The following is a 115,343-nucleotide window of genomic DNA, read 5'->3' as shown; positions in this document are numbered from 1 at the left end:
GTGGTCGGCGGGGGCGGGCAGTTGAAGGAGCCCCGCGCGCGGGCTACGTATCCCGTGATCTCCGCGGACGACGCGCTCGCGCGGCTGAACACCGCCGCCCGTGGAGGCGGTGCGGCCGAGCCCGCCGACTGCCCCACGGGCGGGGGCCGGAGCGGCGGGGCGGGCGGAATGAACCCCTGCGATGTCCCCGTCTGTGCCACGCCGATGCCGCTGGGCGAGGGCGGCGGCAAGGAAACGGCTAAGGGACCTGCCCGGGCGTGCGCTCCCGGCTGTCCTCCGCCGGCGTCCCCCGGGGACACGACGCGGGACCGGCTCGGTTGCGGCGGCCTCCCGCCGGAGCCGGCCGAGCGGCTGACCGTCGACAAGGCCGTCTTCGGGCTGTCCGCGCTGCATGCGGACGGGAAGCCGTCCCTCGTACCGTCGTGGCTGTTCCGGATCGCGCCCGGTGGTGCGGCGCCGTCGTCCACGATCGCCCAGGTCGCGGTGGAGCCCGGGTATCTGGTGCAGAGCACTCCGCCGTCGCCGGACGCGCCCGGGACGCCGGAGGTGTCGCCGTTGCCGACCGCGCCGGGCACGGGCACCGGGCCGGCCCGTCCGGCGCCGGACCCGGACGGACCGTCCCGTGCCCTGCCGGGCCAGTCGGTGGAGTCGTACACCGTGCAGGGGCGGACGCTGACGGTCCGGTTCACCGGCGGGGTATGCGCCGCGTACGGCGCGAAGGCGAGCGAGACCGGCCGTCAGGTGCGGGTGACCATCACCGAGTCGCACCCCGACCCCGGGCGCGTGTGCATCGCCGTCGCCGTGCCGGTGACGGCGAAGGTGACGCTGGACGCGCCCCTGGGTGACCGCGAGGTCGTGGACGCGAGGACGGGGAAGGCGATCAAGCCCGGCACCGGCTGAGCGGCAAACGGCTCACGGAGAAACGGCTCACAGGGGTACGGCTCGCACAGACACGGCTCGCGGAGATACGGCGGAGGCGGCGGTCCCGGAAGGGAACCGCCGCCTCTGTCGCGTACGCCGGCCGGGCGTCGCCCCGGCCCGGTGTGCCGCTCAGTTGAAGGAGTCGCCGCAGGCGCAGGACCCGGTCGCGTTCGGGTTGTCGATGGTGAAGCCCTGCTTCTCGATGGTGTCGACGAAGTCGATGGAGGCACCGCCCAGGTACGGAGCGCTCATCCGGTCGGTCACGACCTTCACGCCGCCGAAGTCCTTGACGACATCGCCGTCGAGCGAACGCTCGTCGAAGAACAGCTGATAGCGCAGGCCGGAGCAGCCACCGGGCTGTACGGCGACACGCAGCGCCAGGTCGTCCCGGCCTTCCTGGTCCAGCAGGGCCTTCACCTTGGCCGCGGCGGCGTCGGACAGGAGGATGCCGTCGCTCACGGTGGTGGTCTCGTCCGATACGGACATCTGCTTCATCACTCCCGGGATGGTGTCCCCACCAGAGGCAGGGCGATGTACGGAGACTGCTTGCCGACGATTGCAACCGGCGAGGCCGCGGATTCATTCCGCGCCCGTGGCCCCTCTTTCCCTTCTTATGCTCGCACACCGCCTGGGCTGGGGACACGGCGTGGAGCCGGGGGGTGCGTCACATCGACGCTATGGCCATCGTCAAACTGACGTGAAGCGGTTATGATAGATAACGTCAAGTAGACGATAAAGGTCTGTGCAGAAATAGAAAGGGTGTGTGTCGTGACCACCGCCCAAGCCCGTACGGAGCCGCAGGACGCCCTGCTCGACGTACAGCCGACGCCCCTCGCCCTGCTGCTCCTCGGCCGTGAGGCCGACCCGAGGAGCGAGCGCGGCGTGGAGTGCCCCGGCGACCTGCCGTCCCCGTCCGACCCGGATCTGGTGGAACGCGCACGTGCCGCCAAGGAGAAGCTCGGCGACAAGGTCTTCATCCTCGGCCACCACTACCAACGCGACGAGGTCATCCAGTTCGCCGACGTCACCGGAGACTCCTTCAAGCTGGCGAAGGACGCGGCGGCGCGGCCGGAGGCCGAGTACATCGTCTTCTGCGGTGTGCACTTCATGGCGGAGTCCGCGGACATCCTCACCTCCGACGACCAGAAGGTCGTCCTGCCGGACCTCGCGGCGGGCTGTTCCATGGCCGACATGGCGACGGCCGAACAGGTCGCCGAGTGCTGGGACGCGCTGACCGACGCCGGTATCGCCGAGCAGGTCGTACCCGTCTCGTACATGAACTCCTCGGCGGACATCAAGGCGTTCACCGGGAAGCACGGCGGCACGATCTGCACCTCGTCCAATGCGCAGCGGGCCCTGGAGTGGGCCTTCGAGCAGGGCGAGAAGATCCTCTTCCTGCCGGACCAGCACCTCGGGCGCAACACCGCCGTACGGGACCTGGGTCTGTCGCTCGACGACTGCGTGGTCTACAACCCGCACAAGCCGAACGGCGGGCTGACCACGGAGCAGTTGCGCGCGGCGAAGATGATCCTGTGGCGCGGGCACTGCTCGGTGCACGGGCGCTTCTCGCTGGATTCGGTCCGTGAGGTACGGGAGCGGATCCCGGGGGTGAATGTGCTCGTGCACCCCGAGTGCAAGCACGAGGTCGTGGCGGAGGCGGACTACGTCGGCTCGACGGAGTACATCATCAAGACGCTGGAGGCGGCCCCGGCCGGTTCCCAGTGGGCGATCGGCACCGAGCTGAACCTGGTGCGCCGGGTGGCGGCGGCGCACCCCGACAAGGAGGTCGTCTTCCTCGACAGGACGGTCTGCTTCTGCTCGACCATGAACCGCATCGATCTGCCCCACCTGGTGTGGGCGCTGGAGTCGCTGGCGGAGGGATCGCTGGTGAACCGTGTCCAGGTCGACAAGGAGACGGAGAGCTTCGCGAAGCTGGCGCTGGAGCGGATGCTGGCGCTGCCGTAGCGGGTGGCGGAACAGGAAGGGGGCGCTCCGGTCGTCGCGACCGGAGCGCCCCCTTCGTCGCCCGGGCCCTCGCCGGGGCTCCGCCCGGACCCGCGCCTCACACGCCGGCGGGGCCGGGGCTGCCGTGGCGGGGACGGGACTGCCCTTAGGTTTCGCAGATCCAGTCCGTGAGTTCCGAGGGGCGGCTGAGCGCGACCAGATGGCCGCCGGGGAGGATCTCGACCGGGATGCCCAGGCGGGCGGCGACCGTGCGGCGCTGGAAGTCCGCGGGGAAGAAGCGGTCGTCGCGGGACTGGAGGAAGCGGGTGGGGATCCCCGGCCAGGACGGCAGGGGCCAGGGATCCGCGAACAGTGCCTCGGACGGGCCCCCGGGCGGGGAGGTCATCGCCTCGGCGGTGACCTCGGGCGGGACGTCGTGGAAGAAGTCGACGAGCGGGTCGAACGGGGCGTCGGGGTCGCGGCCGTCGCGGACCGCGAGGGCCCGGCGGGCCTGCGGCTGGCCCGTGTTGGCCCACCACTGGCCCGCCGTCTCACCGGGCGCGGGGACCATCGCGTTGACCAGGATCAGACGCTCGACCGAGATCCGCTCGCAGACCAGGGGCGCGATGAAACCCGACAGCGACTGGGCGACGACGACCAGCCTGCCGGGGGGCGCACCGAGCTGGTCGACCACCGCGTCGGTGTAGTCGGCCAGATCCGCGGTGTTGTCCTCGGGCAGATCGACGGCGATGGCCTCGTGCCCCCGGGCGCGCAGCTCGGGCACCACCCGGTGCCAGTACCAGGCGCGGCCGTCGGCGCCGGGGATGAGGAGGTACTCCGTCATACGACGCTCCTGCGGAAGGGGCCAGAGGACCCCATCGTGGCGCACGAAAGCCCGGTCCGGGCTCCCGAAGGGGCCCGGACCGGGCGTGTTCACCGGATCTGCGCTACAGGTCGGCCGAGGCCAGCGCGTCCGCGTCGGCGTCCGAGACCTCGGGCGGCAGGTCGTCGCCCGACTTCGCGCGCTTCGCGGCCTTCTTCTTCGCGCGCCGCTCCTTGCGCAGCTCCACCATCGCGTACAGCGTCGGCACGAGCAGCAGCGTGAGCAGCGTGGAGGTGATCAGACCGCCGATCACGACCACCGCCAGCGGCTTGGCGATGAAGCCGCCCTCGCCCGTGACGCCCAGGGCCATCGGGAGCAGGGCGCAGATCGTCGCCAGGGCGGTCATCAGAATCGGGCGCAGCCGGTGCCGCCCGCCCTCGATGACGGACTCGACGACGCCGAGTCCCTGTGCGCGGTACTGGTTGATGAGGTCGATCAGCACGATCGCGTTGGTGACGACGATGCCGATCAGCATCAGCATGCCGATCATCGCCGGGACACCCATCGGAGTGCCGGTGATGACCAGCAGACCGATCGCGCCGGTCGCCGCGAACGGGATGGAGACCAGCAGGATCAGCGGCTGCACCAGCGAGCGGAAGGTGGCGACCAGCAGCATGAAGACGATCGCGATCGCCGCGAGCATCGCCAGGCCCAGCGCGCCGAACGCCTCGTCCTGGTCCTCCGACACACCGCCGATGGAGGCCGTGGCGCCCTCCGGCAGGTCGAGGGACTTCAGCTTGGACTGGAGCGCGGAGCTGACCGCGCCCGTGTTGTCACCGGTCGGCTTCGCCGTGATCGTGGCGGCGCGGGCGCCGTCGATACGGGTCATGGAGACCGGGCCGGGCACCTGCTTCACCTCGGCGACCTGCCCGAGCGTCACCGCCCCGAGGGGCAGGTTCCGCAGTTCCGCGATGGTCCTCGCGGGCTTGGCGGAGGTGATGACGACATCGCGCTCGGTGTTGTCGAGGATCGCCTTGGCCGTGGGGGTGCCGCGCACGGCCTGGGTGACGGCCATGCCGAGGGTGGTGTCGTTGAAGCCGGCCGCCACCGCGTTGGCGTTGGCCTTGACCGAGATCCTCGGGACGCTCTGCGCCAGGTCGCTCTGGACGTCGGTGACGTCCTTGAGACCGGCGACCTCCTCGCGTACCGCCTCGGAGGCGGACTTCAGGGTGTCCGGGTCGGCGGCCTTGACGACGACGCTCAGGTCCTGGCTGCCGAATCCGTCGCCGGCCGCGATGGTGGTGTCGCCGATGCCGTCGAGCTTGGCCAGTTCGGCGTCGATGCGGTCGCGGGTCTTCTCGTAGTCGGCCGCGTCCTTCAGGGTCATCTGGTACGACGCCTGGTTGGCGCCGGTGCCGCCGCCGAAGGCGGCCATGAAGCCGGAGGAGCCGACGGTGACCTGGTAGTTCTCCAGCTCGTCGATGCCGTCGAGTACGCCCTCGACCTTCTTCGCCGCGGCGTCGGACGCCTCCAGGCTGGTGCCCGGGGGCAGCTCCTGCTTGATCGACATGACCTCCTGCTCGCCCTGGTCGAAGAAGTTCGTCTTCAGCAGACCGGCCATGCCGAAGGTGCCGAAGAGGATGACGACCGCGAGGGCGACGCTGGTGATCCGGCGGCGGGTGGCGAAGCGCAGGACCGGGATGTACGTGCGCTGGAGCCTGCTGCGCTCCTCCTTCTCCTCCGCGATCCGGCGGGCCTCGTCCGGGTCCATGCCGCGGACGGCCTTCGGCGCGCGCAGGAACCAGAACGACAGCACCGGCACCACGGTGAGCGAGACGAGGAGGGAGGCCAGCAGGGCGGCGGAGACGGTGAGCGAGAACGAGCCGAACAGCTCGCCGATCATGCCGCCGGTCAGACCGATCGGCAGGAACACGGCGACGGTGGTCAGCGTCGAGGCGGTGACCGCGCCGGCGACCTCCTTCACCGCGTTGATGATCGCGCTCTCGCGCTCCTCGCCGTAGCCGAGGTGGCGCTTGATGTTCTCCAGGACCACGATCGAGTCGTCGACGACCCGGCCGATGGCGATGGTGAGCGCGCCGAGGGTGAGCATGTTGAGCGACAGGTCGCGGGTCCACAGCACGATCAGCGCCAGCACCACGGACAGCGGGATGGAGACCGCGGTGACCAGGGTGGAGCGCAGCGAGGCCAGGAAGACCAGGATGACGATCACGGCGAAGAGAAGGCCGAGGGCGCCCTCGGTGGTCAGTCCGGAGATCGACTTGGAGACCGCCGGGCCCTGGTCGGAGACGACGGTCAGTTCGGCGCCGGAGCCCAGGTCCTTGCGCAGATCGGGCAGCTTGTCCCGGACCGCGTCGGAGATGGCGACGGCGCTGCCGTCGTTGTCCATGGTCGCGAGGACGGCGAGGCTCGGCCTGCCGTTCGTACGGGTGAGGGAGACCGCGGTGGACGGGGTCTGCTCGACCTTGGCGATGTCGCCGAGGCGGACAGGCTTGCCCCTGGGTGCCGCCGAGGGGATCCGTACGTCCGCGATCTGGCGGAGGCTGGAGAAGCCGTTGCCGACCTGGACGTTGAGGTTCTGGCCCCCCTCGCTGAAGGAACCGGCCGGCATGGTCGCGCCGCCCGCCTTCAGCGCCTCGCCGATCGCGCCGACCCCGAGACCGGCGGCGCGGAGCCTCGCCTCGTAGGGGGTGACCGAGACCTGGAGGTCCTGGACGCCGTCGATGGAGACCTGGCCGACGCCGTCGATGTCCTCCAGGGCGGGGACGACGGTGCGCTCCAGCTGATCGGCGAGCGCCTGCTGGTCCTTGTCGGAGGTGACGGCGAGGACGACGGTCGGGATGTCGTCCGTGGAGCCGGCGATCACCTGCGGGTCGACGTCGTCGGGCAGTTGGGCGCTCGCCCGGTTCACGGCCTGCTGGACGTCGGCGACGAGTTGCTTGGTGCCGTCCCCGTACTCGAAGCCGGCCATGATCACGGCGTTGCCCTCGCTCGCCGTGGAGGTGATGCTCTTGATGCCGTCGACGGCCTTGATCGAGCTCTCCAGCGGCTCGACGACCTGCTTCTCGACCACATCGGGGGACGCGCCCTGGTAGGGGGCGAGCACCGACACCATCGGGAGTTCGATGGACGGCAGCAGCTGCTGTTTGAGCTGGGGGATGGCGATCGCGCCGAAGACGATCGCCACGATCGACATCAGCCCGACCAGGGCTCGTTGCTTCAGGCTGAATCTCGACAGCCAGGACATGAGGTCTCTCTTCTGTGACTTACGCGGCAGGAAGGCGCCGGACGACAGGCGTACTGTGTGGCGTCGGGCACAGTCGGTGGCCCGCTTATACGATCAGCCATGAGGATGGCGGACCCGTCGCCCGCAGGTCTCGTTTCTTTATCTCGCGTATACCGCAGCTGGAGTACACCGCGGTGTCGGATCAGTCCGACCTCGGGCGGACCAGACCCGATTCATAGGCGATGACGACGAGCTGGGCGCGGTCGCGGGCGCCCAATTTGGCCATGGCGCGGTTCACATGGGTCTTCACGGTCAGCGGGCTCACCGCGAGGCGTTCGGCGATCTCGTCGTTGGTGTGGCCGCCGGCGACCAGGACGAGGACCTCGCGCTCGCGCACGGTGAGCGCTTCGAGGCGCTCGGAGTAGGTCGCGGAGTCCGGGTCGTCGTCCCGCCCGCCGCCCTGCGCGAGGAACTTGGCGATCAGCCCCTTGGTGGCGACGGGCGACAGCAGCGCCTCGCCGGCGGCGGCGATACGGATGGCGCTGAGGAGTTCGTCCGGCTCGGCGCCCTTGCCGAGGAAGCCCGACGCCCCGGCGCGCAGGGACTGGACGACGTACTCGTCCACTTCGAAGGTCGTCAGCATGACGATCCGGACATGGGCCAGTGCCGGGTCGGCGCTGATCATCCGGGTGGCGGCGAGGCCGTCCGTACCGGGCATCCGGATGTCCATGAGGACGACATCGGCCTGTTCGGAACGGGCGAGGGCGACGGCCTCGGCGCCGTCCGCGGCCTCCCCGACCACGGCCATGTCCGGTTCCGAGTCCACCAGGACCCGGAAGGCACTGCGCAGCAGTGCCTGGTCGTCGGCGAGCAGCACCCTGATCGTCATGCGTCCTCCCCCGTGCGCGCTTTCAGGGGCAGTATCGCCTGTACCCGGAAACCACCGCCGTACCGGGGGCCCGCGCTGAGCCGGCCGCCGAGGGCGGAGACACGTTCGCGCATGCCGAGGAGGCCGTGGCCGCCGCCGCGCTGGTGGGCGGGGGCACCGGGGGCGTAGGGCCGGACGGTGTGGGTGTCCGGGGTGGTGCCGTTGTCCAGCACCGTGACCTCCAGGGTCGCGCCCACGCGGATCACGCTCACCTCGGCCTTGGCGTCCGGGCCCGCGTGCTTGCGCACATTGGTCAGCGCCTCCTGGATGATCCGGTACGCGGCGAGGTCGACGGCAGCGGGACGCCGGACCCCCTCGTCGGCACGGGCCACCTCCACCGCCAGACCCGACTGCCGGAAGGTGGTGACCAGTTGGTCGAGAACGCCGAGGCCGGGGGCGGGTTCGGTGGGTGCCTCCGGGTCACCGGACTGCCGCAGCAGCCCCACGGTGGCGCGCAGTTCGTTGAGCGCGGAGCGGCTGGCCTCCCGCACATGCGCGAGCGCCTCCTTGGCCTGGTCGGGGCGCTTGTCCATGACATGCGCGGCAACGCCCGCCTGCACATTGACCAGGGCGATGTGATGGGCGACGACGTCGTGGAGGTCCCGGGCGATACGCAGGCGCTCCTCGGCGACCCGGCGGCGGGCCTCCTCCTCACGGGTCCGCTCGGCACGGTCGGCGCGCTCCCGGATCGCGTCGACGAACGCCCGTCTGCTGCGCACGGCGTCACCGGCGGCCGCCGCCATCCCGGTCCAGGCGAAGATGCCCAGGTTCTCCTGGGTGTACCAGGGGGTGGTGCCGAAGAACATCGCGGCGCCGGTGAGCACGGTCATCGTGAGGAGGCCGACCCGCCAGGTGGTGGGCCGGTCGGTGCGGGAGGCGACGGTGTAGAGCGCGATCACGGCGGCCATCGCGACCGGGGCCGGCCGATCGGCGAGGATCAGCTCGACCACGGCCAGGGCTCCGGCGAGGACCAGCACGCACACCGGCCGGCGGCGGCGGTAGACGAGCGCCGCGGACGCCAGGACAAGCAGCACCAGGGTGAGTGCGCCGGGGGTGCGGGCGCCGAACTCCGGCCCGTGCTTTCCGTACGGCTCCGCGAAGGAACCCAGGACCATGCCGGCCAGCACGATCACGGCGAGTGCGGCGTCGAGCGCCAGGGGGTGCTCGCGGAGCCAGCGCTGGGCGCGGGCGAACCGGGTGGCGAGGGAGGTCACATCAGGCAACGGTACGGCGTGTCGCGGCACCTGGGTGCCCGACGGCCGTTCAGGCGTACGGACGCGGGGATCCCGGGAGGTGTGGGCGGGGGCCGTGGCGAGTGCGCGGGAGGAAGGGCGTAACGGGCGCGGGAAGCAGTGGCAGGCGCGGGGGCCGGGCCGGGGCACGCACCCGGTCGCCTCGCCGCCTCCCGGCGCCGTCGCGCCCGCGGCCCGTGCGCGGTGTGAGGCGCTGTGCCCGCGGTCAGGCGGTGTACGCCCGTGAACGGCCCCGCCCCCGGGAAGGGGTGTGCCCCTGGACGCGTACGGGCCCGGCGGGGGTACGCCGCCCGACGCGCACGTGCCCCGCTCCGGGGGCTCCGGGGCGGGGCACGCTGTTGGAATGCGAGGGCCGCGTGGGCCGGGTGGGGTCTGGGGGCCGGGGGTCAGCCGGGGATGAGCCCGCCGTCGCCGAGCATCTCCCGGACGTCCTCCAGGGTGGCTCCCGGAGCGGGGAGGATCAGCTCCGACGGCTCCAGGAAGTCGTCCGGCACCGGCTCCCCCAGCTCCCGGACGCGCTCCAGGAGCGCGGCGAGCGTCCGGCGGAAACCGGGGCCGTCGCCCTGTTCCATCTCCGCCAGCAGCTCGTCGTCGAGCCTGTTCAGTTCGGCGAAGTGGCTGTCCGCCAGCTTCACCTGACCCTCCCCCATGATCCGTACGATCATGACGAGTCCCTACTGCTCGGTCCCGGGGGGTGTCACCGGCCGGCCGGCGACGGTCGCCGGCCGAAGGCCGCCGGTGCCCTCACGGGCGCGTCCTCAGTGCTTGTCGGGTGCTTGTCGGCGCTTGTCGGCACTTATCGACTTCTGCTGGTTTCTGCCGGCTTCCGCCGGTTTCGCTCAGTGCTTGTCGAAATTGGGCCTGGCGCTGTTCTGCTGTCCCTGGGCGTCCTGCGGAGTGGCGGTGCCGCCCTCGATCGCCTGCTGCGAGGAGCCGCTGCCGCCCGCCAGCTCGGCCTTCATCCGCTGGAGCTCCAGCTCCACATCCGTACCACCGGAGATACGGTCCAGCTCGGCGGCGATGTCGTCCTTCGCCATCCCGCTCGGGTCGTCGAGCGCGCCCGAGGCGAGCAGCTCGTCGATCGCGCCCGCCCGCGCCTGGAGCTGGGCGGTCTTGTCCTCGGCCCGCTGGATCGCGAGCCCGACGTCGCCCATCTCCTCCGAGATGCCGGAGAACGCCTCCCCGATCCGGGTCTGGGCCTGCGCGGCGGTGTAGGTGGCCTTGATCGTCTCCTTCTTGGTGCGGAAGGCGTCGACCTTGGCCTGGAGGCGCTGTGCCGCGAGGGTGAGCTTCTCCTCCTCGCCCTGCAGCGTGGTGTGCTGCGTCTCCAGGTCGGTGACCTGCTGCTGGAGCGCGGCGCGGCGGGAGAGCGCCTCGCGCGCCAGGTCCTCACGGCCGAGCGCCAGCGCCTTGCGGCCCTGGTCCTCCAGCTTGGAGGACTGTCCCTGCAACTGGTTGAGCTGGAGCTCCAGGCGCTTGCGGGAGGTCGCCACATCGGCGACTCCGCGGCGCACCTTCTGGAGCAGCTCCAGCTGCTTCTGGTACGAGTAATCGAGGGTCTCGCGCGGATCCTCGGCCCGGTCAAGGGCCTTGTTTGCCTTCGCGCGGAAGATCATCCCCATACGCTTCATGACACCGCTCATGGGCTTCGCGCGCCCCCTTCATGACGGACTACGGCTCCAGCACTCCAACAGAACCCACAGTACGGGCCCTGCATCCATTACCGCACTGTTCGAGCGCGGATGCGCTCCTCCCCAAGGACGACTGCGGACTGCTCCCGATCCGGCGCAAGGAGTAGATGACCGTCAGGGACATCACCGGGAACCGCCCGCGCAGGCCCGCCGGGGCCACCGCGGCCGGCGTCCGGACCCGAGCCCTCCGGCTCCCTGTCCCGCGCCGCCCTTCTCTCCCCTGCAGACGTACGGTGTTGCGGGATCGTTCCCCTCCGGCGTTGGGTCCATGCACGCCACCCCTTACCCTTGGGTTTTGTGTTCCGTAGCCGTGCCAAGACGGAGAAGTCCCCCACCGACCAGGTGACGGCGGACCTCTCCCAGCATCCCCGCGACCCCCAGGCCCCTAAGGGCCGCCCCACTCCCAAGCGGAGCGAGGCCCAGAGCCAGCGCCGTCGTGCCGCCACGACGCCACTCGACCGCAAGGCGGCGGCAAAGCGCCAGCGGGAGGCGAGGCGCGCGGACATGGCGCGCCAGCGCGAGGCCCTCGCCAGCGGTGACGAGCGGTATCTGCCGGCCCGTGACAAGGGCGAGGTGCGCCGCTTCGTCCGTGACTTCGTCGACTCGCGCTTCTGCGTCGCGGAGTTCTTCCTGCCGATGGCCGTGGTCATCCTCATCGCGAGCATGGTCCGTGTCGGCCAGCTCCAGAACATCGCGCTGCTGCTCTGGCTCGGTGTCATCGTGATGATCCTGGTGGACTCGGCAGGTCTGGCGATGCGGCTGAAGAAGCAGCTGAGGGAGCGGTTCCCCGACGACCCCAAGCGCGGCGCGGTCGCCTACGGTCTGATGCGTACGCTCCAGATGCGCCGGCTGCGTCTGCCGAAGCCGCAGGTCAAGCGCGGAGAGCGACCCTGAGCACTGAGGCCCCCGGTGTCGCGGACGCCCCGGGTGGTCCCGTCGTGCCCGGAGGGCTGCGCGACACCGTCCGCCAGGAGCTGCTCGCCCGGCAGCTCGACGAGCAGATAGTCGCCCGCTACCCGGTGGGGCAGCGGCTGCGGATCCTCGACGTGGGCATGGGCCGGGGCGCGCAGGCGCTGCGGCTGGCCCGGGCGGGGCACACGGTCACCGGCCTGGAGTCCGACCCCGGGCTGCTGCGGACGGCCCAGGAGTCGCTGTCCACCGAGCCCGCCGGCATCCGCGACCGGGTGCGGCTGCTGGAGGGCGACGGCCACGACACCGGGGTGCACTTCCTGCCGGGCAGCTTCGACGTGGTGCTCTGCCACGGAGTCCTGATGTCCTCCCCGGAGCCGGACGCGATGCTCGCGGGTCTGGCCAGGATGCTGGCACCGGGCGGGCTGCTGTCCCTTCTCGTACGGAACGCGGACGCGCTGGCCATGGGCCCGGGACTCGGCGGGGACTGGAGCGGAACACTGGCCGCCCTGGAGTCGGACCTGTACTCCGACGGCCGGGGCGTGGCCCTGCGGGCCGACCGGCTCGACGCGCTGACCTCGACGCTCGCGGGGATCGCGGCGCCGCTGCACGCCTGGTACGGGGTGCAGGTCTTCACCGACTGGGGCGTCGACACCGTCATCCCGGCCGCGGACGAACTGGAGCGGCTGCTGACCGCCGAGGACCGGGCGGGCCGCACGGAGCCGTACCGCCGGGTGGCCGCGCTGCTGCATCTGTGCGGCGTACGCGGCTGACACCGCGCCCCACCCGCCGGGACGGCCGCCGGCCCCGGGAAACCTCGTCCGGCACGACGGCGGTACGCGGCGACACGGAGAGTTGCCCCGGCCGCTCAGGCGGCGGAGCCCCCGATGCGTCCTCCTTCAAGTGAGCACCGCAGACACCACCCGAAATGACGACCCCGGGACCACCGGCGCCGGTCACCCCGTGAACGGCACGGCCGGCGGCGCGGCGGGCACGCCTGCCAAGGACCCGGCGCGGCTGTCCCCGGACCCCACGCGCAAGCTGCCCGCCCGCGAGACCTGGCGCGCCCTGTACACGCACTTCCGGCCGCACCGCTGGACCGTCCTGCTCGGCGCGGCGCTGGCCCTGGTCGGCACGGTCGCCGGGCTCGCCCAGCCGCTCGCCGCGAAGTCCCTGGTGGAACGGCTCGGCGAGGACGGCTCGATCACCGGGGTGCTGATCCTGCTCACGGGTCTGGTGGTGATCGGCACGGCGATCGAGGCGGTGGGCGCGTACATCCTGGAGCGCACCGCCGAGTCCGTGGTGCTGGCCGCGCGCCGGACCCTGATCGGGCGGCTGCTGCGGCTGCGGCTGCCGGAGGTGGAGCGGACCCAGCCGGGCGATCTGATGTCCCGGGTCACGTCCGACACCACCCTGCTGAAGGCGGTGACCACCCAGTCGCTGGTGTCCGCGGTCACCGGGGGGCTCGCCTTCGTGGCCACGATCGTGCTGATGGGGCTGATGGACGCGGTGCTCCTCGGTGTCACGCTCGGGGTGATCGTGCTGATCGGCGGCTGTGTCGCCCTGGTCATGCCGCAGATCTCGCGGTCCACCCAGCGGGCGCAGGCGGCCGTCGGCGAGATCTCCACGGTGCTGGAGCGGGCGTTCGGGGCGTTCCGTACGGTCAAGGCGTCCGGTGCGGAGGAGCGCGAGACGGCGATCGTGGCGGACGCGGCCCGGGAGGCGTGGCGGCACGGCGTCCGGTCGGCGAAGTGGCAGTCCGTGGCCTGGTCGTCGGTGGGGCTCGCGGTACAGGTGTCGTTCCTGGCGGTGCTGGGCATCGGCGGGGCGCGGGTGGCGTCCGGCGCGATCTCGGTGTCGACGCTGGTGGCGTTCCTGCTGTTCCTCTTCTATCTGATCGACCCGGTGTCGAAGCTGGTGGAGGCGGCCACGCAGTACCAGGTGGGATCGGCGGCGATCGCGCGGATCGTGGAGGCGGAGCGGCTGGAGACGGAGGAGCTGGACACGGGGCGGGCGACGGGCGGGGGCCCGGGCGCGGCGGTGCGGCCCGTGGACGGGCCCTCGTCGGTGGCCTTCGAGGAGGTGACCTTCCGCTACCGGGAGGACCTGCCCTCTGTGCATCACGGCGTCACCTTCTCCGTACCCGGCCCGGGCATGACGGCGTTCGTGGGCCCCTCGGGTGCGGGCAAGACGACGGTGTTCGGCCTGATCGAGCGGTTCTACGAGGCGGACGGCGGCCGGATCCTGGTCGACGGGCGGGATGTGCGCGACTGGCCCCTGGCGGAGCTGCGGGCCGCGATCGGCTATGTCGAGCAGGACGCGCCCGTACTGGCGGGGACCCTGCGCGACAATCTCGTCTTCGCCGCGCCGGAGGTGACGGGCGACGAGATCCGGGACGTTCTCGTACGGGCCCGGCTGGACGCGCTCGTGGACCGGCTGCCCGACGGGCTGGAGACGGTGGTCGGCCACCGCGGCTCCAAGCTGTCGGGCGGTGAGCGCCAGCGGGTGGCGATCGCGCGGGCGCTGCTGCGGCGGCCCCGGCTGCTTCTGCTGGACGAGGCGACCTCGCAGCTCGACGCGGTCAACGAGATGGCGCTGCGGGACGTGGTGGCCGAGGTGTCCCGCGAGGTGACGGTCCTGGTGGTGGCGCACCGGCTGTCCACGGTGACGCTGGCGGACCGGATCGTGGTCATGGACGCGGGGAAGGTACGGGCGGTGGGGACGCACGCCGAGCTGGTGGCCGGGGATCCGCTGTACGGGGAGCTGGCGGCGACGCAGTTCCTGGCGTCGGAGCCCGGGGCGGGAGCGGGAACGGCCGGGGCAGGGGCGGCGGAAGCCTCGGGGGCGTCCCGGGCCGCCGAGGCCGTGGGGGCGCCCCGGGCTCCGGGTGCCGCCGGCGGCCCGGACGCCACCGCTACCCCGGACACCTCGGCGCCGGAGGTCACGGCGGGCTGAGCGCCGGCCCTGTCGGACGGAGCGGCCGTCTCACGGACGGTACGACCCGTCGGCGGGTGCCGTGACCCGCCGGCGGGCGGTGCGCTTCCCGCCGGACACCACCTGATCGGAGGCGTACCACAGGCCGACCGGTGGAGACAAAAGGGACACTCCCCCTATGGATGGACTCCCCGAGCACCCCTCTCGCTCCTCCCGCCATGTCCGCCGGCTCCTGCTGTCGCTCACCGCCGCGATATCCGCCACCGTCCTGATCGGCGGCTGCTCCTCCGGCTCGGAGGCCACCGTGCCGGAGAGTTCGACGCGGGCGGTCGTGCCCAAGGCGACCAACGACCTCCAGAGCGACTACGAGACCGTGATCAGAAATGTGCTGCCGTCGGTCGTCCAGATCGAGGCGGGGGACAATCTGGGCTCGGGCATCGTGTACGACGGCAAGGGCCATGTGATCACCAATGCGCATGTGATCGACCAGACCAAGAGCTTCCTGGTCACGGTCGCGACGGGCGAGGAGCCGCTGCCCGCCAAGCTGGTCTCCTCCTATCCGCAGCAGGATCTGGCCGTGATCAGGCTGGACCGGGTTCCGGCGGGGCTGAAGCCCGCGCGGTTCGGCGATTCGGCGGCGGTGGAGGTGGGCCAGATCGTGCTGGCCATGGGGTCACCGCTCGGCCTGTCCAGCAGCGTGACCCAGGGCATCGTCTCGGGCCTCGGCCGCACGGTGACCGAGAGCGCCTCGGGCGGGGGCACGGGAGCGACGATCGGCAACATGGTGCAGACCTCGGCGGCGATCAACCCGGGCAACAGCGGGGGCGCGCTGGTCAATCTGGACAGCGAGGTCATCGGTATCCCGACCCTCGCGGCGACGGATCCGCAACTGGGCAACAGCGCGGCGCCCGGGATCGGTTTCGCGATCCCCGTCTCGATGGTGAAGACGGTCGCCGACCAGATCATCAAGACCGGCAAGGTCACGCACTCGGGCCGGGCGGCGCTCGGGATCACGGCCCGTACGGTCCTCGACGACAACTACCAGCCGTCGGGGGCCGCGGTCGTCGACGTGGAGCCGGGCGGCCCCGCGGACAAGGCGGGCCTGCGGCCGGGGGACATCATCACGCGGGTGGGCTCCGCGCGGATCACGACGATCACCTCGCTCGCGGAGGCGCTGGCGTCGGACAATCCCGGGGACACGGTGAGGGTGGCGTACACCCGCCAGGGCGAGCGCAGGACCACGAACGTCACGCTGGGCGAGATCTAGGGCGTGTATCGAAAGTCCCGCCTGGCCTGCGACGCCCAGCACGCACACTCGCTGCGTTGTCGGAATCACCCAAGTACGTCCAGTACGAGGGCGACCCTCCGCCTTGCGATTGCACGCACCGGACGCCGCAGGCCCCGCCCTCCGGGCGGACGGCGCTACTTTCGATACACGCCCTAGCGGAAGGCAGGGGCGAGGCGGGAAAGCGGAACCCGGGACAGGGAAGCGGAACCCGGGCGGAACCTCCGGGGGCCGGCCGGGGGCGGACGGCGGAGACGGGAACGGAACCGGGGGAACCCGGGACAGGGGCCGGGAACGGAACCGGGGTGACCGGGGGCGGGTGCCGGGGCCCGGACCGGCCGCCGCACGGGATGCGGGCGCGCACCGGCCGCGGCGGAACCCCGGGGGCCGGATGCTCGGAAGCCGCCCCCGCCCCCGGGCCGTGGCTCACTCCGCGTGGAGACTCATCGGGCCGTAGATCCTGGTGGAGTCCTCGGAGAGGGTCACCTGGTCCGCGCCGCCTTCACGGAGTTCCTTCCAGTACTCGCCGATCCACGACTCGGCGTCGCCCTGGGTCGTGAACTCGTCCGGCTCGACCGCCGGCTGGACCTCCGTTCCGTCGGACTTCTCGAATCGCCACGTCCATGCCATGTGCGCCTCCCAGGGACCTTCGGTGATCTCCGTCCTGCCCGCAGCGTATCCGGGCGGGCAGCGGGCGGGGGGACGCGGGAGGATCGAGGAGTGGAACTCACTCTGCTCGGTACCGGCGCACCCGCCGGGCTGCCCCGGTCCGACTGTCCGTGCGCCGTCTGCGCCCTCGCCCGGGGGCCTCGCGCGCGGGCCGCGACGGCGCTGCTCGTCGACGGTGCGCTGCTGCTCGATCTCACCCCCGGAGCCGCGCTGGCCGCCGCGAGGGCGGGGCACTCGCTCGTCGGCGTACGGCAGGTGCTGCTGACGCACCCTCACAACGGCCCGGCGGTGGAGCTGCCCGCCGGTCTTCCCCCGGCGGGGCGCGTCCCCGACGGGCGGGTGCTGACACTGATCAGCGGACACCGGGTGCGCGCGGTGCCGATGGACCATCCCGGTACGGGGTACGAGGTGACCTCACCCGACGGCGACCGGCTGCTGTATCTGCCGCCGGGCGCCGCTCCGGCCGGTCTGGCGGAGGGGCTCGCCGCGTACGAGATGGTCGTCGCGGACGTCGTGGGGCGGCCGGACGCGATCGCGCGGCTGCGGGCGGCCGGCGCGATCGGCGCGACCACCGATGTGATCGCGGTGCATCTCGACCACGACGTGCCGGGCGGTCCCGAACTGGACCGCAGGCTGGCGGCGGCGGGGGCGCGCGCGGTGCCCGACGGGACGACGCTGATCGTCGGGGAGTACCACGCGGTGCCGGACGTGCCGCGCCGGACCCTGGTCACCGGGGGCGCGCGCTCGGGCAAGTCCGTCGAGGCGGAACGCCGGCTGGAGTCCTTCCCCGAGGTGCTGTACATCGCGACCGGCGGGCTCCGGGAGGGCGACACCGAGTGGGCCGAGCGGGTCGCGCTGCACCGCGAGCGCCGCCCCGGGTCCTGGCGTACGGAGGAGACCTGCGACCTCGTCCCGCTGCTGGCGGAGGACGGCCCGGCGCTGCTGATCGACTGTCTGTCGCTGTGGCTGACCGACGCGATGGACCGGGTGGGGGCGTGGGACGACGCGACCTGGCGGGCGGACGGCGAGCGCGCGCTGCGGGAGCGGGTCGCCGAACTGGTCACGGCCGTGCGGGAGACCCCGCGCACGGTGGTGGCGGTGACCAATGAGGCCGGGTCGGGAGTGGTTCCGGCGACGGCCTCGGGGCGGCGGTTCCGCGACGAGCTGGGCCGGCTCAACGCGGCCTTCGCCGCGGAGTGCGAGCATGTGCTGCTGGTGGTCGCGGGCCAGGCCCTGGTCCTGCGGTCGTGACGTTCGGCCCAGCCGGTACTGTTCGGCGAATGAGCAGGCTGAATCTCGACGACTTCTCCGATCTGATCGAGCGTCCCGACGGTGGCGTCAGGCGTGACGCCGAGGAGCGCAGGGAGCGGCTGATCGTCCCGCCCGGCTCCCTCGGCCGCCTGGACGAGCTGGGCGAGTGGCTGTCGGCCGCGCAGGCGTCCGTGCCGGTGAAGGCCGTCGAGCGTCCGCGAGTGGTGCTCTTCGCCGCCGACCACGGGGTCGCCGGACTGGGGGTGTCCGGGCGGGAACCGGGCTCCGCCCACCTGCTGGTGCGCCGGGTGCTGGAGGGCGCGAGCCCCGTCGCCGTACTGGCCCGCCGGACGGGCGTGCCGGTGCGGATCGTCGACGCCGGACTCGACTGCGATCCCGCACTGCTGCCGCAGGACGTGGTACGCCACCGGGTGCGGCGCGGCAGCGGCCGGATCGACATCGAGGACGCGCTCACGGCCGCCGAGGCGGAGGCCGCCGTACGCCTGGGCATGGCCGTGGCGGACGAGGAGGCCGACGCGGGCACCGATCTGGTGGTGCTCGGGGACCTGAGCGTCGGCGGAACCACACCCGCGTCCACGCTGATCGCGGCGCTGTGCGGTACGGACGCCTCGGTGGTCACCGGGCGCGGTGGCGCGGGCATCGACGATCTGGCGTGGATGCGCAAGTGCGCGGCGGTCCGGGACGCGCTGCGGCGGGCGCGGCCGGTGCTCGGCGACCAGCTGGAACTCCTGGCGGCGGTGGGGGGCGCGGATCTCGCGGCGACGACCGGGTTCCTGCTCCAGAGCGCGGTGCGCCGGATGCCGGTGATCCTGGACGGGGTCGTCTCGGCGGCCTGCGCGCTGGTGGGGCAGCGGGCGGCGTTCCGGGCGCCGGACTGGTGGCTGGCCGGTCAGCTGAGCGGTGAGCCCGCCCAGGCAAAGGCGCTGGACCGGATGGCGCTCAACCCGCTGCTGGACCAGGGCGTCACTGTGGGAGAAGGAACCGGAGCATTGCTGGCCCTTCCCCTCGTCCAGGCGGCCGCCGCGCTCGCGGCGGAGCTGCCGGAACGCGAGGAACCGGAGAAGGAACCGGAACCGGCGGAGGCGGAGAGCGACACGGACTGACGCGCCGGGTGCGGCCGCCACTGACCACGGCGGCCGTTCCCTCGCCCACCATGATCCGCGATGCCCCATATGATCGCTTTTCATGGGAGAGGTCCGTTTGATCAGCATCGGCGAAGCGACGAGCCGCACGACGACCACTGGCACGAGTCAACGCACACCCCGCTCACGGCGCGGAGCCGCGTTCGCGGTCTGGTACCTGCGGGCGGTGACCTTCATCAACCTGCTGAGCGCCGTGTGGGTCTCGTTCGGGCAGGACATCCGCCGGCACAACATCGACAGCTACTTCACTCCGTACCTGCTGACCGCGGGCTTCGCCTCCGGCGCCTTCACGCTCTTCCTCGCGATCACCATGCGCCGCCGCAAACGGGCCGCGTGGATCCTCAACACCGTTCTGTGCGGGCTCTTCCTGGTGCTCTTCGGCCTCGCCCTCGCGCTGGACGCCGAGGTGCGGTCACATCCCCAGAACTGGGTGTCGTTCGGGCTGTCCGCCGCGTTCACGGCGGCGCTGCTGCTGGGCCGCCGGGAGTTCTACGCGAAGGGCGACCGCTCCAACCCCCGGCTGGCCGCGGCCGTCGCCGCCGGAGGGCTGCTGGTCACCTCGCTGGCGGCGACCGTCCTCGTCGCCGCCACCAACACGGCGGACTCCGGCTCCACCTTCCCCGAGCGCTGGCGCTATGCGGCGATGCGGCTGGTCACGCTGGCCGCCGACGACTCCCGCTACCCGGGCATCAACACCCCCGGCTGGGTCGACGTCGTCATCAACGTCCTGTCCACCCTGCTGCTGCTCGCCGTGCTGTACGCGGCCTTCCGCTCCCGCCGTGCCGTCGACCCGCTCACCGAGGACGACGAGGAACGGCTGCGGGTGCTGCTCCAGCGCCAGGGAGACCGTGACTCGCTCGGCTACTTCGCGCTGCGCCGGGAGAAGAGCGTCGTCTGGTCCCCCACCGGCAAGGCAGCCGTCGCCTACCGGGTCGTCGGCGGGGTCGCGCTGGCCTCCGGCGACCCCATCGGCGACCCCGAGGCATGGCCCGGCGCGATCGAGCCCTGGCTCGCCCAGGCCCGGGAACACGGCTGGATCCCCGCGGTCATGGGCGCGAGCGAGGAAGCCGGGACGATCTACGCCCGGCACGGCCTGGACGCCCTGGAGCTGGGCGACGAGGCGATCGTCGAGACCGCCGAGTTCACCCTGGAGGGGCGCGCCATGCGGACCGTGCGCCAGGCGTACAACCGGGTGAAGCGCGCCGGCTACGAGGTGCGGATCCGCCGCCACGAGGAGATCCCGCCCGACGAGATGGACCACCTGGTCCGGCGCGCCGACGACTGGCGCGACGGCGCCACCGAACGCGGCTTCTCCATGGCGCTCGGCCGGCTCGGCGACCCGGGCGACGGCCGGTGCGTGATGCTCGAATGCACCGACGGCGAGGGCGAACTGCGGGCGGTGCTGAGCTTTGTGCCCTGGGGCCCCAAGGGGCTCTCGCTCGATCTGATGCGCCGTGACCGCGACTCCGAGAACGGCCTGATGGAGTTCATGGTCATCGAACTCCTGGAGCGCGCGGCCGACATCGGCATCGGGCAGGTGTCGCTGAACTTCGCGATGTTCCGGTCCGTCTTCGAACGCGGCTCCCGGCTCGGCGCGGGCCCGGTGCTGCGGCTGTGGCGCTCCCTGCTGACCTTCTTCTCCCGCTGGTGGCAGATCGAGTCGCTGTACCGCGCCAACGCCAAGTACCGGCCCATCTGGGAGCCCCGCTTCCTGCTCTTCGAGAAGAGCGCCGATCTGCTGCGCATCGGCCTCGCGGCGGGCCGCGCCGAGGGCTTCCTGGAGGCGCCCGGACTGCCCAAGTGGCTGCACCGCAGGCACCTGGAGACCAGGCGTTGAACACCCCGAGCGCCTTCGCGCGGCGCGAGTGGGGGCCCCTGTACGCGGCCCTGCGGACGGCCCTCGCCGCCCGCGGGTGGCGGGCGGTCCCGATGACGCTCTCGGCGGCCTGTCTCACCGCCCTCTTCCAGATCACCCAGAACCAGAGCTGGGGCTACGGCTTCGTCCGCGATATCGGCTTCGTCCGGGCCGAGGACCCGCTGTGGCTCGCCCTGCTCCGTACCCCCCTGTCGCTGTTCGTGCCCGCGCTCGACCTTCCCGTGTGGGGGGCGCTGGCGCAGATCCTGCTGGTGTTCGGGATCGCCGAGATCTGTCTGGGGCCCCGGCGGACCCTGGTCGTCGCGTACGTCTCCACACTCGCCGGGACCCTGTACGCGCGGATCGGCATCGCGGTCGGCCCTGACGGCCCCTTCGGGCTGCCGGCCGGTGACGCGCGGATCGTGGACACGGGACCGTCGGCCGCGGTCGTGGGACTCGCCGTCGTCGTCTGCTGGTGCTTCCGGGCCTGGTTCACGGGCGCCCTGGTGGTCGTGGCGATGGTCGTCGAAGTGATCGTCAAACCCAATCTCGCGGGCAAGGAGCATCTCGCGGCGATCGCGGCCGCGCTGGTGCTGTGCGCGGTCGCCGAGGCCTGGCAGCGGCGGCCGTCTCAGCGCTTGCGCGAACGCAGCCGGTCGGGCGCGCCGCCGATCAGATCCTGAAACCTCCGCCGGGGCGCGGTCCAGCGGCGGTCGTGCCGGTAGGAGCGCAGCGCGGCCCGGGCGCGGGCCCTGTGCCGGTTGTGGTAGAACCTCCGGGCCCAGAGCGAGTTGGGCCGGGCGAGCCGTACGGCCCCGAAGAGGGCGACGAACGGGACGAGAATGCTGATGAGCGCCATCCTCGGTTTGCCCTTGACGAAGGTGATCAGCACGAGGACCAGATTCAGCAGCAGGGTGCCGATGACCGTGGCGCGGTTCTGCCGTTCGTCCGGGGTGAGCGAGTCGACGCCGAGAGGGGAGAAGCCGCCGAGGACCAGCAGCGCGAGGGCGGCGGCCAGGACCACGACCTCCACGCTTCTGCGGCCCTCCTCGGTCCAGTAGACGTCGTCGAGATGGACGATCAGCGCGAACTCGTCGAGTACCAGCCCCGCGCCGATCCCGAAGAGGATCGCGCAGACGGCCGCGGCGGGTCCGTGGCGTCCGCTGCCGACCGCGCCGAAGCCCCCGACGACGGTGAGGATCACCCCGGGGACCACATGGTGGATGTGCACCCCGCCGGGCGTGATGTTCCGGAAGGGCCCCCGGCCCGCGCGGATCAGCCGGGTGACGGCCCGGGTGATGAGGAAGGTGAGGACGAAGGAGGCCAGGGCGAGGAGCATCGGGAGCTTCCCCGGCTCGATGATGTTGTCGTACAACCAGTTGCCCATATGTCGAGTACTCCCCTATTCGCCCAACTTATGCGCAATTTAACCCGTGGGGGACCGTCGGCGGCTTCCGCCCGGCGAGTCGCCCGCCCGGTGCACCGGGCTACCCTTCGCCCGTGAGTGATCTGGCCGGTCTGCGTTTTGCCTTCGGGACCCTGACGGCGCTCCCGGTCCGCGTCACCCGGTGGGACCGGGACGCGGCGCGGGCCGGCATGCTGTGCGCCCCGCTGGCCGGTCTGGTCGTGGGGCTGTTCGCGGGCGGGGTCGGCGGGTTGTTCCTGCTGGCGGGCTCGGGGGCGCCGCTCGCGGCCGTGGCCACCGTCGCCGTCCCGGCCGTCCTCACCCGGGGACTCCATCTCGACGGGCTCGCGGACACCGCCGACGGACTCGGCAGCGGCAGGCCCGCCGAGGACGCGCTGGCGGTCATGAAGCGGTCGGACATCGGGCCGTTCGGTGTGATCACCCTGCTGTTCACCCTGCTCGCGCAGATCCTGGCCGTCGCCGCGCTGTACGGCGAGGGCTGGCCCTCCGGTGCCCTCGCCGTGACGGTCTCGGCCGTCGCCGCCCGGCTCGCCCTGACCCTGGCGGCCCGCGGCGGTGTCCCGGCGGCCCGCCCGGGAGGGCTGGGCGCGGCGGTCGCGGAAGCCGTCCCGCGGCCCGCGGCGGTGGCGCTCGCCGCGCTGGTCACCGCGGTCTGCGCGGGCGCGGGCGCGCTGAGCGGCGGATACGGCGCGCTGCACCAGGCGCTCGCGGTCCTCGCCGCGCTCGCGGCGGCCCAGTTGCTGCTGCGGCACTGCGTACGGCGCTTCGGCGGGGTGACGGGCGATGTGTTCGGGGCGCTGGCGGAGACGGCGGCGACGGCGGCGCTGGTGGTGCTGGTCCTCGGTCCGTAAGTCGCCGGGCAGGCGGGCGGTTTCGGCGGGGCGGCGCGAGCGGTTTCCGCAGGCGGCGCGGGCGGTTCGGGCCGGGTACGCGGCAGAAGCCCCCCGGACACGACACGGAGCAGCCCCCGGCTCCCCCGCCCGACGCGGCGAGCGGGCCCGGGTGTTCACGGTTTTCGGCCCCGACGTGAAACAAAGGCCACGGAAGAGTGAACGGCCGCCGCCGTGAGCGATGGATCCGACCGCGCGTAGGCTTTTGTCCGGCGGGATGCCGGCAGACCGCCGCACCCTCGACGGCCCTGACAGGCCCAGGAACTCAAACGGAAGCGAGAAATCACCACCGTGACTGCTCTCACTCTCAGCACCGCCGGCGCGGCGACTCTGCGCGCCGACGCTCTTGTCGTCGGGGTCGCGAAGGGCGCCAAGGGCCTGGTGGTCGCGCCGGGCGCCGAGGCCGTGGACAAGGCGTTCGACGGAAAGCTCGCGTCCGTACTGGAGACCATGGGCGCGTCCGGCGCCGAGGGCGAGGCGACCAAGCTCCCCTCCCCGTCCGGCCTCAAGGCACCCGTCGTCATCGCCGTCGGCCTCGGGCCGGTGCCGGAGAACGCCCAGAAGAGCGCCGGGTACGCGGCCGAGTCGCTGCGCCGCGCCGCGGGCACCGCCGCCCGCGCGCTCGCCGGCTCGAAGAAGGCCGCGTTCGCGCTGCCCATCGGCTCGGCCGGGGACGCCGGGGCGATCGCCGAGGGCGCGCTGCTGGGCGCGTACGCCTTCACCGTCTACCAGGGCGGCGGGAAGGCCACGAAGAACGGCGGGCCCAAGCAGCCGCTCGCCGAGGTCGCCCTGCTGGGCGCCAAGCCGCGCGACAAGGCGTACAAGGCCGTGGCCGAGCGCGCGATCGCCCTCACCGAGGAGGTCAACCGCGCCCGCGACCTGATCAACACCCCGCCGAACGACCTCACCCCCGAGGCTTTTGCGGCCGTGGCCGCCGCCGCGGGCAAGGAGAACGGCGTCAAGGTCCAGATCCTGGACGAGAAGGCGCTGGTCAAGGGCGGTTTCGGTGGAATCGTCGGCGTCGGTCAGGGATCGCAGAACCCGCCGCGCCTGGTCAAGCTCACCTACACCCACGCCAAGGCGGCCAAGACGCTCGCGCTGGTCGGCAAGGGCATCACCTACGACTCGGGCGGCATCTCCCTCAAGCCCGCCGGTCACAACGAGACGATGAAGTGCGACATGAGCGGCGCCGCCGCGGTGTTCGCCGCCGTCATCGCGGTCGCCCGGCTCGGCCTCCCGGTCAACGTCACCTGCTGGCTCGCGCTCGCCGAGAACATGCCGTCCGGCTCGGCCACCCGCCCCGGTGATGTGCTGCGCATGTACAGCGGCAAGACGGTCGAGGTGCTGAACACCGACGCGGAGGGCCGGCTCGTCCTCGCGGACGCGCTGTGGAAGGCGTCCGAGGAGAAGCCGGACGCGATCGTGGACGTGGCGACCCTGACCGGCGCGATGGTGCTGGCGCTCGGCCACCGCACCTTCGGTGTCATGGCCAACGACGACGCCTTCCGTACCGCCGTGCACGAGATCGCCGGCGAGGTCGGCGAGCAGTCCTGGCCGATGCCGCTCCCCGCCGAACTGCGCAAGGGCATGGACTCCCCGACCGCCGACATCTCCAACATGGGCGAGCGGATGGGCAGCGGGCTGGTGGCCGGACTGTTCCTCCAGGAGTTCGTGGGCGAGGGCATCACCTGGGCGCACCTGGACATCGCGGGCCCGGCGTTCCACGAGAGCGCGCCGTACGGCTACACGCCGAAGGGCGGCACCGGATCCTCGGTCCGTACGCTGGTGAGGCTGGCCGAGCGGATGGCCTCCGGCGACCTCGGCTGAGCCCCGGGAACCCCGGTCGTCACGGTCCCGGGCCACGCGCCCGGGGCCGCCGCCGTCCCCGCCGGGGCGTTCGCTCTCAACGAAATGTCCCCGACATGACATTCTCGCCGGAATCGATCGGCACGTCCCGATGTTCTACGGACGGGTAACCCGTGAGGTGATCGATCAGACGTTGTCCGAGCGCCGCCCCGCGTCCCGTCTTCCCCCAACAAGTGCGAAGATGGGTTCTCGGCAGGACAGGGCCCACCAAGGGCCGACGAGACATCGGCCGCACACCAGCCGAAAGGCCGGTCGTCCCCGGGGAAAGGGGACCCGGCGACCGGCGCACATGCATGGAGGACGTGACGTGGCGAACGACGCCAGCACCGTTTTCGACCTAGTGATCCTCGGCGGCGGTAGCGGCGGTTACGCTGCGGCGCTGCGCGGGGCCCAGCTGGGCCTGGACGTCGCCCTGATCGAGAAGGACAAGCTCGGCGGCACCTGCCTGCACTACGGCTGCATCCCCACCAAGGCACTGCTGCACGCCGGCGAGATCGCCGACCAGGCCCGCGAGTCCGAGCAGTTCGGTGTCCGGGCGACCTTCGAGGGCATCGACGTCGCAGCCGTTCACAAGTACAAGGACGACGTGATCCAGGGCCTCTACAAGGGCCTCCAGGGACTCATCGCCTCCCGCAAGATCACGGTCGTCGAGGGCTCGGGCCGGCTGTCGTCGCCCACCTCCGTCGACGTCAACGGCCAGCGGGTCCAGGGCCGTCACATCCTCCTCGCCACCGGCTCCGTACCGAAGTCGCTGCCCGGGCTGGAGATCGACGGCAACCGCATCATCTCCTCCGACCACGCGCTGAGGATGGACCGCGTCCCGCAGTCCGCGATCGTGCTGGGCGGCGGCGTCATCGGTGTCGAGTTCGCCTCCGCGTGGAAGTCCTTCGGCGCGGACGTCACCGTCATCGAGGGCCTCAAGCACCTCGTCCCGGCCGAGGACGAGAACAGTTCCAAGCTTCTTGAGCGCGCGTTCCGCAAGCGCGGCATCAAGTTCAACCTGGGCACCTTCTTCGAGAAGGCCGAGTACACCCAGGACGGGGTCCGCGTGACCCTCGCGGACGGCAAGGCCTTCGAGGCCGAGGTGCTGCTGGTCGCGGTGGGCCGCGGCCCGGTGTCCGCCGGTCTCGGGTACGAGGAGCAGGGCGTCGCGATGGACCGCGGCCATGTCCTGGTCGACGAGTACATGCAGACCAACGTGCCCACCATCTCCGCCGTCGGCGACCTCGTCCCGACGCTCCAGCTCGCGCACGTCGGCTTCGCCGAGGGCATCCTGGTGGCGGAGCGGCTGGCCGGCCTGAAGACCGTCCCGGTCGACTACGACGGTGTGCCCCGGGTGACGTACTGCCACCCCGAGGTCGCCTCCGTCGGCATCACCGAGGCCAGGGCCAAGGAGATCTACGGTGCGGACAAGGTCGTCGCCCTGAAGTACCCCCTCGGGGGCAACGGCAAGAGCAGGATCCTCAAGACCCAGGGCGAGATCAAGCTCGTCCAGGTCAAGGACGGTGCCGTGGTCGGCGTCCACATGGTCGGTGACCGCATGGGCGAGCAGATCGGCGAGGCGCAGCTCATCTACAACTGGGAGGCCCTGCCCGCCGAGGTCGCGCAGCTCATCCACGCGCACCCGACGCAGAACGAGGCGCTGGGCGAGGCGCACCTGGCGCTGGCCGGCAAGCCCCTGCACGCCCATGACTGAGCCGGCCGGGCCCTCGGGCGCTCTCGGGCACGACGACCACTTCCGCACTTCCCCACGCTCGCCGCTTCGCTTGAGCTGGGGAGACCCCATCGTTAGGAGCAACTGAAACCATGTCGGTTTCCGTAACCCTTCCGGCGCTCGGCGAGAGCGTCACCGAGGGCACTGTCACCCGCTGGCTGAAGGCCGAGGGCGAGCGCGTCGAGGCCGACGAGCCGCTGCTGGAGGTGTCCACCGACAAGGTCGACACCGAGATCCCCGCCCCCGCGTCCGGTGTTCTGGCGTCCATCAAGGTGGCCGAGGACGAGACCGTCGAGGTCGGCGCCGAGCTGGCGATCATCGACGACGGCTCGGGCGGCCAGGCCGCCGCTCCGGCGCCCGCCGCCGTCGAGGCCGCCGCGCCTGCACCCGCCGCGGCACCCGCACCCGCACCCGCACCCGCCGCCGAGCCGGCGGCCGCTCCCGTGGCGGCCGCTCCCGTCGCTCCCGTGGCCGAGGCCCCCGCGCCCGCTCCGGCGCCCGCCGCCGCTCCGGCCGGTGGCGCGTCCGGTACGGACGTGGTCCTGCCCGCGCTCGGCGAGAGCGTCACCGAGGGCACCGTCACCCGCTGGCTCAAGGAGGTCGGCGAGTCCGTCGAGGCCGACGAGCCGCTGCTGGAGGTGTCCACCGACAAGGTCGACACCGAGATCCCCGCCCCGGCCTCCGGCGTCCTGCTGGAGATCGTCGTCGGCGAGGACGAGACCGCCGAGGTCGGCGCGAAGCTGGCCGTGATCGGCGTCGCGGGTGCCGCCCCCGCGGCTCCGGCACCGGCCGCCCCCGCTCCGGCCGCGGCTCCGGCACCGGCCGCCGCTGCGCCGGCACCGGCACCGGCACCGGCTCCCGCCGCCGCACCGGCACCCGCGCCCGCTCCGGTCCAGGCCGCGGCCCCGGTGGCTCCCCCGGCGCCCGCGCCGGCTCCGGCCGCTCCGGCACCCGCTCCCGCACCGGCCCCGGCCGCGCCCTCCGCCGGTGACGCCTATGTGACCCCCCTGGTCCGTAAGCTCGCCGCCGAGAACAGCGTGGACCTGGCCTCGGTCCGCGGCACCGGCGTCGGTGGCCGGATCCGCAAGCAGGACGTGGTCGCCGCCGCGGAGGCCGCCAGGGCAGCCGCCCCGGCTCCGGCCCCCGCCGCAGTCCAGGCGCCCGCCGCCCCGAGGACTCCGTCCCTGGAGGTGTCCCCGCTGCGCGGCCAGACGGTCAAGATGACCCGGATGCGCAAGCTCATCGGCGACAACATGATGAAGGCGCTGCACAGCCAGGCCCAGCTGACCTCGGTCGTCGAGGTCGACATCACCAGGCTGATGAAGCTGCGCGCCCAGGCCAAGGACGGCTTCGCCGCCCGCGAGGGCGTCAAGCTCTCCCCGATGCCGTTCTTCGTGAAGGCCGCGGCCCAGGCGCTGAAGGCCCACCCGGTCGTCAACGCCCGGATCAACGAGGACGAGGGCACCATCACCTACTTCGACACGGAGAACATCGGCATCGCCGTGGACTCCGAGAAGGGGCTGATGACGCCGGTCATCAAGGGCGCGGGCGATCTGAACATCGCCGGTATCGCCAAGAAGACCGCCGAGCTGGCCGGTGCCGTCCGGAACAACAAGATCCGTCCGGACGACCTGGCGGGCGCGACCTTCACCGTCAGCAACACCGGTTCGCGCGGTGCGCTGTTCGACACGGTCATCGTGCCGCCGACCCAGGCGGCCATCCTGGGCATCGGTGCCACGGTGAAACGCCCGGCCGTCATCGAGACGCCCGAGGGCACCGTGATCGGCGTCCGTGACATGACGTATCTGTCGCTCTCCTACGACCACCGTCTGGTGGACGGCGCCGACGCCGCCCGCTACCTGACGGCCGTCAAGGCGATCCTGGAGGCCGGCGAGTTCGAGGTCGAGCTCGGCCTGTAGGACCATCGGCCACCGTGCCGGAGCCCCCGCCCGGGCAACACAGGGCGGGGGCTCCGCCGTGTTCGCGGTGCCCGACGTGTTCACCCGCCGTGTTCGCGGCGGGCGCCGACGCTTTTCCCTCGCATTCGCCGTATTCGCCGGTGCCGGAAGCCGGAGCCGGCCCGGGTCTCTGCGGCCCGGGTCTCTCCGGCGCACGTCCACCGGCCGCGGGCCGGCGGACGGCGGCCCGTGACAGCGGACACACCAACGGCCGCGGGGAGGAAAAGCGGCCCCGGCACCGCCGCACGGATCCGCCCGCTCCGGCGGGGCCGGCGGTCTCGCGGCCGAGCGGTTGCCGCACGGTCCCACCCGCGCATTCGCCTTCCCGGGTGATGTCCGCCGGGCCCTCGCGCTCCGCCCGGCGGCGTGCCCGGCCTTCCCGGATCCCGGCCGCGGGGGCCGGGCCGGACGGTCCGCGGATGCGTCGCGGGGCCTCGGCCCGGCCGAGCGGGAGCAATAATGGCACCCCACATCCGCGCGCTGTCCCCCTCGGGAGCCCTCATGACCCCGCCCGTCGTCCACTCGCTGCGGGAGCAGATCCGCCAGCACATCGTGGAGGGGATCGTCAGCGGCCGCTGGAAGCCCGGGGAGCGCATCGTCGAGCGCGGGATCGCGACGGAGCTCCAGGTCTCCCAGACGCCGGTACGGGAGGCGCTGCGGGAGCTGGAGAGCCTGCGGCTGATCGAGTCCGTGCCCAACAAGGGCGTACGGGTACGGAATCTCACGGCGGCGGACCTGGAGGAGAGCTATCCGGTGCGCGCCGGCCTGGAGCAGATCGCCGCGGAGCTGGCGGCGGACCGGCTGGCCGCGGACTGCTCGGCGCTCCAGCCGCATGTGGAGGCGCTGTACGCGGCGGACCGCGCGGGCGACTCGGCGGGGCAGGTCCGCCACACGGTCGCCTTCCACCGCGAACTGGTCCGGGCGGCGGGCAACGGCGTGCTGCTGCACACCTGGGAAGGTCTCGGCATCGAGGTCTTCACCGCGCTGTCGATCCGCTGGCTGGGCACGGTGCAGCAGTCGTACGCCGAGGAGCACGAGGCCCTGGTGGAGGCCTTCCTCCGCCACGACCCGGGCATCGGGGCCCTGGTCAAGGCCCATGTCCTGGGCTGCGCGCCCAGGGCGTGACCGGCGGCAGCCCGCTCCCGGCCCACCGGGCGCCCGACGACCGGAACGCTCACCGGAAGGACATCCTCCTCACCGGAAGGACGCCCTCACCCGAAAACACCGCCACCGGAAAGACGCCCTCACCGGAAAGACAACCCCACCGGCAGGACGCCGTCACCGGCGCGGTGAGCGGTCCCATCCGCCACTCGCGACACCACCCGCCACTCACGACACTCCGTGCCCATTTTCGCGGCACGGAATGCCAATTTCGCCCTCCGGAGAAGTTTTACCTCCTAGCACTTTGATCGATCATCGATCAGAGGCTTAGAGTCGGAGCCGGGCAACAAACCCACCCGCCCTGTCCTGCCAGACAAGGCACCATCTCCACCCCCCTCCCAGTCCGGAAGGCGGCGACCATGACCGACCCCGTAGGCAAGCTTCCGAGCGAGCTGGACCAGCTCCCGGATCGCGACGCCGAGGAGACCGCCGAGTGGGCGGCTTCTCTCGACGCCGTCGCCCGGCACGCCGGCCCGCACCGCGCCGCATACCTCATGCGCCGCACGCTCCAGCACGCCGAGGCGGCCGGAGTCCCCGTACCCAGGCTGCTGGAGACGGACTACGTCAACACCATTCCCACCTCCGCCGAGCCCGCCTTCGAGGGCGACGAGGCGCTGGAAGCCCGTATCACCGCCTGGAACCGCTGGAACGCCGCCGCCATGGTGACCCGCGGCTCCCGGCTCGGCGTCGGCGGGCACATCGCCACCTTCGCCTCCGCCGCCTGGCTCTACGAGACCGGCTTCAACCACTTCTTCCGCGGCAAGGAAGGGCTGGGGGAGGTAGGGGGAGGCAGCGGCGACCAGCTCTACATCCAGGGCCACGCCTCCCCCGGCATCTACGCCCGCGCCTTCCTCGACGGCCGGCTCACCGAGGCCCACCTCGACAACTTCCGCCAGGAGGCCGGCGGCAACGGTCTGCCGTCGTACCCGCATCCGCGGCGGCTGCCCTGGCTGTGGGAGTTCCCGACGGTCTCCATGGGCCTCGGCCCGCTCTCCGCGATCTACCAGGCCCGTTTCAACCGCTACCTCCAGGGCCGGGGTATCAAGGACACCTCCGGCTCCCATGTGTGGGCGTTCCTCGGCGACGGCGAGATGGACGAGCCCGAGTCGACCGCGGCGCTCGCCCTCGCGGCCCGCGAGCGGCTGGACAATCTGACGTTCGTCATCAACTGCAATCTCCAGCGCCTCGACGGCCCGGTCCGGGCCAACTTCAAGATCGTGCAGGAGCTGGAGGCCCAGTTCCGCGGCGCGGGCTGGAATGTCATCAAGTCGCTCTGGGGCTCGGCCTGGGACGAACTGTTCCGGCTGGACACGACGGGCGCGCTGCTGCGCCGCCTGCGCGAGGTCCCGGACGCGCAGTTCCAGACGTACGCCACCCGCGACGTCGCGTACATCCGCACGCACTTCTTCGGCGCCGAGCCCGCGCTCGCCGAGCTGGCGAAGCTGCTGCCGGACGCGAAGATCGCGGAGTGCTTCTTCACCTCGCGCGGCGGCCACGAGTCCCGCAAGGTGTACGCGGCCTACCGCGCGGCCCTCGCCCACAAGGGCGCGCCGACCGTGATCCTCGCCCAGACGGTGAAGGGCCACACCCTCGGCAGCGGCTTCGCGTCCAAGAACGCCAACCACCAGATGAAGAAGCTGACGATCGACGAGTTCAAGGGCATGCGCGACCGGCTCGAACTCCCGATTCCGGACAGCGCCTTCGCCGACGGCACCGTGCCGTACGGCCACCCGGGAGCGGACTCCCCCGAGGTCCGCTACCTCCAAGAACGCCGCGCTGCACTCGGTGGTCCCGCCCCCGCCCGCCGAGTGCACGCGGTCAGTCTCCCCGCGCCGGACGAGAAGGCGTTCGCCCTCCTGGAGAAGGGCTCGGGCCAGCAGGAGATGGCCACGACCATGGCGTTCGTACGCCTGGTCAAGGATCTGATGCGGGACAAGAACACCGGCAGGCGCTGGGTCCCGATCGTCCCCGACGAGGCCCGCACCTTCGGCATGGAGTCGCTGTTCCCGTCGGCCGGCATCTACTCCCCGCTCGGCCAGACGTACGACCCGGTCGACCGCGACCAGCTGATGTACTACAAGGAGGCCACGGACGGCCAGATCCTCAACGAGGGGATCACCGAGGCCGGCTCCATGGCGGACTTCATCGCCGCGTCCACGTCGTACGCGACGCACGGCGAGCCGATGATCCCCTTCTACATCTTCTACTCGATGTTCGGCTGGCAGCGCACGGGCGACCAGATGTGGCAGCTCGCCGACCAGCTGGGCAAGGGGTTCATCGTCGGCGCGACCGCCGGCCGCACCACCCTCACCGGCGAGGGACTCCAGCACGCGGACGGCCACTCGCATCTGATCGCGTCCACGAACCCGGCGTCGCTCAACTACGACCCGGCCTTCGCGTACGAGATCGCGGTCATCGTCAAGGACGGCCTGCGGAGGATGTACGGGCCCGAGCCCGAGGACGTCTTCTACTACCTGACGGTCTACAACGAGCCCAGGCGGCAGCCCGCGATGCCGGAGGGCGTCGAGGAGGGCATCGTCCGGGGGCTGTACCGCTTCCGGGAGGGTGTCGCGCCCTACCAGGACTCCCCCCGGCTCCAGCTCCTCGCCTCGGGCACGGCGATCCACTGGGCGCTGGAGGCCCAGGAACTGCTGGCGGCCGACTGGGGTGTCACGGCCGACGTCTGGTCCGCGACCTCCTGGGGCGAGCTGCGCCGGGACGCGCTGGAGGCCGACGAGGCACTCCTCCGGGGCGAGGAGCGCACACCGTACATCCGGCAGGTGCTGGACGGCGCCCCGGGACCGGTCCTCGCGGTCAGCGACTGGATGCGCCAGGTCCCGGACCAGATCAGCCAGTGGGTCGAGCAGGACTGGACCTCGCTGGGAACCGACGGCTTCGGTCTGTCGGACACACGACAGGCGGCCCGCCGGCACTTCGGCGTGGACGCGCAGTCCATCACCGTGGCGGCGCTGGCACAGCTCGCCCGCCGAGGCGAGTTGCCCGCCTCCGCGGTGAAGGAGGCCCGGGAGCGCTACGGGCTCTGACGCTCCCGATGATCACCCCTGGGCGGCTCGCACCACCGCCCGGGGGTGATTCCCCTTTTCCGGTTTCCGGGCTTCCACGCGTTTTCCGGATTTACGCTCTTTTCGCCGGTTTCCACGGGCTTTCCGTGGCCGTCCGGGCGCGGGCCGCGCGACCGGGCTCCCTGCCGGGCGGGGGCCCCCGGCGCCCGGCCGGGCCGTGGCCCCGGGTGCGGACCGCGGGTCAGGTCGGGGATGCTTGACCCGGACACCGTGTCGGCCGTGCACTGGGGAGCCATGTTCACCATCGGAGACTTCGCCCGGCACGGCCGTGTGTCGGCCCGCATGCTGCGGCACTACGACACGATCGGGCTGCTGCGGCCCGCCCGCACCGACCCGTTCACCGGCTACCGCCGCTACACCGCGGCCCAGCTCGCCGTGCTCAACCGTGTCATCGCCCTCAAGGACCTCGGCTTCACCCTCCAGCAGATCCGGCGGATCCTCGACGACAGGGTGAGCACCGAGGAACTGCGCGGAATGCTCGTCCTGCGGCGGGCGGAGCTGGAGGAGACGATGGCGGCCGCGGCCGCCGGGCTGGCCCAGGTCGAGGCGAGGCTCCGTTCCATCGAGAGCGAAGGGCACATGCCGACCGACGACGTCGTCGTCAAGAGTGTTCCCGCGGTCCGGGTGGCCGAGCTGGCCGCCACCGCCGCGAGCTTCGGCCCCGAGGACGTCGGCCCGGTCATCGAACCCCTCTACCAGGAGCTGTTCCGCCGGCTGAAGGCGGCGGGGATCGCCCCGAGCGGCCCCGGTATCGCGTACTACGAGGACGCGTCGGAGGGCGACGGCTCGATCGTGGTGCACGCGGCGGTGACGGTCTCGCAGGGGCCCCGGCCCGGACTGGACGTACGGATCACGGAGCTGCCGGCCGTCGAGCGTGCCGCGACGATCGTGCACCGCGGCCCGATGAGCGCGGTCGTGCCCACGGCCCAGACCCTGGCCCACTGGATCGACACGGGCGGCCGGCGTTCGGCGGGATACGCCCGCGAGGTCACGCTCGCCTGCCCCGCGGACCGGGAGCAGTGGGTGACGGAACTGCAGGAGCCGCTCGTCTGACATCCGCCGCCGCGTCTCGGCCATCATGGGGTCATGCGTGCTGCCCGGCTGATCAAGATGGTGCTCCTCCTCCAGGCGAGGCCCTCCATGACCGGGGCCGAGCTCGCCCGGGAGCTGGAGGTCTCCGAGCGGACCATCACCCGGGACGCGCTCGCGCTGTCGGAGGCCGGGGTCCCGGTCTACGCCGACCGGGGGCGGAGCGGCGGCTACCGGCTCATCGGCGGCTACCGGACCCGGCTGACGGGCCTCGGCCGCAGCGAGGCCGAGGCACTGTTCCTCTCCGGGCTCCCGGTCGCCCTGCGCGAGATGGGCCTGGAGGACGCGGCGTCCGCGGCCCGGCTGAAGGTGACGGCGGCGCTGCTGCCCTCGGTCAGCGACGCCTCCGAGAGCGCGGCCCAGCGCTTCCACCTGGACGCCCCGGGCTGGTACCACGAGTCCAGGACCCCGGATCTCCTTCCGCCGGTCGCGGAGGCGGTGTGGGGCGACCGGCGCGTACGGGCGACGTACCGCGGCCGCAGCGACGCGGAGGTGGAGCGCGAACTGGAGCCGTACGGTCTCGTGCTGAAGGCGGGCGTCTGGTACCTGTGCGCCCGGGTGGAGGGCACGTTCCGGGTGTACCGGATCGACCGCTTCTCGTCCGTCGAGGCGGACGGCGGTCTCTTCGAGCGGGACCCGGACTTCGATCTGCCGGCGTTCTGGGAGGAGCGGGCGGGGCAGTTCGCGCGGTCCCTCCTGCGGGCCGAGGTCGTCATCAGGGTGACGGAGGAGGGCGCCCGGAGGCTGCCGTACCTCACGGACCGGGTGGCGGCCCGCGAGGCCCTCGCGGCGGCGGACCCGCCCGACGGAAAGGGCCGGGTGACCCTCACCCTGCCGGTCGAGTCCCACGAGGTGGCGTACGCGCAGCTGTTCACGCTGGGCCCGGACGTCGAGGTGCTGGAGCCGGCGGAGCTGCGGAAGCGGTTCGCGGAGTCGGCGGAACGGGCGGCGAGGCTGTACCGATGACGGCGGCACGGCCGGCCGCCGGGGCGCGGCCGTGCCGGGGGACGCGATCCGCCGGCCCCTGAGCGAGGCTCCGCCGGCAGGCGCGCACGGGCCGCTATCGGTAGCCGTCGAGAGCGGGCTCCGCCCCTGCCCTCTCCGCCAGGATGTACCCCCACACATCGGGCCGGCTGCCGTCGACGTCCGTCAGGCCGTACTCCCGTGCGAGCTGTCCGCTGTCGAGCGACCAGCCGTTCCAGCGGTGGCGCCCGGGGTCCGCGGCGAGGGCGGCGACACCCCGGCCGATGTAGACGGGTGACTCGGAGAGCGCCCAGTGCCGTTCCTTCGTGATGCCGTCACGCCAGTTCTCCTCGGTGACGCCGAAGGTGTCGAGCATCTCCTCCGAGCGGAGGAAACCCGGTGTGACCGCGACCGCCGTGCCGCCGACGCTCTTCAGCTCCTCGCCGAGGATGTACGCCATCCGGATCGGGCCGTTCTTGGCGAGGTCGTAGTAGAAGTTCTCGCGGAACTCCTTGTTGGTCCTGGCGGTGCCGTCGGTGACTTCGACGACCAGGCCGCCCGGTTCCCGTACCAGCAGGGGAAGCGCGATGCTGCTGGTGATGATGTGGCTTCTGACACCCAGGTCGAGCATGCGCAGCCCTCGGTCCAGATCGACCTCCCACATCTTGGTGCTGAAGTCCAGCAACCGATTCCCGCCCCAGATGTCGTTGACGAGGATGTCGAGACGGCCGTGGTCGCGGTCGATCGACGCGACCAGGTCCCGTACCCGCTCGACCTCCAGATGGTCGGTCGGCACGGCGATGCCCGTTCCCCCGGCCGCGTCGACGAGTTCGGCCGTCTCCTCGATGGTCTCCGTCGCCCGGCCCAACTCGCTGACCCGCTCACGGGTGGTCCTGCCGGTCACGTAGACGGTCGCGCCCGCGGCCCCGAGCTGTACGGCGATGGCGCGACCGGCGCCCCGAGTGGCCCCCGCGACCAGCGCGACCTTCCCTGACAGTGCTGCTTGTGTCGTCATGTCAACGACCGTCGCACGGAAACCGGACATCCTCCGTCCGCCATTCGCACCGCACTGAGACGGTCAGCATTTCGGCCGCTCCGCGTGCGCGGCCCCCTCCCAAGCACGATGCTGTACCCGTGATGGACGAGACGGAGTTCTGGGAGATCGTCGACAGCACCCGCGAGGCCGCCGAGGGCGACCCGGAAGAGCACGCCGATCTGCTGGTCGAGCGGCTGCTTCAGCTCGACCCCGACTCCGTGCTGGACTTCGCCCGCCACTTCGAGGCGCGCTACAACCGGGCCTACACCTGGGATCTGTGGGGTGCGGCGGCCGTCCTGCTCGACGGCGCCAGCGACGACGCGTTCGACTACTTCCGCTGCTGGCTCATCGGCCAGGGCCGGGAGATCTTCGAGGGCGCCCTGCACGATCCGGACTCCCTGGCCGAACTGCTGGACGAGTTCGACGAGGACGTCGACGGGGACGGCGAGGAGCTGGGCTACGCGGCGGACGAGGCGTACGAGCAGCTCACGGGTGTGGTCGCACCGGATCTGGGAATCACGCCGCAGACGGCGGAACCGGTGGGCACGCCGTTCGACTTCGACGACAACGCGGCGCTGGCGGTCCGGTTCCCCCGCTTGTGGGAGCGCTTCGGCGCCGACTGACCCGGACCCGTCCGGCCGGGGTGCCTCGCCGGCCGGACGTCTCGGCCGGATCGATGCCGTGTCCCGCAGAATGTCCTGTCCCGCGGGATGTCCTTTCCCGCGGAGGCGTCTTGTCCGGCCGGGGGTCTCGGCGAGCCGGGTGTCCCGGCCGGATCCCGCCGGTTCGTGGTCCCGGCACCGGGCCCGTTCCCTCGTCCGGGCCGATCCGAACAGGCCCTCAGCGCAGGCTTCGCCCCATCAGGACATCGTCGACGTACCGGCCGTCGAGCCAGAACTCCTCCGGCAGCACGCCCTCGACGGTGAAGCCCTCCGACGCGTACAGGGCGCGCGCGGGAGTGTTGTGCCCGAGCACCCGCAGCGTGATGCGTACCGCGCCCTGCCGGCGTGACTCGTCGGACGCGCGCCTCAGCAGCGCCCGTCCGATCCCGCGCCCGCGTGCGCCCGGCGCGACGACGAGCCCCTGGATCTGACGCACATGCTGGTTGCAGGCGAGCGACGTCGGCGGGACGAGCCGGATGTAGCCGACGACCGTCCCCCCGGCCTCCTCGGCGACGAAGAAGTCCTCGGGCCGGTGGTCGGAGTCGAAGAAGGGGTCGTACGGAGGCATCGGCCTCGGCGCCACGGCGTGCAGCGTCGACCAGGTGTCCCGGTCGAGCCCGCCCAGGGCGGCGGCGTCGGTGGCGCGCGCCAGGCGTATGTGCGACTCGGGTGATGTGGGCGATTCGGCCATGGGAACAACAGTGTCACGAGGGCACTCGGGGCAGGATGGCACCATGCGGATCGCGGTCACCGGCTCGTCCGGACTCATCGGTACGGCACTCGTGCACTCACTGCGCGCGGACGGGCACGAGGTGGTGCGCCTGGTACGGCGTCCCGCGCGGGCCGGGGACGAGGTGGAGTGGGATCCCCGCCGGCGGTACGTGGACACGGCGGGCCTCGTCGGCTGCGAGGGCGTCGTGAACCTCGCGGGCGCGGGGGTCGCCGACCACCGCTGGACGGAGGCGTACCGCAAGGAGATCCGCGACAGCCGCGTCCTCGGCACGGCCACGATCGCGGAGGCCGTCGCCTCGCTGGACACCCCGCCGAGGGTGCTCCTGTGCGGGAGCGCGATCGGGTACTACGGCGACACCGGGGACCGCGCGGTGGACGAGAGCGCCCCGCCCGGCGACGGATTCCTGCCGCGGGTCTGCGTCGAGTGGGAGGCGGCGGCCGCCCCGGCGCTGGAGGCGGGCATCCGGACGGCGTTCGCCCGTACGGGCCTGGTCGTGGCGCGCGAGGGTGGTGCGTGGGCCCGGATGTTCCCCCTCTTCAAGGCGGGTATGGGCGGCCGGCTGGGGGACGGCCGCCAGTACTGGAGCTTCGTCTCCCTCCACGACGAGGTCGCGGCCCTGCGCCACATCCTGGACACGGACTCCCTCGCGGGCCCGGTCAACTGCACGGCCCCCGAACCCCTCACCAACCGCGACATCACCGCGGCCATGTCCCGCGTCCTCCACCGCCCCGCCCTGTTCACCGTCCCCGCGGCGGCCCTCCGCCTCGTCCTCGGCGACATGGCGTCCGATGTCCTCAGCAGCCAACGCGCGGTCCCCGCCCGGCTCCTGGAGTCGGGCTTCTCCTTCGCCTTCCCGGACATCGAGTCCGCGATCACCGCGGCCCTGGCCGCCCCTACGAGGTAGCCCCGCGGCGCCCGGCATCGCGGCCCGCTCCCGGAGTCCGGGCGGCTCCCGCCGGGCCCCGGTCCCGGCGCGGGGCCCGCGGCACCGGGGACCACCCGGTCCGGCGGCGCCCGCGGTGGAGGCGCGGGCCCAGGCCCCGGGGGTGCGGCGCCGGCCCCGCGCCGACGGCCACGCCCACGTCTCCGCAGGCCATGCGCCCCCCACGCAACCATGCCCCACCTCATGCGCTTATCGCAGCGCGCCCACGCCTCCCTACCCTCGACCCGGACTCCGGCATTGCGGGGGCCTGTTGGGGGCAGGGCCCTCCCAGCAGCCGCGCCGACCTCGGGGAGGGGCACGTGCTCATCAGCACCGCTCACAGTGCGGACCACGCGGATGTCGTCATCGTCGGGGCCGGTGTCGCCGGTCTCGCGGCTGCCCACCGTCTGACCAGCGCAGGTGTCAGTGTCAGTGTGCTGGAGGCAGCGCCACGGCCCGGCGGCAGGATGGCCACCGAGGACGTCGACGGTTTCCGGCTCGACCACGTCGGACGGCTGCTCACCACGTCGTACCCCGAACTGCGCCGGATGGCCGGCCTCGACACGATGCCCCTGCGGCTCTTCTCACCGGGCGTGCTCGTCCACAGCGGCGGGCGGCTGCAGCGGACCGGGGAGACCGTCTGCCGTACGGGCGAACCGGGGAGCGCACGCCGGGGTTCCCCCAACGCCCGGCGGGGCGTGGGGGGCGCGTTCACGGTGGCTCGCGCCCTCGTGAACGCGCCGCGCCCCCTGGACGAGGCCCGGCTCGGCGCGTCGCTGGCGCGTCTCGGGGTGATGCCGCTGGAGCGTCTGACGTCCCGTCCGGAACGTTCCGTCGAGGCCGCGCTGACCGCCCGCGGCCTCCCGGTCCGCACCGTGAGCGGCTTTCTGCGCCCCCTGCTGTCGGCGCTGCTGTGCGATCCGGAGCTGACGACGTCGAGCCGGTGCGCCGATCTCGCGCTGCGGGGCTACGCGCGCGGCCGGATGTGCGTACCGGAGGGCGGCGCGGCCTCGCTTCCGGAGCGGCTGGCCGCGTCACTGCCCCCGGGCACGGTACTCACGGGCGTACGGGTCAAGGACGCGTCGATCAGCAGGGTCAGTACGGAGGAGTACGGCGAACTCTCCTGCCGCGCGCTGGTCCTGGCGACCGGCGCGCGGCAGGCGGCGGAGCTGCTGCCGGGGCTGCGCGTGCCGGAGTTCCACCCGGTGACGGTGCTGCACCACACCGCGCCGGTGGCACCGCCGACGGGCGCGGCGCTGGTGCTGGACGCGGACGGCGGCGGTCCGGTCGCGTACACCGCCGTGATGAGCGAGGTCGATCCGTCGAGGGCGCCGCGGGGGCGGGTGCTCGTCTCCTCGACGGTGCTGGGCACCCCACCGCCGTATCTGGACCGGACGGTCCGCGCGCATCTCGCGCGGCTGTACGGGGTGCCCACGGACGACTGGGAGCTGCTGGCGGTCCACCACACCCCCGACGCCGTGCCCGCGATGCCCCCGCCGCACGATCTGCGGCGGCCCGTGCGCGTGCTGGCGGGTCTCTACGTGTGCGGCGACCACCGCGACACGAGTACCGTCCAAGGGGCTCTCTTCTCGGGCCGCCGCGCGGCGGACGCGATCCTCACGGACCTGGCCCTCCACCCCCCGACATCCCGCCCCCTCCCCTCCGCGGCCTGACCCGCCCGTGACCGGCCGCTCCGGAACGCAGCCCGCCGCTCCGGCCCGCCCGGCGCCCGGGGCGAGAGGCCCCGGGGTCCGGCGCAAGAGTCCGGGGCGCTCGGGGCGAGGGGACCCGCACGCCCCTCCCGCCCCGGCCCCGGGGCCCGCAGGCACTCCCGGGACGACCCGTCTCACCCCAGCGCGGCCACCCGCTCCCGGTACCCCCGTACCGCCGCCGCGTCCCGGTAGGGCTCCAGGCGGCGTTCGAAGTCGCGGACGTACTCCACCGCCCGCGCCGACCGCATCTCCGACGCGTGGAGCGCCGCCTCCGCCCCCAGCGCGCACGCCTGGTCCAGGTCTCCGAGACCGAGCCGCGCGGACGCGAGCACCACCCGGCAGAAGAGCCGGCTCCGTGCGAGCCCGTGCGGCCTCAGCTGGAGCGAGCGTTCGGCGTGCTGGACGGCGGGCCGGTACTGCTGGAGGTCCCGGTAGCAGTGCCCGAACTCGTCCGCCAGCTGCGCCTCGTCGAAGAACCGGGCCCAGTGCGGCACCTCGTCCCCCGGCCGCGCCGACTCCAGGGCCCGTTCCGCGCGCATCAGGGAGGCCGTACAGGCGCGTACCTCCCCGAGCACCCCGTGCCCCCGCGCCTCCACCGCGTGCAGCAGCGCCTGCACCACGGGCGGCGCGGACGGCCCGAGCCCCTGCTGGGCGACCCGGGTGAGCTGCACCGCCTCGCGTCCGTGGCCGAGGTAGACCGCCTGACGGCTCATCGTGACCAGCACATAGGACCCGTACGCCCGGTCCCCCGCCGCCTGCGCCAGCCGCAGCGCCTGGACGAAGTAGCGCTGGGCGAGACCGTGGGCCGCGATGTCGTACGAGGTCCACCCGGCCAGCCGGGTCAGATCGGCGATCGCGCCGAAGAGTCTGCGCCCGGTCACCTCCCCGTAGGTCCCGCGGAGCATGGGCTCGGCCTCGTGTTCGAGGTAGCGCACCAGGGCCTGGCGCGCGTGCCCGCCCCCGTACGCGTTGTCGAGCGTGCGGAACAGCTCGCTCACCGACCGCAGCGCCGCGATGTCCCCGCTGGAGACACGCTGTCCGGGGCCGCGGTCCGTGCCCCGGTCGTTGGTGCGCTGGCGGGGCACGCTCAGCCCGCCCTGCACGGGGACCCGCACGGCCCCGGCGTCTCCCCGGCCCACCCGTTCGTCCGCGCGCCCGATCAGCCAGTCGCGGCTCGGCACGACGAGCCCCGCCGGGGTGAAGGCGATCTTCCGCAGCTCCGCATGGCTGCCGGAGTCCTTGCGCCACAGGCCCCCGACGATGTCGACGGCCTCCTCGGGCGTGGCGGCGAACTCCAGTCCCGCGTACACGGGCGCGCACGCGTCGAGGCCCAGGTCCTGCGCGGAGAGCCGCCGCCCGAGCCGTCTGGTGAACACCTCGGCGATCAGCGCGGGGGTGGTCCCGCGCGGCTGCTGGCCGCGCAGCCAGCGGGTCACGGACGTCTTGTCGTAGCGCAGGTCCAGCCCGTGTTCGAGTCCGAGCTGGTCCACTCTGCGGGCGAGCCCCGCATTGGAGAATCCGGCTTCCGCGATGAGTGCGGCGAGCTGGCGGTTGGGGGTGCGCTGCGGAGGTCGTTCCGTCATCAGCTGTGCGGTCTCCTGCCTTCCGGGCCGGTCGCAGCCCTCATGGAACGGCGCGAATTTAGCGGCACCCACCCTGCGGACCGGACCCTTCCGCCCAGATTCATCAGATCGTGTGAGGACCGGCGTCCCCGCTGACGGGACACACCTCCGGCCGGGACCGCCGAGGCCCGCCGTACAGTGGCTGGGTGCGACCGGCGGGAACGGCGGTCGCGCGCACGGAGGACGGCGGACGCCGCGACACGCGGGCCGGGCCCCTTCCGTACGCGCGTGGCCGGGACCGTCCGTACGCGCGCGACGGGGTTCCCGGTACACGCAGGGTGAGGTTCGAGGGAGGCAGTGCCGTGAGTGAGCTGCGGTTCGTCCGGCTGGGCTTCGGCGAGGAAGCCGTCGAGTACCGGGAGGCGTGGCAGAGGCAGCGCGAGATCCACGCCGCCCGGTTCGCGGACGAGATCCCGGACACCTGTCTGCTGCTGGAGCACCCGCCGGTGTACACGGCGGGCCGGCGCACGGAGGACAGCGAACGCCCGCTGGACGGCACGCCCGTCGTCGACGTCGACCGCGGTGGCAAGATCACCTGGCACGGGCCCGGCCAGCTGGTGGGCTACCCGATCCTGAAGCTGCCCCGCCCGGTGGACGTCGTCGCGCATGTACGCCGTCTTGAGGACGCCCTGATCCGTACCTGCGCGGAGTTCGGGGTGGAGACCAGCCGGATCGAGGGCCGCAGCGGTGTGTGGGTGCTGGGCGACCCGGTGGAGGCACGCCCGTCGGTGGGGGGCCTGTCGCTGGACTTCGACCCCCGGCTGCGGGACGACGAGTTCGATCCCCGGCTCCACGGCCCCGAGTACGCCCCCTCGAACGCCGGCCAGCGCCGCGAGGACCGCAAACTGGCCGCGATCGGCATCCGTATCGCCAAGGGCGTCTCCATGCACGGCTTCGCCCTCAATGTGAACCCGGACAACACCTGGTACGACAGGATCGTGCCGTGCGGGATCCGGGACGCGGGCGTGGCGTCGCTGGCGGACGAGCTGGGCCGTGACCTCACGGTCGCCGAGGTCCTCCCCGTGGTGGAGAGGCATCTGAGGGACGTCCTGGAGAACGCGGACCCGCGCCCGAGGACGGTCGAGGCGGCCCGGTGACCGCCAAAGCGGGCACCGGGGCGACGCGCGTCCACCCGTTCGCGGGAATGAGCCCCCGTCTCCGCGGGTTGGCTTGACGCAGGGCCGTATGAACGACGGGCGTACCCTGGTGTGCGCCGCAGATTCGAATGCCGCGATAGCAGAAAGGGGCGCCACGTGTCCGCTGTCGCACCCGACGGACGCAAGATGCTGCGCCTGGAGGTCCGGAACAGCCAGACCCCCATCGAGCGCAAGCCCGAGTGGATCAAGACCCGGGCGAAAATGGGCCCCGAGTACACCCAGATGCAGAAGCTCGTCAAAAGCGAGGGACTGCATACGGTGTGCCAGGAGGCGGGCTGTCCGAACATCTACGAGTGCTGGGAGGACCGCGAGGCCACGTTCCTCATCGGCGGTGACCAGTGCACGCGCCGCTGTGACTTCTGCCAGATCGACACGGGCAAGCCGCAGGCGCTGGACCGTGACGAGCCCCGCCGGGTCGGCGAGTCGGTCGTCACGATGGACCTGAACTACGCGACGATCACCGGCGTCGCCCGCGACGACCTGGAGGACGGCGGCGCCTGGCTGTACGCGGAGACCGTGCGCCAGATCCACGCCCAGACCGCCGACCGCCCCGGCGGCCACACGAAGGTCGAGCTGCTGGCCCCCGACTTCAACGCGGTCCCCGAACTGCTGACGGAGGTCTTCGCCTCCCGCCCCGAGGTCTTCGCCCACAATGTCGAGACCGTGCCGCGGATCTTCAAGCGGATCCGTCCCGGTTTCCGTTACGAGCGCTCCCTGGACGTCATCACCCGCGCCCGTGAGGCGGGGCTGATCACCAAGTCGAACCTCATCCTCGGCATGGGCGAGGAGCGCGCCGAGATCAGCGAGACACTGCGCGCGCTGCACGAGGCGGGCTGCGAACTGATCACGATCACGCAGTACCTGCGCCCCTCGGTGCGCCACCACCCGGTGGAGCGCTGGGTGAAGCCGCACGAGTTCGTGGAGCTGAAGGAGGAGGCCGAGCAGATCGGATACTCCGGAGTGATGTCGGGCCCGCTGGTGCGGTCGTCGTACCGGGCGGGGCGGCTGTACGGCCAGGCGATGGAGAAGCGGGACCGGGCCGCCGCCTGACGCATGCGCCCCATCGGCCGTGGACACCATCGGCCTGTGGATCACAGCGACGCTCTGGATCAGAGCGGCGTATGAACCAGGTCGGCGTGCGGACCCGGCCGGCGTGCGGATTTCTCGCTGTGTGAATTCAGGCACAAGTGACTACCGTTGGGTAATACCGGATCGGGCGCGGCCCGTACGCTCTCCGCAGGTCGGGGAGGCGTACGGGCCGCGTCAGCGTTTCCGGGCGGCGCGCAAAGGTTTCATCGGTGTTTGACCGCTCGGTCACGCACTGGTAACACCAATCAGTAACTCTGGTTCTCAGCACCGCGCCCGCACACACACCCACCCGATCCCGGCAGCTCCCCACCGGCCCCCGCGCGGACCGGACGAACGCAGCGAGCACCACCGGCACTCCGTCGCCACCACTCCCCAAAGGGGGCCCACCCATGCAGGCCGCGCCAGTACGCCCCGTACGCGCAACCGCCATCCCGTCGATGACCGACGCTCTGCGCGCCATGGAGTCGCTTCTCCTGCGCGGCGGGCAGCGTACCGCCCGCCGGAACGCGTGGACGGCCGTCCTGGAGGACCGCCGCCGGGCGAAGGACCGGGTCGAGGCGCAGTACGTACTGGAGGCCGTGGCGGACCGCGCTTCCCGGGCCACGTAAACTTCGGGTTATGGCGAGGAAGGCAAACACCGACAGCGCTGCCAACACTGACGCTGCTGCGAACCCCGGGCGACTCAAGCAGATCGCCCTGACCTACAAGATGACCCGGAAGGCCGACCCCAAGGTCGGGCTGGTCATCGCGGCCGTGGGAATCGTCACCTTCGGTGTCTTCCTCGGGATCGGTTTCCTGATCGGCCACCCCATCTATCTCGCGATCCTGGGCTTCCTGCTCGCGTTCCTCGCGATGGCGATCATCTTCGGACGCCGCGCCGAGCGGGCGGCGTTCGGCCAGATGGAAGGCCAGCCGGGGGCCGCGGCCGCCGTGCTGCAGAACGTGGGGCGGGGCTGGACGACGACCCCGGCGGTCGCGATGAACCGCAACCAGGACGTGGTGCACCGGGCCGTCGGCCGGGCGGGCATCGTGCTGGTCGCCGAGGGCAACCCGAACCGGCTGAAGACCCTGCTGGCGGCCGAGAAGAAGCGGATGGCGCGCATCGTGGTGGATGTGCCCGTGCACGACATCGTGGTGGGCACGGACGAGGGCCAGGTGCCGCTCAAGAAGGTCCGTACGACCATGCTGAAGCTGCCCCGGGTGCTCACCGGCCCGCAGGTCACGGCCACCAACGACCGGCTGCGCGCCCTCGGCGACCTGATGAGCAACATGCCGCTGCCGAAGGGACCGATGCCCAAGGGCATGCGCATGCCACGCGGTGGAAAGACGCGCTGACCCCGTCGGCGATACACGTCGGAGGGGGCGCCCGGGTCGAACCCGGGCGCCCCCTCTGACGTACGGCCCCGTCAGGCGTACGGCCCCCTACTCGGCATGCGGCGCTCACAGCGGGTCCGCCAGCGCTCACGCGCGCGGGTCGTCCACGGGTCGTACGCGCGCGGGCCGTACGCGCGGCCGGTCCGCACGGCGCGGTGCCTGCGCCGGGCCCTTGCGGGCCGGGAGGGGCCTCGCGCCCGCTCCGTTCCGATCCGCGCCCGGTTCAGATCCGCACCTGGACGGCGCGGGCGAAGCGGTCGTGCAGGCCCCGGCCGTCCCGGTCCCAGATGAGGGCCGGGATCCCCAGGCACAGCAGCACACTGCGCAGCACGACCCGGACGATGCCCAGCCGGCCGCCGTCCACGGAGATGACGCGCAGCCCGAGGATCCGCTTGCCTGGAGTGAAGCCGACGGTACCGACGGTGAGTAGACTGAGTACGAGGAAGACACCGAGCGCCCAGTTCCCGGCGGCCTGCCGGTCGCCGTTCGCGAAGAACGCGGAGGCGATCAGGAGGCAGAGCCCCCAGTCGAGGAAGAGGGCTCCGAAACGGCGTCCGAGCGGTGCGATGGAGCCGGACCCCTCCTCGGGCAGACCGAGCCGCTTGCCCCGGTACCCGAAGTCGGCGCCCATCTCCTCCGCCGCCGCGCGGGGGCCGGAGAGCCAGGATCCGATTACTTGCCTGTTGTCCACCCGTCCACGGTACTGGGCGCCCGGCGAACCGCCCCCGGCCGGGTCACCGGGCGTGACCCACGCGACGTCCCCGGCCACTCCGGTTAACTTGGGTGAAACAATTGGGTCATCCTTGAGAAATCCCATCTGCCTATCGTCGGGTCCTGCGTGTGCCACCGCACTGGCCTCACGGACGAGCTGCAACCCCGCCCCTTCCGGGACGGGAGTAGGAGGAGTTGGATGTTCCAGAACGCCGACGAAGCGAAGAAGTACATCGCCGACGAGGACGTGAAGTTCGTCGACGTCCGGTTCTGCGACCTGCCCGGCGTGATGCAGCACTTCACGATCCCCGCCGCGGTGTTCGACCCGGCCGAGGAGCTGGCCTTCGACGGCTCGTCGATCCGCGGTTTCCAGGCCATCCACGAGTCCGACATGGCGCTGCGCGCGGACCTGTCGACGGCGCGGGTGGACCCCTTCCGCCGTGACAAGACCGTCAACATCAACTTCTTCATCCACGACCCGATCACGGGCGAGCAGTACAGCCGGGACCCGCGCAACATCGCGAAGAAGGCGGAGACCTACCTCGCCTCGACCGGTATCGCGGACACGGCCTACTTCGGTCCGGAGGCGGAGTTCTACGTCTTCGACTCCGTACGCTTCAACACCTCCGCCAACGAGGGCTTCTACCACATCGACTCCGAGGCCGGCGCCTGGAACACCGGTGCGATCGAGGACAACCGCGGCTACAAGGTCCGCTACAAGGGCGGCTACTTCCCGGCCCCGCCTGTCGACCACTTCGCCGACCTGCGTGCCGAGATCTCCCTGGAGCTGGACAAGGCGGGCCTCCAGGTCGAGCGCCAGCACCACGAGGTGGGCACGGCCGGCCAGGCGGAGATCAACTACAAGTTCAACACCCTGCTGGCCGCGGCCGACGACCTGATGCTCTTCAAGTACATCGTGAAGAACGTCGCCTGGCGCAACGGCAAGACCGCGACCTTCATGCCGAAGCCGATCTTCGGTGACAACGGCTCGGGCATGCACGTCCACCAGTCCCTGTGGCAGGGCGGCGTCCCCCTCTTCTACGACGAGCAGGGTTACGCGGGCCTGTCGGACACCGCCCGCTACTACATCGGCGGCATCCTCAAGCACGCCCCCTCGCTGCTCGCCTTCACCAACCCGACGGTGAACTCCTACCACCGCCTGGTCCCCGGCTTCGAGGCCCCGGTCAACCTGGTCTACTCGCAGCGTAACCGCTCCGCCGCGATGCGTATCCCGATCACGGGCTCCAACCCGAAGGCCAAGCGCGTCGAGTTCCGCGCCCCCGACCCGTCCTCCAACCCGTACCTGGCCTTCTCGGCCCTGCTCCTCGCGGGCATCGACGGCGTCAAGAACAAGATCGAGCCGGCCGAGCCGATCGACAAGGACCTCTACGAGCTGGCCCCCGAGGAGCACGCGGGCGTCCCCCAGGTCCCGACCTCGCTCCCCGCGGTCCTCGACGCCCTGGAGGCGGACAACGAGTACCTCCAGGCGGGCGGTGTGTTCACGGCCGACCTGATCGAGACGTGGATCGACTACAAGCGCACCAATGAGATCGCCCCGATCCAGCTGCGGCCGCACCCGCACGAGTTCGAGCTGTACTTCGACATCTAGGAACACCCCTCGGGCCGCCCCGGCCCGCTCGGCGACGCCACGGCCCCTGCCTCCCCGATGAAGGGGAGGCAGGGGCCGTGGCGTTGTGCGGGGTGGCGCCGTCAGGTGCGGCCGGAGCGTTTGCGGCGGAGGGGCGGGAGGAGGCGCAGAGCGTTGTCGCGGTTGATGCCGCGGCGGTGGCGGGCGGTGAGGGCGGGGTCGCCGTCAAGGGCGGGGGACGCCAGTTCGGTGATCGTCGCGGCGGAGGTGGCAGGCCAGTCGCTGCCGAACAGAATGCGGGACGGGTCGGCCACGGACAGCAGCGTGGGGGTGGAGGAGGGGGCCATGGGGGCCGCCGTGTCGTAGTGGAAGCGGTGCAGATAGTCCCGTACCCGGGAGGGTTCGACGGGTGGGGTGAGGAGGCCGGCGAAGTGCTCCACCCGGGTGGCGATGTAGGGGAGGAAGCCACCGCCGTGCGGGAGGATGAAGGAGAGGTCGGGGTAGCGGTCGAGTGTGCCGTTGAGGATCAGGTTGACGGCCGCGCGGGTGGTGTCGAGGGGGAAGTCGCACAGGAAGCTCGGAATGCCGGGGACCGCGGGACGGGCCGGGTCGGTGCCGGGGAGTTCGAGCGGGTGGGTGCTGATCACGGCGGAGCGCTCGTTGAGCTCGGCGAGCAGCGCGTCGTGGGAGCGGTCGCCCAGATAGACGCCGTTGCTGCACGCCTTGGTCTGGACGCCCAGCGCGCCGTAGGTGTCGAGTCCCCGCGCGAGGGACCAGCGGGAGGTCTTCAGATCGTCGGGGAAGACCGGGGCGAAGAAGGCGAAACGGTCGGGGTGAGTGGTCGTCAGTTCCTGAACCGCGTCGAAGACGACGTTCACGCTCTCGCGCAGTTGCGCGGAGTCCCGGAAGCCGCGGGTCGGCATGGCCGGGCTGACGACGCTCGTGGCGATGCCCGCGTCGTCCATCAGCGCGAGGGTGGCGGTGAGGTCCCACTTGGTCCACCAGGGCAGTCGAGCCCGGGTGACCAGGCCCTTCTTCTCGGCCCACGTCACCCAGGAGGGCGCGGTGAAGTGGTGGTGGACGTCGATCCTCGCCCGGCGTCCGTCGCCGCCGGACTGCCCTGGGGGAGGGTCGGGCGCTTCGCCCGCGTCGAGTGCGATCGCCCCGGTCAACTCGGCGGCGGCCACGGAGGCAGTCGCTCCACCCGCCAGTAGGAGCATGTTGCGACGGCCGACCCTCCGGCTGGCGTGTGACATGTCGGTGTCCCCGGATTCGCTGGTGAGTTTGGGTTTTCACTCTGTGGCGGGCGGACCTGTGATGACGTCAGCACACGCGGGTCGGGGAGGTGAGTCCACCGGATGCGCAAGCCCGGCCCGTCCCCCTGGGTGAAATGACCATGGGGGCCGACGCTCTATCGTGTTCCGCATGTCCGTGCCTGAGCTGATCCGTGTCGTCACCCGCTCCTCCCCCATGGCCCTCGCCCAAGTGGAACGCGTCCGGGCCGAGTTGGCGGTGCTTCAGCCGGGGATCCGTACCGAGGTCGTGCCGGTCACGACCTCCGGGGACCGCTGGATGGGGGATCTGGCGAAGCTGGGCGGGAAGGGCGCGTTCACCAAGGAAGTGGACGCGGCGCTGCTCGCCGGGGAGGCGGATCTGGCGGTGCACTGTGTGAAGGACGTGCCCGCGGACCGGCCGCTTCCGGCGGGGACGACCTTTGCCGCGTTCCTCCGGCGGGACGACATCCGGGACGCGCTGGTGCATCCCGGAGGGCTGACGCTGGACGAGCTGCCGGCGGGCACCCGGATCGGGACCTCGTCGGTGCGCAGGATCGCCCAGTTGGCCGGGTCGCATCCCCGGCTGGAGTGCGTGCCGATGCGGGGCAACGCCAACCGGCGGCTGGAGAAGCTGGCGGCCGGGGAGGCGGACGCGCTGCTGCTCGCGGTGTCCGGGCTGGAGCGGATCGGGCGCCCGGAGGTGATCAGCGAGGTGCTCTCCGAGGAGACCATGTGCCCGCCGATCGGGGCGGGGATTCTGGCTCTCCAGTGCCGGGAGGACGACACCACGACCATCGATGTGGTCAGCGCGCTCGGCGACCCGGCGGCCCATCGGGAGACGACGGCGGAACGGATGTTCCTGCATGTCCTCCAGGGACACTGCAACTCGCCGATCGCCGGTTACGCGCGCTCCGAACGCGGTGGTGATCTGTCGCTCCGGGCCAAGGTGTTCACCCCGGACGGCAAGACGGTACTGAACGCGCACGAGTGGGCGGGGCCGCTCGACCCGGCGACGCTGGGGACGTCGGTGGCGGTGGCCCTGCTGCGGCAGGGCGCGCGGGAGCTGATCGACGGCATCGCGCACTGAGCCCGCTGGCGGCGCCGGACAGCCGGGGGCGCTGCCCCCGGGCGCGCCTGCCTCTCCAATGTGAGCGGTTTGGCCCTCCGGCTCGGGCCGCGGGCCGGGCTCGCTGTCCGGTCGCGGCGGACGGCGCCGGGACTCGGACGGCCTCGGGACCGGAGAGGGGAACGCGGGCCGTTGGCGAGGTCCTGCCCAGGGAACGCGGGGCCTGCCCCGGGGCGACGGGTCAGCAGCGCGGGACCGGTGCCCAGTGGTTCCAGCATGCCCCCGCCCACGGCCGACCGACCCCGCCCGGACGCGGATTGGCGACGACCCGCCACCCGGGAACGGGCGGCGGGCCGGGCCGTCACCTCAGCGGCCGTACCGGATCAGGGCCCTGACCATCCGGCAGGTCGTGTCCGAGGGCGGATGCACCCCGATCTGGTCCGCCGTCGCGCGAATCCTCACATTGTCCGCGGTCGCCGGGTGGTAGACGCCCGAGTCGAGCAGGGCGATCGCCAGGCGCATCGCCTTCAGCCGGCGATTGTGCGTCACATACCACTCACGCGGCTGTCCGGCCGGCAGCGGCTTCTTCCTCAACGGTGCGTACGGGGTCGTGTGCCCGGGCTTCGCGGGCTTCCTCATGAGTCTGGATACGGCCATCGGCAACCTCCAGGCGCGGTGGCGGGACCATCCCGAACTACTGTTCAGTCTACTTCCCACCACTGACAATCGCCGCTGGCCAGACGGCATTTGAGGCGGGCGCGCGAGGGCACGCCGGAAGCACGGGAGGGGCACGGCGGGGGCATCGGAGACAGGGCCCGCTCGCGTCGCACGGGAGCGCGGGCGGGACCGCCGGAGCGCGCCCCCGGAGGTACCGTGGCCGCCATGGAGATCTGGATCAATCCCGCGTGTTCCAAGTGCCGCGGCGCTCTCGAACTGCTCGACGAGGAGGGCGCCTCCTACACCGTGCGGCGCTATCTGGAGGATGTGCCGAGCGCGGGCGAGATCAGGGGCGTACTGGCCCGGCTCGGACTCGAACCCTGGGACATCACCCGGACCCGGGAGGCCATCGCGAAGGACCTGGGGCTGGAGGAGTGGGACCGTGACGAGGCGTCGCGCGAGCGGTGGATCGGGGCACTCGCGAACCACCCCGAGCTGATCCAGCGTCCCATCATCACCGCGGACGACGGGACGGCCGTCGTGGCACGCACGGAGGACGCGGTACGGGACGCCCTCGGCCGGAGCTGAGCCCGGCGCCACCGACTCCGTCCGGGCCGGGCCGGAAGTACCCGGAGACGTAAGCGGAACGTCTCCGCGGGCTCGTCGGGAAGTCCCTCCGGAGCTGAGAACCGGGCCGCGCGTCCTGAGTCCAGTCTGCGCTGGGGGATTCCGCGGGGCTGGATTCGACGGGGCCGGATTCCGCGGGGCCGGACGGCCGGGTCCCGAGTCCGGGCGGCCGCATCCAGGGTGCCGCCTGAGCGGGCCCGCCGCGCCCCGGGGTTCCGCCGTACGCGCCAGACCGGGGCCGGATGCCGCGGCCCGTCGGCGGGCACGCCCGCGGTGTCCGCGATCGCGGCGCACTCCCTGCTCCGCGCGCCCTGGTGATCACAGGCGGAAGGCCCCGCGAACCCCCTCGACCCATGTTCGACCTTAAGAAAAGTTAAGGAAGTCACGGGTGAGGAGGGTGAGACGAAGCCCGAAGCTACTCGTACGTAACGGCACACGGAATCGACCCGACAGGAGTCCCACGTGTCGCGCAAGAAAACCCTCAGCGGCAAGAAGAAGATCGCCCTGCTCGTCGGCGCCGCGCTCGCGGCCGGTGGCGCGGCCTTCGCCATGACCGGCACCAGCCAGGCATCGGTCGTCTGTGACGGGCTGAACACCGCGCTCCGGAACAACGAGCGCTTCATCGCCGGTCAGCGCGCCAATCCTGACGCGCAGTCCGAGGCCCGGATCGCCAACCGCCTGGCCGTCATCGAGGAGATCAAGCGGAAGCAGGCGGCTTCCGGTTGCCCGGTGGGCGGCGGAGGCGGTCAGGCGGCCCCGCCGCCGGCCCAGCAGCAGCCTCCGGCCCAGCAGGCGCCGACCACCGCACCCCCCGCCCAGAGCGGCGGCAACGACAACAACGGCGGCCAGGGCAACGGCGGCGGAGCCACCGGACAGGTCGTCTGCGCCGGCTCGACCGTGACGCTGTCGGGCGAGGGCGGCGCCCCGGCCGCCTCCAGCAACCAGTTCCCGATCGGCACCACCCTCAAGGTGACGAACCTCGACAACAACAAGTCGACGACCGTGAAGGTCGCCTCGGTCTCCGGCAGTTGCGCCCTCCTGAACAACGCGGCGTTCGAGCAGGTACGCGAGCCCGGCAAGTTCCTCATCCGCAAGGCCCGGATCGAGCGGGTGGGCTGAGAGCCCGGTCCGCCGGGACGTGCCGTCGAAGGAGCGTCGTACGCCCGGAAACGCGGGCCCGGTGGCTCCCGGCGCCAGGGCGTATCCCGTACAGCACCGGCGCCTGCCGGGCGGGAGGCCGGGGGGTACCGCGAGACGGAGGCGGGGGTCCCTCCGGGGCGAGGTTCCGGGCGAGTCCGTGCGGCCCAGGTCCCGGGGCACATCCGCCCCTGGCCACCCCGAGTGGACCGCCTCCCCGCCGGAGGCCCTGGTGGACGCGCCCACCCGCCCCGCCGTGGCACCCCCGCCCGTACACGCAGGGGTACGGGCGGCAGGTGCGGCGCGGCACCACCACCGCCGGCCGGGCGGAACGCCGACGACGCCCCCCGGGGCGACGACACGCCCCCGGCCGGGGGGGCGCACCCGGCTCGACGCACCCGAGCCGCTTCCGGACGGTCGGCGCGGCCGGTTGCGGGGCGTTCGGCAGCGGGGCGTCCGGAAGTACCGTGCCGCGGCTCGTTCCCCCGAGCGGGCCGCGGCTCCCCGCATCGCCCCGGTACGGCGGCGGAGCCGATGCCCGGGACCGGCCGCTCCCTGTCCGTCCGCCCAGTGGTCCGCCCGGCCGGAACCCCCGCCACCGGAAACGCCCGCTGTCAGGGGCCCGCCCGGCCCCGGGCGAACCCCCTCAGGCGAGCTGTGCCTCCGCCTCGGCCAGGATCTCGGTCAGACGCAGCCCGAATCGCGCGTCGCACGCGTGCGGGCGCCCGGTCCGCGCCGCCTCCAGCAGGGCGTCCACGGCCAGCCGGAACGCGTCGACCGTGCCGGACCACTCCGGCAGGGCCACCGTGCCCGTTTCACCGAGGAGTTCGAGGCTCGCGCCCGCCGTCTCCGGCGGGGCGCTCAGGCTCAGGGTCGCCGTGCTCGACGCGTCCGAGGTGTGCCGGAGCGCCAGATGCACGGTGTCGCCGGGGCCGCGTGCCGCCGTCACCGCGGTCACCTCACCGAGCACGGGGACCAGCACGGACAGCACATGCGGCCCCACGTCCCACAGCGCGCCCTTCTCCCGCCGCCAGGGCGATGCCGCGTACGGGCTGTCCGCGCCGGGCGCGAACAGCGGGGCGAGCCACTGCGCGCGGGCCGTGAACCAGCCCCCGGCGGCGGCCCGTCCGGCGATCCAGCCACGGGTCTCCTCCGTGAAGCGGAGGGTGCAGAAGACCACCGACGCGACCCCGGCGCGCTCCGCCGCCCGCGCGGTGGCGCGCGCGGCGGCCACCGTCGTCGCGACCGGCTTGTCCAACAGCAGATGGCAGCCGGCCTCGGCCGCGCGGACCGCGAGCGGGGCCTGGACGTCCGGGGGCAGGGCGAACGCGACGGCTTCGCAGGAGGCGAGCAGCTCATCGACGCCGTCGTCGCCGGAGTACGCCTTCGTGCCGTGCGCTCCGGCGAGCGCGGCGGCGGCCTCGGGCCGTCTGGCCCACACCCCCGCGAAGTCGACGCCCTCATGGGCGCCGAGCGCGGGCGCCTGGGTCCTCTCCGCCCAGGGCCCGGCGCCGAGGAGTCCGATGCGTGTCCGCCGCTGGGGCCGTCGGTCAGGGCTCACGGGCTGTGTCATGGCCCCAGTCTGCCCGCCGGGACCCCGGGGCACGGCAGACCGGTGTGCCACGGAGCCGCCGGCCCGCCCCTCCCCGGGCGGGGCGCACCGGAGCCTCCCCGGCCGCACGCCGACACGACCATGCACCGACACGACCGCACGCCCACGCGGCCGCCCCCGCACAACCGCCGGCCCGGGCCGGCCGGTCCCCGGCCCAACGCTCCCCGGCCCCGGCCCCTCCCCCGCCCGCAAGCGCGGAAAATCGCGGGGAGCCCGGCACGCCGGGTGTTACGTTGGGGCGGACCGGCCGCGGGACTCCGGTGCGACTTCCGAGACGTGCTTCTGATGCAGTGATTTCGCTGATCGCGCCCCCATTCCCCGGCCGGTTTCCCACAGCCGCGCCCTCGGGGGGAGCCATGGCGGAGGAGAGTTACGCCGATCTGATCGCGGCCGAGGACGTGCTCCTGTTCGTGAACGCCGCCGTCACGGCCACCGGACAGCGTGAGTTCCACTCGGACGCGTACCGGCAGCAGCTCTCGCTGTCCTTCCTCCACGAGTACGTCCGCGTCAACTACCGGTCGGTGTACGCGGCGGCGCTGGCCCTCGACATCAACGACCACAACGCGGCCCGGATCGTGGAGCAGCTGCTGCGCACGGCGGGCGACGCGACCGCGGAGCAGAAGCGTGTGGAAGGCCGGCTGATCGCCGCGCGGCTGGCCGTACTGCCGCCGCAGCGGGTCTACCGGCTGTTCCGCGCGCTCGGCGGCGCCCGGGTCAACAACCGCCGCACCCGGGCGATCCAGCGGGACTGGCTGGCGTCGCGGCCCGATCCGGGCCATGACGCGGTGAAGTACCGGAGCGGTCTGAAGTCGGTGGTGCGGCAGGCCCATCTGCCCGTCGGGGACGAGCTGGGCGACTTCCTCTTCCGGCCCGGGAAGCGGGTCCGCTACGAGCACGCGTTCCTGGACGCGTACCGCCGCGCCCACTACGAACAGGGTGCGATCTACGAGCTGCCGTTCACCGTCGCCGAGGGCTTCGCCTCCCGGCACCGGGTGCCGCGTGAGCTGTTCCTGGAGCGGATCGCCCCGAGGATGACCAGGCTGGAGCGGCTGCGTACCCGGCGGAGCGCGGACACGGAGCCCGATCTGGCCGTGATGCCGCTGACCAGGCTCGCCCTCTACGTCCTGTCCCTTCCGCTCGCGAGGCGCATGGACCGGCGCGCGGAGCTGAGGGACGCGCTCCGGGCCGCCGCGCGCCGGGCGGCGGGACCGTACGCGGGGACCTGGGGCCGGGTCTCGGCCGTGCTGGACGACAGCTACTCGTCGTACGGCTCCGGGGTGAAGCGCCGCCGTCCGCTGGCCGTGGCGCTGGGCGCGCACTGTCTGCTGGAGGCGCTGGCGGGTTCGTACACCGCGCACTGGACGTCGGGCGGCCGTGATCCCCTGCTGGTACGCCCCCGGGGCGCGAGCCCGCTCGGTGCGCGGGTGCTGGACGCGCTGGAGGACTCCCCCGAGCGGCTGGTGATCGTCTCGGACGGCTGGGACAACGCGCCGCCGGGGCTCGCCGGTGAGGTGCTGCGCGTATGGCGGACCCGGCTCGATCCGGGCCGCGGCACCGGTGTCGTGCATCTGAACCCCGTATACGACGCGGACGGTTTCGACGTACGGCGGCTCGCGCCGGGGGTGCCGACGGCCGGGATCCGGGACGCGGAGGATCTGCCCGCGCTGGTGGAGATCGCTCAGTTCGCGGAGGGCCGTACGGGTCTGCCGGAGCTCCAGGCGTATCTGGACCGGCGCACCGGGCTCCTTCTGGACCGCCGTGGCAAGGGGACGCGATGAGCCGGCTGGACATGACGGGGCTGGTCGCGGCGCCCGCGCAGGTGTGGGGCGGGATCCGGCTGGTGCCGCTGGTGCGGGAGGCTCCGGTGGAGGGGCTGCGGCTGCGCCACGAGGTCTACGGCTGCGCGGCCCCGGTCGGCGGGACATCGGGAACCCGGGCGGAGTACGGGCCCGCGTACGACGACGACGGCGACTGCTGCCATGCCTGCGCCGTCGGCCGCGAGGACGCCGGGCGTGCCCACAGCGCCGTGGACCTCGGGTCCGGCCACCGCTATGTCTCCTACGTCCCGCACGGCTTCGTCGCGGACTGGTCGGGCGACGGCGGACGGTCCGCCGCGTACGGAACGGTCCTGGGCGACGCCGCCCCGGAGCATGTCCCCGTCCGCCGCCATCACCGGCTGGCCAAGCGCCGGGGCCCGGACCGGCGCGGCGGCCGGGACGGCGGCGGGCAGCGGCTGCGCTTCCTCCCGCTGCATCTGGCGCTGGAGGGGTATCTCGCGCTCCACTTCGGCGGCCCTTCCGTGATGTGGGACGAATGGTCCCAGCGGGCGGTACGCCAGGGGCTGTCGCCGCGCGCGGAGGCGGCGTACGGCGGGTGGCGGGTCCACGGGCTGGAGGACGCGCTGCGGGTGTTCGAGATCCATGAGGACCAGTGCGGTGTGCTGGTGTACGCGGCGGACTCGCTCGCCTCGGCCTTCGCCGTACCGCACCCGGCCGACTACCGGGCGCTGCATCCGTCGCTGATCGAGGATCTGTACGGGGAGCTGGTCCATCAGCACGCCCTCTTCGGCCGGCCGGTGCCCGCGTTCGAGGCGGTCGTCCGCGACGACCGCCGGGTGCGGACGCTCGCGGATCTGCGGGCCGTGGCACGGGAGCAGGAGCGGGAGTGGACGCGGAACCACGACACGGTGATGGCGGCCGGGCTGCTCGATCCGTCGTACGCGTTCGAGCGGGTGCGCTCCCTGGGGTCGTTCACGCTCCGGCGCTTCCTCCCGCCGTTCCAGCGGGGCGTGCGGGAGCAGCACATCGGCGAGGTGATCACCGACCACCGGGGGCGGGTGGCCTATCTGAAGACGTTCCGGCTCTCCGAGGCGCAGATCCGCCGGGGACATCTGCTGCGGTCGCTGCACGACGGCGACTGGCATCTGGACCGTACGGCCGAGGCGCTCGGCACGAGCCGGGCCGATCTTGTGCGCCGGATCCACGACGCGGGCTTCGGATCGCTGCTGAAGCAGGGGGCGGAACACCGGCCCGGAAGCTAGCCCTGGGGGGACGACCGGCCGTTTCCCTCCCTGCGCCCGGCCCCGCGCCGACGTGCGTGCGGGAGCCCTCACCGCTGTGCGTACGGAAGCCCGCGCCGATGCCTGTACGGAAGCGGAATGCGTACGGGACGGCGGTTTCGTCACATCACGGACGCCGTAACACGGGGTTCACATCGGGGCAATGGACGGGAAATCGCGCATTGCCAAGCTGCGTGGCATACCGCTGGACCCGCACAGGATGAGGCCCCCGTGACCATCAAGGCTGAGTACATCTGGATCGACGGCACCGAGCCGACCGCGAAGCTCCGCTCGAAGACCAGGATCCTCCCCGACGCCACCGAGCTCCCCGTCTGGGGCTTCGACGGGTCCAGCACCAACCAGGCCAAGGGTCACGCCTCCGACCGGGTGCTCAAGCCGGTCCGCTCCTGCCCGGACCCCATCCGGGGCGGCGACCACGTCCTGGTCCTCTGCGAGGTCCTCAACACGGACATGACCCCCCACTCCTCCAACACCCGCGCGCAGCTGGCCGAGGTGGCCGAGCGGTTCGCCGCGCAGGAGCCGGTCTTCGGCATCGAGCAGGAGTACACGTTCTTCGACGGCGACCGCCCGCTCGGCTTCCCGGTCGGCGGCTTCCCCGCCCCGCAGGGCGGCTACTACTGCGGTGTCGGCGTCGACGAGATCCACGGCCGTGACGTCGTGGAGGCGCACCTGGAGAACTGTCTCCGGGCGGGCCTCGGGATCTCCGGCATCAACGCCGAGGTCATGCCGGGCCAGTGGGAGTTCCAGGTCGGTCCGCTCTCGCCGCTGGAGGTCGCCGACCAGCTGTGGATCGCCCGCTGGCTGCTCTACCGCACCGCCGAGGACTTCAAGGTCGCGGCGACGCTCGACCCGAAGCCGGTGAAGGGCGACTGGAACGGCGCGGGCGCGCACACCAACTTCTCGACGAAGGCGATGCGCGAGGGCTACGAGGCCATCATCACCGCGTGTGAGTCGCTGGGCGAGGGCTCGAAGCCGCTCGACCACGTGAAGAACTACGGCGCGGGCATCGACGACCGGCTCACCGGACTGCACGAGACCGCTCCGTGGAACGAGTACAGCTACGGCGTCTCCGACCGGGGTGCCTCCGTCCGTATCCCGTGGCAGGTGGAGCGGGACGGCAAGGGCTACATCGAGGACCGCCGTCCGAACGCCAACGTGGACCCGTATGTGGTGACCCGGCTGATGGTGGACACCTGCTGCACGGCGCTGGAGAAGGCCGGCCAGGTCTGAGACCATCCGGCTCCCGAGTGTGGTGAGGGGGTGCCCGCCGTGATACGGCGGGCACCCCCTCGTTGTCAGTGTCCTGTGGCATGGTGACCGCATGCTGGAGATCACGGTGACGGACGAAGACCCGGAGCGGTACGACGGGGTGGCGGAGGGCCGACTCGCCCAGGAGGACCCGGCGGAGGAGGAGCCCGCGTGGGACACGATGAAGGAGCTGACGTCCATGCTCCGCACCCAGATCGCCGCCGGGTACGCGGACATCGAGGATCTGGTCGACTCCGCGGACGACTTCCTGGACGGCGAGGGCGAGCCCGGGCCGGGCGAGGAGGAGCTCGGCACACTGATCGGGGAGCTGTGGCGGGAGCGGCTGGCCGAGCAGGCCGGGTGGGAGGGCGAGACGGACCCCGAGCGGATCACGCGCGCCTTCGACGTGCTGGAGGACGCCGGGATCACCGCCCGGGAGGACTTCACCTGCTGTCTGTCCTGCGGGACGTCCGAGATCGGAAGCGAAGGTTCCCCCGGCGCGCGCGGCTTTGTCTTCTTCCACTCGCAGGGGGTGGAGGGCGCGGTCGAGACCGGTTCGCTGTCGCTGTACTACGGCGGTTTCGACGGCTCCGAGGACACGACGGCGGCGATCGGCCGGGAGGTCGCGGCGGCGGTGGCCGGGGAAGGGCTCCGGGTGGAGTGGAACGGCCTCCCCGACCGGGCCGTCGAGGTGAAGCTGGACTGGCGCAAGCGGATCGACCCGGACATGAGCGCCCTCGACAGGGACGACCAGGAGGATGACGAGGACGACGCCGGCGAGGAGGAGTGACGGCCCGGGCGCGGCCGGCGGGACGAGATCGGTGTCTCGGTCCGTGAGAGACGCTCTCCTTCGTGTGCCGTTCATCTGATTCAATGAGCCCATGGCAGGCTTCCGGAACCCCGCGACAGGTCACTGCGACCTTGAGCCGTTCTGGCCTTCCCGGCAGCACCACGACTTCGACCGGGTGTGTTGCCCCGCGGTGAACGCGCGGGCCCTCTAAAGCCGCTCATCCGGCCTTCGGCCAGCGCGCACGACGTACGTCCGTCCCATCGACTCGTCGACTTCTCCGCGCGAAAGAGAGCTGACCTCTCATGGTGAACTCCCGTCCCTTCTCCGCGGTCCAGGCCGCGACCGCCGCCTCCGCCGTCCAGCCGGGGCGCCTCGCCCCGGGCCGTCCCGTACGACACCGGCTGCGGGCCGTCGATCCCGACGAGGTCGTCCCGCTGGGCGGTTTCGTCGAGGTGGCGGAACTGCTTCCGCCCGGCGCCACCTGGCTGCCCGCGCCGCAGCACGATGTGCCCGGTCTGCCGGGCCGGCCGCCGATGATCGGCTATCTCGTCCTCGTACCGGCCGATCAGCGCCCGCCGGCGGGGCCCGCGCCGGCCGCCGTTTCGCGGGGCGGGTCCGGGCCGGTGCGGATCGACGCGCCGGAGCGGCTGGCCGTGGTCGACGGGCGGGCGCTGGATCTGACGTATCTGGAGTTCGAGCTGCTGGCACATCTGGTGGCGCATCCCCACCGGGTGCACTCCCGCGACCAGTTGGTGACCACGGTCTGGGGCTACGGGCATGTGGGAGACGGGCGCACCGTCGACGTCCATGTCGCCCGGCTGCGCCGCAAGCTGGGCGCCGAGCACCGCCGGGCGATCCAGACGGTGCGCCGGGTCGGTTACAAGTACGCCCCCTGAGCGCCGGTGGCGCGGCCCGGACCCGTGGGAGGTACGGGTCCGGGCCGCGGTCCCGGGTCAGGCGCGGGCTCTCCCCACCGCCCCCAGCGCCAGGTCCACCACCAGGAACGCCAGCAGACTGAGGCCGAGCAGCGGCACGAACCAGCCGATCAGCGCGGTGACGGCCGCGAGCGGCAGCAGGACGGGGAGCGGCACCCTGCGCCAGGTTCCGCGCGGGACGGGACGGCCGCCGCGGAGCCCGCGTGCCTTCGCCGGCCTGCGCAGCCACCACATCCGGTAGCCCCACAGGATCAGCACGATGAGCGCGAGCGCGAGGGCGGCGAGGGCGAGCTGGTTGGCGAGGCCCAGGAAGACTCCCGTATGGGCGTCGATGCCGAAGCGGGTCAGCTGCGCCAGTACGGGATAGTCGGCGAAGCGCAGTTCGTCGACGATCCGGCCGTCCGCGGGGTCGACGGCGACCGAGTCCAGATGGACGGGGAACGTGGTGTCCGTCTCCCTGATGACATAGCCGGTGCCCTCGCCGGGGAGAGTGATGGAGAGCCTGCCGCCGATCCCTTGGCCGCGGGCGGCTTCCAGGGCCCGGTCCACGCCGATGTCCGTGCCGTGGTGGGCGCCCCCGGCCGAGCCACCGTGGCCCTCGTGGTCGCCGGCGGCTTCGGCGGGGCCGGACGCGAGTGCCGCCGAGACGGTGGGTGTGGCCCCGCCGAGCTGGTCCTGGACGGCGCCGATGTTCTCACCCGCGTACCGCGACCAGGTCAGTCCGGTCGCCGAGAGCAGAACCAGCCCGGTGACGGCCCACAGACCGACGGCGCCGTGCCAGGAGAGCGTTCTGCGGCGGCCCTTGGCTCCGCGCTCGGGGACGAACAGGGCGCGGCGCGCGGTGCGCCTGCGGCCGAGCCAGAGCAGCAGACCCCCGAGCGCGACGACCCACAGCCAGCCGGCGGCCAGTTCGCTGTAGTGGCGGCCGAGGTCGCCCAGATGAAGATCCCGGTGCAGGGAGTCGAGCCAGCTGCGCAGCGGCAGGGCGCCCGAGCTGCCGTAGGACGGCAGCTCTCCCCGTATCTCCGCGGTGTACGGATCGACGAAGACGGCGAGGGACTTGTCCTCGTCGACTCCGGGGGCGTTCATCAGCACCCGGGTGGTGGCGCCCTCCTCGGAGCCGGGCCAGACGGCGGTGACCGTGCCGTCGGGGCGGGCCTTGCGGGCGGCCTCGATCTGCTCGGAGAGCGGAAGGGTCCGCTCACCGGCCGGGACCGTCAGCTCGTGCCGGTAGACGATCTTCTCGGCCTGGAAGGAGAGGGCGTAGAGCAGTCCGCTGGTGGCGGCGACCAGCAGCAGCGGGGCGATCAGCAGCCCCGCGTAGAAGTGGATACGGAGCACGAGGGGCCGCAGGGCGCTCCATACGGAGCCGGTAGCGGTCTCCTGCTCGGTTTCGGTTCTGCCGTGGGCAGGGGCGTCAATGGCCATGGTGATCCCGGGAGTTGGTGTCGACATGGGGAAGGGCCCCAGGTCAGACAGCTGCTCCGGGGGCCGTGGCGCGGGTGGCGGGGAGCGCGGGCGGCCCGCGGCGCACCAGGGTGTGGCCGAGTACGGCGCTGAGGAGACGGGCCGTGGTGCCGGGCCGCGGCGGCACGAGCGGCCTCGGGCCCCGCGGCAGCGGTACGGCGGTGAGCGGTGGCCGCAGCGGGGTGAAGGCGAGGGCGGCGGCCGCGCGGGCGACCCGGAAGAACGCGGCCTCCCCGCGGGCCAGCCACAGGGCGCAGACGGCGGCGGCGAGGAGGTGGGCGGCGAGCATGCCCGCAGGGGAGGACCCGAGGAGCGCGGTGCCCTCGAACAGCGGGTCCGCCGCTGTGTCGTGATGGGCGTTCGGCACGGTTGCGCCTGCCGGGTCCTGGGCCCGGAACCGGGCCCGGGAGAAGAGCAGATGCAGCGCGCCCTGGGCGGTCAGCAGTGCCGTGCCGATGGAGAGCGTGCCCCGTCGGCGGGCGCCGGCGAGCCATGCGCCGGCCGCGGTCACCGCGAAGGCGGGCAGGAGTGTCGCGAGCGGGAGATCGTGCCCGGATGTGAACGAATGCCCTGCCGCGGCCCACGCGACGCAGATCGCCGCGAAGAGCGCGGCCCGCAGGGCGCGCAGGGGCGACCGGGCATCCGTCATCGTCCGCACATGCTGCCACCGCCGGGCGGGGTGCGGGAGGGGGACGGGGATTCCCGCGGCCCGCCGGGGAGTCGTTTGTGTTCTTCTGGTGGCAGAAATACTTTTCCCGGTCGGCACCGGCGGGCGGAGTCACGCCCATGAGACGTCTGAATCCGGGCGGAACGGAGTGCGCCGGGCCGCGGTCGCCGCGTGGGCGCCCGCCGGGGGCTGGGACGTGACCGTCTTCAACCGGGGCGGAATGCCCCTGTGGCGGAGGGCCCTCGGCGGGGACCGGACGGGGCCGGCGGCCTCGCGGCGCTCGCCGGGGGCAGGCCGACAGCATGGAGTACGGGGGCCGGGCCCAGGTACGGGGCCGGGTACGGGGCCGGGGCCGGGGGCCGGGTACGGGGCCGGGGCCGGGGGCCGGGTACGGGGCCGGGGGCCGGGTACGGGGCCGGGGGCCGGGTACGGGGCCGGGGGCCGAGGTCGGGTGCGGGAGCCGGTGAAGGCCGGGACCGGGTACGGGCCGGGGCGGTCCGGGGCGGTCCGGCGGGACCGGGTACGGGTACAGGTACGGGGGCCGGGCAAGGGCGGTCCGGCCGCCCCGCACCCGGCCCGGCGGTACGCCCGGCCGGACCGCCGTGGGGATCACCGCCTCAGGACGACGTGTCCGTCCCCGGGCTCCGGGCGGGCCGCGACCGGCCGCCCGCGCCCGGACTTCGGGGCGGGCCAGATGCGGTCGCCCAGGAGTGCCAGGACAGAGGGGAGCAGCACCATGCGCACCACGGTGGCGTCGAGCAGGACCGCGACCGCCAGTCCGACGCCCATCTGCTTCATGTCCTGCATGGACAGCGTGCCGAAGACCGCGAACACCGCGACCATGATCGCCGCCGCGCCGGTCACCGGTCCCGCCGTGCGGCGGATGCCCTCGCTGATCGCCTCACGGATGCCGGCTCCCCGCTCCCGGGCCTCGCGGATCCGGGAGACGACGAACACGTGGTAGTCCATGGAGAGCCCGAACAGCACCACCAGGACGAACAGCGGCAGATAGCTCTGCACCGCGCCGACCGCCTCCGTACCGAGGAGGGACGCGCCCCAGCCGTGCTGGAAGACGGCGGCCATCACCCCGTACGCGGCGGCCACCGAGAGCAGATTGAGCAGGATCGACACCACGGCGACGAGGTACGAGCGGAAGCAGTACAGCATCAGCACGAAGGTGACCACGGTGATGAAGGCGAGGACGGGCACGATCCCGCGCTTCAGCTGGTCGTTGAAGTCGACGGACTCCGCGAGTTCCCCGGTGACATGGGCCCGGGCGCCGGTGCCGTCGAAGGCGGCGGGGACGGTGGTCTCGCGCAGTTCGGCGAGGGCGTCCTGGGAGCGTTCGTCGGTGCCGTTCCCCGCGAGCGGGATCTCGATCTCGGCGACGTTCGCCGCCCGGTGGACGGTGACCTGGTCGAACTCGGCCAGTGCGGCCCGTACCGGCTCCGCCGTGATGTCGTCGGCCTCGACCACGACCCGCGCGGGCTCGGGACCGCCGGGGAACGTCTCGGTGATCTTCTTGTACGCGACCGACAGCGGGGCGCCCGAGCCGAACTGCTTCTCCCAGCCGAGCTGTTCGGTTCTCATACCCACGGCCGGGGCGGCGAGGGCCAGCATCAGCAGGGTGCCGGCCACCGCGAACAGCCCGGGCCGCGCCAGTACCGGCCGCAGGAGGGTGCCCGCCACCGCGCCGCCGCCGGGCGCGCGCCTGTTGCCGCGGCGGTTGAGGAAGGGCAGCCGGCCCGAGTCGACCCGGTCGCCCAGCCAGGCCAGCAGCGCGGGCAGCACGGTCACCGAGCCCAGCATCGCGATGAACACGACGAGGATCGTGGCGAGCGCGAAGCCCTCGAAGAGCATCAGCCCCGAGAGGAACATGCCGGACATCGCCACCATCACGGTCACCCCGGAGACCAGAACGGCCCGCCCGCTCGTCGCCGCGGCGATCCTCAGCGCGGTGTCGGCGTCGTGCCCCGCGGCCCGCTCGTCACGTTCACGGCGCAGGTAGAAGAGGCAGTAGTCGACGCCTACGGCGAGGCCCATCAGGAACATCACCGAGTACGTCGTCTGGAACAGATGCAGTTGATGGCTGGCGAGCGAGAGCAGACCGAAGGCCGCCATGCAGGCGGTCAGCGCGAGACCGACCGGCAGCAGCGCGGCGACGACGGCCCCGAAGGCGACGATCAGAATGCCGAACGCGAGCGGTACGGCGGTGAACTCGGCCCTCCGGAAGTCGTCGGAGAGCAGATCGCCGAGCCACTTCTCGGCGCTGGCCTGCCCGAACTGATGGACTTCGACGCCGTCACGGCCCGTGCCCGCGTCCCGTACCGCGTCGAGGACGGGCCCCACCCGGTCGGGTGCGGTGGCGGAGTCACCTCTGATCTCGAAACGGATCAGCGCCTCCCGGTCGTTGCCGGAGGCGAGGGGCGGTTCGACATTGCGGACCTCTCCGGTCCGCTCGATCGCCTCGGTCAGCTCGCGGGCGGTGTCCTTCCACCCTCCGGCCGTGGCACTGGTGACCAGGACGAGTTCACCGGCGGGCTGGTCGAGTCCGGCGTCGTCGAGGATCCTCTGGGCCCGCGCCGAGTCACCGGCGCCCTGCTCGGAGGCCGTCATCTCCACCGTCCCGGCCGCGCCTCCGACGCCGGTGGCCAGGACGACGAACAACAGCCAGCCGATGATCGCCGTTTTACGGTGGTACGCACTCCATACCCCGATACGTGCCGCGAGGTTGCGCCTCATGGTGGTTCCGCCCCCAAAGCCGAGCGCCCGACAGTTCGCCTACGACGCTAGGAACCGAAGCGCGGGCGCCCCAGCCGCCGAGCACCCCTCCCGGGAGCCATAGGGCGAGGCCAGGAGGGTGGTGCCAGCACCACCCCCGAGCCGGTGGCGGGGCCCAGTGTGCCGGGCCGGGCCGCACCGCAGACTGAGGGAAACCGGGCGATGAGGGGTGGATCATGGACACGACGAGGGAACGCGCGGCGGTGGCGCTGACGGCCGGCTTCCGGGGGCTGACCCTGGCGCTGCTGGCACTGGCCGGATCCATCACGCTCTTCGTCCTGGCCGTCGTGTCCATCGCCCTGATCCCGGTCGGGGTGGGTGTCTTCGCCACCCCGGCGGTCCTGAAGCTCGTGCGCGTGCACACGGGGCACCGCCGGCTGCTGGCCGCCCGCTGGGCCTCGATCCGGATACCGGCGGCCTACCGCCCTTTCCCGCGCGATCTGCGCCGGGGCGTCACCGGCCAGGTCGAGCAGTGTGTGCATCTGCTGAAGGATCCGGCGACCTGGCGGGATCTCCAGTGGCTCCTGCTGGACATGACGGCGGGCGCGATCGTGGCGCTCCTCGTGCCGTCCCTGTTGCTCCAGGGCCTGTTCGGCCTGCTGGTCGCCGGCGGCCTGTGGATTCCGCTCGTAGCCGTGGAGGACCCGTTCTGGTACCTGTTCGTCCCGGTCGGCGGCTGGGGTACGGCCGCTGTCGGCGCACTGGTCGCCGCGACGTTGCTGGCCATCGGGATCATGGCCGGTCCCACGCTGGTGAAGTCCCACTTCCGGATCGTCGGCAGCGCGCTCGATCCGCACGGCAAGGAGGCGCTGGAGCAGCGCATCGACCGGCTCACCGAGACCCGGCACGACGCGCTGGACACCTCGGCGGCCGAACTGCGTCGCATCGAACGGGATCTCCACGACGGCGCGCAGGCCAGGCTGGTCGCGATGGGCATGAACCTCGGCACCGTCGAGGCCCTGATCGAGAAGGACCCGTCGAAGGCGAAGGAGCTCCTGGTCAAGGCCCGGGAGTCGTCGGCGGAGGCGCTGACCGAACTGCGCGATCTGGTCCGGGGCATCCATCCCCCGGTGCTGGCGGAGCGCGGGCTCGGCGACGCGGTCAGGGCGCTCGCCCTGCGGCTGCCGCTGCCCACGGACGTGGATGTGGAGCTGCCGGGCCGCCCGGACGCCCCGGTGGAGTCGGCGGCGTACTTCGCGGTCAGTGAGGCGCTGACCAACGCGGTCAAGCACTCGGGGGCCGACCGGATCTGGGTGGACATGATGTACGGCGACGGCTCGCTGCGGATCGCGGTGACCGACAACGGCCGGGGTGGCGCGGTGATCGGCGCGGGGTCCGGCCTGAGCGGGGTCGAGCGGCGGCTCGGTACATTCGACGGCGTCCTTGCCGTCGGCTCTCCGGAGGGCGGCCCCACCATGGTCACCATGGAGATCCCTTGCGAGTTGTTCTAGCCGAAGACCTGTTTCTGCTGCGTGACGGCCTGGTGCGGCTGCTGGAGGCGTACGACTTCGAGATCCTGGCCGCCGTGGAGAGCGGGCCCGAGCTGAGCCGGGCGCTCGCGGAACTGGAGCCGGACGTCGCCGTGGTCGACGTCCGGCTTCCGCCGTCGCACACGGACGAGGGCCTCCAGTGCGCGCTGGCGGCGCGGCGGGCACGGCCGGGTCTTCCGGTGCTGGTCCTCTCGCAGCATGTGGAGCAGTTGTACGCGCGTGAGCTGCTGGCCGACGGGAACGGCGGGGTCGGCTATCTCCTCAAGGACCGGGTCTTCGACGCGGATCAGTTCGTCGACGCGGTACGGCGGGTGGCCAAGGGCGGTACGGCCATGGATCCCCAGGTGATCTCGCAGCTTCTGTCGCGCCGTGCCCAGGACGAGCCGATGGGCGGGCTGACCCCGAGGGAGCTGGAGGTGATGGAGCTGATGGCGCAGGGCCGTTCCAACGCGGCGATCGCGACCCAGCTGACCGTCACCGAGCGGGCGGTGGCCAAGCACACCTCGAACATCTTCGGGAAGCTGGGGCTGCCGGTGTCGGACGACGACAACCGCCGGGTGCTGGCGGTGCTGGCGTATCTGGATCACGGCTGACGGTCCCGCGGCCCTCGGCTTCCGTATGAGCCGGTTCTCATGAGGCACCGGAGCGACCGGGGCACCAGAGGGACACAACACCCCTTACAGGCCCTGCTTTTCCCTTGTATGCCGGTTTTACTCCTGGAGTTTTGCACAAAGTTCTCCATGTCCTGAACGCCTCATCAATCTCTCACGTATGAATGGTCGCGCTTCTCCCTCTGCCGGGACCCCCCAGAAAACACAACCACCCACGCCCGGCGACGAAGCAGAGGAGTTCCATGGGACGCAGGACAAGAAAACGCTCGAAGCTGGCGAACCGGGTCGTGGTCGCCTCGGTCGCCTTGATGATGGGCGGGGGTGGGCTGGTAGCGGTCAATGTGTACGCGTCCGCGGACGAAGGCCAGTCCGGCCGGAGCGGGCAGCAGACGCAGAACGCCGCACAGGCGTCGACCATCGACTGCCCCGAGGCGGCCAACGGCCTTCCCCGCGACGTGCCTTCGCGGGCGCGCGCCGAGGTCGACCGCGAACTGGCGACGATGGACAGCCAGATCACCGACGCCTACCAGCGGTTCGCCGAACAGAGGGACCGGATCCGGCAGGATCCGGCGGTCGCCGACGACGACATCCTCGACCCCCTCAAGGCCAGCCGCCAGGCGAGCATCGACCGGATCGCGGCGGCCATCAGCCGCGGCGGCACCAGATGGCGGGGCATGCAGGGCATGGCTCCGTGCACCCTGCGCGGCGACGACGACGGCGACGGGAACGGCACCACCGGCAACAGCCGTGGCGGCAGCGGCGGGAACAACGGGGGCGGTAACGGCGGGACCGGCGGCGGCAGCCAGGGCGGCACGGCCAACGGGGGCCAGGCCGGCGGAGGCAACAGCGGAGGCAACGGCGGCCAGGCGAGCAACGGCCCCGCGGCGTCCGACTTCGTCGACATCCGGTCCGTCCGGCCGAATGTGAAGACGCCCAAGAACCGCCGGAACGCCTCCAGGGGCACCTTCACCACCAACTGCGGTGTGAATCGGAACGGCCTGTTCAACCCCGACAACGTGATCGTGGCGCCGGGCGTCTCCAACGGCGCACACCATATGCACGACTATGTGGGCAACCAGGCCAACGACGCGTTCGCCAGCGACGACGACCTGGCCAACGGCGCCACCACATGCCGGAACCGCGGCGACCGTTCCTCGTACTACTGGCCGGTGCTGCGCCTCCAGAACGGGCAGAACGAGAACGACGCCAACGAGGACGGCGGTGGCAAGGACCAGAACGTCGGCGAGATCCAGACCCCGGCCGAGGTCAGCCTGAGGTTCGTCGGCAGCCCGAACGGCAGGGTCACGGCGATGCCGCGGCTGCTGCGCATCATCACCGGCGACGCCAAGGCGTTCGTCAACGGCCCCGGCAACGCCAATGCCTCCTGGAGCTGCACCGGCTTCGAGAACCGGCAGCTGAAGGACAAGTACCCGATCTGTCCGCGGGGCAGCAAGGTCGTCCGGACGTTCACGTTCCAGAGCTGCTGGGACGGCCAGAACATCGACAGCGCCAACCACCGTACGCATGTGGCCTTCGCCGACGGACAGGGCAAGTGCCAAAACGGGTTCAAGGCGATTCCTCAGCTGGTCCAGCGGATCGTCTACAACGTCCCGCCGGGCCCCGGCTTCGCCGTCGACTCCTTCCCCGAGCAGTTGCACAAGCCGATCACGGACCACGGTGACTTCATCAACGTCTTCGACGAGAGCCTGATGAACCGGATGGTGAACTGCATCAACCGCAACCAGAGGTGCACCTGACGGCACCGCTGCCGTCCGTGGCGCGGATGCCGCGGACGGCGGCCGAGTGACCCGTCGAGCCGGCCGGGCCGGTCCCCGAGGAGGGGGCCGGCCCGGCCGTTCGCGGCCCGCCCCCAACGGGACCGATGTTCCGACCTGCCCCGGCGCCGGGCCGGGTGGCCGCCCGGGCCAGGCGGCCGACCGGTTGCCTGCCGCGCCGTTCGCCTGCCAGGCCGAGTGGCCGCCCAGCCGGGTGCCCACCGGGGTCCGCTCGGTCAGCCGCCGTGGCCCGAGTGGTCCTCGCCCGTGGCCTCGCCGTCGCCCGGGCCCGGGCTGCCACCGCTCCCCGGGTGGTGTTCCGAGCCGGTCTCCACCGTGCCCCCCAGCCGTCCCCGCAGCACCGCGATCACCTTCTCGTCGCCCGAGGCGACCCACTTGCGGCCGACCAGATACACGCCGCCGTAGTCATTGGCCTCGTTGATCCACTCGCGCTGGCCGCGATCGGTGGCGAAGGTCGTCAGCACATACCTGCCGTCGCCCGTCCGGCAGTTCGCCTGCCGCAGCTCCTCGGCGTCCGTCTGGATGTTCGGTTTGCAGTCCGCCAGCGAGGCGAGCTCCTCCAGGGTGCCGGTGGCCGTCCGGGGAGCGTCGTCCCGGTCGCCGTCACCGTCGCCACGCCGATCGCCGTCGCCGCCGGAACCGCACGCCGCGACCAGGACCAGTGCCACAACTGCCAGTGCCGCGCGGGCCGTACGCCTCGCGCCGGTGCTCGTGCTCGTCCGCATCGGGCCATCGTGCCCCGCCGGTGCCCTCCCCCGGGCCTGAACGCCCGGTAACCTGCGCCACGCACGCACCAGCTGTGACGTGGGTAACACGGAGGAGTACCGATGTTCGGACAGTCGGGGCTGTCGAGACGTACGGTTCTGGGCACCGCGGGAGCGATCGGCGCGGGGGCCCTCGGCGTGGGAACGGCCGTCGCCGGGCCCGCGCCCACCGCCACAGCCGCTCCGGCACCGGGCGCGGCCGTCGCGGCGGCCCTCTTCGACACCGCCCCCGCCCGGGCCGCCCTGCGCAGGCTGCTGCCGCGCCACGCCGGGCAGTTCGCACTGCGCGCGACCGAGGGGCCCGAGCGCTTCCGGGTGACCGGCTCCACCGGACGTATCGAGGTCGAGGGCACCTCCCCCGCCGTGCTCCTCACCGGGGTGCACTGGTACCTCAAGTACGTCTGCCGGGCGCACATCTCCTGGTCGGGCAGCCAGCTGCGGCTGCCCGAGCGGCTGCCCGCCCCGAGCCGGCCGCTGGAGCGATCGGCGACCGTCCCGCACCGGTTCGCCTTCAACGACACCCACGACGGCTACACCGCCCCCTACGCCGACTGGGCCCGCTGGGAGCGGCTGATCGACGTCCTCGCGCTGCACGGCTGCAACGAGGTGCTGGTGACACCCGGCCACGAGGCCGTCTACCACCGCCTGCTCAAGGACTTCGGCTACTCGGACGCCGAGGCGCGGACCTGGCTGCCCGCGCCGTCGCACCAGGCGTGGTGGCTGCTGCAGAACATGAGCGGGTACGGCGGCCCGCTCTCCCCCGCGCTGATCGACCGCCGCGCCGACCTCGGCCGCCGTATCACCGGGCGGCTGCGCGAACTGGGCATGCACGCCGTCCTGCCCGGCTACTTCGGTACGGTCCCGGACGGCTTCACCGACCGCAATCCCGGCGCCCGTGTCGTCCCGCAGGGCACCTGGAACGGACTGCGCCGACCGGACTGGCTGGACCCGCGCACCACCGTGTTCCCCGAGGTCGCGGCGGCCTTCTACCGCCATCAGCGAGAACTCCTCGGCGAGTCCCGCTTCTTCAAGATGGACCTCCTCCACGAGGGCGGCTCCGCCGGGGACGTGCCGGTGCCCGACGCGGCCCGCGCGGTCGAGACGGCGCTGCGGACGGCCAGTCCCGGCGCTACCTGGGTGATCCTCGGGTGGCAGTCCAATCCGCGGCCCGCGCTCCTCGACGCGATCGACACCTCCCGGGTCCTGATCGTCGACGGCCTCTCCGACCTCGACACGGTCACCGACCGGGAGACGGAGTGGGGCGGGGCTCCGTACGCCTTCGGCACCATCCCCAACTTCGGCGGACGTACGACGATCGGCGCGAACACCGACCGGTGGACGGCCAGGTTCACCGCCTGGCGCGACAAGCCGGGCAGCGCGCTCGCCGGCACCGCGTACATGCCGGAGGCCGCCGAGCGCGATCCGGTCGCGCTGGAGCTGTTCAGCGAGCTGGCGTGGCGGCGGGAGCCGATCGACAGGGACGCCTGGTTCGCCGGGTACGCGGGGATCCGCTACGGCGGCGACGACCCCTCGGCACGGGCCGCGTTCGCCTCGCTCGCCGCCACCGCGTACCGGCTCACCAGCACCGACGGCCGCCCCTACCCCTCGCTCTTCGGCCGCCGGCCCGGGCTCACCGCGTCCATCGGCACGGCCTTCGACCCGGCGGAGTTCGACCGGGCGCTGGCCGCGTTGCTGGAGGTACGGCCCGGTCTGCGCGACAGCGACGCCTACCGCCACGATCTCACCGATGTGGCCCGCCAGGCGCTCGCGAACCGCTCCCGCACCCTCCAGCTCACGCTGCGGGCCGCGTACGCGCGCAAGGACGCCGACACCTTCCGGGCCGTGTCCGCGCTCTGGCTGAAGCTGATGCGGCTCGCCGACACCATGGCGGGCTGCCATCACTCGTTCCTCCTCGGGCCGTGGCTCCAGGACGCGAAGCGGTTCGCGACCGGCGCCGAGGAGGCGCTGGAGCTGGAGCGGACCGCGCGTGCGCTGATCACCACGTGGGCGGACCGGCCGGCGGCCGACCACATCGGCACCTACGCCGACCGCGACTGGCACGGGCTGATCGCCGATGTGCATCTGCCGCAGTGGGAGGCGTATCTGGGGGAGGTGGCCTCGGCGCTGGCGGAGGGCCGGAAGCCGAAGGCGTTCGACTGGTATCCGGCGGAGGAGGCGTGGACGAGGGACCGCCGCGCCTATCCGGCCCGGCCGACGGGTGACGCGTACCGCACGGCGCGGCGGGTGCGCGACACCCTCGCCGCCGCGCCCTACCAGGGCTTCGCCTCGGTCTCGGTGGACCCGCCCGCGTTCCGGCCGGGCAGCACGGGGGTGATGACGGCGGAGTTCCGCAACTTCAGCGGGCTGCGCGGGACGGGCCGGGTCGACTTCGAGCTGAGCGCCACCGGGGCCGTGCCCGAGCCACAGGGTCCGATGTCGCTCGACGGGGTGGCGGCGGGGGGCACGGGCTCGGTCTCCTGGCGGGTGACGGCCCCCTCGGAGCCGCTGACCGAACCCCTGCGCCCGATCCCCTACCGGCTGTCTGTCCGGTACGGCCCCTCCGGCGAGACCCCGGTCACCGTCGTCCAGCCGGGCGCGCTCCACATCGCCTCACCGCTCGGGCCGAAGTGGCGCACCCACTCCGGCAACGCGGCGGTCTTCGGCCGGCTCGGGGACCGTTACGCCATCAACGGCGCGGGCTACGACATGTGGCGCGGCACCACGCAGTTCGGCGCGGCGTACCGCGAGGGCGCGCTGGTGCCCGGGGTAAGCGTCGTCCTGAGGGTGGACTCCCAGGACAACACGGGCACCTGGGCACGCGCGGGCATCGTCGCCCGCAACAGCCTCGCGACACCCGGCGCGGCCGGCTTCCTCAATCTCGCCGTCACACCCCGGCGGGGTGTCGCCCTCTCCTACGACTCCAACGGCGACGGAACGCTCGACACCCACCGCCGTGTCACGGGTGTCCGGGCGCCGCTGCTGCTGCGGCTGACCCGGAGCGGGGACACCGTTTTCACCGGCGAACTGTCCCTGGACCACGGCGCGACATGGCGCCCGGTGGGGACGGTGACGGTGCCGGGCACAGCGGCGGCCCAGGACGTGGGCCTGTTCATGACGGCCATGAACGGGGGAAGCGGGGCACGGGGCACGGCGGCCTTCAGCGGTTGGTCCGTACTGCGCGGGTGAGCGGGCGGCCCGGACGGGGCCGCACCGGCCCGTGGCGGGTTCCCAACGTGGCGTACTCCCGCCACCGGGGTTTCCGCGCAACCCGTCGGCGAAGAGCGCCCGGACGGCGGGCCGGACCGCGGGAACGACCCGTCCGACGAGGGCGGACACAAGAGCGCGCATCCGGTCCGCGTTACCGGTCCGCCTCTCGCGTCGCCCGGAGCGCTCCCGGGCCCGGAGCCGTGAACTCCGCCCGGGCGGGCCGGTGACGGGGTCCCGCGGGACGGCGCCCGCGCTCCGGACGGCCCGGAGAGGCCGACCTCTAGAACAAATGCCCGCACGGCAGTCGGTAGGCTGGGGAGCATGACGACCGGGGTACGCCGCAGGATGGGCGTCGAGGAGCGCAGGCAGCAGCTGATCGGTGTGGCGCTGGAACTGTTCAGCGCCCGCTCCCCCGACGACGTGTCCATCGACGAGATAGCGGCGGCGGCCGGCATCTCCAGGCCGCTGGTGTACCACTACTTCCCGGGCAAGCAGAGTCTGTACGAGGCCGCGCTGCGGCGCGCGGCCGACGAACTGGCGGCCCGCTTCCACGAGCCGCACGAAGGCCCTCTCGGGACACGGCTGCTGCGGGTGATGCGCCGCTTCTTCGACTTCGTCGACGACCACGGCCCCGGGTTCTCCGCGCTGATGCGGGGCGGCCCGGCCGTCGGCTCCACCACGACCAACGCGATGATCGACGAGGTCCGCCAGGCGGCGTACGACCAGATCATGGCGCATCTGGGGATCCAGGACCCGCCGGTCCGGCTGGCGCTCGTGGTGCGTTCCTGGGTGTCGCTCGCCGAGTCGACCGCGCTGCTGTGGCTGGACGGCCGCGAGATCCCGCGCTCCGAGCTGGAGTTGCAGCTCGTGCACGACTTCGCGGCGCTGTGCGCGGTGAGCGCCGCGTACGACGACGAGATGGCGGGCGTGGTGGTCGGGATGCTGGCCGACGAGCCGATGGACGGCCCGTTCGGGGAACTCGTGGGCCGGCTGATGGCGATCGCCCCCGCGGTGATGTCCAAGGTGCCCGCCCCGCGCTGACTCCGCACCGCGCGTCCCGTGCCGGGGGTGCGCGGTTTGCAGGGGCGCCGGATCCGCTCCGGATCCGGAAGCCGTTCGGCGGGCCCGGGTCCGGTGCGCCCACCGGCGGGAGCCGGGGCGGAACACAACGCGCGCGCCTGCCCCGGCGCGGAGGCACCCCGGGCCGGGGCCGCAAGGGTCTCGTATCCGGAAGCGCGCGATACGCGTTGACCATCCTCGTACGGGGGAAACATCCCCATACGTAACCGCATGGCCTCCGTGTGCCGCACGACGACGGACTTTGACGACCTACAAGGGAACGTACATGACCCAGGAGCTCGCTCCCACCCTCCGTGACCAGCCCGCCGCCCGCTCGGCGGGCTGGTGGCGGGACGCCGTCATCTACCAGGTGTACGTGCGCTCCTTCGCCGACAGCGACGGGGACGGCATCGGCGATCTGCGGGGCGTCCGCGACCGATTGCCCTATCTCGCGGACCTGGGCGTCGACGCCGTGTGGCTCACCCCGTTCTACGCGTCCCCGCAGGCCGACGGGGGTTACGACGTGGCGGACTACCGCACCGTGGACCCGCTGTTCGGGGATCTCCCGGACGCCGACGATCTCGTGGGCGAGGCGCACCGGCTGGGTCTGCGGGTGATCGTCGACATCGTGCCCAACCACACCTCCGACCGGCACGCCTGGTTCCGGGCCGCGCTCGCGGGCGGGCCGGGGGCCCCCGAGCGCGGCCTGTACCACTTCCGTCCCGGCCGGGGCGAGCAGGGCGAACTGCCGCCCAACGACTGGGAGTCGGTCTTCGGCGGCCCGGCCTGGACGCGCACCGGAGCGGGCGACTGGTACCTCCATCTCTTCGCGCCGGAGCAGCCCGACCTCAACTGGGAACACCCCGCCGTACGGGAGGAGTTCACATCGGTCCTGCGGTTCTGGCTGGACCTCGGTGTCGACGGCTTCCGCGTCGACGTCGCCCACGGCATGATCAAGGCCGCCGGAATGCCGGACATCGGGATGCGCGAGCAGGCCAAGATGATCGGGGCGCAGGTGCTGCCCTTCTTCGACCAGGACGGTGTGCACGAGATCCACCGCTCCTGGAGGCGGCTGCTCGACAGTTACGACGGGGAGCGCATCGGCGTCGCCGAGGCGTGGGCGCCGACACCCGAGCGGCTCGCGCTGTACGTACGGCCCGACGAACTGCACCAGGCGTTCAATTTCCAGTTCCTGACCTGCGACTGGGACGCGGCCGCGATGCGAACGGTCATCGACGCGTCGCTGGCCGCGACCCGGTCGGTCGGCGCGCCCACGACCTGGGTGCTCTCCAACCACGACGTCGTACGCCACACCACCCGGTACGGCGGCGGGCCGGCGGGGCTGCGGCGGGCCCGCGCGGCGGCGCTGCTGACGCTGGCGCTGCCCGGCTCGGCGTATGTCTACCAGGGTGAGGAGCTGGGACTTCCGGAGGTGGCGGACCTCCCGGACGCGGTACGCCAGGACCCCGCCTTCTTCCGGGGTGACGGGCAGGACGGTCTGCGGGACGGCTGCCGGGTGCCGCTTCCGTGGTCGGGTTCGTCGCCGCCGTACGGATTCGGTCCGGGCGGCAGCTGGCTCCCGCAGCCCGATTCCTGGAAGGAGCTGTCGGCCGAGGCGCAGACCGGCGATCCCGGGTCCACACTGGAGCTGTACCGCTCGGCGATCGCGCTGCGCAGGGAGCTGCCGGGCCTGGGCGACGGTGACATGGAGTGGCTGCCGGCCCCCGAGGGCGTGCTGGCCTTCGCCCGCCCGGGGCTGGTCTGCACCCTGAACACCCTGTCGGTCGAGGCCCGGCTCCCGGTGCCCGGCCGTCCGCTGCTCTCGTCGGCCGCCCTGGAGTTCGCGGGTGGCACGGTGCGCGTTCCCGGCGGTACCTGCGTCTGGTGGGCCGTCTGACGTGCGCCGGGCACGGTCCCGGAAGGTGCCGGGCGGATACGCGTACGTTCCCGGGGATCCGGGCGCGTCCGAGACCGCCCCCTAGTGGTTCCGCATCACCGCGTACAGTGGGTCCGTCACTGTGCCCAGCTGGTCGTACGCTGTTCAACGGTCGTCGGATCCGGCCCGGGTGGGTGTATCTGACCAGTCCTTTCTCGTCCGCTGGGACGAGGGGGTGCAGGCCGAACCAGACCGAGGGATGATCGGTCGGTGGGCGCGCATCTGGCAGACTCTCGTCCCATGGGTGAAACGATCGCTGAGACACTGGAAGGCCGGACGGCCGCCCCTTCACCCATGGTGGACGAGATCGCTGATACGCCGGAGAGCCGGCCGACCCGCCTTCAGCGTCTGCGATCGCCCCGCCGCCCGCGTATCTGGTTCGAAATCCTGCTGATCGCGGTGAGTTACTGGACGTACTCACTGATCCGCAACGCCGTGCCCGAGCAGAAGGCACAGGCCCTGAAGAACGCGGACTGGATCTGGGATCTCGAACACTCCCTGGGATTGGCGTTCGAGCACTCGGTCAACCACGCAGTGAACTCGGTCACATGGCTGATCGTGACCATGAACTACTACTACGCGACTCTGCACTTCGTCGTGACCATCGGGGTGCTGGTCTGGCTCTACCGCTGGCATCCGGGCCGGTACGCGGCGGCCCGTCTCGTCCTGTTCGCCACCACGGGTGTGGCCCTGGTCGGTTACTACCTGTATCCGCTCGCACCGCCTCGGCTGATGAACGGCGAGACCTTCATCGACACCGTGCTGGTGCACGAGACCTGGGGCTCGATGGCCTCGGGCGATCTGAAGAACATGTCCAACCAGTACGCCGCCATGCCCTCGATGCACATCGGCTGGTCGCTGTGGTGCGGACTGATCATCTTCGCTCTGGCGTCCGCGCCCTGGGCGAAGATCCTGGGGCTGCTCTACCCCGTGGCCACGCTGGTCGTCATCGTCGCCACGGCGAACCACTTCTGGCTGGACGCGGTGGGCGGTATGGCCTGCCTCGCGGTCGGCTTCGCCGTCTCGTACGCCTGGTACGGCTCACTGCCCCACCGCCTGCCCAAGCTGCCGGAGCCGGTTCCGGCCGAGCGGAAGCGGGTGCGGACGGCGGTCCGGGTGTAGTTCGCGCGCACCGGCGTACGGATCGGGGGCGCGTGGTCCGTGGCCGGTGGCCGGTGGCATACGGTTTCCGGACCTGGTCCGTGGCCGGTGGCACACGGGCAGGGCCTGCCCCCGGTCGGGGCTGTTCCCTGGTGGGCCGCCCCTACGCGTGTACGCGGCTCCTGTGCCCGGCGGATGAAGTGACTGACGTTCCATCAGTCGATGCCCGGTGCGCGCGGCGGCGCCGAGTGGGCCGGTGCGACCGGGGAGAAACGTCACCGCGTCTCCAGGGGCGCACAAGAGGTCCACATCGGTGGTCATTTCCCGGCGGCGGAACCGCCGCAGACGCCCTCTCGGCATACGCCTCGGAACGGGCCGGGAGCATGACGGGGAAACACATTCCCCACCTTTCACACAGACCTCAGTGACATCTCGGTAAAACAGGCATCACACGGCTGCGGTTGGTACGCCGAGCACCGCCGGGCTTCGCAATCCGGTGGCGCATACTAGCCAACCCCTTTTTTGTTCGAATTCGGGGCGGGTACGTTGCTTGCGGGGAAGAAATCCCGGTTCGCACAGAGTCAGCAGATAGCGAGGAGAAGCATGTCGGTGACCGATGAGTTCCTGGCCAACAATGAGTCCTACGCGGCGTCGTTCGCAGGTCCGCTCGGCCTCGTGCCCGCCCGGGAGCTGGCGGTCGTCGCCTGCATGGACGCCCGGCTGAACATCTTCGCGATGCTCGGACTGAACGAGGGGGACGCGCATATCATCCGGAATGGGGGCGGCGCGGTCACCGAGGACGCCATTCGCTCACTGGCCATCAGCCAGCGCCTGCTGGGCACCCGCAGGATCATGCTGATCCACCACACGGACTGCGCCATGCAGACTTTCACCGACGACGAGTTCAAGCAACAGATCGAGAAGAAGATCGGAATCCGCCCCCCATGGGCTCCGGAGGCATTTTCGAACCTTGAGGAGGATGTCCGTCAGTCCATTCGCCGCATTAAGGCGGATCCCTTTATTCCACACACCGGGGCGACTCGCGGATTCATCTTCGATGTCGCCACCGGAAAACTGAAGGAGGTGAAATGAGGGGGATTGAAGGGCACCTGGGTGTCTCATCCGCCGTGCGGGCGGGGCGGACGCGCTTTCCGCCGCGACCGGTCCCGGCCCGGGGAGCCGGCCCCGCGCCACCGGGCCCCGGCGGCCGGTCCGGCGCCCCCGGTCCGCAGCCGGAGGCGCCGGGTCAGCAGGAACAGATCGGCCCACTGCTCGGCGGTGAGATTCTTCGGCAGCGCCGCCGGGCCGATCCCGTGTCGCCGGATCCAGCACCGGATCGACTCCCCCGGCAGTCCGGGGGCCGCGGTCGCCACGATCCGGGCCAGGCCGCGCCCCTTGCCGGTGAACACCCGGTGCACCAGGTCCTGATACTCCTTCAGCTCGGCGGGCGCCACCAGCGGGGCGTCCCGCCGGGTCATCGTCAGCAGTCCCCCGTCGACGCTCGGCCGTGGCCGGAACGCCGAGGCGGGGACCCTCCGGACCAGACGGAAGGTGAACCAGGGCCACCACTGCGCCGTCATCAGGGTCGCCCCGCCGACCCCCGCCCGGCGGCGTGCGACCTCCCACTGCACCAGCAGTACGGCGTCGGTCCATGCGGGCGAGCGGAGGATGCGGCGGAGCATCGGGGTCGTCTCGTGGAAGGGCAGATTGCCGACCAGCACATGCGGTGTCGCGGGTGCCCTGAAGTGGAGGAAGTCCGCGGTGACGATGGTCGTCGACCGAGAGGTACGGCGGTCCAGCCGCAGGGCCCGGCGTTCGTCGATCTCCACACCGGTGAGCTGTCTGCCGAGCCTCTGGAGCGGCAGTGTCAGCGCACCGTCGCCGGGCCCGATCTCGATGATCGGCCCCTGGGTGTGCGTGACGAGTTCGACGAAGGCTCCGATCGTGGCCTGGTCGACGAGGAAGTTCTGACCGAGCTCATGCCGGCCCGGGCGGTGCGTGTGCAAGAGGTTCTCCGCGGCTTCGAGGTGAGCCGGGCAGCACAGAAGGCCGCTCGGCGCGTACACGCTGAAGCGGCGGAACCTCTCCCACGAGAGTCCGGGTCCGCCGCTAGGAGCGGCGGAACCTCATCACAGCGATACCTCCACACATGGGAACCGACCCTAGCGGCCTCTGCGGGCCGACCCCAACCGCATTTTCGGCACCGCCGACCAGGACGGCACCCGGCCCCACGGGCCCGAACGCCCGGACCCCGGGGCGCGATCGGGGCGGCCGCCCTGAGCCTCCCCGGGTGCCGGGCCAGGACAGCGGAAGCCCCGGACGGCGGGCGCGGGCGAGTCGACCGGTCCAGCGGGAGGCCGCCCCGCACCACCGCCCGTACGCGGGACGCGGGCGGCCCGATCCGGCGGAAGGCTGTCCCAAGCCCGGACAGCGGGTACGGGGCCAAGCCCGGACGCGGGCGCGCCGGGCATGGGCGGTGGGCGCGATCCGGCAGGGCGGCCGTCCTGAGCCCGGGCAGCGTGCCCGGGCACGGTCGGGCGGCCGTCCCGAGCCGGGCCCTGGCTATCGTCGCCGGGCCCAGGCAGCGTGCACCGGCGCGGGCGAGCGACCGTCCGAAGCCCGGCCCCGGAGGCGGGCCGCCCCGCCGGGCCGGGGCCCTGGGCTCGGGCGGATGCGGGCCCGGACCCGGGCCCGGGCCCGGGCCGGACTCAGACGGGGGCAGGGGCGGGTCAGTCGCGGTGGACGATACGGCCCGCTGTGAGCGTGAGGCGGATCGGGGCCTCGGGGATCTCGTCGGCGGGGGCGGTCACCGGGTCCAGCGTGAAGGCCGTGAGGTCGGCGCGGTAGCCGGGGGCGATACGACCCGCGACGCCGGACTCGCCCGCGGCCAGCGCCGCGTGGCTGGTGCAGCCTTCGAGGGCCATCAGGCCCGTCAGCCCGATGCCCTCGGAGGCACCCCGCGGGGAGCGGCCCATGGCGAGGACGTCACGGGCGTCGAAGTGGGCGACGGGCCAGTCGGAGCCGAGGGCCAGGACCGCTCCCGCGTCGCGCAGATCCCGGCAGCGCCAGGCGTGGGACGCGCGCTCGTCGCCGAGGCGGGCGGACCACTCGTCAGTGTGGTCGGCGCGGGTGTAGGCGGCATGCGGCGGCTGCATCGAGGCGAAGACGCCCAGTTCGGCGAAGCGCGGGAGCTGATGGTCGGGAACGGTCTCGATGTGCTCGACGCGATGGCGGGGGCCGCCCGCGCCCAGCGATGCGACGGTGTCCAGCACATGGCGTACGGCCGCGTCGCCGATCGCGTGGGTCGCCGTCTGCACACCGGCCGCGTGCAGATGGCGTACGGCGGCGCTGTAGGCGGCGGGGTCGGGCCAGAAGGCGTCGGTGCCCTGGCCGTGGCAGTCCGCGTGCTCCAGCCACGCGGTGCCGCCCTCGACGGTGCCGTCCATGAAGAACTTCACCCCGCCGACCTTCCAGTCCCGGCCGCCGCGTCCCTGGACCGCGATCAGCTCGGCCAGCTCGTCCGGGCCCGCGCCCGGCATGCACCAGGGCGCGAGACGCAGCCGCAGCGGCAGGTCGTGGTTCTCCTCGACGGCGGCGAGCAGCCGGAGGGACTCACCCCCGAGGTCCATGACATGGGCGGAGGTCAGTCCGGTCGCGGCCATCGCGCCGAGCAGACCGACCAGGCGTTCGCCGCGCTCGGCGAAGGAGGCCCGGGGCAGCCGGTCGCCCACGAGGTCCATGGCGGCGTGCTCGACGAGATGCCCGGTGGGCCGTCCCTGGGCGTCGCAGACCACGGTGGAGCGCTGGTCGAAGGCGCGCGGCCCGTCGATGCCCGCGATCTTCAGCGCGGCCGCACTGGCCAGGGCGGAGTGCCCGTCGTAGAGGCGGATGAGGGCGGGGGCGCCGTTCAGGGCCTCCTCGATGAGGTCGTGGTGGAGGGGCCGGCCGCCGAAGGCGTTGTGGTCGAGGGCGTAGCCGATGACCCAGCCGTCGATGCGTTCGGTCGTGCGCAGGGCCGCGAGCAGTCCGTCCAGGTCGGTGATCTTCGACAGATCGGCCCCGGTCGCCAGCTCCATGCCCCAGATGGGGTGGCTGTGCGCGTCGGTCAGCCCCGGAGTGAGGGTGGCCCCCGAGAGATCGACGGTCTCGGTGCCGGATCCGCGCCAGTCCCGTACATCGGCCTCGTCGCCGACCGCCGCGATCAGGCCGTCCTTGACGGCCACGGCGGTGGCATACGGCCGGGCGGGGTCGAGGGTGCGGACCTTGGCTCCGGTCAGGACGATGTCTGCTGCGGACACGGATCACTCCTGGGTGAGGGTCGGTGCTGGTGGTGCGGGTCGGCGGGTACGGCGCCCGCCGGGATCGGGTACGGATACGGCGTCCGCCCGGTCGGTACGGAAGCCGCGGCGGACCGCCCGTGCCGTACGCACCGGGACATCCGCCCGGACAACCGTAAACCTAAAGGCTTTCGGTTTTGGCCAGGTAACCTCACGGCAGGAGATCCGGAAAGACCTATCGGGGAGATCGAGACCATGGGGCGGCCCCGCACACCGCTGATCGATCCGGAGCGCGTCACCACCATCGCGCTGGAGCTCGTCGGCGAAGAAGGCGAGTTCAGCGTCCCGGCGATCGCGCGGCGGCTCGGGGTCCGGACCGCTTCGGTCTACCACCACGTGGACGGACGGGACGGCATCGTCGAGCTGATGCGGGAACGGGTCGCCGACGGGATCGACACCTCCTTCCCGGCCGGCCGGCCGTGGGACGAGGCCCTGGCCGCCTGGGCCCGTTCCTACCGGGCGGCCTTCGCCGCGCACCCCCGGGTGATCCCGCTGCTGATGGCCTCACCGGTCCGTGCGCCGAGGGCGCTGGAGGGCTACGAGAAGGCGGTGCGGGTGCTGCTGGGCGCGGGGTTCGCCCCGGCGGACGTCATGACGGCGATCATCACGCTGGAGAATGTGATCCTCGGCTCGGCACTGGATCTGGCGGCCCCCGAGACGATGTGGGAGCTGCCCGACGAGACGAGCACCCCCGAACTGGCCCGCGCCCTCGCGGCGGCCCCCGCGAACCGTACGGACGCGGCGTTCGAACTGGCGCTGGGCGGATGCCTGGACCGCCTGCGGACGCTTCGGGACTGACGGCCGACCGGGCCCCGGCACCGGCCCGACGCCTCACGCCCCGTAGAACAGCACCTCCACCACCGCTCTCGCCCGCCGGGTGATGCGGCGGTAGTCGTCCAGCATGTCGCCGACATGGCCCGGCCCGTATCCGAGGTAGCGGCCCACCGCCGCCAGTTCGCGGCCGTCCGACGGGAAGGTGTCCCCCGCCCGGCCGCGGACCAGCATCACCGCGTTGCGCACCCGGGTCGCCAGCACCCATGCCTCGTCCAGGATCTGGGCGTCCTCCGTGCCGATGAGGCCCGCGCCGTGCGCGGCGGCCAGGGCCTCGCGGGTCCGGGTGGTGCGCAGGCCCGGCTCCGCCCATCCGTGCCGCAACTGGAAGAGCTGCACGGTCCACTCGACATCGCTCAGCCCGCCCCGTCCCAGCTTGGTGTGCAGCGTCGGATCGGCCCCGCGCGGCATCCGCTCGGACTCCATCCGGGCCTTCAGCCTGCGGATCTCGCGTACGGCGTCGTCGCCGAGCCCTTCGGCCGGGTACCGCAGCGGATCGACCAGCTCCATGAAGCGGGCGCCCAGCGCGGGGTCCCCCGCCATCGGTTCCGCGCGCAGCAGCGCCTGGCTCTCCCAGACGAGGGACCAGCGCCGGTAGTACGCCTCGTAGGACGCGAGGGTACGGACCATCGGCCCGCTCTTGCCCTCCGGCCGCAGATCCGCGTCGATCAGGAGCGGCGGGTCGGCGCTGGGAAGCTGGAGCAGCCGCCGCATCTCCTCGACGACGGTGTTGGCGGCCCGGGCCGCCTCCTGGTCGTCGACGCCCTCGCGCGGCTCGTGCACGAACAGAACATCGGCGTCGGAGCCGTACGCCAGTTCGTGGCCGCCGAAGCGCCCCATGCCGATGACAGCGAAGCGGGTCGGCAGCTCGTCGCCCCAGCGCTCGCGCACGGCGGCCCTGAGCGCACCCGCGATCGTCGCCGCGGTGAGGTCGGTGAGCGCGCCGCCGACCTGGTCGACGAGTGCGCCGGTGTCCGGCTCGGCGGGGCTGTCCTCGGTGCCGTACGAGCTGATCAGATCGGCGGCGGCGGTACGGAACAGCTCCCGGCGCCGTACCCCGCGGGCCGCCACGACGGCGGCCTCGGCGGTCTCCGCGCGCCCCACGGCCGCGAGGGTCTCCGGCTCCAGATGGTCCCGCCGGCGCGGCACCAGCCCCCCGGGGTCACCGAGGATGGCGACCGCCTCGGGCGCGCGGAGCAGCAGATCGGGGGCGAGCCGGCCCGCGGAGAGCACCCGGGCCAGGTTCTCCGCCGCCGCGCCCTCGTCGCGCAGCAGCCGCAGATACCAGGGTGTCCTCCCCAGCGCGTCGGAGACCTTGCGGAAGCCGAGGAGTCCGGCGTCGGGGTCGGCGGAGTCGGCGAACCAGCCGAGGAGCACGGGCAGCAGGGTCCGCTGGATGGCGGCCTTGCGGCTGACGCCGGAGGCCAGCGCCTCCAGATGCCGCAGCGCGGAGGCGGGGTCGGCGTAGCCGAGGGCCTCCAGCCGCTGGCCCGCGGCCTTGGTGCTGAGCCGGGTCTCGCCGGGGGCGAGCTGCGCCACGGCGTCCAGGAGCGGCCGGTAGAAGAGCTTCTCGTGCAGCCGCCGCACCACGGAGGCGTGCCGTCGCCACTCGCGGTTGAGTTCGGCGACGGGGTCCGTACGCAGGCCCAGGGAGCGTCCGAGGCGCCGCAGATCGTCCTCGTCCTCCGGTACGAGGTGGGTGCGCCGCAGCCGGTGGAGCTGGATGCGGTGCTCCATGGCGCGCAGGAACCGGTACGCCTCGTCGAGCTGGGCGGCGTCCGCCCGTCCCACGTAGCCGCCCGCGGCGAGTGCCTGGAGCGCCTCCAGGGTGCTGCCGCTGCGCAGGGTCGCGTCGGCGCGGCCGTGCACGAGCTGGAGGAGCTGTACGGCGAACTCGACGTCCCGGAGCCCGCCGGGGCCGAGTTTCAGCTCGCGCTCGACCTCGGCGGCCGGGATGTTGTCGACGACCCGGCGGCGCATCTTCTGGACGTCGGCGACGAAGTTGTCCCGCTCGGCGGCCTGCCACACCAGGGGGGACACGGCCTCGATGTAGTCCTCGCCGAGCGTGGGGTCCCCGGCGACCGCGCGCGCCTTGAGCAGCGCCTGGAACTCCCAGGTCTTGGCCCAGCGCTGGTAGTACGCGACGTGGCTGGAGAGGGTCCGTACGAGCGGGCCGTGGCGGCCCTCGGGGCGGAGGTTGGCGTCGACCGGCCAGATGGTTCCCTCGACGGTGGTCTCGGAGCAGATCCGCATCAGATGGGAGGCGAGCCGGGTGGCTGCCTGGAGCGCGCTGTTCTCGTCCGCGCCCGCGGCGGGTTCGCCGACGAAGACGACGTCCACGTCGGAGACGTAGTTGAGTTCATGGCCGCCGCACTTGCCGAGGGCGATGACCGCGAGCCGGCACAGAGCGGCGTCCCCGGGGGCCGCCGCGCGGGCGATGGCGAGGGCGGCGCGCAGGGTGGCGGTGGCGAGGTCGGCCAGTTCGGCGGCGGTCTCGGCGACATCGGTCGTCCCGCACACATCACGGGCGGCTATGGCGAGCAGACAGCGCCGGTAGCCGACGCGCAGGCCCACCGGATCGGTGGCGTCGGCGAGGCAGTCCTCGAACTCCTCGACGCCGGGGTGCAGATCGGCGGCCTCGTAGGTGGCGAGCACCCGCCAGTCGCCGGGGTGGCGGGCCAGGTGGTCGCCCAGCGCCTCGGACGCGCCGAGCACACCGAGGAGCCGGTCGCGCAGGGGTTTCGAGGTGACGAGGGTGTCGAGGAACACGCGGTCGGACTGGGCCTCCGCCAGGCGTACGAGGCCCTGGAGCGCGAGATCGGGGTCGGCGGCCGCGCCGAGCGCGTCGAGGAGGAGGGGGTCGGTGCGCACGGGCGCCATGACGGGCAGTTCGAGCAGCCGCTCGGCGGCACCGGGGTCGGTGAAGCCGTGTCGCAGCAGTCGGGTGAACGTACTGCTTCTGCGTCCCGGCACCGTCATCCCGTCGCTCCCGTCCCACGCCTGTGCCACGTCATGTCCCGCGATCAAGGGCCCGGGCAATGAGCCTAGCCCCAGGGGCGCGTACCGCCGACCCGGCGACGAGTCCCCGCGGCGCGGAACACGGCCTCCCCGGCGCGTCCAATAGAACACACACTCTTCGAACATATGACTGACAAACTCGGTACGACCGTTGAGGATGGGGCGTCGGTACGGTCGACGCCGCCGATGCCGATGCCGATATGAGAGGACACCTGTGCCATGACCGAGCCCACGCCCAGGTCCGCGAACGCGCCCCTGGCCGAACTCGACCGCCGCTACAGCGATCCCGCGGCGGAGGCGTCCGACTGGGCCGGGACGGTCGACCGCCTGGTTTCCGCCGAGGTTTTCTGGCTGACGACCGTGCGACCCGACCACCGGCCGCATGTGACCCCGGTGCTCGCCGTCTGGCTGGACGACGCGCTGCACTTCTGCACCGGCGCCGACGAGCGGAAGAACAAGAACCTCCGGGACAACCCGGAAGTGGCCCTCACCACGGGGACGAATGCCCTGCACGAGGGATACGACCTGGTCGTCGAGGGCACGGCCGTCCGGCTGACCGACGCGGAGCGGCTGGCTCCGCTGGCCCGCGCGTACACCGCGAAGTACGGCGAGATGTGGTCCTTCACGGTCCGCGACGGCGGATTCGTCGGCCAGGGCGGGTTCGCGGTGGTGTACCGGGTGGAGCCGCGTACGGTCTTCGGGTTCGCCAAGGGCACCTACGGCCAGACCCGTTTCCGGTTCACGGGGAGGTAGAACCCGGCCCGAACCCACGGGTCCGCCCGCCCGTCCCGTCCGTCACGGCCCGACCCGAGCCGGGCACACGTCCACGTACACCGACGCACACCGTTCACCGAAGTTCCCCGAAGGGATGTCCACCGATGGAACTGACACTTGAAGTGATCATGGTCCCGGTCACCGACCTCGAACGCTCGAAGAAGTTCTACGAGGAGGGCTGCGGCTTCAAGGTCGACGTCGACCAGGAGGTGGCCCCCGGTATCCGCATCATCCAGCTGACCCCGCCCGGCTCCCGCTGCTCGATCACCCTCAGCAGCGGCCTTCCGGACAACCCGGGCCAGCCGGGCCTGGTACCCGGGCAGCTCCAGGGCCTCCAGCTCTGCTCGACGGACCTCGCGGCGACACGTGAGGCGCTGGTCGAGCGTTCCGTGGACGTGACCCCGATCCAGCACGTGGGGGACGACGGCTGGGCCGACGGTCCGGGGGGCGAGTGGAATTCCTTCGTGTTCTTCACGGACCCGGACGGCAACGGCTGGGCGGTCCAGGAAGCCCCGTCACCGCTCGCGGAGCGCTGAGCGACGGCCCCGCTCCCGTAGTCACCCGCGCGCCCGGACGGCGGCGCCCGGACGCGGTCCGGCCCGGAGGCGCTCGCCTCCGGGCCGGACCGTCTCGTCACGGATCTCTGTCACGCGGACCGCTGTCACGGACCGCGTCACCGCCGAAGCGGTGCCCCGTCAGGTCCGGGGCGGCTGATCGCCCTCTCCTCCGCCGTACTGGCCCTTCATCTTGTCCTGCGCCTGATCGACCTGGCCGCTGTACTTGCCCTGGGTCTTCTCGTCGACGGCGTCTCCCGCCTTGTCGACACCCTTGTCGGCCTGGGCCTCATGGCCCTTCAGCATGTGCTTGAGCTTGTCCATCACGGACATCGGTCACCCTTTCGCCGCATGTCCCCCGCCCTTCCAGGGTCACCGGACACGGCCCGGTTCGCATGTCGAGGCGGAACGGGCCCGGTGATCCCGGCCTCCGCGCGGCGGTCCCGCATGGGGAACAGGGGCTTCCCCGCCTGGCGGGCGAGAGCCGTCCGACCGCCGCGACGCGCCCCCGGCACCCGAGGGGATACGGTTCAGCACGGCCCGGCCACGCCGGGTACTACAGGACCGGCAGGTTCTTGCGCAGCTCGAACGCGGTGACCTCGGAGCGGTACTCCTCCCACTCCTGCTTCTTGTTGCGCAGGAAGAAGTCGAAGACGTGCTCGCCGAGGGTCTCCGCGACGAGTTCGCTGCGTTCCATCAGGGAGATCGCCTCGCCGAGGTTCTGCGGCAGTGGCTCGATGCCCATGGCCCGGCGCTCCCCGTCCGAGAGCGCCCAGACGTCGTCGTCGGCGCCCGGCGGGAGTTCGTAGCTCTCCTCGATGCCCTTGAGGCCGGCGGCCAGCAGCACGGCGTAGGTGAGATAGGGATTCGCGCCCGAGTCGATGGAGCGGACCTCGACCCGCGCCGAGCCCGTCTTGCCGGGCTTGTACATGGGGACGCGGATCAGGGCGGAGCGGTTGTTGTGCCCCCAGCAGATGTACGAGGGTGCCTCGCCGCCCGCTCCCGCGCTGCGGGCCGAGCCGCCCCAGATGCGCTTGTAGGAGTTGACCCACTGGTTGGTCACGGCGGAGATCTCCGCCGCGTGGCGGAGCAGGCCCGCGATGAAGGAGCGCCCGATCTTGGAGAGCTGGTACTCGGCACCGGACTCGTAGAAGGCGTTCCGGTCGCCCTCGAAGAGGGAGAGATGGGTGTGCATGCCCGAGCCCGGGTGCTCGCTGAACGGTTTCGGCATAAACGTCGCCTGGACTCCCTGTTCCAGCGCCACCTGCTTCATGACCAGCCGGAAGGTCATGATGTTGTCGGCGGTGGAGAGCGCGTCCGCGTACCGCAGATCGATCTCCTGCTGGCCCGGGGCGCCCTCGTGGTGGCTGAACTCGACCGAGATACCCATGGATTCGAGCATGGTGATCGCCTGGCGGCGGAAGTCCATGCCGACGTTCTGGGGGGTGTGGTCGAAGTATCCGGAGTTGTCCGCGGGCACCGGGCGGGACCCGTCCAGCGGCTTGTCCTTCAGCAGGAAGAACTCGATCTCGGGATGGGTGTAGAAGGTGAAGCCCAGGTCGGAGGTCTTGGCCAGGATCCGCTTCAGGACGAAGCGCGGGTCGGCGAAAGAGGGCGAGCCGTCCGGCATCAGGATGTCGCAGAACATCCGGGCGGTGCCGGGGGCCTCCGCGCGCCAGGGCAGGACCTGGAAGGTGCCGGGGTCCGGCTTGGCGATCATGTCGGACTCGTAGACCCGGGCGAAGCCCTCGATCGCGGAGCCGTCGAAACCGATCCCTTCGTCGAATGCCTGTTCAAGCTCGGCGGGTGCGACGGCGACCGACTTCAGAAAGCCGAGCACATCGGTGAACCACAGGCGCACGAAGCGGATGTCGCGCTCTTCCAGCGTGCGGAGCACAAATTCCTGCTGCTTATCCATTTCCACCCAATCCTTGCTGGTCAAGCCGACCTGCTCCCGTGAGCATCCCATCCACGGGTTTCAGGCAGGTTGCGAACCCCGGCCGATCCCATTGTGTGTCAGGGGCCACCCGTGGACGAGCCCGAGGCCCGCGGGATCCGGCCCCGGCGGCCCGGTGCGCCGGACTCGTTACCGCCCCGTATGAGGTGCCCGGCGGGCTCGCTCGCTACGATCTGCGGACATGGGGGGTCCGCGGCTCAGCCACATCGCGCGTACCACGCGTCCCATGGCACTGCTGAGTGCCGCGGCGACGCTCCTCGGCGCGCTCTTCATCTGCTTCAGTCCGCCCGCCGACGAGCACTCCGGGGCCGCCGACGACCGTGCGGTGCCCGCGTTCTCCTGTCCGTACGACAACGGCGCCTGCGGCCTGCGGCCCCTGGTGAGCGCCGCCGTGCTGACCGCGCCGCCGCTGGACGACCCGCCGGCCGCCGGGGAGCAGCCCCCGCGCTTCGACCTGCCGCCGCGAGCCGCCGGGCGGCCCCTCTCCGACGCCCCGCCGCGCGCCCCCGGCCTGCACGTCCTTCAGGTCCTCCGCATCTAGACACCGTCCCGAGGGTCACGGCTGGACACCGTCCCGAGATGCACGGCACTGTCCTGCGGATGCGGCCCCTTCGGCACGGCACGCGCCCCGGTATCCCCCTTGATCGATTCTGATCACTTCATGACGAAGGACGACACATCATGGCTTCCCGTAAGAACTCCGCCGCCAACGACCGCCGCGCCCGCATAGAGGCCATGCGGAAGGCCGAGGTGGCCCGCGAGCGCCGCAGCCGGTTCATCACGATCGGGGTCAGCGGCCTGGTCGTCGCCGGTCTCGTCGGCTTCGGCGTCTACGTGCTGACCAAGGAGAGCGACAAGAAGGAGCAGGAGCTCGCCGCGTCCAAGGAGCCCATCACGGGCGAGAAGTCCTGGGACGCGAAGAAGCTCGGCCGCAACCATGTGAGCAAGGCCGTCTCCTACCCGGAGAAGCCCCCGGTGGGCGGTGACCACCACAACGCCTGGATGAACTGCGAGCGCAAGGTCTACAAGGAGCCCATCGCGAACGAGAACGCCGTGCACTCGCTGGAGCACGGCGCGGTCTGGGTGACCTACAACGACAAGGCGCCGAAGGCCGAGGTGACCAAGCTGGAGGAGCGGGTCAAGAAGACCTCGTACTCGATGATCAGCCCCGTGAAGGACCAGCCGGGCGCGATCATGCTGACCGCGTGGGGCAAGCAGCTGACGGTCACCACCGCGGACGACCCGCGGGTGGGCAAGTTCTTCACCAAGTACGTGCAGGGCCCGCAGACCCCCGAGCCGGGGGCGGCCTGCATGAGCCAGCTGAACGGCAAGTGACGGTGATGACGCGTACGCACTGGGCGGCCGTGGCGGCGGTCGTCCTGGCACTCCTGTTCGCGGGGGCCGCGACGGTGGCCTCCGCGGGGGACGGCGGCGACTCCGGGCCCCGCACGCCCTCGACGGACTCGGCGGACGCCGGATTCGCGCGGGACATGTCCGTGCACCACCAGCAGGCGGTGGAGATGTCCTTCATCGTGCGGGACCGCACCGAGGACGAGGACGTGCGCCGGCTGGCGTACGACATCGCCAATACGCAGGCCAATCAGCGCGGCATGATGCTGGGCTGGCTGGATCTGTGGGGTCTGCCGAAGTTCGACGCGGACGCCGAGCCGATGGCGTGGATGGCGGGCACGGGCGGTCACGCCGGGCACGCGGGCCACCCGAAGCCCGTCGACGGCACGCTGATGCCGGGCATGGCGACCCAGCAGGACCTCGACCGGCTGGGCCGTCTCAGCGGCAAGGCGGCGGAGATCGAGTTCCTCCAGCTGATGATCGTCCACCACAACGGCGGGGTCGCCATGGCCCAGGGCTGCGCGAAGCTCTGCACGGTCGGCCCGGAGAAGGAGCTGGCCGAGGGCATGGTCGCGGCCCAGCGCTCCGAGGTGGAGCTGATGGTGGATCTGCTGAAGAAGCGGGGCGCGCAGGTGCGCACCTAGGGCGTGTATCGAAAGTAGCGCCGTCCGCCCGGAGGGCGGGGCCTGCGGCGTCCGGTGCGTGCAATCGCAAGGCGGAGGGTCGCCCTCGTACTGGACGTACTTGGGTGATTCCGACAACGCAGCGAGTGTGCGTGCTGGGCGTCGCAGGCCAGGCGGGACTTTCGATACACGCCCTAGCGCGGTGACCAGCGCGTCCCGTCCGGATTCCGCGGGGCTCGCCTGCCCCGGCACCACGCCGCTGTCCGTACGCCGGCGGGGCCGGACGCGCCGGGCTCAGAGTTCGGCGAAGACGGCCGCCGCGTCGTCGTGGAGCTTCCAGCGGACGGGGGCACCGGCCGCCGCCGCGGCGGCGGACTCCGTGGTGCGGACGAGGTCGATCAGGGCCTGGGGGCCCTCCTTGCGCAGGAGCGCGACGCAGTCCGTCCAGGTGCCCTCCGCGAACATGTCGACCCACCGGGACGCGCCGTCGGTGAGCGCGGCGAGGGCGCGGACCTCGGCACGGGGCAGACTGCCCGTCACCGCGCGGGACGCGACCCCCGGATCCGCCGCCGCCGTGAAGAAGCCGCCCTCCGCGTTGCGCAGCGCGTCCGCCGAGGCATGGGTCCGCAGCCGCTCCCGGGGCAGCCGGTCGATACGGTCGTCCAGAACCGCGCGCACCTCACCGCCCGGGGATTCCAGCAGCAGCGTGGAGTCGGAGAGCACCAGATACTCCACCGCGTCCTCGGGCCCGCCCCAGCGAGCGACGACCACCGTGGCCTGCGGAGTCCTCACGTGAGAAAGGTCACAGGTGTCCCGGTGGGCGTCGGCGGTGCGCCCAATTGCCGCGGAGAGGATGTCGGTCAACGTCAGATCGGGGCGAGAACCGGACAGTTCGAGCAGCGCACCCCCCAGCCGCGCGGTGAACCACGGAACCGAGTGCACACACCCGTAGTCACCCTCCGGAGGCGTCACCCCGTCCAGTGTCACCAGGGATCCGCCCTGGCCCGAGGCGGGCAGGGCCACGGATACCCAGTCCTCGTCGGGCCGTTCGGCGGAACCGGGCGAAGTGGCGAGTTCGATGCGCATGAACCCCAGTCTGCATGACTCGTTCACGAGCCCTGCACAACCGAGGGATTCCTCCGTACGGCCAGGTCAGACGGTGTTCGGATGCCCTGAGAGGTGCCTCGGGCGCGCTGCGGGCGCGCATCCTGCCAAAGGGAGCGCGGAAGATCCAGTCAGCGTCACCCGGGTCACCCGTCCGGCCACCGAGAGGAGTTGTTCGCCAACTCCTCAGTGATGTTCACTCGTTCAGGTGGCGGAGCGGCCGATGCGCGCCTCCCTCCCAAAAGCACTGGAATCGTCTGAAGTCGTGCCAGGGGTGGGATCTCGTGTGTGACCGGTCGTCATCTCTGCTTCAAGGTTCACGGACTGGACGAGTCAAGCAGGATTGCGAGCACCGGTGCAGAAGAAGCGGCCCCAGGCCCCTACGGCCGCCCCCCTGACCCCTGCGACATCCCCGGCGCCGGACACCTCGCCGGTTCCCGTCGCCCGCGGCCGTGCCAAGCGGGTGCGCAGCCGGCTGGTCGTCGGAGTCGCCGTCGTCGGACTGATCGTCGTCGGCGCGGGCACCCCGGGCGTCCTGGCCACCTCCACCGAACTGCACGAGTCCCAGCGGCTGGTGACCCTCGCCCAGCTCAACCGGCAGGCCGTGACCCTCGCCCACTCGCTCGCCGACGAGCGCGACGAGGTCACCGCGTACATCGCCGCGGGACGGGAGAGGCAGAAGGGCTCCCAGGCGGAACGGCGCAGGACCACCGACACCCGCAGCGCCCGTGTCGACCGGCAGATCGACGAGATCCGCGGCTCCATCCCCGACGACCGCGCCGGGCTGCGCCGCGAGCTGGCGACCGTGCCCTCCGTCCGCCGTACCGCGCTCACCGGCGACGGCACGGCGCTGGAGGCCCACCGCTCGTACACCGCCGTCATCACCCATCTCCACGCGCTCGCCGACGAACTGACCGAGAAGACCCCGCCGCGCGCCGCCGACGGCACCCGTGCGCCCGCCGCCCTGGGGCTCGCCGTCGAGCAGGCGTCGGCCACCCGGGGGCTGCTCGTCGCCGCGCTCTCCATGCCGCGCCCCAAGGAGCCCGAGGAGACCGTCGACTCCGTCACCAGGCTCCCGGTCGCCGAGGAGCGCAGCGAGAGCGACAAGGCCGCCGAACGGACCCGTGACTCCCTGAGCGCCCTCGCGCAGCAGTCCCGCGTACGCGAACTGGCCGCGCTGTCCGACTTCGACCAGGCCGCGGACAAGGAGGCCCGCGACTCCCTCGCCGCGACCGTCACCGGCGCCGAGGTCAAGTCCGCCGAGTCCTATCTCACCCGCCTCACCGATCAGCCCGTGCTCTCGGAGAGCGACCTCACGTCCGACCGGGACAAGCTGGAGAGCTCGCTCACCTCCCGGATCGAGCAGATGCGGGGAGTCGAGTCCTCGCTGGCCTCCGAGCGCATCACCGCTCTCGAACAGCTCCGCGACGACGACGTCACCGCGCTGGAGGTACGGATCGGGGTCCTCGGCGGACTGCTGCTGCTCGCCGTCGCCGTGCTGGCCGCCCTGCTCCGTACGATCACCCGCCCGCTCGCCGTCCTGCGCATCGGCGCGGCCCGTCTCGCCACCTCGCCCGAGACCGGGGAGCCCGTCGGTTTCACGGGCCGCAACGACGAGTTCGCCCAGGTCGTACGGTCCCTCAACGCCCTGCACGCGAAGGTGCTGGACCTCGGCGCCCGCGCCGCCCGCCCGGAGCACCCCGCCCCGGCCGTGAACCACCGGAACGCGCACCACCCGGCGGGTCCGGGGCCGGTCGGTCCGGTTCCGGCGGCCTCGGCCCCGGCCGCACCGACCCGGGCCGGGACCGCGCCTGCCGGAGGCGTCCCCTCGGGAGGCGCTCCGGCCCCCGACACCGCGCGCCTCGCCGACGAACTCGCCGCCCAGCGCGCGGACCTCGCCGCCCGGTCCGCCGCCGAACGCGCGGAACTGACGGCGGAACTCGCCGCCGAGCGCGCCGAGACCCGCCGCCGCACCGACGAGCTGACCGCCGAGATCCACCGGCTGCGCCACGCGGTCGACCACACCTTCGTCAATCTCTCCCTGCGCACCCTCGGCCTGGTCGAGCGCCAGCTCGGTGTCATCGAGAAGCTGGAGGAGCGCGAGCAGGACCCGGACCGGCTCGCCACCCTCTTCAAGCTCGACCACATGGCCACCGTCATGCGCCGCCACAGCGAGAACCTGCTGGTGCTCGCCGGTGTCGAGCACTCCCAGGGGCACCCGGGCGCGGTCCCGCTCGTCGATGTGCTGCGCGCGGCCGTCAGCGAGATCGAGCGGTACGAGCGGGTCGTCATCCAGTCCCTGCCGCCGCACGCCCAGGTCGCCGGGTTCGCCGCCGACGACCTCAGCCACCTGGTCGCCGAACTCCTGGAGAACGCGACCTCCTTCTCGCCGCCGGACGCCCGCGTCGAACTGTCGGGCTGGCTGCTGGAGAGCGGCGAGGTCATGCTCTCCGTCCAGGACAACGGCATAGGGATGCCCGCGGGGCGGATCGCCGAGTTCAACGAACGGCTGGAGAACCCGGCCGCGTTCGAGACCCCGTCCGGCCGTGAGGAGGGCCTCGGGCTGCGCGTCACCGCGCTGCTCGCCGCCCGTCACGGTGTACGGGTGCAGCTGCGCGACCAGCGGCAGGGCGGGATCACGTCGGTCGTCGTCCTGCCCCAGGCGCTGCTGCCCAAGGAGCCGCCCGCGGAGATCCGTCCCGCGGTGCCGTCAGCCACGCCCCCGGTCCAGCTGCCCGGGTCGGCCGCCGAGGCCAACTCCAACACCCTGCCCGGCGGTCCGCGGCACGCGGCACCGGCGCTCGCCCCCGCCCCCGACCCGCTGGTGGAGGCCGCCGAGGCCGCCGTACGCGCGGCGGAGCCCGAGCCGGACGCGCACGGGCGGACGGCGGACGGCTACCCGGAGGACACGGCGGCGACCGGGTACGGGGAGTACCAGGGGTACGCCGGGGGCGACGAGACCACTTTCGAGATGCGGCTGCCGGACCTGGAGACCCCTCCCGCGCCCTCCGTCCCGGGGCCCTCGCCCGCGTACGACGCCCTACACCGGCACCCGGTGGGCCCCGACGCCGTACACCCGGAGGCCGCCCCCGCCGCCCCCGCCGACCCCACCGCCACCGGCCACGAGCCCTGGCACCGGGACACGCCGCACCACCAGCCCGGGCAGCACCGGACCGGACCTCATGGGCCCGGGCCGTACGCGTCCGCTCACCACGACACGACACCGCACGACACACGACCGCACGACACGACACCGCGGGAGGCGGCCCCGTACGACACGTCACCGCACCAGGCACCGCACGCCACGACACCGCACCAGGGGACGGCGTACCGGCCCGGCGCCGGGTCCGAGCGGGCCGGGGCGCCCGTACCGGACGGCCCGCTCCCGCCCACGGGCCCGGTGAACGCGCCCGTCTGGGACCGGGTCACCGACAAGGGGCTGCCCAAGCGCACGCCCAGGGTCGTCAAGCCCGCCCCCGCGCGCGGTGAACGCACCGGCAGCGTGGACGCCGAGGCACTGCGCCGCAGGCTGGGCGGATTCCAGCAGGCCGCCGAGGAGGGGCGCCGCGAAGCCGAGGCCGAGATCGCGCGCACGGCGGGACCACAAGAAGCGGGGGACACAGTCGAGGAGGCACGCAGTTGACTGCGACCGGGACGTTCGGCCTGAGCAGTGAGGCCCGCAATCTGCACTGGCTGCTGAGCAATCTGGTGGAGGAGGTGCCAGGACTGCGCTCCGTCGCCGTCGTCTCGTCCGACGGACTGCTCCTGCTCTCCTCCGACCCCGCGCAGAACCTCCCTCCCACCGGCCCCGTGCACCGGGAAGGCGGCCCCAGAGGCTCCAGCGCGGACCTCGCCACCATCGTCTCCGGCATCGGCAGTCTCACCATCGGCGCCGCCCGGCTGATGGACGGCGGCGGGGTCAAGCAGACCATGGTCGCGATGGAGGACGCCTGCGTGTTCATCATGTCGATCAGCGACGGATCGCTGCTCGGGGTCCACGCGGACGCCGACTGCGACATGGCCGTGGTCGCGTACCACATGGGCCTGTTCGTGGGCCGCGCCGGACATGTCCTGACTCCTGAACTCCGCAGCGAACTCCGTCTGTCCAGGGAGGCCACCCAGTGACCGCCGCCACCACCCCGTCCGGACTGCCGGTGCGCGGCGACAGCCGTGCCGCGCGCGTACGGCCCTACTCGCTCACCGGCGGCCGTACCCGCTTCGGCCATGTGCTGCTGGTCGAGACGTTCGTGGCCGCCCTGGACGCGCCCGCCGACCGGCCGGAGCTGCCCAAGGGCGATCTGTCGTCACGGGTGATGCCCGAGCTCCAGGCCATCGTCGAGCTGTGCCGGCGGATGCGTACCGTCGCCGAGATCTCGGCGATCCTCCAGATGCCACTGGGCGTCGTCAGGGTGCTTCTCAGTGACCTGGCCGACCAGGGAAAGATTCGTGTATACGGCACGGGGCATGGCCCCGGACGCCCGGAACGCGCACTGCTCGAAAGGGTGCTGAGTGGACTCCGCCGCCTCTGACACGCTGCCCGCCGCGCTCCCCGCCCGGGTGCCCCCGCAGCCCACCGCCGCCGAGGACGGTCTCCAGGCGTGGCAGCTGGACCACACCCGCGCCCCCACCGCCGCCAAGGTCGTCGTCGCGGGCGGCTTCGGCGTGGGCAAGACGACGTTCGTCGGCGCGGTCTCGGAGATCACCCCGCTGCGGACCGAGGCGCTGATGACCCAGGCCAGCGAGGAGACCGACGATCTCTCCGCGACGCCCGGGAAGCTGACCACCACGGTCGCCATGGACTTCGGCCGGATCACGCTCGACGACGATCTCGTGCTGTACGTCTTCGGCACACCCGGCCAGCAGCGCTTCTGGTTCATGTGGGACGACCTGGTCCGGGGTGCGATCGGCGCGATCGTGCTCGCCGACACCCGCCGGCTGCCGGACTGCTTCCCTGCGCTCGACTACTTCGAGAGCAGCGGTCTGCCGTACATCGTCGCCGTCAACCACTTCGACGGCTCGGAGCTGTTCGAGGCCGAGGACGTACGGGAGGCCTTGACCATACCCGTACACGTGCCGATCGTGATCATGGACGCGCGCAAGCGGTTCACGGTGATCGAGTCACTGCTGTCACTGGTCGCCCACGCGCTCGAAGAAACTCCTGAGTGAACAGAGAGAAGAGACACCCCGGATGCGGAAGATACTCATAGTCGGAGCCGGTCAGTCCGGTCTTCAGCTCGCCCTCGGCCTGCAGTCGAAGGGCTACGAGGTCACCCTGATGTCCAACCGCACGGCCGATGAGATCCGGTCCGGCCGGGTCATGTCGACGCAGTGCATGTTCCACACCGCGCTCCAGCACGAGCGCGACCTGGACATCAACTTCTGGGAGTCCCAGGCCCCGAGGATCGAGGGCCTCGGCGTCTCCGTCGCCGGGCCGGAGTCCGGGGGCCCCTCCGGCGGGTCCGCGGGGAGGGTGATCGACTGGGTCGGCAGGCTCGACGGCCATGCCCAGTCCGTCGACCAGCGGGTGAAGATGGCCGGCTGGACGGAGACCTTCGCCCAGCGCGGCGGCCAGCTCGTCATCCACGGCGCGGCGGTCTCCGACCTGGACTTCTTCGCCCGTACCTACGACCTGGTGCTGGTCTCGGCGGGCAAGGGCGAACTGGTCTCGATGTTCGGCCGGGACGCTTCCCGCTCTCCGTACGACGCCCCCCAGCGCGCCCTCGCCGTCGCCTATGTGCACGGCCTCGGACCCCGCCCGGAGCACCCCGACTTCGACGCGGTCCGCTGCAATCTGGTCCCCGGAGTCGGCGAACTCTTCGTGATGCCGACCTTCACCACCTCCGGCCGCGCGGACATCCTCTTCTGGGAGGGCGTCCCCGGCGGTCCGCTCGACGTCTTCAAGGGCATCAAGGACCCCGCCGAGCACCTGTCGCTCACGCTGGAGCTGATGGAACGATTCACCCCGTGGGAGTACGCCCGCGCCACCAGGGTCGAGCTGACCGACGCGGGCGGCACCCTCGCCGGGCGGTACGCGCCCACCGTACGGAACCCGGTCGGACGGCTGCCCGGCGGCGGACTGGTGCTCGGGGTCGCGGACGTCGTCGTCGCCAACGACCCCATCACCGGCCAGGGCTCGAACTCCGCGTCCAAGTGCGCGGCCTCCTACCTCGCGTCGATCACCGAGCACGGGGACAAGCCCTTCGACGAGGTGTGGATGCAGTCCGCGTTCGACCGCTACTGGGAGACCGCGCGGCACGTCACCAAGTGGACCAACGCGATGCTGGCGCCCCCGCCGGAGCACGTACTGAACCTGATCGGCGCGGCGGGACAGCTCCAGCCGGTCGCCGACCGGTTCGCCAACGGCTTCAACAACCCGGCGGACTTCGAGAACTTCTTCTACGACCCCGCGCTCGCCGAGTCCTATCTGGGCGAGGTCGCGGCGGGGGCGGCCGGCGACGGAGCGCCCGCCTAGGGCGTGTATCGAAAGTCCCGCCTGGCCTGCGACGCCCAGCACGCACACTCGCTGCGTTGTCGGAATCACCCAAGTACGTCCAGTATACGAGGGCGACCCTCCGCCTTGCGATTGCACGCACCGGACGCCGCAGGCCCCGACCTCCGGGCGGACGGCGCTACTTTCGATACACGCCCTAGCGGCTCCGGTCAGCCGGAGTCGGTGTCCGCGTCTGCGGTCGTGTCCGCTGCCGCGTCCGTCTTCGTGTCTGCTTCCGTGCCCGGTGCCGTGGTCTGCGCGTAACCCGTGTCCGAGCCCGCCGTGGCTCCCTCGGGGAGCGGCGGCGGGGTGTACTCCGTCAGGAGCGGGCCCTCGGGGTCCGGCCGGACCGCGCCCAGCACCGGGTTGGCCATGAGGGGGGAGACCTTGACCACCGTGCCCGGGCGCGGAGCCTGCACGACCATGCCGTCGCCCAGATAGATCGCCACATGAGTGGCCTCGGGGAAGTAGACGACCAGATCGCCGGGGCGTAGGGAGCGCACCGGCACCCTGGGCAGCTCCCGCCACTGCTGCTGGCTGGTGCGCGGGATCTCCCGCCCGGCCGCCGACCAGGCCCTGGAGGTCAGCCCGGAGCAGTCGTACGACTCCGGGCCCGTCCCGCCCCACACATACGGCTTGCCGATCTGCTCGACGGCGTACCGGACCGCGTCCGCGCCCTCCCGGGTCGGGGTGCGCTTCCCGGCGGACGCGGTTCCGGTGGGCCCGTTCCCGGTGGAGCCGCTTCCGGCGGGGGCACCGAGGGCGCCCGAGTTGATCAGGCTCTCCTGGGCCTGCGGGGTGGTGAGCCCGGCGATCTGCTCGGGCGAGAGCGAGGCGAGCATCTCCTCGATCTTCTTGAGCCGGGCGTCCGCCGTGTCCCGCGCCTTCCGGCGGGCCGCGGCGAGCGCCCGCTCCCGGTCGAGCGCCTTGCGGGAGGCGGCGGCGAGCCGACGTGCCTTCAGCGCGCCCGTCTCCAGCCGGGCGACCGTCGCCATCCGGTACGCCGCCGCGCGCTCCATCAGATGACCCTCGTCCAGGGCCCGGCGCGGGTCGGGGGCGAGGAGCAGCCGCAGATGGGCGCTGAGTTCCGAGTGCCCCTGGTACTGCTCCCGGGCGAGCCGTCCCGCCTCCTGCCTGCCCTCGGTGAGGGCGTCCCGCGCGGCCGTCAGCTCCCGTCCGAGCCGTGCGGTCTCGGCGCGCTGGGCCTTCAGCCGCGACTCGGCGGTGGTGTGGGTCTCACCGGCGTCCTCGGCCTGGCGGTAGAGGGTCTTGAGGCGGGTGAGCAGTTCGGCGACCCGGGAGGGCGCGGCGGCGGGGCCGGAGCCGGGGTTGGCCGCGTCGTCCGGCCCGGGCAGTGCGGGCGCGGGCGTGGGGGGCGCGGGGGCGGGCGGTGAGGGGGCGGCTTCCGCGCTCCGCGGTACGGCCGTGATCACCGTGACCGCCGTGAGTGTCGCGAGCGCCGTCGTACAGACCGTGCGGAGCAAGCTGACTGACACACCATCACCTCCGGCTGCGGGGGCGACCCCCGCCCCACAGGCGGATCGTGCGGGTCCCGGGGCCGGGGCGCCCGCCGTGTGGCCGATTCGGCGGAACAGTGTCACCTGTCCCGGCACAGTGGGCCGTCTCTACGGCGTGTCGGCTCGTCCCGGCGGTTTCGACCAGGGCCACTTCAGCTCGCGCCGCTCCTTGCCCTCCGGCGCGTACTCGTACGTCCAGCCGCGCTGGAGCCCGAGCCGCTTGGTGTAACCGGCGGGGACGCGGCGGTACGCGTGGACGGTGGGGGGTGTGCCGTCGTCGTTCGGCACCGGGATCTCGTACCACTTGGGCGGATGTCCGGTGGCCCCGACGAGGACCGGGAGCACCCGTCCGTCGAGGGGCCCGCCGATGAAGGGGGTGTTCTCGCGTTTCACGGGGTCAGTGTGACGCAGGTGGGTGGACGGTGCCCCTGCGTTCGCCGACGGCAAGGGCCCCGGCATCGTGCTGCTCGGGCCGGACCAGATCTCGCCGTACCACGCCAACGGCGCCCTCGCGCCCGTGGACGACGCGCTCAAGGAGTCGAGGGACAGGTTCCGGCGGTTCGGGAGCTGAGCGCGGGCGTGGGTGGGTCAGGGGCGTGGATGCTCAGGGAGCGGGTGCGTCGGGGGGTGCGGACGTCGGGCGTGCGGGCGGTGAGGCCGGGCCCGGGTGGGTGAGGCCGGGCCCGGGTGCCGTGCCGGGGGCGCGGGCCGTACGGTGCGCGGGTGGTTCGCCGGAGCGGGCGCGGGTGGTGGCCCGGGGCGGCCCCGGGCGGGGCGCCCCGGCGGGGCGCGGTCAGCCGTTCAGGCGGGGCAGCACCTCCGTACCGAAGGTCTCGATCGCGCTCAGGGCCTCCTTCTGCGGCATACCGGGCGGCTGGACGCGCAGGACGACACCGTCCGCGCCCATGGCGCCGTACGCCCCCAGCCGTTCGGCGCACTGTTCCACCGAGCCGATCACCGAGCGGGCCTCGATGTCCTCCCACTGCTGGGCGTAGCGCGCCGCGTCCGCCGAGGTGCGCTTCCAGTCGCCGTAGGCGTCGTACAGCCCGCGCAGCGGGCCTTCGAGAGCGGCCCTCGCCTGCTGGGAGGTGGTGGCGGCGAAGCCCTCCCGGCAGACGATGACCTCCTTGCCCAGGGAGGCGGGGCCGGTGGGGTAGGAGCGGTAGGCGTCGATCTTCGCGGGGAGTTCGGAGTCCAGCTCGTTGAACGACGTCGTCCAGCCGTCGCACATCCTCGCCGTGCGCTCCAGCGCCGCGGGGACCCGGCCGCCGTTCCACAGCCGGGGCCGCGGCGACTGCACGGGCCGAGGCGACAGGAACGCCCGGTCCAGGGAGGCCCAGCGGCCCTCGTGGCTGACCTCGTCCTGTGTCCACAGCCGGGTCACCAGCTCCAGGCACTCCTCGAACCGCGGGACGCGCTCGGCGGGCCGGGTGCCGTACAGCGCGAACTCCTCGGGCCGGTAGCCCAGCACAAAACCGGCCGTGAGCCTGCCGCCCGAGAGCACATCGATGTGCGCGAGCGTCTCGGCGAGCCACACCGGCTGGTACACCGGCGCGATCAGCCCGGCCGTCGCGAGCCCGATCCGCTCGGTGTGCGCGGCGAGATACGCCAGTGAGGTCAGCGCCTCGTGATAGCCGGGCCGGTGCAGATGGCGTTCGCCCAGCACCACCCAGTCGAAACCGGCCTCCTCCGTGAGCCGCACCTGTTCGACGGCGTCGGCGAGCCGGGGCCGGTCGGCGGTGTCGGCGTAGAGGTTGACGTACAGACCGAGACGCGTGGAGCGCTGGGACATTCTGACCGACCTTTCCTTTACGGTCCGGGCCGTAAAGGCTAGCGTGTCGGCGACGGCCGCGACAGAGCGAACGCCTTCAGAGGTACGTGCGGAGTTACGTGACAGACGGGAGAGGCGCATGTCCGCGACGGAGGAACTGGTGACCCGGCTGCGGGGCACGGTGCTGCCCGCGGTGCTCACCCCCATGGACGAGCGGGGCGCCGTCGACCCCGGGGCGCTGCGGGGGTACGCCGAGCGCATCGCGGCTGAGCGGCTCGGGGGCGTCGCCGTCTGGGCGCACACCGGCCGCGGTCTCCATCTCGGCGGGGCCGGCCGCGAACGGGTGCTGCGTATCTGGCGCGAGGCCGTGGACCGGCCGATCGTCGCCGGGGTGGGCGTGCCGAGGTCGGCCGGGGCCGTGGGCCTCGCGCGGGCCGTCGACGCGACGGTGGCGATGGCCCGCGACGCCGCGGATCTCGGCGCCGACGCGGTGATGGTCTACCCGCTGGCGCAACTCGCCGACGACCCCGACGGCGCGGTACGCCTCCATGAGCGGGTGGCGGCGGAATCCGGCCTTCCCGTGCTCGGCTTCTTCCTCCACGGCGAGGCGGGCGGCTATCCGTATCCGCCCTCCCTGATCCGGCGGCTGCTGGGACTGCCGGCCACGATCGGCGTCAAACTCGCCACGCTCGACCGGGCGATGGCCTGTCAGGACGCGATCCGCGCGACCGAGGGCACGGGCCGGCTCGCGGTCACCGGCGAGGACCGGATGTTCGGGCCGTCCCTCATGTGGGGCGCGGACACGGCCCTCGTGGGGATCGCGGCGGCGTCCGTCGGCCTCACGACCGCGGTGCTGGACGCCTGGAGAGCCGGGGACCACACCGCGTTCGTCCGGGCGTCGGACCGGCTGGACCGGTTCGCCGAGGTGACCTTCCACGCGCCCATCGAAGGCTATGTACGCAGGATGCTGTGGGCGGCGGTCTGGGAGGGGCTGATCCCGGAATCCGCGGCGTGTGACCCTTACGGGCCGGTTGTGGGGGGTGAGGTGGAGGCGCGGGAGCGGGGGGCGGTGGTGCGGTGTCTGGGGGCGGGGTAGCTGTGGGTGGCCGTGCCCCGGCCGGAGGTTCGTCCTCAAGCGCCGGACGGGCTCGATTTGGTCGCCGTTGCCTCGGGCGGAGGTCTGTCCTCAAACGCCGGACGGGCTTGATTTGGTGGGCGTTGCTCCGGCTGGAGGTTTGTCCTCAAGCGCCGGACGGGCTGGGTGGGGTTGCGGACGGGCTGCGTGGGGCGGGAAGGACGGGTGGCGCCCGGGGTTATCGGCGCAGGAGGAGGGAGGTGACGCGGAGGCGGCCGCTGTGGATCCAGACGTCCGAGTACTCGACGGGGCGGTCGTCCGCCAGATACGTCACCTGCTGGAGGTACTGCACCGGACTCCCCGTCCGCAGCTCCAGCGCCTGGGCCACCTCCGGCGACGCGGCCTCCGCGCTGAAGGTACGGCGGGCCGTCGCGATCTTCAGGCCGTAGGTGCCCTCCAGGACCCCGAAGAGGCTGGACCCCGTGAAGTCGGCCTGCTCGATACCGGGCGCGAGATCGGTGCGTACGAAGTTGAACAGGAGGGCCACCGGCCCCTCGTCCGTGCTGCGGACCCGCACCAGCCGCAGGACCCGCGTCGTGGGCGACGCGTCGAGCAGCGCCGCGACGGGCCGGGGCGGAGTGATCAGCGAGCACTCCCGCACCACCGTGGAGGTGACGACGCCCTGGCTGGCGAAGTCCTCCGAGAGGGTGCTCAGCTTCTGCGCGATCGCCGGCTCGATCACCGTGGACGTGACGAACGTGCCGCGCCCCCGCACCTGCCGCAGCAGCCCCTCCTCGATGAGGGTCATCAGGGCCCGCCGCACGGTGCCCCGGCTGACACCGAACTCCTGGGCCAGCTCCGGCTCGCTCTTGAGGCGGTAGTGCGCGGGCCACTCGCCGCCCGCGATGCGCAGCCGGATGTGCTCCGAGATCTGGGCGTGGATGGCCGTGGGGACGTCACGCCTGATGTCGGGGGGATGCCCTCCGTCGGCCGTCACGGTGACAGGTCTCCTTCCGGGGAGAAAAGGGCCGTGCCCCGGCCTGTGGACGGCCGGGGCACGGCATTGGCCGGTCAGTAGCTGGTCGTCGAGTCGTCGGCGGTGCCGCTGACGATCTCCACCCCGGCGCTGGTGCCGAGCAGAACGGCACCGGCGCGCAGGAGCTCCAGGGCCTGCTGGTGGTGCTTGATGGCTCCGGACGCCTTCACCTGGACGCCGTCCCGGGCACGGTCAACAAGGTAGCGAACACTCGTCGGGTTCGCGATTTCGATCTGACCGCTGCTGGAGTTCTTCAGGAAGGAGACACCGGCCTCCATGGCCAGCTCGACCGCGGCCTCCTTCTCCGAGTCGGTGAGCAGCGGCAGCTCCAGCATGACCTTGACGGGCAGTCCGGAGGCGCGGACGACTCCCGCGATGTCCTCGCGGAACTCGTTGTACATCCCGCTCTTGAGCCAGCCGATCTGCACGCCGATGTCGAGCTGCGTCGCGCCGAGCCGGGCGATCTCGGCGGCCTCGGCCGCCTTGCCCGCGCTGGTCATCACGCCGACCGTGGGGAAGTCCAGGGCCGTCGCGACGCCGACGCCGGTGCCGGCCAGCTCGGCGGCGACCACGGGCACCCAGGAGGCGGAGACCATGGCCGCGTTGAAGCCGTGGGTGACCGCTTCCTTCGCGTGGGCGATCATGTCGTCGCGGGTGGCGGTCGACTCGATCCGGGTGTGCTGGATGTAGGGCGCCAACTCAGCGGGGGTGAGGTTGAGTTCGGCGGGGGTGGTGACTGTTTCGGACATGGAGTGTCTTCTCCTGTTGTGGTGAAACGGTAGGGGGTGAAGCAGGGGCCCGCCGCGTGGCCCGCGGGTGCGGGATGACATCGGCGCCGGCCCGGAAGTCAGATCCTGGACGCGTACTCCTCGGGGACCACGACGCCCTCTCCGCCGAACCACCGGGAGGCGTCGACACCGCAGTACAGGCCGATGTTGCCCCAGGGCTCGAAGGCGCCGGTGCGGACGACGACCTTGGCCTCGCGGGCCAGTTCGCCCAGCACCTCGGCGTGCGGACGGGTGCTGAACTCGGCCCCGGCGAACCGGTCGCGCAGCCAGCCGTCGAGCAGTGGGTTGTGGGTGGGGACGTCGTCGGCCCGTACGACGCCCTCGACGACCACCTCGTCCGCGATCAGGCCGAGCACGGTACGCAGGTCCGGAAGGTTCTCGGCGATCGCCAGGTCGATGCGGTGCGCGTCGCGCGGGACCGGGAACCCGGCGTCCACGACCAGCAGCAGGTCGGTGTGGCCGAGCGTGGCCAGCGCTCCGCTCAGTTCGGCGTTGAGGATGCCGGTGCGCTTCATGAGGTGTTCCTTTCGGTGGGGAGGTCGGGACCGCGGGGCCGCGGGCGTCAGGCGGCCGGGGCCGCCGCGCCGGTCGCGAGGGTCATGAGGGATTCCTCGGTCGCCTGCGTGGTCTCGACGACGTCGACCAGCCGGCCCTCGCTCATCACCGCGATCCGGTCGGTGAGCGTGAGGAGTTCGGGCAGGTCGGAGGAGGAGCAGAGGATGGCCAGGCCCTTGCCGGCGAGGGCGAACAGCTGCTCGTAGATCTCCGCCTTCGCGCCGACGTCCACGCCCCGCGTGGGCTCGTCGAGGATGAGGACGCCGGGGTCGATCGCCAGCCAGCGGCCGAGGACGGCCTTCTGCTGGTTGCCTCCGGACAGGCTGGTGATCGGCTGGCCCATGGTGGCCGTCTTGACCCGCAGCTTCCGGGCCTGTTCGGCCGCCTGCCGGTCGAAGGCGCCGCGGCGGACGAGGCCGAACCGGCTGAACGTCTTCGCCGTCAGCACACCGACGTTGTCGCCGACGCTCATGGTGGTCAGCAGGCCCTGCGCCCTGCGCTCGCCGGGGACGAACGCGAGGCGCCGCTCGACGCTCGCGATGGGGTTGCGCCGTTCGTAGGGCTCGCCCAGCAGCTCGACCGTGCCGCCGGTGCCCCGGTCGCCGCCGAAGAGGTTGTGCAGCAGCTCCACCCGGCCCGAGTCCGGCAGCCCGGCCACACCGAGGATCTCACCGGGCCGCACCTCGAAGGAGACCCCGGAGTGCCGCTTGCCGCTCAGCTCCCGGACCCGCAGGGCCGGCGGGATCCCCGGATCGGCGGCGCGGGCGTCCCGCCGGGCGAACTGGCCCAGCTCCCGCCCGACCATGGCGGCGACCGCCTCTTCGGGCGTGGTGTCGGCGCCCCGCCAGGAGGCCACGTGCGAGCCGTCGCGCAGCACCTCGATACGGTCCGCCAGCCGGAAGACCTCCGGCATGCGGTGGGAGACGTACAGCATGGTCGTACCGGCCGCCTTGAGGCCGTCCATCAGGGCGAACAGCCGCTCGGCCTCGGCCGGCGTGAGCATCGCCGTCGGCTCGTCCAGGATCAGGACGCGGCAGCCGCGGGCGATGGAGCGGGCCACCACGACGAGCTGCTGGGTGGCGAGGTCCAGCGACCGTACGGGAACGGCCGGGTCCAGGTCGAGGTCCAGCCCGGCGAGGAGTTCGCGGGTGCGCTCCACCATCTGCCGGCGGGAGGGGAACCAGCGGTTCCCCGGCTCCACCCCGCTGAGGACGTTCTCGGCCACGCTGCGGTCGGGCAGCAGGGAGAGTTCCTGGGGGACGATGGCCACGCCGTAGTGGTCCAGCATGGTGCTGGGGGAGAAGGAGGTGACCTCCTCGCCGAAGACGGTGACGCTGCCGTCGCTGGGCGGCTGCAGCCCGGCGAGGATCTTCAGCAGCGTGGACTTGCCCGCGCCGTTCTCGCCGAGCAGTGCGGTGATCTCCCCGGCGGGTACGTCGAAGGAGACGTCGGACAGGGCGCGTACGGGACCGAAGTTGCGGGACAGCCCCCGCACACTGATGGCCGGGGTGGCGTCGCCGCCCTCACCGGCCGCGGTCGCGCGGGTCGTCGCGGGCTCGCGGGACGCGGCGGCCATCACTTCTCCACCGTGGCTTCGCCGAGGTTCTCGCGGGTGACGAACTGCGCGCCCGTGTTCACGCCGGTGATCTCGGTCCCCTTGGTGAGGAAGTCGTTGAGCACCTTGACGGCCTGGTAGCCCTGCTCGGTCGGGTTCTGGCTGATGGTGAAGTCGACGACGCCCTTGGTGAGGTACTCGGCGGTCTGCGGCAGCAGGTCGAAGCCGCCCATGACGATGGAGTCCTTGTCGGGGGAGCCCGCCACCCACTTGGCCGCGGCCGTCGTGGAGCAGCAGTCGAGCCCGGCGATGCCGACGACACCGGACTGCCCGGACATCGTGGATTCGACCGTGTTGTACGCCGCACTGGGCTCGTTGCCCACGTTCACCGGGCCCACGATCTCCAGACCGCTCTTGGCCATGCCCTCCTTGAAGCCGCCGAACCGGTCGTGGGACCAGCCCGCACCGGTGTCCACGGAGAAGACGACGACCTTGCCCTTCTTGACCGCGCCCAGGTCCTTCAGCAGCCGCTCGGCCTGGGACTTGCCCGAGGCCTTGAGGTCCTGGCCGACGAAGCCCATCTGCTTCGAGTCGGGGTTGTCGGTGTTGAAGGAGATGACGGGGATGCCCGCGTCGTACGCCTGGGCGATGACCGGCTTGAGCGCGTCGCTCGACGCGGAGGAGACGGCGAGACCGTCGACGGACTTCTGCTGGATGAGCGTCTGGATCTCGGACACCTGCTGGGCCGCGTCGCCGCCGGTGGGGCCGATGAGCGCGGTGTCGGCGCCGAACTCCTTGCCCGCCTTCTTCATGCCCGCGCTGATCGGGGTCGCGAAGGCGAGGGACGGGTCGTGGTAGCTCAGCTTGATGCGCATCGGCTTCTTGTCGTCGATCCGCTGCTGGATGTAGGACGCCATCGTGAAGGAGCCGTCCTTCGAGCCGCCGCCGTCCGCGGGCTGGACGGCGCCGCAGGCGGTGAGGGCGAGGGCGGCCGTGGCGGTGGTCGCGGCGACGAGGGTTCTGAGCAGGGTACGGCTGGACATCGGGGACTCCCTTGAGGTTCTCGGCATGTGCTGTGGCCCGGTGTGTGCGCACGCGGGGGCGTTGTTGCGGCGGCCGCCCGCCCCGGTCGGGGTTCCCGCGGGACGGCGCGGCGGGACTCAGGCCCGGGATTTGCGCTTGCGCTGCCAGGTGTCGGCCGCGACGGCGGCGACGATGACCAGGCCGGTGACGACGGTCTGCCAGAAGGAGGAGATGCCCTTGATGTTCAGGATGTTCTGGAGCAGTCCGATGAAGGCGACACCGATGACGGTGCCCCACATGGTGCCGGAGCCGCCGAAGAGGGCCGCCCCGCCGATGATGACCGCGGAGATCACGGTCAGTTCCAGCCCCTGGCCGGTGACGCCCTGGACGTACGAGAGGAAGGACAGGCCGAGGACGCCGGCGAGGCCCGCGGTGAAGCCGGAGAGGACGAACGCGGTCAGCTTGACCCGCTTGACGTTGACGCCGACCAGCCGGGCGGCCTCCTGGTTGCCGCCGACGGCGTAGGAGTTGAAGCCGAAGCGGGAACGGGCCAGGAGCACCACACCGAGGACGGCGACGGCCGTGAAGAGGACGAGCTGCATCGGGATGACACCGAACAGCTCCCCCTGGCCGAGGAGGTTGAACTCGGCGACACCCTCCTGGGAGGAGCTGAGCGAGATCGGGGCGCCGTCGGAGATCAGCAGGGCGACCCCGCGGAAGACGCTGAGCGTGCCGAGGGTGACGATGAACGACGGCACACCGAGCACGACGACGGCCAGCCCGTTGAGCAGACCCGCCAGGGCCCCGACGGCGAGGCCGGCGGCCATCGCCAGGGGCCAGGACCAGCCGTCCGAGATCAGCATCCCGGTCGAGATCGCCGACAGCGCGTAGGTCGAGCCCACGGACAGGTCGATCTCACCGTTGATGATCACAAACGTCACGCCGACGGCCATGATGCCGATCTGGGCGATCTGCTGGCCGACGGAGAGCAGGTTGTCGGACTGCGCGAAACCCGGGGTGAGGACGGTGCCGAGCAGGAAGAGCAGGACGAGGGCGGCGAAGACACCGGATTCGCGGGCGTGCAGCAGTCTGCGCAGCGGGAGGGAGAACTCCCGCGCCGGCGCGGTGGTCGGGGTCGTTGAGGTCACGGGGAGATTCCAATCCGGGCGTTCAGCTGGTCTCGGGTGGGCAGGGCGGGGACGACCCCGGCGACGGTCACGGTGTGGGCGCCCGCGGCGGCGGCGAACCGTACGGCCTGATCGGGGCTGTGTCCCTCCGCGAGCGTGACGGCGAGCGCGGCGGTGAACGAGTCGCCCGCGCCCGTGGTGTCGACGACGTTCTCGACCGGGTACGGCGGGGCCGTCGTCACCCCGGACGCCTGGGCGATCAGCGCTCCCTGGCCGCCCCGGGTGAGCACGGCGATCCCTCCGGTGCGCTCGCGCAGGGCCCGGACGAGTGCCTCGTCGCCGAGTCCGTGTTCCGCACCGAGGCCGAGGAGTACGGGTGCCTCGGTCTGGTTCGGTGTGATCACGTCGATGAACGGCCACAGGTCGTCCGGGAGCGGCCGGGCGGGCGCGGGATTGAGCAGGGTCCTGGTGCCGGCGGCGCGGCCCGCGCGCAGGGCGGCGGCGACCGCCTCCTCGGGGATCTCCATGGAGACCACGAGGATGTCGGCGTCCGCGATCTCCGTGGAGAAGCTCTCGACCGCGGCGGCGTCCAGCTCGTCCAGCGCGCCCGGGGCGATGGCGATCCTGTTCTCCCCCGAGGGCTCGACCAGGATGAATCCGACCATCGTCGGGGCCGTGGCCGTCACCACGTGCTCGGCGCGGACGCCTTCCGCCCGCCACAGCGCGTGGGCCGCCCGGCCGAAGTCGTCGTCACCGACGGCGGTCAGCAACGACACCTCCGCGCCGAGCCTGGCGGCACCGATGGCCTGATTGCTGCCCTTGCCGCCGGGGCCGGAGTCGAACACGCCGCCGGAGAGGGTTTCACCTGCCGCAGGGGACCTGGGGACTCGCATGGTGAGACCGGCGCCGTAGCTACCGACAACAGCGATCTTCATCGATGCACCGCACTTTGTATGGGGACAACCGTGGACATGGGGAGCGTAGGTACAGGGATGTCCCTAGTCAATGGGTGACAGCGAAGTGAATTTTGCGGGGGTACGGGGTCCCGTCCCGGGTGCCAAGGGTGGCCGTAGCCTCGGGCGGGGGGTCCGTCCTCAAGCGCCGGACGGGCTGCATTGGGTGGTCCCGTGCCGTGGTGCCTGGCGGGGTGCCGTTGCCTCGGGCGGGGGTTTGTCCTCAAGCGCCGGACGGGCTGCATTGGCTCAGACGGGCTGGGTTTCTGCCGGGTGGGCTGGGGAGCCAGGGCAACTTCAGCCCGTCCGGCGATTGAGGACTGGGGGTTCGGGGGCAACGCCCCCGCAAGGGCCCGCGCGGGATGGGCCCAGCCCGAGGGGCCGTGCCGTACGGGAGTCCGGGGCACGGGAGTTGGCGCCCGCAGAGGGCCGGGGGCGGGCGCACCGGGCGCACCGGGCGCCCGGGCCGGGGAGGCCCACGCAGGGCGGGCGCACCAGCGCCCGGGGAGCGCCGGGGCGTGCGGGCCGACGCCGGGCGGGCGTACCGGGGCTGAGGGGCTTGGGCCGGCGCCGGCACCGGGCGCCCGCGGAGGGCCGGGCCCGGGAGGCCGACACCGGGCCCACCGGCGAGGCGCGGCTACAGGCTGTGGCCCAGGCCGGGGGTGGGCGGCAGGTCCACATGCCCCGTCCGCGCCGCGGGCGCGAACACCGCGCACGCCAGCGGATCCTCGGTCACCAGCAGCGGCCCCACCAGATCCGCCGGCACCGTCGCATGCGGCAGCGCCGCCGTGAGGTGCGCCGCCGCCAGCGTCGCCACACCCAGCTCCGGCATCGTGCCGAGCTTCACCACCAGCCCCGCCGCCTCCGCCAGCCCCGCGATCTGGCGGGCCCGGTACAGGCCCCCCACCTTCAGGATCTTGATGTTGAGGACATCCGCCGCCCCCCGGCGCACGATCTCCATCGCGTCGTGCAGCGACTGCATGCTCTCGTCGGCCATCACCCGCACCGCGCCCGCGCGCCGCAGGGCGGCCATGCCCGCCAAGTCCCAGCGGGGCAGCGGCTGTTCGATGAGGTCGAGGCCCGCGTCGGCGAGCCGGGCGACCGTACGCGCGGCGGTCCCCGGGTCGTAGCCCTCGTTGGCGTCGAGGCAGAGTTCGACCGCCGCCGGGATCGTCTCGCGGACCAGCCGCACGAGCCGGACGTCGAGTTCGGGGTCCTCCCCGCCCTTGACCTTGATGTGGGTGAAGCCGCGGGCCGCGTACTCGGCGGCCTCCGCCGCCATCTCCTCCAGCGTGCCGAGGCCGACGACCCAGGCGGTGGGCACGCGGGTGCGGACACCGCCGCTGAGGAGCAGATGCAGCGGCCACCCCGCCGCCCGCGCGACCAGATCGTGCAGGGCGATGTCGAGCGCGGCCTTCGCGAGACGTTGACCGCGTATCGCGGCGTCCATCGCGGTGTGTGCCCCCGCCAGATCGCGCGGGTCGCGGCCGATGAGCGCGGGCGCGGCATGCTGGGTGAGCGCGGTCTCCAGACCGGCGAGGGTCTCACCGGTGTACGCGGTCATCGGGGACGCCTCGCCGAAGCCGGTGACGCCCTCCGCGGTGCGTATCTCGACCACGAGGCTGATCAGTTCGGGACTGGTCCCGCTGCTGATGACGAAGGGGCGTCGGTAGGGGGCCCTGACGACGCGGGTATGGACCGAGGCGATCTTCAAGCACGGCTCCTTAGGGTTACGGCCCGGACCGTAATAAGGGTCCGGTGGCGCTCAGAGGCGTACGCGGTAGACGATCGGGGGGCGGCCGGCCTGTCCCTCCTGCCGGCTGCCCGTGGGCACGGCGACTCCCGCGCGTTCGAGACGCTTGAGGATGCGGCGGGCCGTGCGCTGCTGGACGGCGAGGCGCTCGGCCACGAGATGGGCGGTGATGCCGTCGTCCCGGGCCTGGGTCACCAGCTCGCGCAGGCGCTCCAGCGTCCTCGGGTTGAGGCCGGTACGCCGGGCGAGCGCGGCCGTGGGCTCCGGCCCCGGACCCTCCGGCGGAGGATTGCGTTCCGCGTCGATGACGATGTCGATGTCATTGGTCATCGAGACGACCCCGGCGACCGGGCCCACCGAACGCGCCCGGTTCACCGCCCGTCTGGCCAGCGACTCCGCCTCGGCGGCCGTACGCCCGAGGCCGAAGCCCACATGCGCCGAACCGTGCCGGGCGGCCAGGTCGTCCAGGAAGGGCAGCCGGGTGAACTCCTCGCTCACCTCCTCCAGCACCCCCTTCGTCGTCACCACCAGCCGCTGCCCGTCCGGCAGATCGGCGAGGCAGCCCCCGAGGACGCGCAGATCCGCCGCCAGCTCCCGGTCGGCGGCCGGATCGCGGTCCGCCGCGCCCGGCTCGGGCAGATCGACGATCCCGAGCGCGACCTGCGCGTCACCGCTGTGCGCCCCCGCGGTGGCGAGGACCAGCGCCTGGAGCGTGGCGCGGATGGAGTGGCGGGAGGGAGCGAGCCGTACGGCGTGCATCTCGTGCTCCAGCAGCTGGTACGCCGAGCCGAGACAGGTCAGGGCGACCCGTGTCCCCTTTCCGTCCCGCGCGTCCAGATGGAAGTCCGCGAGATCACGCGAGGTCAGCCCCGGCCGGTGGGGCAGCACATGCACGTGCTCGGTGGGCAGCTTCGCCTCGGTCAGCGTCTCCATCACCTCTCCGGGGCGCAGGGTGTCGATGGAGATCCGGGAGACGTCGTGCCCCAGCCTCAGCAGCTCCACCAGGGCCCTGAGCAGGGTGGCCCCGCTGTAGGGGACGTACATGGCGGGCCGGTCGAGCAGCCCCTCGGCGGCGGCCAGCGAGTGCGGTACGACCCCGGTGAACAGCAGGGCGTCCGTCTCCGCCTGGGCCCGTACGACCATGCCGAGGGTCTCGTCCTCGTGCTGGTAGGGAAGCGGTACGAGCCGGTCCGCGCCCGAGGCGCGGCCGACCGCGAGAACCTTGTGCACCAGGTCCTCGGGGCCGATCACTCCGACGGTGAGAGCCATCGGCCGGTCTCCGTTCTGCTCGGGGGTGTTGCTCGGGATGTAGCTCGGGTGTAGCGCGGACACGACTGCTGTGGGACGCCTGTGGACGCGCGGTGGCGCGGGGACGGCACGGGCCGGACGAGGCTTGACGCCCGCCCTTCACGGCCCCTACTTTCGGCCCAGGCCATAACCGCGTGTCTGCGGAGAGGATAGTGCCACGATGCCGGAACGGGAAATGCCACTGCCCACAGTTCTCGAACCTCGCGGCCGCACCCTGGGCGCCGAGGAACGCGCCGCCGTACTGCGCGTCCTCGACTCGGCGGTGCTGTGCAGTTCCTTCGGAAGTGAAGCACGCTCCCTCGAATCGGAGATGTCCCGGCTGTACGCGACACGGGACGCGGTCCCCGAGACGGTCGCCTGCAGTTCCGGAACGGCGGCGCTGCATCTCGCGGTCGCCGCGGCCGGGATCGGCCCCGGCGACGAGGTCGTCACCACCCCGATCTCCGACTTCGGGACCGTCGCCCCCGTCATGGCGCAGGGCGGGCGCGTGGTGTTCGCCGATGTGCGCCCCGAGGACGGCAACCTCGACCCGGCGGCCGTCGAAGCCGCCGTCACCGACCGCACCAAGGCGGTCATCGCCGTCCATCTCTTCGGTGCCGCCGCCGACGTCGACGCCCTGCGCGCGATCTGCGACCGGCACGCACTCGTCCTCATCGAGGACTGCGCCCAGGCGTGGCTCGGCCAGGACGCCTCGGGCCGGCTGCTCGGCACGGTCGGGGACATCGCCTGCTTCAGCCTCCAGCAGTTCAAGCACATCACCGCGGGCGACGGCGGACTCGCGCTGACCGGCGACCGGGCCCTCGCCCGCCGGATGCGGCTGTTCATGGACAAGGGCTGGGACCGCAGCGAGGGCCGTATCCACCGCGAGACGGGCCTCAACTACCGGATGACGGAGCTCACGGCGGCGGTCGCCCGCGCCCAGCTCGGCAAGGTCACCGAGGTCGTGCGCCTGCGCCGCGAGCGCGCCGGACAGCTCGCCGAGGCGCTCGGGAACGTCCCGGCCGTCCGGATGCCCGGACAGCGGCGGGGCCACGCCTGGTGGGTCATGCCGCTGCTGGTCGACGACAACGCCCGCTGGGCGAAGGCCCTCGGCGAACTCGGCGTACCGGCGCTGCCCGGCTATCTGGAGCGCCCGCTGTACGCCAACCCCGCGCTGCCCGGACACCCGCCCGGCCTGTGCCCGCGCGCCGAGGAACTCATCGCCCGCACCCTGCTGGTGCTTCAGTGGAACGAGCGCTACAGCCAGAGCGATGTGGACCACATCGCCCGAGCGCTGCGCGAGGTGGCCGCCCGATGACCGCGTACGACTGGCTCACCCCCGCCCCCGAGGAGCACATCGGCTGGGACGTGGACGTGCTGTACGGCCCCTGGCCCCGGCACCACCGCGACATCGGACTCACCGAGGTCCGTTCCGTCCTGGCCCGTTCCCCCGTCGCCCGCGCGCTGGCCCTGTCGACCCGGGGCCCGCTCCACGACGACCGCGCGGGCAACGCGGAGACCGTCCGCGACCTCGCCGGCTGCCCGGAACTGCTGCCCGTCGGCACCGTCGACGTACGGGACGCGCTGACCGCGGAGGACCGGCTCGACGAACTCACCGCGGACGGTGTGCGCTTCCTGCGCCTCTTCACCGTCGAACAGGGCGCCGAGCCCGGCTTCCCCGGCTACCGCCATGTCGTCCGCCTCGCCCTCGCACGCGGGCTCGTCCTCCTCCACGACGGCGACCCCCGCCGCTTCGGCCCCGGTCTCACCGGCCGGAGCGCGGAGGTCGTGTTCCTCGATCTGCACGCCTACCTCCTCGCCGACTTCCTGCTCCTCGCCCGCGACGAGCCCGGCTTCCGTACCACCACCCGCATGCTGTCCGGCTCCGACTCCATCGAACGGGTCGTCGGCTCCGTCGGCGCGCGCCATCTCGTGTTCGGCTCCCGCACCCCGTTCATGGACATCTCCCCGCAGACACTGCGGCTGCGCTACGCGGACATCTCGGACGCCGACCGTGCCGCGATCTCCACCGAGAACGTCGAGGAGCTGCTCGCCTGATGCCGATCATCGATGTGCACGCCCATGTGGGCCGCTGGCAGTTCCCCCTCACCAGCGGGGACGCCGACGACAATCTGCGCCAGATGGACCGCTACGGCATCGACCTCCAGCTGGTGTCGGCGTCCGAGGCGGTCGTCCATGACGCGGTCGCGGGCAACCGCGCCCTGCGCGAGGCGCTCGCCACCCGGCCCAGGCTCCTCGGCTACGCGGTCGTCAACCCGAACCGCATCGACGAGAGCGCGGCGGATCTGCGGCGCTGCCTGGACACCGGGCGGTTCGTCGGCGCGAAGATCCACACCCACTACCCCGGCCGGCTGCCCGGGAGCTCCCGGATGGCCGAGGCCTTCGACCTCGTCGCCGATCTGCGGATCCCCCTGCTCCTGCACACCTGGGGCCCCGAGGTCGAACTGCTCCCCGACCTGGTCTCCGCCCGCCCCGGCCTGCGCGTCGTCATGGGCCACGCGGGCGGCGACGCCTGGCGGGAGGCCGCGCACGCGGCGGCGGCCTGCGACCGCCTCTACCTCGAACACTGCCGTACCGCGACGGACGCCGGCCGGATCGCGTACGCCCGTGAGGCGGGAGTCCCCGTCACCCGCTTCCTCTTCGGCACCGACGCCACCCTGGTCGACCCCTCCTTCGCGCTCGGCGTCATCCGCGACGCCGGCTTCACCCCGGCGGAACGCGAACGCGTCCTCTGGAAGAACGCCGCGGACCTCTTCGCCCTGACCGACACGCTGCCAGGGCGGTTCTGATGGATCTTGCTGGGCTCGCGTGCCCTGGTACCGCGCTCCCCCTGGGCCTGGCGGCCCGGGAGGTACCCCCACGCCGCGTTGTCGTCGGTCGCCCATGGCCCCCTGTGCCCTGCGGGCACGGGGGT

Annotated in this window: 96 protein-coding genes (1 of these 96 running past the window's edge); 58 read left to right on the top strand and 38 right to left on the bottom strand. The window is 72.3% G+C overall.

Translation table 11 applies throughout. From position 1 onward, the window contains the following. On the top strand, positions 1-900 hold the 3' portion of the coding sequence (locus ACFYT4_RS18730; protein ID WP_389269759.1) for a hypothetical protein. It extends 753 nt beyond the left edge of the window; only the last 900 of its 1,653 coding nucleotides appear in the window; its start codon lies off the left edge, out of view; it ends in the stop codon at positions 898-900. Positions 901-1,050: 150 nt separating this feature from the next. On the opposite strand, the gene ACFYT4_RS18725 is transcribed toward ACFYT4_RS18730, so the two are convergent. Continuing rightward, complete coding sequence (locus tag ACFYT4_RS18725; protein ID WP_389269853.1) at positions 1,051-1,407, bottom strand: iron-sulfur cluster assembly accessory protein; 357 nt, start codon at positions 1,405-1,407, stop codon at positions 1,051-1,053. Positions 1,408-1,689: 282 nt separating this feature from the next. Here ACFYT4_RS18725 and nadA point away from each other — a divergent pair, with 282 nt between their 5' ends. After that, positions 1,690-2,886, top strand: a complete 1,197-nt coding sequence (nadA, locus tag ACFYT4_RS18720) for a quinolinate synthase NadA (RefSeq protein ID WP_389269757.1) — start codon at positions 1,690-1,692, stop codon at positions 2,884-2,886. 145 nt (positions 2,887-3,031) lie between these two features. Here nadA and ACFYT4_RS18715 read toward each other — a convergent pair whose 3' ends face one another. The 6 genes from ACFYT4_RS18715 to ACFYT4_RS18690 form a co-directional block, all read right to left on the bottom strand. Further along, positions 3,032-3,709, bottom strand: a complete 678-nt coding sequence (locus tag ACFYT4_RS18715; RefSeq protein WP_389269755.1) for an alpha/beta fold hydrolase — start codon at positions 3,707-3,709, stop codon at positions 3,032-3,034. A gap of 103 nt (positions 3,710-3,812) precedes the next feature. Further along, positions 3,813-6,953, bottom strand: coding sequence for an efflux RND transporter permease subunit (locus ACFYT4_RS18710; RefSeq protein ID WP_389269753.1), 3,141 nt, complete (start codon positions 6,951-6,953; stop codon positions 3,813-3,815). A 181-nt stretch (positions 6,954-7,134) separates the two neighbouring features. Further along, positions 7,135-7,821 carry a response regulator gene (locus ACFYT4_RS18705; protein ID WP_389269751.1) on the bottom strand — a complete coding sequence of 229 codons (687 nt, stop codon included), beginning with the start codon at positions 7,819-7,821 and terminating at the stop codon, positions 7,135-7,137. After that, positions 7,818-9,083 carry a sensor histidine kinase gene (locus ACFYT4_RS18700; RefSeq protein WP_389269749.1) on the bottom strand — a complete coding sequence of 422 codons (1,266 nt, stop codon included), beginning with the start codon at positions 9,081-9,083 and terminating at the stop codon, positions 7,818-7,820. The genes ACFYT4_RS18705 and ACFYT4_RS18700 overlap by 4 nt, the downstream gene beginning before the upstream one ends. 416 nt (positions 9,084-9,499) lie before the next feature. After that, positions 9,500-9,778 carry a hypothetical protein gene (locus ACFYT4_RS18695; RefSeq protein ID WP_389269747.1) on the bottom strand — a complete coding sequence of 93 codons (279 nt, stop codon included), beginning with the start codon at positions 9,776-9,778 and terminating at the stop codon, positions 9,500-9,502. A gap of 174 nt (positions 9,779-9,952) precedes the next feature. After that, positions 9,953-10,756 carry a PspA/IM30 family protein gene (locus ACFYT4_RS18690; RefSeq protein WP_389269745.1) on the bottom strand — a complete coding sequence of 268 codons (804 nt, stop codon included), beginning with the start codon at positions 10,754-10,756 and terminating at the stop codon, positions 9,953-9,955. 345 nt (positions 10,757-11,101) lie between these two features. Here ACFYT4_RS18690 and ACFYT4_RS18685 point away from each other — a divergent pair, with 345 nt between their 5' ends. The 4 genes from ACFYT4_RS18685 (at position 11,102) to ACFYT4_RS18670 (ending at position 15,914) form a co-directional block, all read left to right on the top strand. Next, complete coding sequence (locus ACFYT4_RS18685; RefSeq protein ID WP_389269743.1) at positions 11,102-11,698, top strand: DUF3043 domain-containing protein; 597 nt, start codon at positions 11,102-11,104, stop codon at positions 11,696-11,698. A 44-nt stretch (positions 11,699-11,742) separates the two neighbouring features. Next, the gene (locus ACFYT4_RS18680) at positions 11,743-12,486 is read left to right on the top strand and encodes a class I SAM-dependent methyltransferase (protein ID WP_389269741.1); all 744 of its coding nucleotides are present in this window, start codon (positions 11,743-11,745) and stop codon (positions 12,484-12,486) included. Positions 12,487-12,754: 268 nt separating this feature from the next. Beyond that, complete coding sequence (locus ACFYT4_RS18675) at positions 12,755-14,668, top strand: ABC transporter ATP-binding protein (protein WP_389269851.1); 1,914 nt, start codon at positions 12,755-12,757, stop codon at positions 14,666-14,668. 157 nt (positions 14,669-14,825) lie between these two features. Beyond that, a complete protein-coding gene (locus ACFYT4_RS18670; protein WP_389269739.1) occupies positions 14,826-15,914 on the top strand; it encodes a S1C family serine protease in 1,089 nt (362 codons plus the stop codon). 444 nt (positions 15,915-16,358) lie between these two features. Here ACFYT4_RS18670 and ACFYT4_RS18665 read toward each other — a convergent pair whose 3' ends face one another. Continuing rightward, on the bottom strand, positions 16,359-16,562 hold the full coding sequence (locus ACFYT4_RS18665) for a hypothetical protein (RefSeq protein WP_389269737.1): 204 nt from the start codon (positions 16,560-16,562) through the stop codon (positions 16,359-16,361). A 90-nt stretch (positions 16,563-16,652) separates the two neighbouring features. Between ACFYT4_RS18665 and ACFYT4_RS18660 the strand changes: the two genes are divergently transcribed. From ACFYT4_RS18660 to ACFYT4_RS18645, 4 genes are all read left to right on the top strand, one after another. Then, entirely contained in the window at positions 16,653-17,852 is a 1,200-nt protein-coding gene (locus ACFYT4_RS18660) for a bifunctional adenosylcobinamide kinase/adenosylcobinamide-phosphate guanylyltransferase (RefSeq protein ID WP_389269735.1), read from the top strand. Positions 17,853-17,881: 29 nt separating this feature from the next. After that, complete coding sequence (cobT, locus tag ACFYT4_RS18655) at positions 17,882-18,976, top strand: nicotinate-nucleotide--dimethylbenzimidazole phosphoribosyltransferase (protein ID WP_389269733.1); 1,095 nt, start codon at positions 17,882-17,884, stop codon at positions 18,974-18,976. A gap of 82 nt (positions 18,977-19,058) precedes the next feature. Beyond that, positions 19,059-20,852, top strand: a complete 1,794-nt coding sequence (locus tag ACFYT4_RS18650) for a phosphatidylglycerol lysyltransferase domain-containing protein (RefSeq protein WP_389269731.1) — start codon at positions 19,059-19,061, stop codon at positions 20,850-20,852. After that, positions 20,849-21,553: a hypothetical protein gene (locus tag ACFYT4_RS18645; RefSeq protein WP_389269729.1), complete on the top strand. Its 705-nt coding sequence runs from the start codon at positions 20,849-20,851 to the stop codon at positions 21,551-21,553. Before ACFYT4_RS18650 ends, ACFYT4_RS18645 begins: the two co-directional genes overlap by 4 nt. Here the strand turns inward: ACFYT4_RS18645 and ACFYT4_RS18640 are convergent. Further along, on the bottom strand, positions 21,502-22,257 hold the full coding sequence (locus ACFYT4_RS18640) for a hypothetical protein (RefSeq protein WP_389269728.1): 756 nt from the start codon (positions 22,255-22,257) through the stop codon (positions 21,502-21,504). The two genes, ACFYT4_RS18645 and ACFYT4_RS18640, sit on opposite strands and share 52 nt — an antisense overlap. Before the next feature lie 113 nt (positions 22,258-22,370). On the opposite strand from ACFYT4_RS18640, the gene ACFYT4_RS18635 reads away from it, so the two are divergent. From ACFYT4_RS18635 to ACFYT4_RS18600, 8 genes are all read left to right on the top strand, one after another. Beyond that, positions 22,371-23,147 (top strand): adenosylcobinamide-GDP ribazoletransferase, encoded by a 777-nt coding sequence (locus ACFYT4_RS18635; RefSeq protein WP_389269726.1) that lies wholly within the window; start codon positions 22,371-22,373, stop codon positions 23,145-23,147. Positions 23,148-23,477: 330 nt separating this feature from the next. Next, positions 23,478-25,013 (top strand): leucyl aminopeptidase, encoded by a 1,536-nt coding sequence (locus ACFYT4_RS18630; protein WP_389269724.1) that lies wholly within the window; start codon positions 23,478-23,480, stop codon positions 25,011-25,013. Between the two features lie 346 nt (positions 25,014-25,359). After that, a complete protein-coding gene (gene lpdA, locus ACFYT4_RS18625) occupies positions 25,360-26,748 on the top strand; it encodes a dihydrolipoyl dehydrogenase (RefSeq protein ID WP_389269722.1) in 1,389 nt (462 codons plus the stop codon). 110 nt (positions 26,749-26,858) lie between these two features. After that, a complete protein-coding gene (gene sucB / locus ACFYT4_RS18620) occupies positions 26,859-28,685 on the top strand; it encodes a 2-oxoglutarate dehydrogenase, E2 component, dihydrolipoamide succinyltransferase (protein WP_389269720.1) in 1,827 nt (608 codons plus the stop codon). A 540-nt stretch (positions 28,686-29,225) separates the two neighbouring features. After that, the gene (locus ACFYT4_RS18615; RefSeq protein WP_389269849.1) at positions 29,226-29,849 is read left to right on the top strand and encodes a GntR family transcriptional regulator; all 624 of its coding nucleotides are present in this window, start codon (positions 29,226-29,228) and stop codon (positions 29,847-29,849) included. 395 nt (positions 29,850-30,244) lie between these two features. After that, positions 30,245-32,929: a pyruvate dehydrogenase (acetyl-transferring), homodimeric type gene (gene aceE, locus ACFYT4_RS18610; protein ID WP_389269718.1), complete on the top strand. Its 2,685-nt coding sequence runs from the start codon at positions 30,245-30,247 to the stop codon at positions 32,927-32,929. Between the two features lie 273 nt (positions 32,930-33,202). Then, positions 33,203-34,021 (top strand): MerR family transcriptional regulator, encoded by an 819-nt coding sequence (locus tag ACFYT4_RS18605; protein ID WP_389269716.1) that lies wholly within the window; start codon positions 33,203-33,205, stop codon positions 34,019-34,021. Positions 34,022-34,054: 33 nt separating this feature from the next. Beyond that, positions 34,055-35,023 (top strand): helix-turn-helix transcriptional regulator, encoded by a 969-nt coding sequence (locus tag ACFYT4_RS18600; RefSeq protein WP_389269715.1) that lies wholly within the window; start codon positions 34,055-34,057, stop codon positions 35,021-35,023. A 94-nt stretch (positions 35,024-35,117) separates the two neighbouring features. Here the strand turns inward: ACFYT4_RS18600 and ACFYT4_RS18595 are convergent, their stop codons facing one another. Then, positions 35,118-36,035 carry an SDR family oxidoreductase gene (locus tag ACFYT4_RS18595; protein ID WP_389269713.1) on the bottom strand — a complete coding sequence of 306 codons (918 nt, stop codon included), beginning with the start codon at positions 36,033-36,035 and terminating at the stop codon, positions 35,118-35,120. 122 nt (positions 36,036-36,157) lie between these two features. Here ACFYT4_RS18595 and ACFYT4_RS18590 point away from each other — a divergent pair, with 122 nt between their 5' ends. Then, entirely contained in the window at positions 36,158-36,679 is a 522-nt protein-coding gene (locus tag ACFYT4_RS18590; protein WP_389269847.1) for a DUF4240 domain-containing protein, read from the top strand. 217 nt (positions 36,680-36,896) lie between these two features. Here the strand turns inward: ACFYT4_RS18590 and ACFYT4_RS18585 are convergent, their stop codons facing one another. Next, on the bottom strand, positions 36,897-37,409 hold the full coding sequence (locus tag ACFYT4_RS18585; protein WP_389269711.1) for a GNAT family N-acetyltransferase: 513 nt from the start codon (positions 37,407-37,409) through the stop codon (positions 36,897-36,899). Positions 37,410-37,452: 43 nt separating this feature from the next. Between ACFYT4_RS18585 and ACFYT4_RS18580 the strand changes: the two genes are divergently transcribed. Together ACFYT4_RS18580 and ACFYT4_RS18575 are read left to right on the top strand one after the other, a co-directional pair. Further along, complete coding sequence (locus tag ACFYT4_RS18580; protein ID WP_389269709.1) at positions 37,453-38,355, top strand: TIGR01777 family oxidoreductase; 903 nt, start codon at positions 37,453-37,455, stop codon at positions 38,353-38,355. Positions 38,356-38,693: 338 nt separating this feature from the next. Then, positions 38,694-40,046, top strand: coding sequence for an NAD(P)/FAD-dependent oxidoreductase (locus tag ACFYT4_RS18575; protein WP_389269707.1), 1,353 nt, complete (start codon positions 38,694-38,696; stop codon positions 40,044-40,046). Between the two features lie 173 nt (positions 40,047-40,219). Here ACFYT4_RS18575 and ACFYT4_RS18570 read toward each other — a convergent pair whose 3' ends face one another. Then, positions 40,220-41,668, bottom strand: a complete 1,449-nt coding sequence (locus ACFYT4_RS18570; protein ID WP_389269705.1) for a regulator — start codon at positions 41,666-41,668, stop codon at positions 40,220-40,222. Positions 41,669-42,009: 341 nt separating this feature from the next. Here ACFYT4_RS18570 and lipB point away from each other — a divergent pair, with 341 nt between their 5' ends. From lipB to ACFYT4_RS18550, 4 genes are all read left to right on the top strand, one after another. Then, positions 42,010-42,804: a lipoyl(octanoyl) transferase LipB gene (gene lipB, locus ACFYT4_RS18565; protein ID WP_389269703.1), complete on the top strand. Its 795-nt coding sequence runs from the start codon at positions 42,010-42,012 to the stop codon at positions 42,802-42,804. A gap of 156 nt (positions 42,805-42,960) precedes the next feature. Further along, on the top strand, positions 42,961-43,914 hold the full coding sequence (gene lipA, locus ACFYT4_RS18560) for a lipoyl synthase (RefSeq protein ID WP_389269701.1): 954 nt from the start codon (positions 42,961-42,963) through the stop codon (positions 43,912-43,914). Between the two features lie 428 nt (positions 43,915-44,342). Further along, positions 44,343-44,561: a hypothetical protein gene (locus ACFYT4_RS18555; RefSeq protein WP_389269699.1), complete on the top strand. Its 219-nt coding sequence runs from the start codon at positions 44,343-44,345 to the stop codon at positions 44,559-44,561. A gap of 10 nt (positions 44,562-44,571) precedes the next feature. Further along, positions 44,572-45,288 carry a DUF4191 domain-containing protein gene (locus ACFYT4_RS18550; protein ID WP_389269697.1) on the top strand — a complete coding sequence of 239 codons (717 nt, stop codon included), beginning with the start codon at positions 44,572-44,574 and terminating at the stop codon, positions 45,286-45,288. Between the two features lie 262 nt (positions 45,289-45,550). Here ACFYT4_RS18550 and ACFYT4_RS18545 read toward each other — a convergent pair whose 3' ends face one another. Beyond that, positions 45,551-46,018, bottom strand: coding sequence for an RDD family protein (locus ACFYT4_RS18545; RefSeq protein ID WP_389269695.1), 468 nt, complete (start codon positions 46,016-46,018; stop codon positions 45,551-45,553). 219 nt (positions 46,019-46,237) lie between these two features. Here ACFYT4_RS18545 and glnA point away from each other — a divergent pair, with 219 nt between their 5' ends. After that, on the top strand, positions 46,238-47,647 hold the full coding sequence (gene glnA, locus ACFYT4_RS18540; RefSeq protein WP_389269693.1) for a type I glutamate--ammonia ligase: 1,410 nt from the start codon (positions 46,238-46,240) through the stop codon (positions 47,645-47,647). A gap of 101 nt (positions 47,648-47,748) precedes the next feature. On the opposite strand, the gene ACFYT4_RS18535 is transcribed toward glnA, so the two are convergent. Further along, a complete protein-coding gene (locus ACFYT4_RS18535; protein ID WP_389269691.1) occupies positions 47,749-48,882 on the bottom strand; it encodes an amidohydrolase family protein in 1,134 nt (377 codons plus the stop codon). 169 nt (positions 48,883-49,051) lie between these two features. Between ACFYT4_RS18535 and hemC the strand changes: the two genes are divergently transcribed. After that, a complete protein-coding gene (gene hemC, locus ACFYT4_RS18530) occupies positions 49,052-49,987 on the top strand; it encodes a hydroxymethylbilane synthase (protein WP_389269689.1) in 936 nt (311 codons plus the stop codon). A gap of 345 nt (positions 49,988-50,332) precedes the next feature. Here the strand turns inward: hemC and ACFYT4_RS18525 are convergent, their stop codons facing one another. Continuing rightward, complete coding sequence (locus ACFYT4_RS18525; protein WP_389269687.1) at positions 50,333-50,623, bottom strand: hypothetical protein; 291 nt, start codon at positions 50,621-50,623, stop codon at positions 50,333-50,335. A 225-nt stretch (positions 50,624-50,848) separates the two neighbouring features. On the opposite strand from ACFYT4_RS18525, the gene ACFYT4_RS18520 reads away from it, so the two are divergent. Together ACFYT4_RS18520 and ACFYT4_RS18515 are read left to right on the top strand one after the other, a co-directional pair. After that, on the top strand, positions 50,849-51,211 hold the full coding sequence (locus ACFYT4_RS18520; RefSeq protein WP_389269685.1) for an arsenate reductase family protein: 363 nt from the start codon (positions 50,849-50,851) through the stop codon (positions 51,209-51,211). 501 nt (positions 51,212-51,712) lie between these two features. Continuing rightward, entirely contained in the window at positions 51,713-52,369 is a 657-nt protein-coding gene (locus ACFYT4_RS18515; protein WP_389269683.1) for a hypothetical protein, read from the top strand. A 664-nt stretch (positions 52,370-53,033) separates the two neighbouring features. Here ACFYT4_RS18515 and ACFYT4_RS18510 read toward each other — a convergent pair. Further along, positions 53,034-53,960: a Gfo/Idh/MocA family protein gene (locus tag ACFYT4_RS18510; protein ID WP_389269681.1), complete on the bottom strand. Its 927-nt coding sequence runs from the start codon at positions 53,958-53,960 to the stop codon at positions 53,034-53,036. 395 nt (positions 53,961-54,355) lie between these two features. Here ACFYT4_RS18510 and ACFYT4_RS18505 point away from each other — a divergent pair, with 395 nt between their 5' ends. From ACFYT4_RS18505 to ACFYT4_RS18485, 5 genes are all read left to right on the top strand, one after another. Further along, positions 54,356-55,777 (top strand): hypothetical protein, encoded by a 1,422-nt coding sequence (locus tag ACFYT4_RS18505; RefSeq protein ID WP_389269679.1) that lies wholly within the window; start codon positions 54,356-54,358, stop codon positions 55,775-55,777. Continuing rightward, the gene (locus ACFYT4_RS18500; protein ID WP_389269677.1) at positions 55,774-57,039 is read left to right on the top strand and encodes a hypothetical protein; all 1,266 of its coding nucleotides are present in this window, start codon (positions 55,774-55,776) and stop codon (positions 57,037-57,039) included. Before ACFYT4_RS18505 ends, ACFYT4_RS18500 begins: the two co-directional genes overlap by 4 nt. A gap of 249 nt (positions 57,040-57,288) precedes the next feature. Further along, positions 57,289-58,308 (top strand): glutamine synthetase, encoded by a 1,020-nt coding sequence (gene glnII, locus ACFYT4_RS18495; protein ID WP_389269675.1) that lies wholly within the window; start codon positions 57,289-57,291, stop codon positions 58,306-58,308. A gap of 91 nt (positions 58,309-58,399) precedes the next feature. Beyond that, positions 58,400-59,116, top strand: a complete 717-nt coding sequence (locus ACFYT4_RS18490) for a DUF6891 domain-containing protein (RefSeq protein ID WP_389269673.1) — start codon at positions 58,400-58,402, stop codon at positions 59,114-59,116. 302 nt (positions 59,117-59,418) lie between these two features. Continuing rightward, positions 59,419-60,012 carry a winged helix-turn-helix domain-containing protein gene (locus tag ACFYT4_RS18485; RefSeq protein WP_389269671.1) on the top strand — a complete coding sequence of 198 codons (594 nt, stop codon included), beginning with the start codon at positions 59,419-59,421 and terminating at the stop codon, positions 60,010-60,012. A gap of 57 nt (positions 60,013-60,069) precedes the next feature. On the opposite strand, the gene ACFYT4_RS18480 is transcribed toward ACFYT4_RS18485, so the two are convergent. The 3 genes from ACFYT4_RS18480 to ACFYT4_RS18470 form a co-directional block, all read right to left on the bottom strand. Next, positions 60,070-61,479 (bottom strand): PepSY-associated TM helix domain-containing protein, encoded by a 1,410-nt coding sequence (locus ACFYT4_RS18480; protein WP_389269669.1) that lies wholly within the window; start codon positions 61,477-61,479, stop codon positions 60,070-60,072. A gap of 43 nt (positions 61,480-61,522) precedes the next feature. Then, a complete protein-coding gene (locus ACFYT4_RS18475; RefSeq protein WP_389269667.1) occupies positions 61,523-62,167 on the bottom strand; it encodes a hypothetical protein in 645 nt (214 codons plus the stop codon). 627 nt (positions 62,168-62,794) lie between these two features. Next, positions 62,795-64,927 carry an MMPL family transporter gene (locus ACFYT4_RS18470; RefSeq protein WP_389269665.1) on the bottom strand — a complete coding sequence of 711 codons (2,133 nt, stop codon included), beginning with the start codon at positions 64,925-64,927 and terminating at the stop codon, positions 62,795-62,797. A 215-nt stretch (positions 64,928-65,142) separates the two neighbouring features. Here ACFYT4_RS18470 and ACFYT4_RS18465 point away from each other — a divergent pair, with 215 nt between their 5' ends. The 3 genes from ACFYT4_RS18465 to ACFYT4_RS18455 all read left to right on the top strand — a co-directional run bounded on the left by ACFYT4_RS18465 (position 65,143) and on the right by ACFYT4_RS18455 (position 68,824). Next, positions 65,143-66,417 carry a histidine kinase gene (locus ACFYT4_RS18465; protein WP_389269663.1) on the top strand — a complete coding sequence of 425 codons (1,275 nt, stop codon included), beginning with the start codon at positions 65,143-65,145 and terminating at the stop codon, positions 66,415-66,417. Then, the gene (locus tag ACFYT4_RS18460) at positions 66,402-67,049 is read left to right on the top strand and encodes a LuxR C-terminal-related transcriptional regulator (RefSeq protein WP_389269661.1); all 648 of its coding nucleotides are present in this window, start codon (positions 66,402-66,404) and stop codon (positions 67,047-67,049) included. The genes ACFYT4_RS18465 and ACFYT4_RS18460 overlap by 16 nt, the downstream gene beginning before the upstream one ends. A 260-nt stretch (positions 67,050-67,309) precedes the next feature. Continuing rightward, on the top strand, positions 67,310-68,824 hold the full coding sequence (locus ACFYT4_RS18455; protein WP_389269659.1) for a DUF1996 domain-containing protein: 1,515 nt from the start codon (positions 67,310-67,312) through the stop codon (positions 68,822-68,824). 254 nt (positions 68,825-69,078) lie between these two features. Here ACFYT4_RS18455 and ACFYT4_RS18450 read toward each other — a convergent pair whose 3' ends face one another. Then, entirely contained in the window at positions 69,079-69,588 is a 510-nt protein-coding gene (locus tag ACFYT4_RS18450; RefSeq protein WP_389269657.1) for a hypothetical protein, read from the bottom strand. Positions 69,589-69,690: 102 nt separating this feature from the next. Between ACFYT4_RS18450 and ACFYT4_RS18445 the strand changes: the two genes are divergently transcribed. From ACFYT4_RS18445 to ACFYT4_RS18425, 5 genes are all read left to right on the top strand, one after another. Further along, on the top strand, positions 69,691-72,813 hold the full coding sequence (locus ACFYT4_RS18445; protein ID WP_389269655.1) for an alpha-N-acetylglucosaminidase: 3,123 nt from the start codon (positions 69,691-69,693) through the stop codon (positions 72,811-72,813). Positions 72,814-73,155: 342 nt separating this feature from the next. Beyond that, positions 73,156-73,875, top strand: a complete 720-nt coding sequence (locus tag ACFYT4_RS18440; RefSeq protein WP_389269653.1) for a TetR/AcrR family transcriptional regulator — start codon at positions 73,156-73,158, stop codon at positions 73,873-73,875. A 304-nt stretch (positions 73,876-74,179) separates the two neighbouring features. Next, complete coding sequence (locus ACFYT4_RS18435) at positions 74,180-75,790, top strand: glycoside hydrolase family 13 protein (protein WP_389269651.1); 1,611 nt, start codon at positions 74,180-74,182, stop codon at positions 75,788-75,790. Positions 75,791-76,069: 279 nt separating this feature from the next. Further along, complete coding sequence (locus tag ACFYT4_RS18430) at positions 76,070-76,951, top strand: phosphatase PAP2 family protein (RefSeq protein ID WP_389269649.1); 882 nt, start codon at positions 76,070-76,072, stop codon at positions 76,949-76,951. A gap of 582 nt (positions 76,952-77,533) precedes the next feature. Next, entirely contained in the window at positions 77,534-78,022 is a 489-nt protein-coding gene (locus ACFYT4_RS18425) for a beta-class carbonic anhydrase (protein ID WP_389269647.1), read from the top strand. A 26-nt stretch (positions 78,023-78,048) separates the two neighbouring features. Here the strand turns inward: ACFYT4_RS18425 and erm are convergent, their stop codons facing one another. Together erm and ACFYT4_RS18415 are read right to left on the bottom strand one after the other, a co-directional pair. Further along, positions 78,049-78,936 (bottom strand): 23S ribosomal RNA methyltransferase Erm, encoded by an 888-nt coding sequence (erm, locus tag ACFYT4_RS18420; protein WP_389269645.1) that lies wholly within the window; start codon positions 78,934-78,936, stop codon positions 78,049-78,051. Positions 78,937-79,659: 723 nt separating this feature from the next. Next, a complete protein-coding gene (locus ACFYT4_RS18415; protein WP_389269643.1) occupies positions 79,660-81,228 on the bottom strand; it encodes an amidohydrolase in 1,569 nt (522 codons plus the stop codon). Positions 81,229-81,462: 234 nt separating this feature from the next. Here ACFYT4_RS18415 and ACFYT4_RS18410 point away from each other — a divergent pair, with 234 nt between their 5' ends. Next, on the top strand, positions 81,463-82,065 hold the full coding sequence (locus ACFYT4_RS18410) for a TetR/AcrR family transcriptional regulator (RefSeq protein WP_389269641.1): 603 nt from the start codon (positions 81,463-81,465) through the stop codon (positions 82,063-82,065). Between the two features lie 33 nt (positions 82,066-82,098). Here the strand turns inward: ACFYT4_RS18410 and ACFYT4_RS18405 are convergent, their stop codons facing one another. Then, positions 82,099-85,077, bottom strand: coding sequence for a bifunctional [glutamine synthetase] adenylyltransferase/[glutamine synthetase]-adenylyl-L-tyrosine phosphorylase (locus tag ACFYT4_RS18405; RefSeq protein ID WP_389269639.1), 2,979 nt, complete (start codon positions 85,075-85,077; stop codon positions 82,099-82,101). 258 nt (positions 85,078-85,335) lie between these two features. Between ACFYT4_RS18405 and ACFYT4_RS18400 the strand changes: the two genes are divergently transcribed. Both ACFYT4_RS18400 and ACFYT4_RS18395 read left to right on the top strand, forming a co-directional pair. Beyond that, positions 85,336-85,869, top strand: coding sequence for a pyridoxamine 5'-phosphate oxidase family protein (locus ACFYT4_RS18400; RefSeq protein ID WP_389269637.1), 534 nt, complete (start codon positions 85,336-85,338; stop codon positions 85,867-85,869). A gap of 125 nt (positions 85,870-85,994) precedes the next feature. After that, a complete protein-coding gene (locus ACFYT4_RS18395; protein ID WP_389269635.1) occupies positions 85,995-86,426 on the top strand; it encodes a VOC family protein in 432 nt (143 codons plus the stop codon). 159 nt (positions 86,427-86,585) lie between these two features. Here the strand turns inward: ACFYT4_RS18395 and ACFYT4_RS18390 are convergent, their stop codons facing one another. Both ACFYT4_RS18390 and ACFYT4_RS18385 read right to left on the bottom strand, forming a co-directional pair. Continuing rightward, positions 86,586-86,777 (bottom strand): antitoxin, encoded by a 192-nt coding sequence (locus ACFYT4_RS18390; RefSeq protein ID WP_389269633.1) that lies wholly within the window; start codon positions 86,775-86,777, stop codon positions 86,586-86,588. A gap of 223 nt (positions 86,778-87,000) precedes the next feature. Continuing rightward, entirely contained in the window at positions 87,001-88,362 is a 1,362-nt protein-coding gene (locus ACFYT4_RS18385; protein ID WP_389269631.1) for a glutamine synthetase family protein, read from the bottom strand. 265 nt (positions 88,363-88,627) lie between these two features. Between ACFYT4_RS18385 and ACFYT4_RS18380 the strand changes: the two genes are divergently transcribed. The 3 genes from ACFYT4_RS18380 (at position 88,628) to ACFYT4_RS18370 (ending at position 90,395) form a co-directional block, all read left to right on the top strand. Beyond that, entirely contained in the window at positions 88,628-88,942 is a 315-nt protein-coding gene (locus ACFYT4_RS18380) for a hypothetical protein (RefSeq protein ID WP_389269629.1), read from the top strand. A 140-nt stretch (positions 88,943-89,082) separates the two neighbouring features. After that, complete coding sequence (locus ACFYT4_RS18375) at positions 89,083-89,736, top strand: DUF3105 domain-containing protein (RefSeq protein ID WP_389269628.1); 654 nt, start codon at positions 89,083-89,085, stop codon at positions 89,734-89,736. Positions 89,737-89,741: 5 nt separating this feature from the next. Then, positions 89,742-90,395 carry a DUF305 domain-containing protein gene (locus tag ACFYT4_RS18370; protein ID WP_389269626.1) on the top strand — a complete coding sequence of 218 codons (654 nt, stop codon included), beginning with the start codon at positions 89,742-89,744 and terminating at the stop codon, positions 90,393-90,395. Between the two features lie 273 nt (positions 90,396-90,668). On the opposite strand, the gene ACFYT4_RS18365 is transcribed toward ACFYT4_RS18370, so the two are convergent. Beyond that, positions 90,669-91,460 (bottom strand): hypothetical protein, encoded by a 792-nt coding sequence (locus ACFYT4_RS18365; protein WP_389269624.1) that lies wholly within the window; start codon positions 91,458-91,460, stop codon positions 90,669-90,671. A 373-nt stretch (positions 91,461-91,833) separates the two neighbouring features. Between ACFYT4_RS18365 and ACFYT4_RS18360 the strand changes: the two genes are divergently transcribed. From ACFYT4_RS18360 to ACFYT4_RS18340, 5 genes are read left to right on the top strand one after another with little or no spacing between them, the layout of a single operon-like run. Further along, positions 91,834-95,121, top strand: coding sequence for a nitrate- and nitrite sensing domain-containing protein (locus ACFYT4_RS18360; protein ID WP_389269622.1), 3,288 nt, complete (start codon positions 91,834-91,836; stop codon positions 95,119-95,121). Continuing rightward, positions 95,118-95,603: a roadblock/LC7 domain-containing protein gene (locus ACFYT4_RS18355; RefSeq protein WP_389269620.1), complete on the top strand. Its 486-nt coding sequence runs from the start codon at positions 95,118-95,120 to the stop codon at positions 95,601-95,603. The genes ACFYT4_RS18360 and ACFYT4_RS18355 overlap by 4 nt, the downstream gene beginning before the upstream one ends. Continuing rightward, the gene (locus tag ACFYT4_RS18350) at positions 95,600-96,007 is read left to right on the top strand and encodes a DUF742 domain-containing protein (protein WP_389269618.1); all 408 of its coding nucleotides are present in this window, start codon (positions 95,600-95,602) and stop codon (positions 96,005-96,007) included. Before ACFYT4_RS18355 ends, ACFYT4_RS18350 begins: the two co-directional genes overlap by 4 nt. Then, a complete protein-coding gene (locus ACFYT4_RS18345) occupies positions 95,988-96,644 on the top strand; it encodes an ATP/GTP-binding protein (RefSeq protein ID WP_389269617.1) in 657 nt (218 codons plus the stop codon). The genes ACFYT4_RS18350 and ACFYT4_RS18345 overlap by 20 nt, the downstream gene beginning before the upstream one ends. A gap of 22 nt (positions 96,645-96,666) precedes the next feature. Further along, positions 96,667-97,950, top strand: coding sequence for a styrene monooxygenase/indole monooxygenase family protein (locus ACFYT4_RS18340; protein ID WP_389269615.1), 1,284 nt, complete (start codon positions 96,667-96,669; stop codon positions 97,948-97,950). A 188-nt stretch (positions 97,951-98,138) separates the two neighbouring features. Here ACFYT4_RS18340 and ACFYT4_RS18335 read toward each other — a convergent pair whose 3' ends face one another. Together ACFYT4_RS18335 and ACFYT4_RS18330 are read right to left on the bottom strand one after the other, a co-directional pair. Beyond that, complete coding sequence (locus tag ACFYT4_RS18335; RefSeq protein ID WP_389269613.1) at positions 98,139-99,464, bottom strand: C40 family peptidase; 1,326 nt, start codon at positions 99,462-99,464, stop codon at positions 98,139-98,141. Positions 99,465-99,593: 129 nt separating this feature from the next. After that, positions 99,594-99,878, bottom strand: a complete 285-nt coding sequence (locus ACFYT4_RS18330) for a hypothetical protein (protein ID WP_389269611.1) — start codon at positions 99,876-99,878, stop codon at positions 99,594-99,596. Positions 99,879-99,900: 22 nt separating this feature from the next. Here ACFYT4_RS18330 and ACFYT4_RS18325 point away from each other — a divergent pair, with 22 nt between their 5' ends. Next, on the top strand, positions 99,901-100,056 hold the full coding sequence (locus ACFYT4_RS18325) for a hypothetical protein (protein ID WP_389269609.1): 156 nt from the start codon (positions 99,901-99,903) through the stop codon (positions 100,054-100,056). Between the two features lie 222 nt (positions 100,057-100,278). On the opposite strand, the gene ACFYT4_RS18320 is transcribed toward ACFYT4_RS18325, so the two are convergent. Continuing rightward, entirely contained in the window at positions 100,279-101,277 is a 999-nt protein-coding gene (locus ACFYT4_RS18320; RefSeq protein ID WP_389269607.1) for an LLM class flavin-dependent oxidoreductase, read from the bottom strand. A gap of 118 nt (positions 101,278-101,395) precedes the next feature. Here ACFYT4_RS18320 and ACFYT4_RS18315 point away from each other — a divergent pair, with 118 nt between their 5' ends. Next, a complete protein-coding gene (locus ACFYT4_RS18315) occupies positions 101,396-102,352 on the top strand; it encodes a dihydrodipicolinate synthase family protein (protein WP_389269605.1) in 957 nt (318 codons plus the stop codon). Positions 102,353-102,569: 217 nt separating this feature from the next. Here ACFYT4_RS18315 and ACFYT4_RS18310 read toward each other — a convergent pair whose 3' ends face one another. From ACFYT4_RS18310 to ACFYT4_RS18270, 9 genes are all read right to left on the bottom strand, one after another. After that, positions 102,570-103,328, bottom strand: coding sequence for a GntR family transcriptional regulator (locus tag ACFYT4_RS18310; protein ID WP_389269603.1), 759 nt, complete (start codon positions 103,326-103,328; stop codon positions 102,570-102,572). A gap of 74 nt (positions 103,329-103,402) precedes the next feature. Then, positions 103,403-104,116, bottom strand: coding sequence for a deoxyribose-phosphate aldolase (gene deoC, locus ACFYT4_RS18305; RefSeq protein ID WP_389269601.1), 714 nt, complete (start codon positions 104,114-104,116; stop codon positions 103,403-103,405). Between the two features lie 98 nt (positions 104,117-104,214). After that, positions 104,215-104,670, bottom strand: a complete 456-nt coding sequence (rbsD, locus tag ACFYT4_RS18300; protein WP_389269599.1) for a D-ribose pyranase — start codon at positions 104,668-104,670, stop codon at positions 104,215-104,217. Positions 104,671-104,717: 47 nt separating this feature from the next. Further along, positions 104,718-106,286, bottom strand: coding sequence for a sugar ABC transporter ATP-binding protein (locus tag ACFYT4_RS18295; RefSeq protein WP_389269597.1), 1,569 nt, complete (start codon positions 106,284-106,286; stop codon positions 104,718-104,720). Then, positions 106,286-107,308 carry a substrate-binding domain-containing protein gene (locus tag ACFYT4_RS18290; RefSeq protein ID WP_389269595.1) on the bottom strand — a complete coding sequence of 341 codons (1,023 nt, stop codon included), beginning with the start codon at positions 107,306-107,308 and terminating at the stop codon, positions 106,286-106,288. Before ACFYT4_RS18290 ends, ACFYT4_RS18295 begins: the two co-directional genes overlap by 1 nt. 117 nt (positions 107,309-107,425) lie before the next feature. After that, the gene (locus ACFYT4_RS18285) at positions 107,426-108,436 is read right to left on the bottom strand and encodes an ABC transporter permease (RefSeq protein ID WP_389269593.1); all 1,011 of its coding nucleotides are present in this window, start codon (positions 108,434-108,436) and stop codon (positions 107,426-107,428) included. Continuing rightward, positions 108,433-109,350 carry a ribokinase gene (locus ACFYT4_RS18280; RefSeq protein ID WP_389269591.1) on the bottom strand — a complete coding sequence of 306 codons (918 nt, stop codon included), beginning with the start codon at positions 109,348-109,350 and terminating at the stop codon, positions 108,433-108,435. The genes ACFYT4_RS18285 and ACFYT4_RS18280 overlap by 4 nt, the downstream gene beginning before the upstream one ends. Positions 109,351-110,005: 655 nt before the next feature. After that, positions 110,006-111,082: a mandelate racemase/muconate lactonizing enzyme family protein gene (locus ACFYT4_RS18275; RefSeq protein WP_389269589.1), complete on the bottom strand. Its 1,077-nt coding sequence runs from the start codon at positions 111,080-111,082 to the stop codon at positions 110,006-110,008. Between the two features lie 51 nt (positions 111,083-111,133). Then, positions 111,134-112,390 carry a hypothetical protein gene (locus ACFYT4_RS18270; protein ID WP_389269587.1) on the bottom strand — a complete coding sequence of 419 codons (1,257 nt, stop codon included), beginning with the start codon at positions 112,388-112,390 and terminating at the stop codon, positions 111,134-111,136. A gap of 199 nt (positions 112,391-112,589) precedes the next feature. Here ACFYT4_RS18270 and ACFYT4_RS18265 point away from each other — a divergent pair, with 199 nt between their 5' ends. Genes ACFYT4_RS18265 through ACFYT4_RS18255 form a run of 3 tightly spaced genes read left to right on the top strand, consistent with a single transcriptional unit; the run spans position 112,590 to position 115,218 of the window. Beyond that, a complete protein-coding gene (locus ACFYT4_RS18265; RefSeq protein WP_389269585.1) occupies positions 112,590-113,726 on the top strand; it encodes a DegT/DnrJ/EryC1/StrS family aminotransferase in 1,137 nt (378 codons plus the stop codon). Beyond that, on the top strand, positions 113,723-114,466 hold the full coding sequence (locus ACFYT4_RS18260) for a hypothetical protein (protein ID WP_389269583.1): 744 nt from the start codon (positions 113,723-113,725) through the stop codon (positions 114,464-114,466). The genes ACFYT4_RS18265 and ACFYT4_RS18260 overlap by 4 nt, the downstream gene beginning before the upstream one ends. Beyond that, complete coding sequence (locus ACFYT4_RS18255) at positions 114,466-115,218, top strand: amidohydrolase family protein (RefSeq protein WP_389269581.1); 753 nt, start codon at positions 114,466-114,468, stop codon at positions 115,216-115,218. The genes ACFYT4_RS18260 and ACFYT4_RS18255 overlap by 1 nt, the downstream gene beginning before the upstream one ends. Positions 115,219-115,343: the final 125 nt, after the last annotated feature.

Origin of the sequence: Streptomyces sp. NPDC004609, assembly GCF_042873655.1 — a bacterium.
Lineage (GTDB): Bacteria > Actinomycetota > Actinomycetes > Streptomycetales > Streptomycetaceae > Streptomyces.
Note: the sequence above shows the minus strand (reverse complement) of the source record. Positions and strands in the feature narration are given on the sequence as shown.

Bases quoted from the DNA above. Each gene is read 5' to 3' on its own strand.
- ACFYT4_RS18725 (WP_389269853.1), bottom strand. From the start codon at position 1,407: ATGTCCGTATCGGACGAGACCACCACCGTGAGCGACGGCATCCTCCTG.
- ACFYT4_RS18715 (WP_389269755.1), bottom strand. From the start codon at position 3,709: ATGACGGAGTACCTCCTCATCCCCGGCGCCGACGGCCGCGCCTGGTAC.
- ACFYT4_RS18710 (WP_389269753.1), bottom strand. From the start codon at position 6,953: ATGTCCTGGCTGTCGAGATTCAGCCTGAAGCAACGAGCCCTGGTCGGG.
- ACFYT4_RS18705 (WP_389269751.1), bottom strand. From the start codon at position 7,821: ATGACGATCAGGGTGCTGCTCGCCGACGACCAGGCACTGCTGCGCAGT.
- ACFYT4_RS18695 (WP_389269747.1), bottom strand. From the start codon at position 9,778: ATGATCGTACGGATCATGGGGGAGGGTCAGGTGAAGCTGGCGGACAGC.
- ACFYT4_RS18690 (WP_389269745.1), bottom strand. From the start codon at position 10,756: ATGAGCGGTGTCATGAAGCGTATGGGGATGATCTTCCGCGCGAAGGCA.
- ACFYT4_RS18670 (WP_389269739.1), top strand. From the start codon at position 14,826: ATGGATGGACTCCCCGAGCACCCCTCTCGCTCCTCCCGCCATGTCCGC.
- ACFYT4_RS18665 (WP_389269737.1), bottom strand. From the start codon at position 16,562: ATGGCATGGACGTGGCGATTCGAGAAGTCCGACGGAACGGAGGTCCAG.
- cobT (WP_389269733.1), top strand. From the start codon at position 17,882: ATGAGCAGGCTGAATCTCGACGACTTCTCCGATCTGATCGAGCGTCCC.
- ACFYT4_RS18650 (WP_389269731.1), top strand. From the start codon at position 19,059: ATGGGAGAGGTCCGTTTGATCAGCATCGGCGAAGCGACGAGCCGCACG.
- ACFYT4_RS18640 (WP_389269728.1), bottom strand. From the start codon at position 22,257: ATGGGCAACTGGTTGTACGACAACATCATCGAGCCGGGGAAGCTCCCG.
- sucB (WP_389269720.1), top strand. From the start codon at position 26,859: ATGTCGGTTTCCGTAACCCTTCCGGCGCTCGGCGAGAGCGTCACCGAG.
- ACFYT4_RS18615 (WP_389269849.1), top strand. From the start codon at position 29,226: ATGACCCCGCCCGTCGTCCACTCGCTGCGGGAGCAGATCCGCCAGCAC.
- aceE (WP_389269718.1), top strand. From the start codon at position 30,245: ATGACCGACCCCGTAGGCAAGCTTCCGAGCGAGCTGGACCAGCTCCCG.
- ACFYT4_RS18605 (WP_389269716.1), top strand. From the start codon at position 33,203: ATGTTCACCATCGGAGACTTCGCCCGGCACGGCCGTGTGTCGGCCCGC.
- ACFYT4_RS18600 (WP_389269715.1), top strand. From the start codon at position 34,055: ATGCGTGCTGCCCGGCTGATCAAGATGGTGCTCCTCCTCCAGGCGAGG.
- ACFYT4_RS18595 (WP_389269713.1), bottom strand. From the start codon at position 36,035: ATGACGACACAAGCAGCACTGTCAGGGAAGGTCGCGCTGGTCGCGGGG.
- ACFYT4_RS18590 (WP_389269847.1), top strand. From the start codon at position 36,158: ATGGACGAGACGGAGTTCTGGGAGATCGTCGACAGCACCCGCGAGGCC.
- ACFYT4_RS18585 (WP_389269711.1), bottom strand. From the start codon at position 37,409: ATGGCCGAATCGCCCACATCACCCGAGTCGCACATACGCCTGGCGCGC.
- ACFYT4_RS18580 (WP_389269709.1), top strand. From the start codon at position 37,453: ATGCGGATCGCGGTCACCGGCTCGTCCGGACTCATCGGTACGGCACTC.
- ACFYT4_RS18570 (WP_389269705.1), bottom strand. From the start codon at position 41,668: ATGACGGAACGACCTCCGCAGCGCACCCCCAACCGCCAGCTCGCCGCA.
- ACFYT4_RS18555 (WP_389269699.1), top strand. From the start codon at position 44,343: ATGCAGGCCGCGCCAGTACGCCCCGTACGCGCAACCGCCATCCCGTCG.
- ACFYT4_RS18550 (WP_389269697.1), top strand. From the start codon at position 44,572: ATGGCGAGGAAGGCAAACACCGACAGCGCTGCCAACACTGACGCTGCT.
- glnA (WP_389269693.1), top strand. From the start codon at position 46,238: ATGTTCCAGAACGCCGACGAAGCGAAGAAGTACATCGCCGACGAGGAC.
- ACFYT4_RS18535 (WP_389269691.1), bottom strand. From the start codon at position 48,882: ATGTCACACGCCAGCCGGAGGGTCGGCCGTCGCAACATGCTCCTACTG.
- hemC (WP_389269689.1), top strand. From the start codon at position 49,052: ATGTCCGTGCCTGAGCTGATCCGTGTCGTCACCCGCTCCTCCCCCATG.
- ACFYT4_RS18525 (WP_389269687.1), bottom strand. From the start codon at position 50,623: ATGGCCGTATCCAGACTCATGAGGAAGCCCGCGAAGCCCGGGCACACG.
- ACFYT4_RS18520 (WP_389269685.1), top strand. From the start codon at position 50,849: ATGGAGATCTGGATCAATCCCGCGTGTTCCAAGTGCCGCGGCGCTCTC.
- ACFYT4_RS18510 (WP_389269681.1), bottom strand. From the start codon at position 53,960: ATGACACAGCCCGTGAGCCCTGACCGACGGCCCCAGCGGCGGACACGC.
- ACFYT4_RS18505 (WP_389269679.1), top strand. From the start codon at position 54,356: ATGGCGGAGGAGAGTTACGCCGATCTGATCGCGGCCGAGGACGTGCTC.
- ACFYT4_RS18500 (WP_389269677.1), top strand. From the start codon at position 55,774: ATGAGCCGGCTGGACATGACGGGGCTGGTCGCGGCGCCCGCGCAGGTG.
- ACFYT4_RS18490 (WP_389269673.1), top strand. From the start codon at position 58,400: ATGCTGGAGATCACGGTGACGGACGAAGACCCGGAGCGGTACGACGGG.
- ACFYT4_RS18485 (WP_389269671.1), top strand. From the start codon at position 59,419: ATGGTGAACTCCCGTCCCTTCTCCGCGGTCCAGGCCGCGACCGCCGCC.
- ACFYT4_RS18480 (WP_389269669.1), bottom strand. From the start codon at position 61,479: ATGGCCATTGACGCCCCTGCCCACGGCAGAACCGAAACCGAGCAGGAG.
- ACFYT4_RS18475 (WP_389269667.1), bottom strand. From the start codon at position 62,167: ATGACGGATGCCCGGTCGCCCCTGCGCGCCCTGCGGGCCGCGCTCTTC.
- ACFYT4_RS18470 (WP_389269665.1), bottom strand. From the start codon at position 64,927: ATGAGGCGCAACCTCGCGGCACGTATCGGGGTATGGAGTGCGTACCAC.
- ACFYT4_RS18465 (WP_389269663.1), top strand. From the start codon at position 65,143: ATGGACACGACGAGGGAACGCGCGGCGGTGGCGCTGACGGCCGGCTTC.
- ACFYT4_RS18455 (WP_389269659.1), top strand. From the start codon at position 67,310: ATGGGACGCAGGACAAGAAAACGCTCGAAGCTGGCGAACCGGGTCGTG.
- ACFYT4_RS18450 (WP_389269657.1), bottom strand. From the start codon at position 69,588: ATGCGGACGAGCACGAGCACCGGCGCGAGGCGTACGGCCCGCGCGGCA.
- ACFYT4_RS18445 (WP_389269655.1), top strand. From the start codon at position 69,691: ATGTTCGGACAGTCGGGGCTGTCGAGACGTACGGTTCTGGGCACCGCG.
- ACFYT4_RS18440 (WP_389269653.1), top strand. From the start codon at position 73,156: ATGACGACCGGGGTACGCCGCAGGATGGGCGTCGAGGAGCGCAGGCAG.
- ACFYT4_RS18435 (WP_389269651.1), top strand. From the start codon at position 74,180: ATGACCCAGGAGCTCGCTCCCACCCTCCGTGACCAGCCCGCCGCCCGC.
- ACFYT4_RS18430 (WP_389269649.1), top strand. From the start codon at position 76,070: ATGGGTGAAACGATCGCTGAGACACTGGAAGGCCGGACGGCCGCCCCT.
- ACFYT4_RS18425 (WP_389269647.1), top strand. From the start codon at position 77,534: ATGTCGGTGACCGATGAGTTCCTGGCCAACAATGAGTCCTACGCGGCG.
- ACFYT4_RS18410 (WP_389269641.1), top strand. From the start codon at position 81,463: ATGGGGCGGCCCCGCACACCGCTGATCGATCCGGAGCGCGTCACCACC.
- ACFYT4_RS18405 (WP_389269639.1), bottom strand. From the start codon at position 85,077: ATGACGGTGCCGGGACGCAGAAGCAGTACGTTCACCCGACTGCTGCGA.
- ACFYT4_RS18400 (WP_389269637.1), top strand. From the start codon at position 85,336: ATGACCGAGCCCACGCCCAGGTCCGCGAACGCGCCCCTGGCCGAACTC.
- ACFYT4_RS18395 (WP_389269635.1), top strand. From the start codon at position 85,995: ATGGAACTGACACTTGAAGTGATCATGGTCCCGGTCACCGACCTCGAA.
- ACFYT4_RS18390 (WP_389269633.1), bottom strand. From the start codon at position 86,777: ATGTCCGTGATGGACAAGCTCAAGCACATGCTGAAGGGCCATGAGGCC.
- ACFYT4_RS18385 (WP_389269631.1), bottom strand. From the start codon at position 88,362: ATGGATAAGCAGCAGGAATTTGTGCTCCGCACGCTGGAAGAGCGCGAC.
- ACFYT4_RS18380 (WP_389269629.1), top strand. From the start codon at position 88,628: ATGGCACTGCTGAGTGCCGCGGCGACGCTCCTCGGCGCGCTCTTCATC.
- ACFYT4_RS18375 (WP_389269628.1), top strand. From the start codon at position 89,083: ATGGCTTCCCGTAAGAACTCCGCCGCCAACGACCGCCGCGCCCGCATA.
- ACFYT4_RS18370 (WP_389269626.1), top strand. From the start codon at position 89,742: ATGACGCGTACGCACTGGGCGGCCGTGGCGGCGGTCGTCCTGGCACTC.
- ACFYT4_RS18365 (WP_389269624.1), bottom strand. From the start codon at position 91,460: ATGCGCATCGAACTCGCCACTTCGCCCGGTTCCGCCGAACGGCCCGAC.
- ACFYT4_RS18340 (WP_389269615.1), top strand. From the start codon at position 96,667: ATGCGGAAGATACTCATAGTCGGAGCCGGTCAGTCCGGTCTTCAGCTC.
- ACFYT4_RS18320 (WP_389269607.1), bottom strand. From the start codon at position 101,277: ATGTCCCAGCGCTCCACGCGTCTCGGTCTGTACGTCAACCTCTACGCC.
- ACFYT4_RS18315 (WP_389269605.1), top strand. From the start codon at position 101,396: ATGTCCGCGACGGAGGAACTGGTGACCCGGCTGCGGGGCACGGTGCTG.
- deoC (WP_389269601.1), bottom strand. From the start codon at position 104,116: ATGTCCGAAACAGTCACCACCCCCGCCGAACTCAACCTCACCCCCGCT.
- rbsD (WP_389269599.1), bottom strand. From the start codon at position 104,670: ATGAAGCGCACCGGCATCCTCAACGCCGAACTGAGCGGAGCGCTGGCC.
- ACFYT4_RS18295 (WP_389269597.1), bottom strand. From the start codon at position 106,286: ATGGCCGCCGCGTCCCGCGAGCCCGCGACGACCCGCGCGACCGCGGCC.
- ACFYT4_RS18290 (WP_389269595.1), bottom strand. From the start codon at position 107,308: ATGTCCAGCCGTACCCTGCTCAGAACCCTCGTCGCCGCGACCACCGCC.
- ACFYT4_RS18280 (WP_389269591.1), bottom strand. From the start codon at position 109,350: ATGAAGATCGCTGTTGTCGGTAGCTACGGCGCCGGTCTCACCATGCGA.
- ACFYT4_RS18270 (WP_389269587.1), bottom strand. From the start codon at position 112,390: ATGGCTCTCACCGTCGGAGTGATCGGCCCCGAGGACCTGGTGCACAAG.
- ACFYT4_RS18265 (WP_389269585.1), top strand. From the start codon at position 112,590: ATGCCGGAACGGGAAATGCCACTGCCCACAGTTCTCGAACCTCGCGGC.
- ACFYT4_RS18260 (WP_389269583.1), top strand. From the start codon at position 113,723: ATGACCGCGTACGACTGGCTCACCCCCGCCCCCGAGGAGCACATCGGC.
- ACFYT4_RS18255 (WP_389269581.1), top strand. From the start codon at position 114,466: ATGCCGATCATCGATGTGCACGCCCATGTGGGCCGCTGGCAGTTCCCC.